This is a genomic window from Flavobacterium sp., from assembly GCF_031381455.1.
Lineage (GTDB): Bacteria > Bacteroidota > Bacteroidia > Flavobacteriales > Flavobacteriaceae > Flavobacterium.
Window position 1 is genome coordinate 1 of record NZ_JANMXZ010000021.1, and the last position, 115,343, is coordinate 115,343.

Consider the following 115,343-nt stretch of genomic DNA (forward strand, 5'->3'; position numbering starts at 1 on the left):
CAAACTTTTATGGAAATCCATCACAAAATCTAAAATTAGTTGGCATCACCGGAACGAATGGTAAAACAACCATCGCTTCTTTGTTATATCAATTATTCCAAAAAGCAGGCTACAAAGTTGGATTGTTATCAACCGTTAAAATCATGGTTGATGATAAAGAATACAAAGCAACGCACACCACGCCGGATTCATTAACTATCAATTATTATTTGGCAGAAATGTGTGAAATGGGTGTTGAATATTGCTTTATGGAAGTGAGTTCGCACGGAATTCATCAAAAACGAGCGGAAGCCTTGCATTTTGAAGGTGGCGTTTTTACGAATTTGTCTCACGACCATTTAGATTATCACCCAACATTTGCGGAATACCGCGATGTGAAAAAATCTTTTTTTGACCATTTGCCAAAATCAGCTTTTGCATTAACCAACATTGATGACAAAAACGGTTTGGTAATGATTCAAAATACAGCTGCTCGAAAACTGACGTATGCTTTGAAATCGTATGCCGATTATAAAGCGCAAATTCTGGAAAACCAATTGTCTGGATTGTTGTTAAAAATTAATGAAAGCGAAGTTTGGGTTCGATTAATCGGAACCTTCAATGCCTATAATTTATTGGCAATCTACGGAACTGCAATCGAATTAGGATTAGACAAATTAGAAGCATTGCGATTATTATCAGAATTAGAAAGTGTTTCCGGACGTTTTCAATTTATAGTTTCCAATTTCCAAATTACCGCAATTGTTGATTATGCGCATACGCCCGATGCTTTAGAAAATGTCTTAAAAACCATCAATGACATTCGATCTAACAACGAGCAATTGATAACCGTTGTAGGTTGCGGAGGAGACAGAGATAAAACCAAAAGACCAATAATGGCAAACATTGCTTCAACGATGAGCAATAAAGTTATCATCACGTCAGACAATCCAAGAACCGAAGATCCAATTGACATTATTGCCGATATGGAAGAAGGCGTACAGCCACAAAATCAAAGAAAAACTTTGGCCATTGTTGATAGAAAACAAGCTATTAAAACCGCTTGTCAATTGGCTGGCCCAAATGATATTATTCTGATTGCCGGAAAAGGTCACGAAACCTATCAGGAAATTAATGGAGTTCGCCATGATTTTGATGATATGGAAATTGTAAAAGAAATTTTAGAACAACTGGAAAAATAACAAAAAGCAAAAGCCAAATTCCAAAAAAAAACAACATTGGAATTTTTTGAATTTGAAAATTGAAATTTATTTGAGATTTGATAATTGAACATTGAAATTTAAAGAATATGCTATATTATTTATTTGAATACCTCGACAAAACAATGGACATTCCCGGAGCAGGAGTTTTCCAGTATATCACTTTTCGTTCGGCTTTGGCATTAATACTTTCGCTGATGATTTCAACCATTTATGGAAAAAAAATCATCACGTTTTTGAGAAATCAACAAGTAGGTGAAACGGTTAGAGAACTTGGTCTTGAAGGCCAAACGCAAAAAGCAGGAACGCCAACAATGGGTGGATTAATCATCATTATTGCTACACTGATTCCGGTTGTGCTGTTAACCAAACTGAATAACATCTACATAATCCTTCTAATTGTAACAACACTTTGGATGGGAACTATAGGGTTTATTGACGATTACATCAAAATTTTCAAAAAAGACAAACAAGGTTTAAAAGGAATTTTCAAGGTTGTTGGTCAAGTTGGTTTAGGGTTAATTGTAGGATGTGTACTTTATTTTAACCCAACGGTTACTGTTAGAGAAAGATCGGCTACACCAATAAATTTTAATCAAACTGAAACACTTATTTCGCAAACACCGTCTGAAATTAAATCTACGGTAACTACAATTCCTTTCACAAAAAACAACGAATTGGATTATGCCAAAATCATCGAGTGGACTGGAGAAGGCTATGAAAATTGGGCTTGGTTGGTTTTTATTCCAATCGTAATTTTTATTATCACAGCTGTTTCAAACGGAGCCAATTTAACCGATGGGATTGATGGATTAGCAGCTGGAACTTCAGCAATATCAGTACTTGCTCTCGGGATTTTTGCCTTTGTTTCGGGTAACGTCATTTTATCAAGTTACCTAAACATCATGTACATCCCAAACTCTGGTGAAATGACAGTTTTTATTGCCGCTTTTGTTGGAGCATTAATCGGATTTCTTTGGTACAATTCCTTTCCGGCAACTGTGTTTATGGGCGATACAGGAAGTTTAACCATTGGTGGAATTATTGCAGTTCTAGCTATTTCGGTTCGAAAAGAAATGTTATTGCCAGTATTGTGCGCCATCTTTTTCGCCGAAAATTTATCCGTAATCCTGCAGGTTTCTTATTTCAAATACACGAAGCGAAGATTTGGCGAAGGGAAACGAATTTTCCTTATGTCGCCATTGCACCATCATTACCAAAAGAAAGGCTATCACGAAAGTAAAATTGTAACCCGTTTTTGGATTGTGGCAATTCTACTGGCTATAGTTTCTATTGTGACATTAAAATTGAGATAATGCAACGATTAGTAATACTTGGAGGTGGAGAAAGTGGCGTTGGAACCGCCATTTTGGGGAAGAAACAAGGATACGATGTTTTTGTTTCTGATTTTGGAAGAATAAAAGATAATTACAGAGAAGTTCTGAAACTTAATGAGATTAAATGGGAAGACGAAACCCATACCGAAGACCTGATTTTGAATGCTGATGTAGTAATGAAAAGTCCGGGAATTCCGGAAAAAGCACCAATGGTAAAAAAGCTTTTGGAAAAAGGAATTCCGGTGATTTCTGAAATTGAGTTTGCAGTTCAGTTTACGAATGCAAAAACCATAGGAATAACTGGAAGCAACGGCAAAACGACAACAACCATGTTGACGTATCATTTGCTAAAAGAAGGAGGATTAAACGTTGGATTAGGAGGCAATATCGGAAAGAGTTTCGCTTGGCAAGTAGCAGAAGAAAATTACGATTGCTATGTATTGGAATTGAGCAGTTTTCAATTAGATGGAAGTGTAAAATACAGACCAGACATAGCCATAATTACAAACATTAGTCCGGATCATTTGGACCGATACGAATATAAATATGAAAACTATATCGCATCAAAATTTAGAATAACAATGAACCAAACCGAGAGTGATTATCTCATTTATGACGCAGATGACGAAGCAATTTCAGAATGGTTCAAAACAAACAAAACAAAAGCCCAATTAATTCCTTTTTCATTAACAAAAACATTTGAAAACGGAGCATTTATAAAAAACGACACTATGGACATCATCATCAACAACGAAGAATTTGAAATGAAAACCGGAGAAGTTTCTCTGGAAGGAAAACACAACATGAAAAACGCAATGGCAGCGACGTCTGTAGCGCAACTGATGAAAATCAGAAAGCAAACTATTCGTGAGAGTTTATCCAATTTTCAAGGTGTAGAACATCGTTTGGAAAAAGTACTTAAAATTCACAATGTGCAGTACATCAACGATAGCAAAGCGACCAACGTGAACGCTACTTTCTTCGCTTTAGATAGCATGACGGTTCCAACAGTTTGGATAGTCGGTGGTGTAGATAAAGGAAATGATTATAGCGAAATTATGTCTTTGGTGAGAGAAAAAGTAAAAGCAATTATTTGTCTTGGTGTCGATAACAAAAAAATCATTGATGCTTTTGGAAACGTTGTAGATATGATGGTCGAAGTAGATAATATGCGAGACGCAGTTATAACAGCAATGCATATTGCAGAAAAAGGCGAAGCAGTTTTGTTGTCACCAGCATGCGCAAGTTTCGATTTATTTCAAAATTACGAAGACAGAGGAAATCAATTTAAAGCAGCGGTTAAAAATTTATAATTTTAAATATTAGATTTTAAATATTAAATATGACGAATGATGAATTAAAATATAGAACGAAACAATTCTCTCTTTTGGTTCTAAATTTAGTAGAGAAATTACCGAATTCTATTTCATCAAGAGTTGTGATAAATCAATTAGCAAAAAGTGCAACTTCTGTAGGAGCAAATTATAGAGCTGCGTGTAGAGCAAGGAGTGATAGAGAATTTGTAGCAAAATTGAATATAGTTTTAAAAGAAGTAGATGAAACTCAATATTGGCTTGAGATTATTGAAGAAATGAAATGGATTAATCAATCCGAATTGGAATTTCCTCTAAAAGAATCAGGAGAATTGGTTGCAATTTTCGTGTCAACATTAAAAACAGTAAACAATAGGTTAAACAATAAGTAGATTATATCTAATATTTAAAATCTAAAATCTAAAATTAAAAAATGAAAGAACTAGTAAACAGTTTAAAAGGAGATAAAGTTATCTGGGCATTCGTTGCCTTGTTGGCGCTGTTTTCGTTTATGCCTGTTTTTAGCGCGAGTAGTAATTTGGCCTATATGCGTCATGGTTCAGGAAATGCCTTTACTTACTTGCTGAAACACGCAGCTCAGGTTTTGGTTGGATTTTTTATTCTTTACAAAGTTCACAAAGTTCCGTATCATTATTTCAAAACAATCTCCAAAATTCTATTGCCAGTCGTTTGGATTTTACTTATCTATACGTTGCTCAAAGGAACTATTATTGATGGTGCCAACGCCAGTAGATGGATACAGATTCCGTTTATTGGAATTACATTTCAAACATCAACATTGGCTTCAATCGTGTTGTATGTTTTTGTTGCCAGATATTTATCCAAAAAAAGAGAAACGCCTATCACGTTCCAAAACTCGCTTTGGGAATTGTGGACGCCCGTTTTTATTACGCTAATTTTTATTCTACCGGCGAATTTTTCAACAGCCGCTTTGATATTTTCGATGGTATTGATGTTGGTTTTTATTGGAAAATATCCTTTGAAATATATCGGGATCATAGTCGGCGCCGGAATCATCGGATTGACATTCTTCATATTGGTTGCCAAAGCTTTTCCAGATGCTTTTCCAAATCGCGTGGATACTTGGATTGCTCGTATTGACAACTTTACAAGTGACAAACCCGATGAAGATGATTACCAAATCGAAAAGGCAAAAATTGCGATCGCTTCAGGCGGAATTTATGGACTTGGACCAGGGAAAAGTGTGCAGAAAAACTTCTTGCCACAATCTTCATCCGATTTTATCTATGCCATTATTGTGGAAGAATACGGAATGATTGGTGGGCTATGTGTTTTAGGATTGTATTTGTTATTGCTATTCCGATTTGTAGTGGCAGCACATAAATCCAATTCGCTTTTCGGAAAACTCGTCGTCGTCGGCTTAGGGTTTCCCATAATTTTTCAGGCGTTAACCAACATGGCAGTTGCGGTAGAACTGTTGCCAGTAACCGGACAAACATTACCGTTGATTAGTAGTGGAGGAAGTTCTATCTGGATGACTTGTATTGCTCTTGGAATTATTTTGAGCGTGACCAAAAAAGAAGAAGAAATTGCAGAAGAACAAGCCGAAAAACAAAAACGTGATGAGGCGCTGCAAAAGCTAATTGATAAACAATTGCAAGAAGATGAAGCAGCAGAACTGGAAGATTTTTCAATTGTTGATAAGGCAAATCCAATGAGTGCTGTTTTAAATAAAAAATAATGACTTGCCTCGCCTTTCAAAGCAAGGGGAAAAAATGAGCAAACTAAAATTCATATTAAGCGGCGGCGGAACCGGTGGACATATCTACCCAGCGATTGCTATTGCAAATGAATTAAAGTTGCGTTTTCCCGATGCCGAGTTTCTTTTTGTTGGAGCCAAAGACAAAATGGAAATGCAAAAAGTTCCGCAAGCAGGTTATGAAATTGAAGGACTTTGGATTGCCGGTTTGCAACGAAAATTGACACTGCAAAACCTGATGTTTCCGCTGAAAGTGACAAGCAGTTTGTTTACATCACGAAAAATAATAAAACAATTCAAACCTGATGTCGTAATTGGAACGGGCGGTTTTGCCAGCGGTCCTTTATTACAGATGGCAAATATACTAAAGATTCCAACGGTGATTCAGGAACAAAATTCCTATCCCGGAATCACGAATAAGTTGTTGAGTAAAAATGCCAATGCGATTTGTGTTGCTTACGAAAATTTAGAACGTTTTTTTCCAAAAAGCAAAATTGTTTTCACAGGAAATCCGGTTCGTCAGGATTTATTGGAAATTGATTCCAAACGAAAAGAAGCACTTAAACATTTCAATTTAAATCCTAATAAAAAAACGCTTTTGGTACTTGGTGGAAGTCTTGGTGCAAGAAGATTAAATCAATTAATTGAAAAAGAAATCTACAATTTGGTTTCAAAAGATATTCAAATAATATGGCAATGTGGCAAATTGTATTATCACGATTACAATCATTTTTCTGACGGCCAGTTGGTGCAGGTGCTGTCATTTATTGACCGAATGGATTTGGTTTACGCTGCCGCAGATTTTGTGATTTCTCGTGCCGGAGCTTCATCGGTTTCGGAGTTGTGTTTGGTTGGGAAACCGGTAATTTTTATTCCGTCACCGAATGTAGCCGAAGACCATCAAACCAAAAACGCCAAAGCAATAGTAGATAAAAATGGCGCCATTTTAATTAAAGAAAGTGAATTAGACTTCACCTTCGAACCGATATTTTCGAATTTAATTTTCAATGAAAATTTACAGAAAGAATTGAGCGAAAACATTAAAAAATTAGCCAAGCCAAATGCTACAAAAGACATTGTCGAACAAATTGTTAAACTAATAAAATAAAAAACCCAGTAACTCAGTGACTCAGCCACTTTAAAAAATGAACCTAAACCAAATACATAACGTCTATTTCATCGGAATTGGTGGCATCGGAATGAGTGCTTTGGCTCGTTATTTCCAAAACATTGGGAAGAATGTCTCGGGTTACGACAAAACATCGACCATGCTTACGGATGAACTTATCGCTGGCGGAATGTCGATTCATTTTGAAGACAATATCAGTTTAATTCCGAACGATTATTATATAGAAAACACTTTGGTTATTATAACTCCGGCTGTTCCAATTTCACATTCGGAATGGAATTATTTTAATGAAAGAGATTATGTTGTAAAAAAACGGGCAGAAGTTTTGGGAATTATTACCAAGGACACCTTTTGTTTCGCCGTTGCCGGAACGCATGGAAAAACAACAACATCCAGTATACTTGGACATATTTTATATGAATGTGGTGCAGATGTTACCGCTTTTATCGGAGGCATTGTCGAAAATTATCATTCCAATTTAATTGGAAATGGGAAAACGGTAACCGTAGTTGAAGCCGATGAGTTCGATCGTTCGTTCCTGCATTTGCATCCCAATATTGCTTGTGTGACTTCAATGGATGCCGACCATTTAGATATTTATGGCGATGCAACGGCGATTGAAGATTCCTTTAGGGAATTTGCTGCTAAAGTAGAAGATAAAACCAAAATATTCGTTCCAAAAGGTTTGCCTTTAGAAGGACTAACAGTCGGAATCAACGAAAGCGCCACTTTCAAAGCATTTAACATCAGAATTGAAAATGGGTATTATGTTTTTGATGTGCAAACGCCATCAGAAAAGATTGAAAATATACAATTTGGTTTGCCCGGAAGACATAATTTAATGAATGCCATGATGGCTTTAGCAATGGCTAAAACTTTTGGTTCCCCAACCAAAACCATTGCTAAAGCTATGGCTTCATTTAAAGGAATCCAACGTAGGTTTTCGTATCAAATTAAGAACGAGAATCTAGTTTATATTGATGATTATGCACATCATCCAACAGAAATTAATGCGGTTCATCAAGCGGTTCGCGAATTGTATCCAAATGAAAAAGTGCTTGCGATTTTCCAACCGCACCTATTCAGCAGAACCAAAGATTTCGCCGATGATTTCGCCAAAAGTTTATCACAATTCGATGAAATTTTGTTGCTCGATATTTATCCGGCACGCGAATTACCGATGGAAGGAATTACGTCAGAATGGCTGCTTTCCAAAATAGAAAACAAGAATAAAAAATTAGTTTCAAAAAGCGATTTAATTCCATCAATTTTAAAAAGTGACGCTAAAATAATTGTAACAATTGGAGCAGGAGATATTGGTGAATTAGTTCCGAAAATTAAAAGGGATTTGGCTTTAGCCAATGAATAAAAAATTGAATTCAAATTATGTATTAACAGATGTTTGAACATCTGAGTATTAAAATGAAAAAAATGAAATTTTTCAATTGGACAAATATTCGATTAATGTTGATGATTGCGGTCGTAATCTTCCTGTATTCGTTCACTTCGTATCGAAATGAGCACCGAAAAATAAGGAAAACAGAAGTCGTTTTTGTGGGTGAAAACACACTTTTTTTGAAGTCTGAAATGGTTAATAAATTGTTAATAGAAAAAAATCAAGACCTAAAAACAATCAATAAAGTTGATTTAGATTTGATGAAATTGGAAGCTTCTATCAACAAACAGGAAATGATCCAGAAAGCGGATGTGTTTGTTAGTGTTGATGGTGTTTTAAAAGCGGTGGTGAAACAAAAAACACCAGTGGGAAGAGTATTCGATGAGGCAGGTTCTTTTTATATTGATTATGAAGGAAATAAGATGCCGTTATCAGATAATTATACAGCAAGAGTGCCGCTACTATCGGGGGAAATTACAGTAGTAAAAAAAGAAAAATTATCTGAAGTTTTAAGGATGATTAACGAAGATGAGTTTTTGAAAAAAAATATCATTGGTGTGCAGGTTTTGCCTAACGGTAGCTTGGTTATGGCGAACAGAAATTATGATTTTCAAATAGATTTTGGTCGAACGATTAACATTGAGAAGAAATTTAAAAATTATAAAGCGTTTTTTCAGAAGGCAGTTTCAGATAGCACTTTGAATAAATACAAAAGGATTAACCTGAAGTTTACTAAGCAAGTAGTGTGCATTAAATAGAAGATTATGGAAAAAGAGAATATTGCAGTAGGATTAGACATTGGGACAACCAAGATTGTTGCCATGATTGGCAAGAAAAATGAGTATGGAAAGTTAGAGATTTTGGGTGTTGGAAAATCCAAAAGCCTTGGTGTGGCTCGAGGTGTGGTAAACAATATTACGCAAACCATCCAATCTATTCAACAGGCAGTACTTGAAGCAGAAGCAAATTCAGGCTATAAAATTAACGATGTGGTTGTTGGTATTGCCGGACAACACATTCGGAGTATTCAGCATACCGATTACGTAATCAGAACAAACCCTGAAGAAGTAATCAGCGGAAGAGATATTCAGTTGTTAATTGATCAGGTAAATAAATTGGCGATGCTTCCGGGAGAAGAAATCATCCACGTATTGCCACAGGAATTTAAAATCGACGGACAATCTGAAATCAAAGAACCAATCGGAATGTATGGCGGAAGATTAGAAGCCAGCTTTCATGTTGTAGTTGGCCAGGCATCATCTATCAGAAACGTGGGAAGATGTATTCAGAGTTCAGGCATTGAATTATCCGGATTGACATTAGAACCATTGGCTTCGGCTGATGCGGTTTTGAGTCAGGAAGAAAAAGAAGCCGGAGTTGCCTTGATTGATATTGGTGGAGGAACAACAGATTTAGCCATTTTTAAAGATGGTATCATTCGTCACACAGCAGTAGTTCCTTTTGGTGGAAATGTGATTACAGATGACATCAAAGAAGGTTGTTCCATCATTGAAAAACAAGCCGAATTATTAAAAACAAAATTTGGTTCAGCGTGGCCAGGCGAAAATAAAGACAACGAAATTGTTTCGATTCCCGGTTTAAGAGGAAGAGATCCAAAAGAAATCTCTTTGAAAAACTTATCAAAAATAATTCACGCGAGAGTTGTTGAAATTGTTGAGCAGGTTTTCACCGAAATCAAAGCTTACGGGCACGAAGATCCACGCAAGAAACTGATTGCGGGAATTGTATTAACAGGTGGTGGTTCGCAATTGAAACACATCAAGCAATTGGTAGAATACATCACCGGAATGGACACTAGAATTGGCTATCCAAACGAACATTTAGCAGGAAATTCAAGCGAAGAAATTTCAAGTCCATTGTTTGCAACAGCAGTCGGATTAGTAATGAACAGCATTGAAAACAATTCGAATAGTGCTTACAAAATTGAACTAAAAGAAGTTGCGGTCGAAGCAGCAAGACAAGTTGCTTTTCAATCTGTAGCTCAGGCTCAAGTAGTAGAGGGAAAAGTTGAGGAGGTTTCTGATGCTATCGAGGAAGAAATCAACCTCGAAACGGAAACAACAGAAAACAAAATAAAAAGATCATTTTTTGACCGTTATGTTGAAAAGATTAAGGACTTTTTAGATAACGCTGAATAGTAAGTGTTCGGAAAGCAGCCCTTAGACAGGCTCAGGGTGACAAAAAGAGCAATAAAAAAGACAAAACAGAAGACAAAACATATACCTAATACCAAAATAGTATGATAAGCAACTCAGAATTTGGAAACATCTCATTTGATTTACCAAAAAATCAATCAAATGTGATTAAAGTAATCGGAGTTGGTGGCGGCGGAAGTAACGCTATCAATCACATGTTCAAGCAGGGAATCAAAGGCGTTGATTTCATTGTTTGTAACACAGACTCACAAGCGCTTCAAAATAGTCCTGTACCTAATAAAATCCAATTAGGAGTTTCCTTAACGGAAGGACTTGGAGCTGGAGCAAATCCTGATGTTGGGCAGCAATCAGCCATCGAAAGTATTGGTGACATTGAAAAAATGTTGGATACCAATACTAAAATGGTTTTCATCACTGCAGGAATGGGTGGCGGAACCGGAACTGGAGCTGCACCTGTAATCGCTCAACTTGCCAAAGAAAGAGGCATACTTACTGTTGGAATTGTAACAAAACCGTTTCAATTTGAAGGAAAAGTGCGTTATGAACAAGCATTGTTAGGTGTCGAAAAGTTAAGAAAACAAGTCGATTCTTTGATTGTTATTAATAACAATAAATTGAGAGAAGTATACGGAAATCTTGGTTTCAAAGCCGGATTTTCAAAAGCTGACGAAGTGTTGGCAACGGCTTCAAGAGGAATTGCTGAAGTAATTACACACCATTACACTCAAAATATTGACTTAAAAGACGCCAAAACAGTTTTGTCAAATAGTGGTTCAGCCATTATGGGTTCTTCTACAGCAACTGGTGATAATCGTGCAAAAGATGCTATCATTTCTGCTTTAGATTCGCCTTTGTTGGATGATAATAAAATTTCGGGTGCCAAAAACGTATTGTTGCTTATCGTTTCGGGTTCTAGCGAAATTACTATTGACGAAATTGGAGAAATCAACGACCATATTCAGTCAGAAGCCGGACACGGAGCTAATATTATTATGGGTGTTGGTGAAGATGAAACGTTAGGTGAAGCTATTGCGGTTACAATCATTGCTACAGGTTTTAATGTGGAGCAGCAAAACGGAATTGTAAATACTGAAGCTAAGAAAATAATTCACTCCTTAGATGGGGAACATAAATTAGAACGCGATTTAACGCAAAAATCAGTTGAAGTTTTCCATCCGATTGATACTCGGGTAACAGAAGTGAAAGAAGAAAAAATTGTTTTCGAATTAATCGAAGATGACTCGAGCGAAAGCGAACAGGCGCAGCAAATTGAGACGCCAGCCGCTGTTGCTTCTATTGATGAAAACGAATTGATTGCAATGAATCATTTCATCAGAAACTTGGATGTAACATTTGAAATTATTTCACCAATAAATGACATCGATTTCAAAGTAACGACTCCGGAAGTTAAAGAAATGAAAGTTATCGAGCCCATTATCGAAAAAGAAGAAGAGCAAATCACGTTCACTTTTGATATGCCGGCAATGCCAACATTTGAAAGAGTTGCCGAAGTTGAAAAGATTGAAGCTGTTGAAGAAACCCGAATTGTTTTCGATTTGTCTGAATCAGCAGTAAATGAAATTATGGTTAACGAGCCAGTAGAGTTCGTACCGGTAACCGAACTTAACGAAGGCGGAATCATAAAATATTCTTTGGAAGAATACATGGAGTTGGAAAACGATTTGTTGAATTCAAAACCTGCTGCAATTGCACCAATCGTGGAAGAACCAATTGCTGAAGAATTGAAAATTACAATGAAGGTTGAAACTACCGAAAAGCCTACATCAATTGTAAGTCATTTTGAAGATATTTCACCAGTTGAAATGACTATCGAGGAAACCTTGAAACACAGAGCTGACGATAGAAGAAAAAAATTAAAAGAGTTCAATTATAAATTCCATAACAACCCTTCAAAAATTGAAGAAATGGAAAAAGAACCTGCCTACAAACGTAATGGAGTAGATTTGTCGAATAATGCTCAAGCTGATACAAACTCAAGAATGTCAATAGGAACGGATAGCAACGATGATACACAGTTGCGTTCAAACAACTCATTCTTGCACGATAATGTAGACTAGTCTACAGATAACCCTTGATCTTTAACCCGAAAGTCTTTATGATTTTCGGGTTATTTTTTTTAACTTCGCGAAACTTTTTAGGAGCGAGTGGTTCGGGCTTTTTTTGCCATCCATTTTCCTGCTTTTCGCAGTATTTTTTTTGTCACACCGAGCGCAGTCGAGGTGCTTAGCTAGCAAAAAAGGATACTTGCTTCAATCAGGGCTAAAAGAGAAACTATTTGAATCTAATAAGTCTAATAATTTAAAATTCTAAACTATGAGTTTATCAACCCAAATAATGGACGAAATAAAAAATGCAATGCGTGCCAAAGACACTATTGCTTTAGAAGCGCTTCGTGCCATTAAATCAGAAATTTTATTAGCGCAAACCGCTACAGGTTCTAAAGAAGAAATCACTGAAGCTGACGAAATCAAAATATTACAGAAACTGGTAAAAATGCGTAAAGATAGCGCCACTATTTTCACCACACAAAACCGTCCCGATTTAGCCGAGCCCGAATTGGCACAGATTGCTGTAATCGAAAAATTCCTTCCTGCCCAACTTTCAGAAGCAGAAGTAGAAGCAATCATTGCTAAAATCATTGCAGAAACGGGTGCGTCAGGAATTGCTTCTATGGGAAAAGTTATGGGATTGGCTTCAGCGCAAATAGGTGGAAGCGCAGAAGGGAAAACCATTTCGACTATTGTTAAGAAACTTTTGGTTTAAAAGAATATAGAGAATAGAATATAGAAAATAGACTGAATCTTTTTTCTTTTCTCTTTCTTCTATTTTCTTTCAAAAAGGCTGCGTAGTTCAACTGGATAGAATATCAGATTTCGGCTCTGAGGGTTGGGGGTTCGAATCCCTTCGCGGTCACGAATAAATAAGAAAGTAAAGCTTTGAGGGAAAGGCAAAGCCAATTCCTTCGCGGTCACAAAAAAGTCATTCATTACGAATGGCTTTTTTAATTATGTAGTTAAAGACTTGTCAGTTTCTTTAAATCACTAATCGTTTGTGTTGGATTTGCAGCTTTAAAAACAAAATTCCCGGCAACAAGTACATCTGCACCGGCTTTTACTAATTGAGCCGCATTTTTATCAGTTACGCCGCCATCAATTTCAATTAATGTTGAAGCGTTTTTTCTGTTGATTAATGCTTTTAGCTTTTCAATTTTGGAATACGTATTTTCAATAAAAGATTGGCCACCAAAACCTGGATTCACACTCATAATGCAAACCAAATCGATATCATTTATTACGTCTTCTAATAAATCAATATTGGTGTGTGGATTTAGTGCAACTCCGGCTTTCATTCCTTCTGCTTTTATCGCTTGTAAAGTTCTGTGTAAATGTGTGCAAGCTTCATAGTGAACGGTTAAAATAGTTGAACCTAATGCCGCAAAAGTCTTGATGTATCTATCAGGATCGATAATCATTAAATGTACATCAATTGTTTTTTTTGCATGTTTAGTTATAGCTCCTAAAACCGGCATTCCGAAAGAAATATTTGGAACAAAAACACCATCCATAATATCAATATGAAACCAGTCGGCTTCACTGTTATTAATCATTTCGATATCGTGTTGTAAGTTGGCGAAATCAGCTGCGAGTATAGAAGGTGCAATAAGTGTATTTTTCATTTTTAAAGTATGTGTGTTGTTGTTGCAAAATTAGTTTTTTAACCGCAAAGTTCGCAAAGTTATTACGCAAAGTTCGCAAAGAAAGATAGAGTTGAATTTTAGGATGAGATTGCGTTAGGGATAGGAGTGGAAATCCTCGCAGAGATTGTAATGGATAGCCCGGCCAAAGGCAACGCCCTAATAATAACGAGATTGCTTCGTTCCTCGCAATGACATAAAAGTAAAACTCCGGTAATCAGCCGGAGTTTCAATCATCAATCAAAAAACGAACAGTTAATCAGACTGTTGTTATCGTAATTAGGATTAACCTAAATATGTTTTTAAAATTTTACTTCTTGAAGTATGTTTTAATCTACGGATTGCTTTTTCTTTAATCTGACGAACACGCTCGCGAGTTAAATCGAAAGTTTCTCCAATTTCTTCTAATGTCATTGGATGTTGATCACCTAAACCAAAGTACAAACGCACAACGTCTGCTTCTCTTGGTGTTAAGGTTTCTAAAGAACGCTCAATTTCGGTGCGTAATGATTCGTGAATTAATTCTCTATCTGGATTCGGAGATTCACCAGAACGTAAAACGTCATAAAGGTTAGAATCTTCTCCTTCTACAAGAGGCGCATCCATTGATAAATGACGGCCAGAGTTTTTCATAGACTCTTTTACATCATTCACAGTCATATCAAGTTCTTTTGCAATTTCTTCAGCAGAAGGCGGTCTTTCATTAGATTGCTCTAACAAAGCGTACATCTTGTTGATTTTATTGATAGAACCAATTTTATTCAAAGGCAAACGAACTATACGAGATTGTTCAGCTAAAGCTTGAAGAATCGATTGACGAATCCACCAAACGGCGTATGAAATGAATTTGAAACCACGAGTTTCATCAAAACGTTGTGCCGCTTTGATAAGGCCTAAGTTTCCTTCGTTAATCAAATCGGGAAGTGTTAAACCTTGATTTTGGTATTGTTTTGCTACAGAAACGACGAAACGTAAATTGGCTTTTGTCAATTTTTCTAACGCTTTTTGGTCTCCGGCTTTAATCTTTTGTGCCAACTCTACTTCTTCATCTGCAGTAATTAAGTCAACTTTTCCAATTTCTTGTAGGTACTTGTCTAGGGAAGCAGTTTCACGGTTCGTTACCTGCTTGGTGATTTTGAGCTGTCTCATTAATTTGTCTCCTTTACTTTAAAGTGTTCAAGTGGTTGTACGGTATAGTTTTTAAAAAGTTACAAAATAATAACAATTTAATAAAAAAGCCTTGAAATATTCCAAGGCTTTTAATTCTTAAACTGTTTTATTCCTATAATTTTCTACTACCTGACCAATTACCAGTTTCAGATGCGGAGTTTTGCCAAGTTCCACTTATGTTGTTATTATTTTGGCTTCCAGAAAAAGTTCCACCTTCAAAACTTCCGGCAATAGAGTTGCCACTTAACATACCGCTTAGTGGTATTGAAGAATCGTCTCCAGAAGATTTTCCCAATCCTTCAATTTCATTTCCTTCTATAATAAAATTAAATGTGCCTGAATCATCTCCACTGAACGTTCCAACATAGCATTTAACTAAAGAATCTGAAAATTCTTTTAAGACAATAATAGTGGCATTAGGATGACCGCTTATAGTAATATTACTTACAGTGGGATTGTCACCGCCAGAATCTACGCTGAAATCAAAAGAAGAACTTCCATTTGTAAATGTTAATCCTGAGATTGCAGAATCTAATGTAACTGTTTCTGTTGTTGTGTAGGTGGAAGTTGATCCATTAATTGTCAATGTTGCGGATAATCCTCCTTCATTATTTATATTAACCAAAACTGTTCCCGTCGAACCAACAAAAACACCTTTGTAAATTCCATAATTACTGCTGTCATACATTGTTCTTGCATCAGGTGTGGTTGTTAAACTAGTTCCCGATGAGCTGTCACTAGAACATGAAAATGTTATAGCTCCAAAAATTACTGTTAAAAAGATTTTTTTCATAATAAATTGATTTTATATGCGTTAGTTAACTTAAAGTTAACATTTTATATTTAAAATTAACATAAATTTCGTTTAAATGATAAAAAAAATCGTTCAACGGCAAAAATGAAATAAAAAAATAAAATAATAATTTTGTATTCTTTTCAAAAATTTTAAGGAATAAAACCCGCAACTCAAAATTATGAATTGGTGTTTGTTTTTTTAATCAAATCGGTCTTTATATTTTTTGAATAAACTATTCATAATAATTAAAACGATTCCAACACCAAGTAAAACTAAGGCTCTGATTAGAAAATCAGTATTTGATAAATCGAAGAACATTAAACGAACGACGCACAATCCAACTAATGAAAGTGAAACGTATCTAAAGTATTTCTCTTTTAACAAAATCCCTAAAATCAATAATCCTAAGGCTTCTAAAATCCAGAAGAAAGTTAGAATTCCTTTATCGAAAGTTAAGTATAAGAAACAGCCAATGCTCAGCGTTGCAGGATAAATCAGTAAACTGTTTTTGAGTTTATAGTCTTCCAGCCATTTGTAAGCCAAATAAATATAGACCGCCAAAAGCGAAAATATTAAAAGATAAACCGCCAGAAATTTCGTTTCATAAAAATTAAAACTCAAAAAGCCCAAATGCAAATTGGCTAATAAATAATAAACAATACTAATGTTCTTTTCCTGACTAATTTTTTTGTGATATAGATACAGATTTACAATGGCAATCGAAGCCCAATATATTGGCAGCCATTTGTGCTCCAATTGTGAAAACATGATTATAGACAGCCAAACATTTAATACAATTTGGTAGTTTGACTTCAAGGAATCTATAGTTTCTTTTTTGTTTAAAAGAATGGTTAAGACCAATCCTAAAGTAACGCTTCCGAGTTCTAAAACCCAATCCAACACATTGAAATTATTTAGTTTGTCCAGACTGTAATAAACTGAAATTACAACGGCTAATAACGCAACCATTGGTGCAAAATGAAATCTGATTTTGATTTTATCCGAAGAAATTAACCAAAAATTGACTAATGCCAAAAGCATAAATAATAATGGTAAATAACTTACTTGAACTTGAATGAAGAGTAAAATTAGTATCCAACCGTTTTGAATGTAAGGCAGTGTGATACTGAACTTTTTACCTTTTTCATACTGAGATTTGGATTGCAAATAAGCATAAACAATAGAAATCAAAATAACAATAGCTTGTGTTGTATAAAGCATGTTTTTATTGACTAAGTCAATCTTATCTAACGCAACATAAATTGGCAAAACAAAGCTTCCTATTAGCAGTAAAAACGAATAGTTATTATAGCGTTTGAATTCTTCGAGCTTTTGAAATCCGATGAACATTAGCACAGCGATTCCAGCTAAATAAATTGTGGTGAACTCAATTTGCATACAAGAGAATCCAAAAATCAGAGCATTAAATATCAAAAACTCTGAATTGAGTAGGTTGAAATTTCCCCAGCTAACAATGGTTTCATTGGATTTGTTTTTTAATCTTTTGGCAAACAACACATAAGATTCAACAGTTGAAATCCCTAGACATGTTAAACCAATTTCAAGATTGGTTAAGTAATGAGTATTAAATAAGAAGAAGATACTTGCTCCGATAGCAAAGAAAAAATACGCTACATAAAGCACAACTTGATTATCCTCTTGAAGTAATTTTCTTTTGAAATTGTACCATAAAAATTCGTGGTTCAAAATGGCAATAGCCAACAAAGTAAATATATAGACTATTTCCTGGTCGAGTAAATATTTATATGAAACAAACAACAATAAAGCATTCATTCCAACTATGGCTATAAATCCGATGAAAGTCTCGTCTTTGTAAAAGCGCTTTTCGGTCCAGTTGAAAGCAATAACAGCGAATAAACCCAAAGCAAAAGTCCAATCAGAATAATTTTCTTCTTGGGTTTTAATCAAAAGAATTCCAATTATAATACTTAAAGTCAAAAAGAACATTCGTCCGATGTCAAATGTATTAGCTTCGAATTTTTTTCTCAAAAAGCACCAAAGTAGAGCGGTAAAAATAACCACATAGTAGAAAGCATTGTTATCTAATTTGGTTTTACAACTTAAAAATAAAAAGACAAAAGAGCCTATTGATACCAAGCCATTCAAGCTTAAATTTTTGGCCACAAAAAAAGAATCAACGCTTAAAAAATCTTTTTTGTTATTCGAATAAACAGGAACTGCCAAACCTATAACGGCTAACATTGAAATAGAAACTAGTGTGTTAGTAATTAAAGTAGGTTCTAATGAATCACTATTTAAAAGTATCAGGAACAACAGTAATCCAACTGCAAAAACATGATTAATTCCAAGGAAAATTTTATGCAGCAAAACTTCTTTTTCTTTGTAAACCACAAATAAGCAAACAATCGTAAGAAGGTATATAATACAAGCAATTATATCAACGCCAATGTTCCAATCGTTGAGCATTATGATGCTTAAAGCAAAAAGCACGAACGAAACCATTCCATCTAAATGATACAGCCAAAAAACATTTTTCTTTCTTGCCTTCAGTGCCATAAAGAAGCAAATAACAGCGCCGCCGAAGAGTACAAAAGTTTTAAAATGACTTCCGGTTGAATGTAAAATCAAACCCGTAGCAAATAAAATCCAGTTGGTTAAATGTGTGATAAAGGCCGCTTTGTCAAAACGTGTATTTTCATAAACACTTCGGTATTGCATAAACATACAGCTGGCCGCAACGACTATGATTCCGATGATAGCAAAAATGTTTTGGGTAGCCGTTAAAGTCGTTCCTTGCGCGTTGAACCAAATGTCAAAAATGATAAATGCTATGATAACCACAAGCAGGTGGTATTCCCATTTTTCCTTGAAGGAAAGAACAATTCCAATGGCACTGGTTATCGCTGCTAAAAGAATAGTAGCTAAGACTTTTTCGGGAATAACACACAGAATCAGTATGCTTAAAATAACATGCAGCGATAGAAATGTTTGTTGTTTTATAATATAGCCAACGTATAAATTGAGGCCAATTCCAAGTCCAATTAAATAATAACCTGCAACACCATTTGATATAAATGAAAGCGCCGGAATTTGAGACGCACCAAAGCAACCAAACAAGAACAAACTCGCTCCGGCACTTCGAAGCCATAAGCCTGTTTTCTCCCATTTTTCTTTCTTCTTCAAAATATAATAAGAGCCAATCAACAATCCTGCATAAGCCCACAGAATCAAAATTCTGAAAAGCGGTGAAACTTTCAGTGCCGTATAAATGCTCAAATACCCAATGCCAAGAACCATAATCGCAGTTCCTAAAATTCCGGTCCAGTTGTCGGCAAATTGCTTTTCGGTTTTCTTTAAAAATAGTGAAAAAGCACTTTCAACATATACTTTTTCCGCTTTTGGTTTATCATAAACAGGAAGCGGATGACTTTCGTAGTTTAAGATTGGAATTTCTTCTTCAGTCTTAACCTCAATCAGTGTTGCATCAACTTCAATGCTCTCTTCTTTTGGTAAATCAGCCTCTGTAATAGGAGTGAAGTAGGGCTTCGTTTCTTCAACTAAAATCTCTTGAGGCTTACTTTGCTCAATAGGCGGAATTATGGTTTCGATTTCAATATTCTTCCCGGAAATCGCTTTTTTAATGGCTTCAATTTCTTTTTTAAGTGACTCATTTTCTTCACCGTGTCTTTTTAGAATGGTTTTTAAGAAACTGGTTTCACTTTTTAAATTCGATAAATTGATGAAGAGTATAACGATACAAACAGCGAATACAAGAGTAAAGAATTCCATAGTTTTTGGTTTGATTATTTCAAATATAACTATTCTGACTATTGGAAATCAAAAACCCCAATTCAAAATTTTGAATTGGGGTTCTTTACCACAATTATAACCAACCAATTAATTATTAAGACTGTATCGAATTCCGGTATGAATTCCGAAAAAATACGGTTTGAAATCGCTGTTTGAAAAAGCCTTTATTTGATAATTAAACATCGGTTCAACAAAGATTTTCGTGTTTTTGAAGAGCGGATAATCCATTTCTAAACCAAGATTTACCGATATAGATGTGCCCGATAAATTCCTTGTTTTTCCAATATCCTGACTAAAACCGGTATCTGTTTTAATACTTATTTTATTTTCATTGAGGTATAAAAAGTTGAAACCAAAGCTCGATTTCATCCCTATTTTTTTGTCCAAAAATTTGTATTTAAATTCTATTGGAATTTCCGTATAGCTTATTTTTTGAATTATGTCCACTATTGCGGCTCCATTTAATGGAAAATGGTCACTATTAAGAATACTTTGGTTTGAAATGTTTGGATTATAATCAATGCCACTATAATTTGACACATCTATAGGAGCATTTTTGGTTATGTAACTTATATTGATTTTGCTGTAGCCAATTCGGACGGATATTTTTTCAGACAAATCATAAGTCAATCCAGATCCATAACTGAATTTGATTTCTGATTTTGTAGAAAGTGAATCCAAACGACTGTCAAGTGTAGAACCTTTTGAAAAATAGCCATACATTGTTGGAGAGGCGAAGACATCAACATAGAATTTCTTGTAAATTTCTGCATTCTCTTTTTTGATGCTATCCGCAGGATACATGTTGATATTTATCGTTTTCTCTTTCTCTTTTTTGGTAATTGAATCCGTTTTTTTGGTTTTTACTTCCGAAGTTAAATCGCCTGAATTTTCGCTTTGCAATGAACTTAAATCAAAAAGTGTCTCCACTTTTTTAATTGAATTGATTTTGGCAGAACTTAAGTTTTCTTTTCCTTTTTTTGATTTTTTCTTGGATTTTTTTGCCCAACTACTATTTTCTTTTTTGTTTTTTGCTTTCGAAAATAAATTGGTTTTGTTCTTTCCTGATATTGAAGAAATGCTATTTGAATTGCTTTTTCGACTTGAGTTTGACAAAGCATTTACAGTTTTATTGTTTGCAGAATTTGCTTTATTAGCTGTAGCTTTTCCGCTGATATTATTTTTGTTATTGATGCTGTTGTTGCTTTTGACTGCATTTTCATCATCAATTGAAATGCTACTGTTTATATTGGTTTCGTCGCTGTTAATTTTTGAGTTTTCATCATTTGAACCATTTTTAAAATTTTTTCCATTACTGCTATTTTCTTCAATGATTTCTTTTGAATTGCTTGGCGAACTCGAAGTAAAACCACCATTTTGATGATAAATATATAAACCAGCAATGGCACCAACAAGTAGTAAACCAAGCGCTTTTCCCCAAAAGAAAAAGAAACCAACTCTTCTTTTTTTCTTCTTTTGAAGTTCATAACTAATGCCACTCCAAACTTGTTCTTTGGGAGTTTTGTCCAATGAGTTCAGCTTGTCGCTAATGTCTTTTCCTATATCTTTTTTATTTTCCATATTTCATATTTATGTTATGGACAGCTTTGTTTGCTCTAATTTGTTCTTTCAAAGTCATTTTGGCCCGATGCAAATTTGATTTTGATGTTCCAATGCTGATGCTCAGCATTTCGGCAATCTCGTTATGCGAATAATTGTCTAACTCATACAAACAAAAAACCAATCGGTATTGATTAGGCAAACCTTGAACTAACGCCAGAATATAATCTAGTGAAAATTCATCCAATTCATTTTCTTCAATTTCTGTATCAGGATAGTTTTTATCACTAATAGAAATCAGCTGATAGGATTTTTTGTAGCTGTCAATTGCTTTGTTGATGGTAATTCTTTTCATCCAGCCTTCAAAAGAACCGTTGCCTTTATATTGTTTGATATTTGTAAAAATCTCAATAAAGGCATTGTGCAAATTGTCTTCGGCTTCCGTTTCGTTTTGACAATACTTTAGACACAGCATAAAAAGAGTGCTCTTATACAAATGGTATAACTCTTCTTGTGCTTTGCTGTTTTGCTTTTGACAGGATTTTATTAATTCTTCTAAATTCAAATTAATTTTGAGATTATTTTTATAGTTTAAATATATCTAGTCTAACTTCACATAATCCATATGTTGGGTTTTCAGCAGTGCAACTAATTTTGCCTGAAGTAAAATTAGAATTAAATTTAAACTTTGCTGTATTCCCATTAGTAGAAACTAATGTTATAGAACCATCTAGAACTTCCCAAGATATTGTTGGGTTAAGGATTGATGTGTTTGAAGTGTAAGTGTAAGTTTTATTTGGAATAACTTTAAACCTGCCAGAAAGCCCACAACAGGTTCCGATATTTGGTGGACATAAATCAGTTACATAGTTTTCTGGAGTGTTTTCATCACTGTAACCATCATTTGAACAGTTACTAAACAAAATTAACAACATGCATATTGATATAATTTGATTTATTTTTTTCATGATTAGTTTTTTAAAGTTAATATTTAGTAGTCTAAATAACATAAAAGGTTGCGTAATATTTAATTCTAAAAATGAAAACTCTTATCAATTTTCGATTCAATTTTTGGTGTAACCTTCGAGTTAATAAAAAAGTTTTTGTAATGCGTCTGGTGGTTTTCAGTATTAAACCTCCTTTTCATAACTATATAATCCAAGCCAATTGTTGTTATAGGCATTAGAGGCATCCGTTTCGTTTTGACAATACTTTAGACATAGCACAAAAAGAGTGTTTTTTTACAAATGGTATATCTCTTCTTGTGCTTTGCTGTTTTGCTTTTGGCAGGATTTTATTAATTCTTCTAAATTCAAAATATGTTGTTAATCAAAAGCTACATAGGCGCCTAATAGTCCTCCTTTATAATCGGGGTTCAAAGTGTCTATAAAAAAATTATAACTTATCCAGCAATATCCATCATTGCTCCAAGCTGTTCCCCACGAATTTATAACTTTAAATGCATTTAGTTCATCATCATAACCTACGATTAACATAGCATGATCTCCGTAGTGATTTGAGGAACTATATGATTGATAAATATAGATATTTTCTTCATTTCTTGGTGTTGAATTAACAAAATCATTATCTAATTTCATAGCAATTATCACAGGATTACCTTGTGAAATCAAATTCTTAATTATATCTCTATGTAAATATAGATTACCGTTAATTATTGTTTGTGAACTAATAACATATCCTTGCGAAATTTTATTGGGAACTGCATTAGAAAACTGTGATGCATTTGGTAAAATAGAGCAATCCTGGGCGTTATAAGGAAAATCAGACCAAGTACAGGCACCTTTTCTCTTAAGTAGTAATAATGCACTTTCTATACAGGTTCCGACTGAGCAATCAACTTTAATTTGATTAAAAACAAAAGCTGGACTCATCAGAGTGTTGAAACTATACTCATATCCATATTGAATTTTTTCCTGATAGCTTTTAAGATAATAAGTTGTTGCCCATGCGACACAGCTTCCTTGAGAACCTTGGCTTCTAACAGGTGGCATAAGAGGTGACAGATCCTGTGAAATGGGTAAATGTTCATCAATTACTATAGAATCCAGTATAAATGGACTTTCATCTATACCGGCACAACCTATATTTAATCCAGTTGATGTTGGGTCATTTGGTGATTGTTCTTCTATAGGTTGTTCGATTATTGAGAAATCAACAGGCTCGTTTTCACAGCTTACTATTAATAGTACTATTATGCCGAGAATGTATTTGTTGTAGCTGTTCATTGAGTGTAGTTTTATAGTAAAGTCTTTAACTTAAAAAAAGGTTGCGTTGCCAGTTAAAATAAAAACAAAAAACCCCGATTCAAATTCATGAATCGGGGTTTGTTTATAGTAAACAAATATTATCTTTTGTCATCTCTTCTTTCAGGACGTGGGCCGCGATCTTCTCTTGCAGGAGCATTTTCATCTCTTGGAGGTCTCGGTAAAAGTGCTTTTCTTGACACTTTTTCTTTTCTAGTTTTTGGGTCAACACCTAAGTATTTTACTTGGAAAACATCACCCATATTTACTACGTCAGTAACGTTTTCTGTTCTTTCCCAAGCCAATTCTGAAACGTGTAATAAAACTTCATTTCCTGGAGCTTCTGTATATTCTACAACTGCACCAAAGTCAAGCATTTTTATTACTTTCACTTCATAAGCTTCACCCATTTGAGGTTTGAAAATGATAGAATCGATTTTTGCCAATACTGCTGCAATTCCGTCTGGATCTGTTCCAAGGATTTCAACAACACCTTGCTCATCAACTTCGTTAATAACAATCGTACAACCAGTTGCTTTTTGTAATTCCTGTATCACTTTTCCACCAGGTCCGATTAAGGCTCCAATGAAGTTTCCTGGAATAGTACGCATGATAATTTTTGGAGCGTGAACTTTAACGTCAGCATTTGGTTTAGCTAATGTTTCAGTCAATTTCCCTAAAATATGTAAACGTCCGTCACGAGCCTGAGCCAAAGCCTGCTCCATGATTTCGTATTTCAATCCGTCAATTTTGATATCCATTTGACACGCTGTAATTCCTTCTGAAGTTCCCGTTACTTTGAAATCCATATCACCTAAGTGATCTTCATCACCTAAGATATCAGACAAAACTGCGAAACGATCACCATCAGTAATCAATCCCATTGCAATTCCGGAAACCGGACGAATCATTTGAACTCCAGCATCCATCAAAGCCAATGTTCCGGCACAAACTGTCGCCATTGAAGACGAACCGTTTGATTCCAATACTTCAGAAACAATTCTGATTGTGTATGGATTTTCAGCAGGAATCATGTTTTTCAATGCACGTTGTGCCAAGTTTCCGTGACCAACTTCTCTTCTTGAAGTTCCTCTTAACGGACGCGCTTCTCCTGTAGAAAATGGTGGAAAATTATAGTGTAAATAGAATTTTTCTTCTCCTTGTTCAGATGGCGAATCAATTTGGTTAGCTTCTCTGGATGTCCCTAAAGTTGCTGTTGCCAATGCTTGAGTTTCTCCACGTGTAAACAATGCCGAACCGTGAACTGATGGTAAATAATCTACTTCACACCAAATTGGTCTGATTTCTGTAGTTTTTCTTCCGTCTAAACGAGTTCCTAAATCAAGAGTTACATTACGAACTGCTTCTTTGTTGACTTTGTAGAAATATTTTCCAACTAAATCACCGTTTTCAGCTAATTCTTCTTCTGTAAACAATGCTTTTACTTCTTCTTTTACGGCATCAAATGCAGCTGAACGTTCTTGTTTAGCCGAACCTTTGCTCGCAATAGCATAAATTTTATCATAAGCCGCAGCTTTCACTTTAGCGTGAATGGTTTCGTCTGTTCTATCTTGGTCATAAGAACGAACTTCTTTTTTGCCAAAAGCAGCCTGCAAACGTTCTTGCGCAGCAATTTGGTTTTTAATATGTTCGTGTGCAAATTTAATTGCTTCTACCATTTCAGCTTCTGAAATCTCTTTCATTTCACCTTCTACCATTGCGATAGAATCAGTTGAAGCTCCAATCATCATATCAATATCAGACAATTCTAATTGTGCGCGACTTGGATTGATGATAAATTTACCGTCAATTCTTCCAACTCTGGCTTCAGAAATTAAAGTTTCAAAAGGAATGTCAGACAATGCAAGTGCAGCCGAAGCGGCTAATCCTGCTAATGCATCTGGCATTACATCTTCGTCATGAGACATTAACTGAATCATAACCTGAACTTCTGCATGGTAATCTGATGGGAAAAGCGGACGCAATACACGGTCAACTAATCTCATGGTTAGCACCTCGTTGTCACTTGGACGTGCTTCTCTTTTAAAGAAACCTCCAGGAAAACGTCCTGCTGCTGCAAATTTTTCGCGATAATCTACCGTTAATGGTAGGAAATCGATTCCCGGACTTGCTTTTCTTGAGGATACTACTGTTCCTAAAATAACAGTTTTTCCAATTCTAACTACTACAGATCCGTCAGCTTGTTTTGCTAAACGACCTGTCTCGATTGTGATGCTTCTGCCATCACCTAAATCGATTTTTTCTACAAATAATTGTGGAATCATAAATTTTTTCCTTTTTAATTTTTACATTGGTTCCTGCCTGTCGACAGAGTAGTTGTGTTGTAGTAGTTGTTGTTTGTAACCCAATGAAAAACCGAAACTTTTCTTCTTTTTAACCTAAAAAAAAGAGGCGCGTGGGCACCTCTTTATATTGATTATTTTCTAATATTCAATTCTTTGATAATCTCACGATATCTGTTAATCTCTGTTTTCTTTAAGTAATCAAGAAGACTTCTTCTTTTACCTACCAAAAGTACTAACGAACGCTCAGTGTTATAATCGTGACGATTTTTTTTCAGGTGCTCAGTTAAGTGAGAGATTCTAAATGTGAACAATGCGATTTGTCCTTCTGCTGATCCAGTGTTTTCTGCTTTTCCTCCGTGTTTAGCGAAGATTTCTGCTTTTGTTTCTTTACTTAAATACATTCCAATATTTCTTTAAATGATTATTATGTATGAATAGAGGTTTTCTCAATTCGTGTGCAAAGATAATCTTCTTTTTCGATTAGGCAAATAAAAAGATAGTCTTAACTTAAAAAAGTTTGGCAACTTCCTGATTTACAAATTCTAAAAAGCGTTCGTCGGCTTCTGTGAACGGATCGATAACATGACTGTCGATATCGATTTGACCAATATTTTTTCCATTTACAAAAAGCGGCACCACAATTTCTGACTTAACTGTAAAGCTGCAAGCAATATAATTGTCTTGAGAAGCAACATCGGGAACGACAAAATTAGCATTCGATTCGGCAACTTGTCCGCAAATTCCTTTTCCAAATGGAATTATAGTATGGTCTGTTTCGGCACCAACGTATGGTCCAAGATGCAACGTTTTGTTTTCGTGATTGGCAAAATAAAATCCAACCCAATTGTAATAATGAATATTGTCCGATAAGAATTGGCAAAGGTTTTTCAATTTCACATCTCTTTCAGTATTTGCTTCAGAAAGAATAGTAATCACTTGTGGTTTTAAGCTTTCGAAATTCATTTTCAATTTTTTATGCAAATGTAACGACTGAACTTTTTTTATTTTATATAAATTTGTTAAAAATTATCTTTTGAAAAATCTGCTACTGCAATACAAACCCTTTTTACTTTTTCTTGGAAAATTTATTGTCAGTTATTTGATTTTGACATTCATGTATCAAACCTATCTGAATCGTTTTGATGAGCATAATGCAGAAGTAGATTCTTTTACACAAATTGTTGCTGAACAATCGGCAACTGTTTTGTCTTGGGTCGATTCGAATTCTTATACCATGCCACATCAGACAGAACCGACAGTAAAATTATTTTATAAAGGCAAATATATTTCTCGAATTATTGAAGGCTGCAACGCCTTAAGTGTGATTATTTTATTTATTTCATTCGTAATTGCATTTAGCGGAAAATTCAAAAAAACTATTTTGTTTATCGTTTTTGGAACTGTTTTAATTCACATTTTAAATATTGGAAGAATTGCACTTTTGTGTATAGCACTTTATAATCTTCCACAGTATGAGCATTTGTTGCACGGTGTGATTTTTCCGTTGGTGATTTATGGCGTTGTGTTTTTGTTATGGGTAATTTGGGTTAATAAATATTCGTTATATGCTACAGATGTTGATAAGAAATAAAAGTAAAATAGGCTGGTCTGTGTTTCTGATATTACTATTGGTTTTAATTAGAGCATTTGAAGACACATTATTTTACGATCCGTTTCTAAATTATTTCAAAGACGAATATGCGCATTTACCGTTTCCACAAATTAACATTTTCAAATTGTTTTTTAGTTTGGGAATGCGATTCTATCTCAATTCGGTGATTTCATTATTACTATTGTATGTGATTTTCAAAGACAAGCAAATTGTAAAATTCTCAGCGCTTCTTTATATGATTTTAGGTTCTGTATTAATGGTTAGCTTTATTTTTGTCCTAATTTCTTTTGGCGAAGAAAGTAAAATGACGCTTTTCTATATCAGACGGTTTTTGATTCAACCGATTTTTATTTTGCTTTTCATTCCCGGATTTTATTACCAGAAACACTCGAGCCAAAGGCGAACAGAGCGAAGCTAGATTAAAAAATAAGCTAACTTTAAGAAACTAAGTGTTTCTTTTTGCTAACTTTGCACCATGATTTTTAAAAAGCACATAAGTATACTTTTAACTTTTTTCCTATTGGTTTCCAATTTAGGATTAGCGTTCAATATACATTATTGTGATGATGAAATCGCTTCAATAACTATAAATGCAATCCCAACTGTTGAACAAGCTTTTGATGAATGCTGTGGAATTATTGAGGAAGATTCAGAATGTTGCAACGACAAAGTCATTAAAGCCGAAATTAAATCAGACCAGATTATTGTTAAATCGGTATCATTTGACGTTGATTTTATTCCAGTTACTTATGACTGGAAACTTGCCATTTTTGTTCCAAAAACCAACTTCAAACAAAGAGATAATCTTACTTATTATTGCGATGCTCATCCACCGCCTTTGTATCTCTTATACAGCCAATACACCTTTTACGCCTGATTTTAGTATTCGATAAGTACTCACTTAATCACGAATATTAAAATTTAAAAAATGAAAAATACAATATTGTTCCTTACATTGTTGGTTTATGTCGTCACTTTTTCACAAGAAGATATCAAAAAAGATACTCTGAAAACGGTAAAAGTTCAAGCCAATAATAGAGGACTAAAAAAATCAATTTCCGGAACGGCAAATACAACGCTTGTTACCAGTAAAGAATTGCTCAAAGCAGCTTGCTGTAATCTTGCAGAAAGTTTTGAGACTAATCCATCCATTGATGTCAATTTTTCGGATGCTTTGACCGGAACTAAACAAATAAAAATGTTAGGTTTGACTAGTCCATATATTATGATTACCGAAGAAAATATTCCTTCGGTTCGTGGTGCTTCTCAAGCTTACGGATTGTCATTTACACCCGGAACTTGGGTTGAAAGCATTCAGATTACAAAAGGCGCGGGCAGCGTTGTCAATGGTTACGAAAGCATTTCGGGACAAATCAACACCGAATTAATTAAGCCTATAAAAGACATTCCTTTTTTTCTGAATGCCTATGGCTCGACTGATTCCCGTTTTGAATTAAACACGCATTTCAATAAAAAAATATCTGATTATTGGGCAACGAGTTTGTTTGTACATGGCAATACACGAGTTTCCAAAAATGATATGAATGATGATGGATTTCTCGATAATCCATTAGGGAAACAATTCAACATAGCTAATCGTTGGCAATATTCCAATCCGAATACAGGTTGGGTTTCGTTTCTGAATCTTCGTTACATGAATGATAAAAAGCAAACGGGAGAACTCGATTTTGATCCAGACAGAGACCGTTTGACGACCAATTATTGGGGTTCAGAAATCAATACTGAAAGAATCGATTTCAGCTCTAAAGTGGGATATGTTTGGAAGGATATGCCATACCAAAGTATTGGATTTCAAAATGCTTTTAGCAATCACAATCAGCAATCGTATTTTGGTTTGAATCAATATGATATCAAACAACAAAGCTATTATTCAAACTTAATTTTCAATTCGATCATTAACAATACGAAGAACAAATTTGCTACAGGTTTGAACTTTACTTATGATAAATATTCCGAGTTTGTTAATCTTTCAGATGTAAGTAGAATCGATAATTCTGTTGGAGCTTTCTTTGAATATACTTATGATAACGGAGATAAATTCAGTTATATACTTGGCGGACGATTAGATTACCACAATAGATTGGGCGCATTTTTTACGCCGAGGCTGCACGTTAAATATAATCCTTGGGAAAAAGGAGTCTTGCGGTTTTCTGCCGGAAGAGGAAAGCGTGCTGCGAATATTTTTGCCGAAAACCAAAACCTTTTTGCGAGTTCAAGAACATTTTCTATTTTGGACACGAATGGAAAAGTTTATGGTTTAGACCCGGAAATTGCTTGGAATTACGGTCTGAGTTTTACTCAAAGTTTCAAGTTTTTTGGAATGAATGCTGATACGACTGTTGATTTTTACCGAACTGATTTCCAAAACCAAGCGGTTGTTGATGTTATGAATTCGCCACAACAGGTTTTGTTTTATAATTTAGATGGAAAATCATATGCCAATAGCTTGCAACTCGATTTCAATTTGGAAATTATCAAGCATTTGAATTTGAGAACGGCTTATAAATATTATGATATTTCGACGGATTATCTTTCCGGAAGTTATCAAAGACCGTTACAAGCAAAGCATCGGTTTTTTGCCAATATAGAGTTTGCAACACACATTGTAGAACACGGCAGACAATGGAAATTTGATTATACTTTAAACTGGCTTGGAAAACAGCAATTACCTTATACAGCGAGTAATTCAACAGAAGACAGATTGCCCGAGTTTTCGCCTTCATTTGCAGTGATGAATGCTCAAATTACCCGAACTTTCTCGAGTACCTTTGAAATGTATATTGGTGGAGAAAACATTGGGAATTACCGTCAGGATAAAGCAATCTTAGGAGCAGATAATCCTTTTGGGCCCAATTTTGATACGTCGATTGTTTATGCTCCGGTTTTTGGTCAAATGTATTACGCAGGATTACGATTTAAAATAAAATAAAAGACAATAGCAATTGCAATATCAAAATACAATAACAATAAAAAAATACAAAAAAATGAAATCGAAGATTCACGAACACCAAAAAAACAATTTTAAAATTGTGAGTAAAAATATAGTTTTAGGAATGATGTTACTGTTTGTAGCACTTTCAGCACAAGCACAAGCACAAGATAAAAAAAATAAAAATGCCAAATATGAATTTGAAGTCAATGGCAATTGTGAACAATGTAAAAAAAGAATCGAAAAAGCAGCATTTTCTGTTGCTGGTGTAAAATCAGCAGTTTGGAATATTGAAACTCATGAAATGGCTGTTATTGTAAACGAAGAAAAATGTTCATTACTTGATGTAAAAACGGCGATTGCGAAAATAGGTCATGACACAGAAGAAGTTAAAACCACTTATGAGGTATATGCGAAGCTTCATAGCTGTTGTAAATATGAAAGAAAATAATTTTAAAACTCCTTAATTTTTAAGGAGTTTTTTTTATGCTTATTTTTACAAGAAAAAAGGAATTGAAAAAGATAGGAATCGTTTTGTTATTGTTGATTTATAACAATTGTTTTTCTCAAAAAACAGTTCAAGACCAAAGAGTTTGGTTTGCTTACACAGGACAATATAAGGTTTCTGAAAATTGGGGCTGTCACATTGAAGCTCAATTCAGACTTGACAATCAACTGCAACAAAATCTTCAAAATTTATTTAGAATTGGCGGGATCTATTATTTGTCAAAAACTAAAACTATAAGTGGCGGCTATGCTTTAGTTAATACTTATAATGCTTCGTTAGCTAAGTTTTACAGAGAAAACAGGTTTTGGGAACAATACCAACTCAATGAAAAATGGAATGATAATAAGAACACTATCATTCACAGATTTCGACTAGAACAACGATGGGTTGAGCAATTAGCGACTGAAAGTAATGTTACGAATTATCAGAACAGATTTCGCTATTTGAACAGAAATTTATTTCACATCGCAAATTTAAGATCAAGTAACGAAGAAGTTTATGCTATTGTTCAGGACGAATTTTTTCTGACTTTGGGCAACAATGTAATCAATTCTAAAGTTATCGATCAAAACCGATTTTTAATTGGACTGGGATTGAATTACAACAATAATACACGTTTAGAGTTAGGTTATATGAATCAGTTTGTTACGTCTAGTGCTGGTAATTCTGCAATGAATCATACAGTTTCAATATTATTACTTCAAAATTTAGATTTGCAAAAGCATTAGTTATCGATTTGTGAAATATAACAGTTATCCCAAAAAAAAACAGTATTTTCACGCTCGATTTTATACACTTAAATTTTTACTCTATGAGTAGTTTTGACTGGACACAATTATTAAATCCCGAGTTTTATATAAACTTTTCAATTGGTGAAACAAAAATTGGTTTGTGGATTGTATTGTTTATTGTTTTTGCGGAAACAGGTTTGTTTGCTGGATTCTTTTTGCCTGGAGATAGTTTACTTTTCTTAGCTGGAATTTACAGTCGAGACTTAATTGAAAATTTCACATTCATTAAAAGTGACGTAATTAATGTTGTTCTTCTATCAACTTTAATTGCTATAGCGGGAATTTTTGGAAATATGATTGGGTATTGGTTTGGTTCCAAAAGCGGTTATTATCTATATAAAAAGGAAGACAGTTTTTGGTTCAAGAAAAAGTATCTGATTCAGTCTAAAGATTTCTTTGAAAGATATGGTGGGAAAGCTATCATTTTTGCGCGTTTTTTACCAATTGTCAGAACCTTTGCGCCCATTGTAGCCGGAATAGTGACTATGGATAAAAAGAAGTTTATGTTTTACAATATTGTAAGTTCGTTCCTTTGGTCGTTCATCCTTGTTTTCTCCGGGCATTATCTTTACGGAATGTTTTTAGAGAAATATGATATTGATTTAAAACATCACATTGAGAAAATCGTCATCGGAATTATAGTGATTTCTACCTTTCCGGTTTTCCTGAAGATGATAAAGAAAACACCAAAACAAGAAGAATAAAAAAAACGCCTCAAGAAATTGAGGCGTTTTTAAAATATATACTTTGCACTTTGTATCTAGTACATTGAATTACATCATTCCCGGCATTCCACCGCCCATTGGCATTCCACCTGCGTTTTCTTCTTTGATTTCCACCAAAGCACATTCGGTTGTCAATATCATTCCGGCAACTGAAGCAGCATTTTCTAGAGCCACACGCGTTACTTTTTTAGGGTCGATGATTCCTGCTTTTAGCATGTCAACATATTCGTCTGTTTTGGCGTTATAACCAAAGTTTGCTTTTCCTTCAGAAACTTTTGCAACTACGACTGAACCTTCTAATCCAGCATTTTCAACAATCGTTCTCAAAGGAGATTCCACTGCACGAGAAACAATTTGAATTCCAGTAGCTTCGTCTGCATTGTCGGCTTTTATTTTGTCTAAAACAGATTTTGCTCTTAATAAAGCTACGCCACCACCAGCTACGATTCCTTCTTCAACTGCAGCTCGAGTAGCATGCAGCGCATCATCAACACGGTCTTTTTTCTCTTTCATTTCTACTTCAGAAGCAGCACCAACATAAAGTACGGCAACACCGCCAGCCAATTTAGCCAAACGCTCCTGCAGTTTTTCTTTATCGTAATCAGAAGTCGTTGACTCCATTTGACCTTTGATTTGGTTTACACGATTTTTAATCATGTCAGCCGTACCGGCACCATTTACTAAAGTTGTATTGTCTTTATCGATAGTTACTTTTTCAGCAGTACCCAACATTTCTAAAGTAGTGTTTTCTAAAGTATACCCACTTTCTTCAGCAATGACAGTTCCGCCGGTCAAGATGGCAATATCTTCCAACATCGCTTTTCTTCTATCTCCAAATCCAGGAGCTTTTACCGCGGCAATTTTCAATGCACCACGTAATTTATTTACAACCAATGTCGATAAAGCTTCGCCATCAACATCTTCAGCAATAATCAATAATGGTTTCCCAGATTGTGCAACTGGTTCTAATATTGGTAATAATTCTTTTAGAGAAGACACTTTTTTGTCATATAAAAGAATGTATGGTCTTTCTAATTCCACTTCCATTTTCTCTGGATTCGTAACGAAATACGGAGACAAATATCCTCTGTCAAACTGCATTCCTTCAACAACATCCACGTAAGTGTCAGTTCCTTTGGCTTCTTCCACAGTGATAACACCTTCTTTACCTACTTTTCCAAAAGCAGTCGCAATCAAATCACCAATCACTTCATCATTATTTGCGGAAATAGAAGCAATTTGCTTTATTTTTTCAGAATCGCTTCCAACAACTTGAGCTTGTTTTGCAAGGTCAGTCACAATAGCTTCAACTGCTTTATCAATTCCACGTTTTAAATCCATCGGATTAGCACCGGCAGCAACGTTTTTCAAACCTTCTTTTACAATTGCTTGAGCCAAAACAGTTGCAGTTGTAGTTCCGTCACCAGCTAAATCGTTGGTTTTTGAAGCTACTTCTTTTACCATTTGTGCACCCATGTTTTCTAATGGATCTTTCAATTCAATTTCTTTTGCAACGGTAACACCGTCTTTGGTAACGGTTGGCCCACCAAATGATTTTCCAATAATTACGTTACGACCTTTTGGTCCAAGAGTTACTTTTACTGCATTTGCTAATGCATCAACGCCACGTTTTAAACCGTCGCGAGCTTCAATATCGAATTTTATATCTTTTGCCATAATTTGTCATTGCGAGGAACGAAGCAATCGCAGCCTCTTTTATTAGGTTATTTTTATTTTAATTATAAGTTACCACTTCCGAAATTTAGGGATGCCCTTGGGATGACACTTGATTTAAGATTTAGATAATTGCAAGAATATCATCTTCACGCATGATTAGGTAATCTTTTCCATTGAACTTCAAATCAGTTCCAGCATATTTTCCATAAAGAACAACATCGCCAACTTTAACCGTTATTGGTTCGTCTTTTTTACCGTTTCCAACAGCTACAACAGTTCCTTTTTGTGGTTTTTCCTTTGCCGTATCTGGAATAATGATTCCAGAAGCTGTTTGCGTTTCCGCAGCAGCAGGTTCGATAATAACTCTGTCTGAAAGAGGTTTAATATTTAATGCCATAATTATATTTTTATGTTATTTTAATGTTGGTTATCGCTAGTCAGAAATTGTGCCAAGCGACATTTTTTCTAAAAAAAATGCCAGCATGTCAGTGCTGGCATTATATTTTTTGAATACAAATTATTTTTTTGGAGTCTCAGCTGGTTTAGCCGGAGCTGGAGTTACAGTTTTTGGAGCAGCTGCTTCTTTATCATTAATGATTTTTGAATCAGCATCACTCAGACTTCCTGAGAAACTTAAGCTTGACAATAAAATTAAAATGATTAATATACCTGCTAAGGTCCAAGTACTTTTATCTAAAAAGTCAGTTGTTTTTTGAACACCACCCATTTGTGTTGAACCACCTAATGAAGATGATAAACCACCACCTTTAGGGTTTTGTACCATAATTACTATGATTAATAAAAAACAAACTATTGTTATTAATACTAAAAAGATTGAAAATGTGCTCATTACTTAATTATTATTTTGTTGTAAAATTTTAATATCCGAAATTCGGTTTGCAAAGAAACTACTTTTTTCTGGATATTTCAAAATTAATATTTCATAGGCTTGAATTGCTTTTGAATATTTTTTTTGTTCTAAATATACTCTGGCTAAAGTCTCGGTCATCAAGTGGGAAGTGTCTTCCGAAATGACTTCTATTACTGGAACTGTAGCGTCTTTTGCTATTGGTGTTATTTTCGGATTGTTCTCGATGAATTTGTCAATTAAATCTAATTTTTTCTTTTTTGCATCATTAACTGAAGGTTTTATTTCTTCTCTGACAATCGGTTTTAATCGTGACAATTGCAACCATTCCTGAAAAGAATGCTTCTCGTTTTTAGAAAACTCTAATGGTTTACCGATTGCTAATTTTTCTTCTGCTTTTTGTTCTTCTGTAGTTGAAGCTTCTTTGATAGAAGTTAAAATAGATTGTTCTAAAGCATCAACAAAAGGCTGATTAGCTTCCACAATGATATGTTCGCTTCCAATGACACTCATATTCATTAGTTCTTCCAGCTTCTTTTCGTACAAGCCTTTTTGTACAGATACAAAAGAATCGGAAGTGATAAAATCGAATAAAATGCTTCTATCTGTAGTATAAGCAGCGGAAACTTTCAGGGCATAATTATAATTAAAACTATCTTGATTATACAGATGCTTTAACTTCAATACACGCGCACTTTGAAAATAAGGGAATGCAGTCAAAACGTTGTCCAATGTTTCAGCGTACCTATCATTGATAGCGTCAGGTTTGTTGAGTAGATATGTGTAATCTGTTAAGTTCATCGTGTCAAATTACCATTTGGCTAAAGACTCATTAAAAACATCTTGTGTTATGCGCTCAAAAATTTCATCAATATAGTCGTTTAATACCGAGCCAGTGGGAAGTGAACTTCCTTCATAATCTCTGTAAAAAGAGAAACGTCTCTCAAAATTGTCGGCTTCTTTATTTTTATTACTAAAACGAACCATAACAGAAATAGTCAATCTACTTTGAGCGGCAGTTTGAGAAGCAGTGGCTTGCATTGGTGATATTCTATATTCTACAATTTCGCCTTCATAAAGTAGATCACCATTGGAATTGGTCAAATTCAAGTTAGTTTGATTCTGAATAATTTCCTGTAGTCTGATCGTGAATCTTCGTTCAATTCCGGGTTCAATTAAATCGGCAGTATTCTGAAAATAATTCACTTGAAATGTCTTTGCATCTATTGGCTTAGCACCAGTAAAGTTATAAACAGAACAACTGTTTACACTCAGAGTAATGATGAAAATTGAAAGTATTTTTAAAAACTTCATGGTAAAAATTAAAGACCGCTAAAGTAATTCTTTATTTTGAATTATGGAAGAATATCACCTTGGTAGTAATAATGGGAGTTGGTATAGGTAGATTCAAAAACACTATTAGAAAAATTTTCTTGTGTTAGTAATTCTATTTTATTGCTGGGGTAAAATAACATTCCAAAAGAATGAGTCTCAGGATCTCCTACTGCATAACTTTGATATTCTTTTATATTATTAGAAGAAATTCCGGTGTTAAAAAAATTAGGTTCTAGTATTGATTTTATCCTTAATACTTGGAGTGTAGCAATTTTTAATGGGTTTATAACCGTTCCGTAATTAAAGTTTACTTCAACTTCACTCATATTATTCCCAAAACCTGACATGCTGAGCATATTGTCATTTTCATAAGTAAAAGAAAATTCGGTTAGAATATCATCGCCTTCATCAGGAAAATCAAAAAAATCGGAATAATGTGTTGCAATCCCATCAGCATTTAAACTACAAGAAAAACTTTCATTTCCTATGGTATAGTAATAACGATTTTGTGAGACATTATAATTGTATTGTTTTCCGTTAATACTCACGATTCTATTGCTTGAATTGTAGCTAATAATATAATTTTCTGTGGGTGAACCGGAATTATATTTTATATCTTGTATAACATTGTTATTGCTATCGTAAACAAATAATTCTATTAACTCGTTGTCAGCATTGGTTATACTAGTTAATAATCCCTCCGAATTAAAATTCCAACGTTGCTCGAAAGTTGTACCCGGATAAAAATCGACCCTTTGTAATAAATTTGGATTGCTGACAGAACTGTTTTCTTCGCTGCTACAAGAGAATAACGTTATCGTTAAAACGCAAAGGGCGATAATTTTTTGCATGACTATAAATTTGGTTGGCGTAAACATAAAAAGGTATGTGTTGAATAAAAAATTTATAAGTCGTACTGCTTAATTTTTCGATAAAGCGTTCTTTCAGAGATTCCTAATTCATCAGCAGCGGCTTTTCTTTTGCCTTTATGACGTTCCAAAGATTTCTTGATGAGTTCAATTTCTTTTTGCTCTAATTTCAATACTTCTTCCTCATCAATGGTTTCTGCCATTAGGTAATTCGTTTCATCGTCATCGTCAAACTCTTCTTGTTCTGCTTCGTTTTGCGAAGAAATCGAGTTCAATCTTTGTTCATCTGCAAAATTAGAAACACTTTCCTCTTTTTGGCCAAAGACCTTCTGAATCAAATTCTTATTCATTTCCTGCACTTTGGAACTTCCGTTTTGCATTAATTCCATCGTTAGCTTTTTCAAATCATGCAAATCGCTTTTCATGTCAAAAAGGACTTTGTATAAAATATCTCTTTCAGTAGAAAAATCATTTTCCGATTTTTTTCCACCAATAACTGAAGGCAAATTGTTGCCTTCAATTGGAAGATAGGATTGTAAAGTTGCCAAAGAAATATCGCGATTGGTTTCCAAAACCGAAAGCTGTTCGGCAAAATTTCTGAGCTGACGGATGTTTCCGCTCCAGCGGTATTTTTGCAAAAATTGAATGGCTTCATCACTCAGTTTAACGGGTGGCATTTTATATTTATGCGCAAAATCGGAAGCAAATTTTCGAAATAATAAATGAATGTCATCCTTTCTGTCACGCAAAGGCGGCAAAGGAATATCAACTGTACTCAAACGATAGTATAAATCTTCACGGAATTTCCCTTTTTCGATAGCATCAAATAAATTTACATTGGTAGCCGCAACGATACGAACATTGGTTTTTTGTACTTGCGATGAACCCACTTTTAGGAATTCGCCGTTTTCCAAAACACGAAGTAAACGCACTTGTGTTGTCAAGGGTAATTCGCCTACTTCATCGAGGAAAATTGTTCCGCCATCAGCGACTTCAAAATATCCTTGACGTTCTGCGTTAGCTCCGGTAAACGAACCTTTTTCATGCCCAAAAAGTTCACTATCAATAGTTCCTTCCGGAATGGCGCCACAGTTTACGGCAATATATTTTCCGTGTTTTCTATGCGAAAGCGAATGAATAATTCTGGGAATGCTTTCTTTACCAACGCCACTTTCACCGACAACCAATACCGAAATATCAGTAGGGGCAACCTGTATCGCTTTTTCTATGGCACGATTCAGTTTTGGGTCATTCCCAATAATCTCAAATCGTTGTTTTATACTTTGTACTGTTTCCATATTTCATTAAGTGCTTGCGATGCAATTTTATTTGTTTTTTTGCCACAGATTCCACAAATTATCACAGATTAAATTTGTGAAAATTTGTGTAATTCGTGGCTTATTTTTTTAATTCATATTTGAATATCCAACAGCTTTCCCAATCAAAGTTCCGCTGGTGCAATTCGTTATTTTCACATTGACAAAATCACCAATTTTATAGTCTTCTCTTGGGAAAACTACCACTAAGCTTTGAGAATTTCTTCCTGATAAATCTTTATCTGATTTTTTAGAAACTTTTTCTACTAAGACTTCTACGGTTTTGCCAACAAACTCTTTGGTTCTGAAGCCGCTGTGAATACGTTGTAAATCGACAATTTCTTGTAATCTGCGGAATTTGGTTTCCTCTGGCACATCATCCTTCATCTTTCTTCCAGCCAAAGTTCCCGGACGCTCTGAATACGAATACATATAACCAAAGCTATATTTTACAGCTTCCATTAGGCTCAAAGTATCTTGATGATCTGCTTCTGTTTCCGTTGGGAAACCGGCAATCATATCTTGAGTAACACTGGCATCAGGGATGATTTGATGAATTTTATCAATTAAATGTAAATATTCTGTACGTGTGTGTAAACGATTCATTTCTTTAAGAATCCTGTCGCTTCCACTTTGAACCGGTAAATGAACATGTTTACAAACATTTGGATATTTGGCAATCACATGCAACACTTCTTCATGCATGTCTTGCGGATTTGATGTTGAAAAACGAATACGCATTTTCGGAAACTGTACCGCAACCATTTCTAATAATTGGTCAAAACCAACTGCTGTGGCTTGCTGCATTTCGGAAGCTTTATCAAAATCTTTTTTCAAACCGCCACCATACCAAAGATAGCTGTCTACATTTTGACCAAGAAGGGTTACTTCTTTAAATCCTTTGCTCCATAAATCTTGGATTTCTTTAAGAATACTTTGCGGTTCCCGACTGCGTTCTCGTCCGCGAGTGAAAGGGACCACGCAAAATGTGCACATATTATCACAACCACGTGTAATAGAAACAAGAGCGGTTACACCATTGCTCATCAAACGTACAGGTGAAATATCGCCGTAGGTTTCTTCTTTCGATAAAATCACATTGATAGCATCTCTGCCGTCTTCGACTTCTTTCAGCAAGTTGGGTAAATCCTTGTAAGCATCCGGACCTACAACCATGTCAACAATTTTCTCTTCGTCAAGAAACTTCTCTTTCAAACGTTCTGCCATACAACCTAAAACACCCACTTTCATTCCCGGATTTACCTCACGTTTCACGGCATTGTATTTTTCCAAACGCTTTCTAACCGTTTGTTCAGCTTTATCACGAATAGAACAAGTGTTTACCAAAACCAAGTCGGCTTCTTCTAATATAGTGGTAGTATTATAACCTTCATTAGTTAAAATGGAAGCCACCACTTCACTGTCCGAAAAATTCATCGCACAGCCATAGCTTTCTATAAATAGTTTTTTGGTATTTTCTTTTTTGTGTTCCAAAACAAGACTAGTACCTTGTTTTTTCTCGTCAATTTCTTTTTCCATAAAATAATCTTCGGTTATCCGGGACAACAAAGATAATACTAAATTACAAAATATGACAAGATGGCAGAGAATGATAATTCAACTTATTGCAATTGATGGAATGAAAAACGTGTAAATTAACATTTATTGTTAAATTGCACTGTCTAATAATAGTAAAAATGAGAACAGCATCGACTTCCAAACCTGCTTTCCTTTCCTACATGCACAGTTTTAGAGGGTTTGCTATTGTTAATATTGTTGCTATTCATGCTATTGGATTTTCAGCATGGGAAGCATCAAATAATCCAAAAGACCTAATTTCTATAGCTAATGAGTTGTTGTTTCACAACAGTACAATTTATTTTGCACTTATTTCAGGTTTGTTATATACGGCTATTTTAAAGAAAAAAGGATATCAACAATTCTTTAGCAGCAAATTTAAATATGTCCTGCTGCCTTATATTTTTTTTACATTACTCTATACTGTATTTGATAATAAGGTGTATGATTTTTTTGTGTATCAAACTAGTTTTAATAATTATTTAAATGATTTGCCTCGCAATTTTATTTATGGAAAAGCAATGTTTGTATTTTGGTATATTCCGGTATTGTTGTTTTTATATTTGGTAACTCCTTTTTTAGACTATTTAATGCAAATAAAAAGATGGGGGAATTGGCTAATGGTAATTATTATATTCACGCCTTTAGTAGTAAGGCGAGAGGAAGTGAGGGAATTGTATACAAGTGATTTTTTAAGTTTTCATAATATGGTTCATTTTACGGGTGCATATGCCGCTGGAATGTATTTAGCTGATAATTTAGAAACAAAAATAGCGTTGATACACAAAAACAAGTATCTTTTGTTAGTCATGGCAGTTATTGCTTCTTCGGCAATATTATATGCAACACTCAATGATTATGATAAAGTAGGAGTGTTTTCTATTTTATCGGCGCTTTATTATTTTCAAAAAATTGTGATTTCTATGTTGGTTTTATTGTTTTTTAAATCTTTAGGAGAAAAGCAACCAAAATGGCTACAACCAATAGCAAAAGATGCTTTTGCTATTTATTTTTTGCATGTTTTTTTTATAGGAGTCTTGCTGGGATATTTTGGGCCAATTACTTTTTTTATAAAAATTGTAAAATTTAATGCTTTATTAGGAGGCGTTTTAATACTTGTGATTTCTATACTCATGAGTATGTTGGTTGTTTGGTTGTTTAGACTACTATTTGGCAAGTATTCCAGAATGATTATCGGGTCTTAAAATATGCAGGGATAATATAGCAAACTACTGCCTTTCAAACTAATTCTTGTTTTCGGAACTCTCGATTTTACAAGTTTTTTAAAAAACCTACTATTTCTAAAATGATTTCATATTTAAAACACTAATTTCCATCAACCATTCCAAGAGATGTGGTTAAAAAAATAGAATAAAATCATTTTTTAAAAAAAACAATTACTTTTGCCGACATAAACAATCGGGATATGGCAAAGAATTTAGTTATAGTTGAGTCACCGGCAAAAGCCAAGACCATCGAAAAATTTCTAGGAAGTGATTTCCAAGTAGAGTCAAGTTACGGGCATATTGCCGACTTGCCTTCTAAAGAAATTGGAGTAGATGTTTTGAACGGATTCAAACCCAAATATGAAGTCTCCTCCGATAAAAAAGCTTTGGTCACCAAATTAAAAGGACTAGCCAAAAACGCCGAAATGGTTTGGTTAGCTTCCGATGAGGACCGCGAAGGAGAAGCCATTTCTTGGCACTTAGCGGAAGAATTGAAATTAGACAAAGCCAAAACTAAAAGAATAGTTTTCCACGAAATTACCAAAAATGCCATTCTAAAAGCCATCGATAATCCAAGAGAAATCGATTATAATTTAGTAAATGCCCAACAAGCACGTAGAGTTTTAGACAGATTGGTTGGATATGAACTTTCTCCGGTTTTATGGAAAAAAGTAAAAGGCGGATTATCGGCTGGTCGTGTGCAATCGGTTTCAGTGCGTTTAATTGTTGAAAGAGAAAGAGAAATTCAAGAGTTCAACCCTGTAGCATCTTATTCAGTAACTGCCGAATTTACAAACGAAGCCGGAAAAGTGGTGAAAGCCAAATTACCAAAAAACTTTGCAACCAAAAAAGAAGCCGAAGATTTTCTAAATAAAAATGTTGGTTCTATTTATAAGGTAGCCGATTTAGAAACTAAACCAACAAAAAAATCACCAGCAGCGCCGTTTACAACGTCAACGTTACAACAGGAAGCTGCACGTAAATTGTATTTACCGGTTGGAATTACGATGCAAATCGCACAACGTTTGTACGAAGCGGGATTGATTACCTATATGAGAACCGATAGTGTGAATCTTTCTAAAGAAGCGATGGATGCAGCACAAGCTGAAATCACTAAATCATACGGAAGAGAGTTTTCAAAACCTAGAACATTCAATACAAAAAGCAAAGGTGCACAAGAAGCACATGAAGCGATTCGTCCAACAGATATGTCGAGACACACTGTTAATGTTGAAAGAGATCAAGCGCGTTTATACGATTTGATTTGGAAAAGAACATTAGCATCACAAATGAGCGATGCCGAATTAGAAAGAACCAATGTAAGGATTGAAGCCAATAATCATGCTGAAGTTTTTCAGGCATCGGGAGAAGTAATCAAATTTGAAGGTTTCTTAAAAGTATATCTAGAAGGCAATGACGACGACGATGAAGAACAAGAAGGAATGTTGCCTGCATTAAAAGTGAATGAAAGATTACAAAACAATACTATCACTGCAACCGAAAGATATACAAGAGCGGCATCAAGATATACCGAAGCCTCTTTGGTAAAGAAATTAGAAGAGCTTGGTATTGGTCGTCCATCTACTTATGCGCCAACGATTTCTACTATCATTGCCAGAACATATGTTGAAAAAGGAAACTTAGAAGGTGTAGAAAGAAAGTACACGCAGCTTTCGCTTCAAGCGAATAAAGTTGACGAAAAGATTTTAAAAGAAAATACAGGTTCTGATAAAGGGAAATTAGTTCCAACAGATATCGGAACAATTGTGAATGACTTTTTAGTAAAGAATTTTGCGGCAATTTTAGATTATAATTTTACGGCTAAAGTGGAGCAGGACTTTGACGAAATCGCAGAAGGAAATATCGATTGGGCAAAGATGATGCAGGACTTCTACGATAAGTTTCATCCAAATGTTCTTGAAGTAGGCGAAAATGCAGAACGTGAAAGCGGGGAAAGAATATTGGGTAAAGACCCAAAAACAGGCAAACAAGTTTTGGTTCGTTTAGGAAAATTTGGTCCGGTAGCACAAATTGGTGAAGCTGACGATGAAGAAAAGCAATTCGCAAGTTTGCGTCAGGAACAGAATATTGGCAGCATAACTTTGGAAGAAGCACTGAATTTATTTTTGTTGCCAAAAAACCTAGGTGCATATAAAGGAGAAGAAGTTGAAGTTAGCAATGGTCGTTTTGGACCGTATGTTCGTTTCGGAAAACAATTCATTTCGTTGCCTAAAGGCGAAGATCCGTTGGATGTGACTATGGAAAGAGCGCAAGAGCTGATAAACGAAAAAGCACAAGCTGATGCGCCAATTGCTACTTATAAGAATGAGCCAGTTCAAAAAGGCGTAGGTCGTTTTGGTCCATTTTTGAAATGGAACGGCATTTTCATCAACGTAAGTAAAAAATACAACTTCGATAATTTATCACAAGCTGATGTAGAAGAATTGATAGAAGAGAAATTACAAAAGAATATCGATAAAGTAATTCACAATTGGAAAGAAGAAGGAATCTTGGTTGAAAAAGCACGTTGGGGAAAATCAGTAATCACCAAGGGTAAAATCAAGATTGAATTAAATAAAGATGTTGACGCTTCAAAATTGACTTTGGAACAAGTTAAAGAGTTAATAGAAAAGAAAACACCTGCAAAAAAAACTGCAGCCAAGAAACCTGCAGCCAAAAAAGCACCAGCAAAAAAGAAATAAACTATGGAATTTGATTTTCTGTCACCAGTTGATAACGAAATAATTCAATTCATAAACGGATTGTCGTCACAGCATTTGGGAAGTAAAGTTGCGTTTCATACAGATAAAGACTTTCCGGACATTGACAAAGTAAAAATTGCCATCATAGGTGTTTTAGAAAACCGCGGTGCATTGAATTTCGTAGATGACGAAGTCAACTTGGATGCCGTACGAAAAGAATTGTATAGTTTGTTTCCCGGAAACTGGCAAAGCTCAATTGCCGATTTAGGCGATATTATTCCCGGAAATTCTTTAGAAGACACTTTTTTTGCTTTACAAAAAGTAGCCGCTAAATTAATCCGAAAAGGTATTATTCCAATTGTTATTGGTGGTTCGCAGGATTTGACGTATCCGTTATACAGAGCATACGATACCCAAGAACAAATGGTCAACTTGGTTTCTATAGATAGTAAATTTGATTTTGGTAAACAGGAAGATGGAATAACGGCCAATTCTTATTTGTCTAAGATAATTTTGGATGAGCCAAATAATCTTTTTAATTATACCAATATTGGGTATCAGACCTATTATAATTCTCAAGAGGAGATAGATTTAATAGAAAAATTATTTTTTGATGCATACAGATTAGGTGAGATTTCAAACAATATTGAATTGTCGGAACCAACATTACGCGATGCAGATATAGTCAGTATTGATTTAAATGCGGTAAAGTCTTCATATTCAGGAAATTTTGCTACTTTTACTCCGAATGGGTTTGATGGGAAAGAAATTTGTAGTTTATCAAGATATGCAGGTATAAGTGACAAAGTGAGTTCTTTAGGAATTTTTAATTACAATAACAATAAAGAAGGCTCAGTTCTAATTGCCCAGATAATATGGTATTTTATCGAAGGTGTTAATTATCGTTCAAATGAGTACCCATTTGGAACAAAAGAAAATTATTTAAAATATATTGTACCATTAGAAAACGAAGAATTAATGTTCTATAAGAGTAATAAAACTGGGAGATGGTGGATAGAAATTAATTTTTTTGTAGGGCAACACAATAAACTTAAAAAAAATACGTTATTATCTTGTTCGCATGATGAATATTTAGCAGCTTGTAATAATGAAATACCAGAAAGATGGTGGAAAGCTCAAAGAAAAAATTCTATTTAATAAAATAAAAATATAAAAAAACCTACAAATAATACAAAAAAGCACACTTTATCGTTAAAAAGTGTATTTTATCGATAAAATATTTTTTTAATTACAAGATTAATTCTATTTTTGGAATGTGAATTACTGTTATCGAGCATTGTATGATGAAATTTAATATTAATTAATTGCTTTTTTGAAAAATAATAAATAGGTTTACGCCCTAAAAAAATATTCAAATAACCCCAAAATATACATATGAAGAAGTTCATAACATTTGCGTCATTTTTAGCTTTATTAACCAGTTGTGGTGGATCAAGTGATAAAGGTGAATTGGTAGGAGTTAAAGGCAGGAAATGGCATCCAGAAAAACCATTTGGAATGACTTTAATAACTGGTGGATCATACATTATGGGAAAATCTGATGATGACCCAGCTAATATACAAGATTCGCCTACTAAAACGGTTACCGTTAGATCATTTTATATGGATGAAACCGAGATCACAAATAGTGAGTACCGTCAGTTTGTAGAATGGGTAAAAGACTCTACAATAAGAGTACGTTTGGCTATTCTTGCTGATGAAGTTGGACAAACGTCAACTGGTAAAGGAGGAAAAGGTGGAGGAAAAGGCGGAAGTATTGGAGATTTTGCTTTTAATGATACCGATCCTGCAAAAATGACTCCATACGATAAGTACATGTATGAGAATTATTATAGTGTAGGAACTGATGATGATCCTTATGCAGGAAGACGATTGAATAAAAAAATCAAACTTATAAAAGATACCAAGAAATATCCAGACGAATATTACACAGAAGTTATGGATACTATGTATTTGCCTTTAGCTGAATCTTTCAATGGTTTAAGAACTATAGATGTCCGTAAATTAAAATTCAGATATTCATGGATGGATATCCAAGCAGCAGCAAGAGCTAAAACAGGTAAAAGAAGTGATTTCATTAGAACAGAACAGCAACTTGTTTATCCTGACACTACAGTTTGGATAAAAGATTTTGCTTACTCCTATAATGAGCCGATGCATAACGATTATTTTTGGCACCAAGCATATGGTCAATATCCTGTAGTTGGTGTTAATTGGAAACAAGCAAAAGCATTTTGTGCTTGGAGAACGTTAAACAAAAATTCTTATATCAAATCAAAGAAGAAAAAGCAAGATTTAATAAATACTTTCCGTTTACCTATTGAATCGGAATGGGAATACGCTGCTAGAGGTGGATTAGAATCAGCTACTTTTCCTTGGGGTGGACCTTATGCTAAAAATGACAGAGGTTGTTTCTTAGCTAACTTCAAACCTAACAGAGGAGATTATGCTGCTGATCAGGCTTTGTATACTGTAGAAGCAAAATCATATGAGCCAAATGGATATAATTTGTACAACATGTCAGGAAATGTTGCTGAATGGACAGATTCATCTTACGATGCCGCGGCTTACGAATATGTATCTTCCATAAATCCAAATGTTCAAGATTTAAAAAACATGAGAAAAGCTGTTCGTGGTGGTTCATGGAAAGATGTTGCTTACTTCTTGCAAGTAGGAACTAGAGATTTTGAATATGCAGATTCAGCTAGAAGCTATATTGGTTTTCGTACAGTTCAGGATTATATGGGAACTCAGGTTACCAAGAATGCTGCACCTAAAAAGTAATTTCAAACTAACTTAAATATAAATTAAAACTAACTAACTAAAATTTTATTATTATGGCATTATTAAGCAAAAAAGCAATGAATTTCGCATATGGGATGGGAGCAGCAGTTGTAATCCTTGGAGCATTATTCAAAATTACTCACCTAGAATTTGGATTTATTACGGGTAACTTAATGTTAACTATTGGTCTTGTAACGGAAGCGTTAATTTTTGGTTTGTCTGCTTTTGAACCTGTTGACAACGAATTAGACTGGTCATTAGTTTATCCAGAACTAGCTGGTGGTGAAGCAAAAGCTAGAAAAGTAAAAACAGAAGATGCCACTGATGCACAAGGTCTATTGTCTCAAAAATTAGACGCTATGTTAAAAGAAGCTAAAGTAGATAGTGCTCTTATGGAAAGCTTAGGAAATAGCATCAAAAACTTTGAAGGTGCAGCTAAAGCTATATCTCCAACGGTTGATGCAGTTGCTTCTACTAAAAAATATTCAGAAGAAATGACTAGAGCTGCGGGTCAATTAGAAGCGTTGAATGGTTTATACCAAGTTCAATTGCAAAGTGCAGAAAGAAACGCAAAAATCAACGATGAAGTTGCTGAAAACAATTTAAAATTAAAAGATCAAATGCAAAGCTTAACTTCTAACCTTTCTACATTGAACAATGTATATGGTGGAATGCTTTCTGCAATGAGTAACAAAGGATAATTAGTTATATAACTATATATTTTAAACAAAATAATAATTTAAACTAATTAGAAAAAATGGCAGGAGGAAAATTAACCCCTAGACAGAAGATGATTAACCTAATGTATTTGGTATTCATCGCGATGTTAGCATTAAACATGTCCAAAGAAGTATTATCTGCTTTTGGAATTTTAAATAAAAAAATTGTAGAGTCAAATCAATTAACTACAAAACGTAATGATGAAGCCTTTCGTCAATTGGCAGATCAAGCTAAAGACCAGCCAGGTCAGTTTGCTGCCAAAAAAGTAAAAGTTGACAAAATCAGAACTTTATCGAAAGAATTTTATAGTTACATTGAAGATATGAAAAATGCGTCTTCAACTGGTTTCGATTTGAACGAGGAAGGTGTTTATGAAAAAATGGATAAAGGAGACTATTTTGACAATTTATTTTTCAAAGGAGACAAAGTATCTAAAGCAGGACAGGATTTTTTAGCGAGAATTGCAAATTATTCAGCTAAAATCAAAGAAATTGGCGGTAGTGATATTGCTGAAAGCGAACTTAATAAAATTCAGGACAGATTTGCAACAAATCCCGTTAAGTCTAAAAATGCAGGGACTACTGTGTCTTGGATTGATTACAATTATAAAGGATTCCCTTTAATTGCGTCAATTACAAAACTATCGCAATTACAAGCCGATGTTAAAACTACAGAAAGTGATATCATTGCAGGAATGTTCCAGACAAGTTTGATTTCTGCCGCATCTTTGAAAAAATATGTAGCTATAGTTGTTCCGGAAAAAACGGCTTTCTTTCAAGGAGAAGCAGTTAAAGGAAAAGTTATCTTAGGTAAATATGATCCAGACTTGGTTGCAAGATCAGTTGTGGTAAATGGTCAGTCAGTAAAAGCCACTGCAGGTCAGGCCGAATTTTCTTTCGGAGCTGGAGCTGTAGGAGAACATGAAATTACGGGATCTTTTGACTTTGATGAGCGTGGCGAAGTTGTAAGACTACCAATTACAGGAAACTACGTAGTAGTTCCTAAGCCAAACTCAGCAAATATTTCTGCTGATAAAATGAACGTAGTTTATAGAGGGTTACCTAACCCAATGACCATTTCATTTGCAGGTATCACTGACAATCTAGTTACTGCTTCTGCTCCTGGTATGAGTAAAGGCTCTAAACCAGGACAGTATAGTCTTAGTCCAGGGTCTGGAACTGAAGTTACTGTTAGCGTAACCGGTCAATTGCCAGATAAAACTAAAGTTTCAGATAAGAAAGTATTTAGAATCAAAAACATCCCTGCACCGGCTGGTGCAATTGGTGGAGTAACTGGAGTTCAAAAAGGTGCTAAATCTCGTTTAGAGGTTTCCACAGTTACTGCTGAACTTCAAGATTTCGTTTATGATTTAAGATATGATGTAACCCGTTTTAGTTTCAAAGTACCTGGACAGGCAGCTGTTATTGTTAACGGTAATAAAGTTGATGCAAAATGTAAAGCAGCTTTAGCAAGAGCCTCTAAAGGTGATCAAATATCTATCTTTGATATTAAAACAAAAATTGTTGGAGTAGGAGGAATAATTCCTAAAGATGCTGCACCAGTTATTTTTGAAATACAATAAAAAATTTAAGTTGAAAAGAAACCTACTTAAATAACGTATATTATAAATTATGAAACTTAAAAATCTTTTATCGGTAATTTTTGCAGTAGCAATGAGTGCTTCAACTTTTGCTCAGTCAAATTTGTTGAATTCCAAAACTCCGGATGAGATTGGGAAGAAATCAGCAGCACAGTTAATTTCTGACAACGACAAGCCATTGCCTTATGGTTATGTTCATGACAGAGATGTGTTAATGGGTAAAACCATTTGGGAGTTTGTTGACCTTGATGAAAGAATTAATTTTCCTTTGTATTATCCTATTGATACCGCTTTTGTTGGTAAGGAAAGAAGATCACTATTTGATGTACTTGTTAAAAACATCAAGAGTGGTAAGATTACCGAAGTATATACCGATGATTATTTCAACACCAAGAAAACCTTTAAGGATATGGAGTCTTCATTTGTTTATATCGATACTACCGATGCGGGGAAGGACGAGATAAATAATTATTATGACGATTATAAAAGCGGAGCCAAAGTTTTAGACCCACAGTTTATCAATAATAAAATATTGGATGCTAGTTATATTTCTGGCTATAGAATCAAAGGTTATTGGTATTTTGACAAACGTCAAGGTGAGTTAAAATACAGACTGTTAGCTTTGTGTCCGGTTACTCCTGAGGCAAGAGATGCTGGAAATGATAACGCTGATGTAATTGATTTGTTCTGGGTTTACTTCCCTTCAGTAAGAGATATATTGCATGAGTCGAAGGCCTTTAATGATAAGAACTCTGCAATGCCAATCACATTTGACCATTTGTTAAACTCTCGAAGATTTACCGGAGAGATTTACAAAGAAGAAAATGTTTATGGTGATAGAGAAATTCAACAATACATGAAGGACAATTCTCAAAATCAGCTTTTAGAATCGGAAAGAGTAAAAGAGAAGATTCGTAGTTTCGAGTCTGACATGTGGAATTACTAAGAAATATTTCATAATACAATATAAAACTCTCATCTTTATGGTGAGAGTTTTTTTTAGCTATAAATAGGATGATAGATTATATTATTGTTGGTTCAGGATTAGCAGGCATCGCTTTTGCAGAAACACTTTTGCAACATAATAAATCATTTATAGTTTTTGATAACAAATCACAAAGTTCGAGTAGCATTGCCGGCGGATTATACAATCCAGTAATATTAAAAAGATTCAGTCAGGTGTGGAATGCTAATCAACAACTTGAACTGGCAAATGGATTTTATGCTTCGATTGAAAAAAAATTAGCTGTTCAATTCGATTTTAAAATTCCTATTTATCGAAAGTTCTTCTCTGTAGAAGAACAAAATAATTGGTTCACAGCTTCCGATAAGCCTAATCTAGCACCATTTCTTTCTACTACTATCGTTCACAAAAAGTACAACGGTATTGATGCTCCATTTGGATATGGAGAAGTATTGCAAACCGGTTATGTAGACACAATTGCTTTGCTTACCCATTATCACAACTATCTAAAAAGCTTAAATTTATTTACTTCAGACACTTTTGAATATACTGAATTGAAAATGTTTGACGACCATATTGAATACCAAAACACAAAAGCCAAACATATTATCTTCGCAGAAGGATTTGGAATGCATTCTAATCCGTTTTTTAATTATTTACCTCTGGATGGAACTAAAGGGGAATTATTCATCATTAAAGCTGCTGATTTAGATTTGGATGTGATTATAAATACCAGCGTTTTTATTTTGCCTTTGGGCGATAATCTTTTTAAAGTAGGCGCAACCTATAATTGGGAAGACAAAACAAACACGCCAACCGCTGAAGGCAAACAAGAATTGATTGATAGAATAAAAGAAATTCTAAACTGTGATTTTGAAATTGTAGAACATTTTGCTGGTGTAAGACCAACAGTCAAAGACAGAAGGCCATTACTTGGCACGCATCCAAAACATTCAAATCTTCATATTTTAAACGGTCTCGGAACTCGTGGTGTAATGCTGGCGCCAACTTTGGCAAAAGATTTATACGACTTTATCGAAAACGGAAAACCACTTGAAAAGACTATCGATATAAAAAGATATGCTATTTCTTAACAGCATCTTTATCAAAACGCACAAACATATTGATGTAAATATTCCGAGCTAATCTTGTGTTAATAGGCATTAAAACAACTAGAGCTAAAATGATAGTAATAAATGATGGCGTTAATGCTAATCCCAAAAAAACTTTTGAAATGATAAACGCTGCCACTCCAACAATAACGGTCAATCCATAATTTACGTACATCGCTCCATAAAAAAACGAAGGCTCTATCTGATAATGTAATCCACAATGACTGCAATTCTCTCGCATTTCTAAAATCTTTGGTAAGTTGTATGGATTTTTATCAACATACATACTTTCTTCTTGGCATCTTGGACAAGTTCCTGTTAAAATACTATTTAGTTTGGATCCTTTTTTTAACATTTGCAAAAATTTTAATTTCATTCCGTTTTTGGTTCCACAAAGGTAAATCCAAAGGAAGGTTTTAATACTAATATACTATTCTTTTTTCTTTATGTTGAATATACACAATTTATCGGTTTCGTTTGGAGGCACATACCTTTTTGAAGAGGTAACTTTTCGATTAGGTTCTGGAGACAGAGTAGGACTAGTTGGGAAAAACGGAGCCGGAAAATCAACGATGCTTAAAATTCTTGCCGGCGATTTTAAACCAGATTCTGGCCAGATTGCAACCGAGAAGGAAGTTAAAATGGGTTTTCTTCGTCAGGATATCGATTTTGACCATGGAAGAACCGTACTTGAAGAAGCTTATGAAGCTTTTATTGAAATAAAAGCTGTTGAAAAAAAGCTAGAAAAAATAAATCATCAATTGGTATCTAGAACCGATTATGAAAGCGATACCTATAGCCAAATCATTGAAGATTTATCCGATTACACACATCGATTTGAATTACTTGGCGGCTATAATTATGTTGGCGATACCGAGAAAATATTATTAGGTTTAGGTTTTAAACGAGAAGATTTTAATAATCAAACGGATACTTTTTCCGGTGGCTGGAGAATGCGTATAGAGTTAGCCAAATTGTTATTGCAATCGAATGATATTTTATTGCTGGATGAGCCAACCAATCACTTGGATATTGAGAGTATCATATGGCTGGAAGGATTTCTTCGAAATTTTCCGGGCGTTGTGGTAATTGTGTCTCACGATAAGATGTTTTTGGATAATGTAACCAATCGTACGATTGAAATTTCTCTGGGCAAAGCCTATGATTACAACAAACCGTATTCGCAATATTTAGTTTTACGTGAAGAAATTCGCGAAAAACAATTGGCTACGCAAAAAAACCAAGCCAAGAAAATAGAAGAAACAGAAAAGTTAATCGAAAAATTCCGTGCCAAAGCTTCTAAAGCATCGATGGCGCAATCACTTATCAAAAAGTTGGATAAAGTAGAACGCATCGAAGTAGATGAGGATGATAATTCTGTCATGAATATTTCGTTTCCGCTTTCGCAAAGTCCCGGAAAGGTCGTTATTGAAGCCGAACATGTGACCAAAGCTTATGGCGATAAAACGATTTTAAAAGACATTTCACTTTTGGTTGAACGCGGTAGTAAAATTGCCTTCGTTGGTCAGAACGGACAAGGGAAATCAACCTTTATGAAAGCCATTGTGAATGAGTTTAAATACCAAGGTTCGATAAAATTAGGACACAATGTGCAGTTAGGTTATTTTGCCCAAAATCAGGCAGAATATTTAGATGGCGAGATTACTTTATTAGAAACTATGACCAATGCCGCTACGGACGGAAATCGCTCGAGAGTCCGTGATATGTTGGGTTCCTTCCTTTTTCGTGGTGATGATGTTGAGAAAAAAGTAAAAGTACTTTCGGGTGGCGAACGCAATCGTTTGGCGTTGTGTAAATTGTTATTGCAGCCTATAAACGTTTTGGTAATGGATGAGCCAACAAATCACTTGGACATCAAATCGAAGAATGTTTTGAAAGCCGCCTTAAAAAAATATGAAGGAACTTTATTGTTGGTTTCTCACGACAGGGATTTTCTTCAGGGAATGTCTAATATTGTTTACGAATTCAAAGACCAAAAAATCAAAGAATATTTGGGCGATATCAATTATTTTCTGGAACAACGCAACATGGAAAACATGCGTGAAGTAGAGAAAAAAGATGTTGCCAAAAAAGAAGCACCAAAGGAAACAGCCAAAGTTTCCTATGAAGATCAAAAGAAAAGCAAATCACTGCAAAACCGTTTGAGTAAAGTAGAAAGCCAAATAAAACAGCTGGAAATCGATATTCAGCAGGATGATAAAGCGTTAGCTTCAAACTATGACAAGCATGTAGAAGATGCCAACTTCTTTATGGCATACAACAAAAAGAAAAAAGAATTGGACCGACTTCTCGAAGAATGGGAAACTGTTCAGGAAGAAATTGATTCGATGTAATTTTTGAAGCTTTTTCCAGCTTTCCATTCCATTCCAAACATTTATGTTCATCGAACACCTTTGAAAAATAAACACTTAGTGAGATAATCTGGGCTAGGTTCGTTTAAGAAATCAAACCAATCTTTTTGGAATGCGCTATGGCTTCAGAGCTTTTCCTAAAATAGCAAACCTGCACGTTTAGTGATTCCAGGTTTTTTAACGTTGCTTCCGCTTTTTCTTTTTTGGAGCTTCCGGTTTGGCGTATGTAAACTGCCTTTACGTTTACTGGGAAAATTTTACAGATATTTTCATAAAGATAAGGATCATGTTGGGAATCATCTCCCAAAAGCGTGTATTGCAAATCGGGATAAAATTCTAAAATGTGCTTTATCTTTTCAAACTTATGGTTGTGGTCGCCACGTCCGGTTATAAACAAATCAATCAAGCTGGTTTTAATATTTTTCAGAAGCAAAACAGCCTTTGGCAATTGATTGATTTCGGCAAATTGTGTTATAAAGCGGTACAAATTCCATTCGCTGCTCGATACATAAAAAAAGGCATTTTGTTCGGTTGAATTTTTCTTTCCCGCACTACTTAATGCCTGGTAATGCGGAACAACATCTTCAAATACCTTTCGGGAATACACATTCTTAAACAACAATATATATAATTTCTTTAACGGATTTTTGGTATGTGAAACCAAAAAAGTATCATCAATGTCAGATATAAATCCAAAATTCCCTTTATGAGGCCTTATATAAGAAGCCGTTTCACTGATTTTTTCTTCATTATATAGGATACTTACGTTATAATCAATCCAACCATAACCTGATTTTTCCTTTAGCGGAATGCAAAATTTAAAATAACCATCATCAAGTGTTTTGGTATGGATTTTTTCTCCGCTATGTTCCAGGAAAACATCAGCATTAGCGTGAGTTTTAATGCGGAACATTCGGATAACCGAAGTAGCGTTTTTAAAATTTTTCTTCTGAAAATCGTAATCTTTCTTAGAGGTAGGTTTAAAAACATGACCCATCACAATTAATTCCTGATCGTTGGCATATCCGCGGTATAATTTGAGAATGGGCTTCACTTAATTGTCTAAATTTGTGTTTCGATTACCAAATTACAAATTATTTGATGAATACTATTTATGGCGAAGGATAAGAAATACATTTTAGTACTGAATCCAATTTCAGGAGACATAGATAAATCCGAGATTCTGTTAAAGACATTAGCCTTTGCGGAAGAATATGCTATAGAAATAATAGTTTATGAAACTTCCGGAAAGAACGACGACCAGGCTATAAAAAACCTATACAATTTACATAAACCGGAACGGATATTAATTGCCGGTGGCGACGGAACTATTAAAATGGTAGGCGAAGCATTAGAAAAGCAAGATGTTATTTTCGGAATACTTCCTGCGGGTTCAGCAAACGGTTTGTCGGTAGACTTAAATCTGCCCATAACTATTGAAGAAAATCTATCGGTCGCTTTCCATAACCACTTTATGGAAATGGACATGATCAGTATCAACGGAAAGAAAAGCATTCATTTAAGTGATTTAGGACTTAATGCTGAATTGGTTAAAAACTATGAAGACAGTTCAGTACGCGGTAAAGTTGGCTATGCATTGCAGATAGTCACTACACTTAGTGAATTAGAAGAACCTTTCTCGGCCAAAATAGAAGCTAATGATCAAACGGTTGAATGCACTGCCCGAATGATTGTAATAGCCAATTCCCAAAAATATGGCACAGGCGTAACGATAAACCCTGATGGTAAAATGGACGATGGGAAGTTTGAGGTTATCATCTTAAAAAACTTGGATTTGCTCGTTTTTGGAAAGATTATTACAGGAAATATGCCTGTAAATTCAGTAGATGTTGAAATCATTTCTACTGATAAAGCTAAAATTACAACAACTTCGCCGATTAGCTTTCAGATGGATGGGGAGTATATTGGCACCGAAACCCAATTGGATATTGTTATTTTACCAGCACAGATGAAAGTTGCGATTCCAGAAACTTAATTTAAAGTAACAAACTAACAAAGAGTTCTTAAATGTAACTCTTTGTTATTCTTTGTCAAAAACCAAATTAACATAAGTGGTGTCTTTTTTAACATCAAAATAGATACGTCTGTTGGGTTTGTCTTTTAACTCAAAATCACCGTTTACGGTACATTTTCCTTCGGCAAAAAGATAACCAGTGGTTGTAGTGATTACCGCTTTATACAAACTGTCTTTCACCACTTCCTGCATAGGATAATCGCTTTCCCAACTCAATGGTTTTCCTTCACCGCGAATACCAACTGATTGTATGTTGTTGACTTTTGAAACATCCAGAGTGACTACAACCAGGCGCTTGTATGATTTTTGAACACATCCGGTCATCAGAATAACAAGCATTGCTGTTTTTATAATAGTTTTCATAGTGAAGTTTTTTTACGGGTTACTAAATAATCAATACCATATCGGCCGGAGCCCAATATCATATAAAATAATCCTACCCACAGAAATCCCATGGCTGGAAGGCAATTCCACATGCCGTTATTAATTTGTTGGGCAAAAATTGCCACTAGCATTGTACTCATTATCAAAAAGGAAGCGATTCGGGTTTGATAACCAAGCAATAAAAAGATACCGCCAACGGCTTCACTAAAGGCACCCATCCAGGCAAAGAACGCAGGGGCGATGGCGAATATACCACCATAAGCGGCTACATCATTTGGAAACCAAAAAGCCACTTCAAAGAAGCCTAAGTTGTTATCTGCAGGCGACCAAGGCAAACCAAATTTATCAGCACCAAAGCTAGAAGTTAATAGAAAACCGCAGACAATTCTTGGTATGGCTAGTAGTAAATCTTGTGAACAATGCGGCAACAGAATAGGTTTCGTAATTCTTTTTAGGAGTTTCATTAGGATATAATTTTAGGATTTAAATATTTTTATTGAATAACTTTCGCTTTGCCGATGTTGATTATATTACCGTTGCCAGATTTAGTCATTTCAATTTCATTAGATACATTTACTTTGGCATTTCCATTTCCTCTGCAAACCACAGTTGCTTTTTTGGCTTGCAATTGAGTAGCTAATAAATTGCCATTTCCTTTACACAAAACGTCAAGATGATCTACAATTCCAGATAATGTAGTACTTCCGTTTACAGGATTTTCTGATTTGAAATTTTCACTATTGATATTCGTTACTATTAGTCCAGAGTTTCCATTATTACTCACTTCAGTAAGATAAGGCAATGTAATAATAACTTTAATTTTTGTGTCTTCAATATACATTTTATTGTTTCTGTTTCCTTTTAAAGAAATCGTTAATCCTTTTTTGAATTCGTTTTCAACTACTGATAACAGTGGAAGCAGATTATCATCAATTGTGATGGAAACACTAAATGGTTTTCCTACTTCTATTTCGAGTTTTCCATCCAAGTCATCAAAAAAAACTTTGTCAAAACTTTGATAATCATATGTTTTATTTATCGTTTTCCCTGAACCTTTTAATTGTGCTGATGAAAAAAAGCTTGCTAGTGCCATAGCGATTGTGATTAAAATTGTTTTCATAATGTTAATGTTTAATGATTTTATTTTGATGATTGAAACTCTTAATTATTTATAATTCATGCCTAAATTTAAATCGCCTTTTACTTTTAATGTTACAGAAGCGTATTCATCGCCAGTGTTTTCTATAATCAAAGCGGTGTTCTTTTCAGTTTTTACAAATGCTGTTTCTTGTGGTTTAACTAAAACAGGAGAATGTGTTCCACCATCAATTGGTGCTTGGTATATTTTTAGTGTCGTTACACCTTCGTTTTTTAAATGGGTTTTAAAAGAACCGTGTTTGTTGTTGCCTAAAACAAAACTTTCTTTAGGTTTAATCGAAGTATTGGAATTTAAAGAGCTAAATACACTGCATGATGAAATACTAAGTGCTAGGAATAGTGTTGCGATTATTGTTCTCATTTTTATTTTTTTTATGAAACCGTATGTTAGGTTTCTGGTTATTTGATGAGGCAAAGATGGAGCAACACAATACGTCAAACGCTTCAAATTATAATTTGAAACCTTTTTATGGTAAAATAAATTATTTGATACTTACTGTAAAAGAAGAAGTTATGATTTGAGACGTCTTGATTTCTATCTTTTATTTAGAAAATCTTTTGGAGAAAGCCCAGTATTTTTTTTGAAGGCACGATTGAATGTGGCCTTCGAGTTAAATCCGCAATCAAAAGCTATTCCGAGTAAGGTGGATTTTTTATGCTCGCCTATTTCGAAGCTGGTTTTTACGGCTTCAATTCGGTAGTTGTTAATGAAGTCGTTAAAGTTTAAACCAAAACCTTGATTGATTGTTTTAGAAACAACGGCAGCATTCGTTTCTAATTTTTTTGCTAAATCTGTTAAGGTTAATTCCGGATTTTGATAGAGTTTTTGCGCTTGAATTAAGGTTTCAATTTTAGCTTTCCAATTTTCAATTTCGGGAGAATGATTTTCTTTAAATGTTTCGTGTTCAATATCTATTATTATATTTTCCGTACTATAATTACTTGATAAAAGTAACGCTGGTTTTTTATCGAACATCGAAATTTCAAACGGAATTTTGGTTACAATTGGATTAGCATAACCTGTTATTGCAACATAATACATAATGATTGAAAAGAACAGGAAAAACCACCAGCTTCCTGTGTAAGAATTTAATTCAGGATAAAAGATAGAAATTATATCAAATACAATCGGGAGGACGAGCATTACTAAAAAACTATATAAATAGGTTTTAATCCATTTAAACAAAATACTATTGGCATAACTAACTACTTGAAACATCAATTTTCGGTATAAATTATAGTATCGGATTGAGGCTGTAAAATATATAGCCATCGAAATTAAACCGGTATTGTGATACCAATTGTCAAAATCTTTGTCCATTCCATCTTTGTAGAAATAATAATCCTTAAAAATATATTTGTCATAAATCCAAATAAATAAGGAATATATCAAATATAGAATTCCTGGAAGAAAATGTAAAAAGTTTCTTTTAGTTAAATGAAAAGCTGGATTTAACAGACTTTGTGTGTAGAAATAAATTACAGGGCCAATAAAAAGTAAGTGTTGAAAGGGCATGTAAAACAAAAAATCCCGATAGGGCTGATTGTCATACCAACCTGCAAAACCTAACATCCAAGGCGCAACAAACAAGCTGCATAAAAAAATAAATAAACTCAGCCAATAATTAGAATTTGTTTCCGTTCTAAATCCCTTTATTAAAAGTAGAAAACTATAAATAATCCCTTGTGAAAAGGTGATGAGGAGTAACGAACTATAAAAGCCAAAATTAAAAAGCATATCTCAAATTTGGTTAAAGATATAAAAGTTTAGCTTTCTTTAAAAGGATGCCGTTGTTGCCAAACGAATGTTGGTTCTAATCTCGGGAATATTTTCGGCATTAATTTATCTACCCATTTATTAGTGTGGTATATAAATCCAGTCATCAGAATAGGAGCTGCACCAATAGAACTTTTGATTTCTAATGCGGTTCTTCCGAATATGATTTTCTTGAACTGATTTTCTATCCCAAATTTTGTCATGTTGTAAAGCATATTCAGATAGAGCATTTTTTCCTTTTGCACCTGTTCGTCATAACCCAAAAAGTACGTTTCCAAAGTAGTTCCGTTGAGCAATAGCGTATGAAAACCAACCAATTCATGATTTAAAAAATAACCAACCAAAATAAATCCGTTACCACATTGTTTTTTAAATGAGGCGAAATGATTTTTAGCCAAAAAGAAAGTATTGAAAGGCGCATTTTTAGCCACATGATGATACAATTCATAAATCCGGTTCTCATGCAAAACGATATCATCTAAAGACAACTCTCGGGTTTCAATACCTTCAAATTTTTTGTGGGCACGTTTGTATTGGTCACGGTATTTTTTAGAAAATGAAGCAACATAATCTTCATTTAATTTCCATTGTGGTTGCAGTTCAAAAATCATATTGGGTTGCGTATTGAACTCATACATTTTAGCAAAAGAGGACTTTTTAAGTTCAACCGCGCAATCTTGATAAAAGTCTTTAAAGGAAACAATGTGAATTTTTATATTTTGTTTTTTGAAGTAAAGTGTAATTTCATCAGCACATTTACTCAGTATTTCCCCAATGGTTTTCAAATCAATTTCTTTATTGAAAATATAGCCGTTTTGTCCTGTTATCATATTGTTGCCAAGAAACAAAGCATGCGAACCAAAATTTCGGAACACAAAATTCCTAACATAGGTTTTAAGACATTTATCTCTTTCTCCAAACGATTCTAATTTGTTCAAATTAAGATATTGGGCGAGTGCCACTCCAATTAATTCAAAATTTTCAAAAACTCCAATATAAAAACACTGCATATTGCTTGGAGCCGATTGTTCTAAAACCTTCAAATAAGAAGTTTGTAAAAAAGCATTTTCAAGGGAAACTTCGTCCCAATAATTGGGAAGTTGTGAGATAGTGGAATATATTTTATAGGTAGTTGTTTCCAATAAGCTAAAAAAAATCGCCCTACAAATGTAGAGCGATTGGTCTATAATTAAATGTTAAATTATTGCATCATACAGATAATACCTCCCATAATCATGAAACAAACTATCCAGAAACCTCCTGTTACTAATACATATTTGAAGCTTCTTCTTTCATACAGTGCATTGGTTCCAATTAAAGGTAAAGCTAAAAACAAGCCTGTAATAAAACCATGTAATGCTCCGTGTTTGAAGGTTCGGAAAGCTGTTCCATAATCTGCCATAAATGCATTATAAGAAGGTAAAGCTTTTGTTGGATCACCACCAACCATTCCTAGAGCACCAAATTGATGTATGGTTAACATTTGTAAAATAAATGCCATCAAAAAAGCATAAATAAATGAACCTCCTAACATTTTAATTATGTTAGTACCTTTCATGTCTTCTTCCGTTAATCCGGCTTCTTTCATCCAAATGTTTCCAAATACTTTTGGATTATACCAAATAAATCCAACAACGAGTGTTGACAAAGCAGCAAGTAATAATGCTAAAAAATTGATGTTCATAATTTTAAGTTTAATTGGTTAGTGTCCCAAATGTAAAAAATATTTTTTAAATCATTTTTTTTGACATTTTAATCCAATTTAATAGGAATTTTTTAATTTTTTGTAAGATAAATTAATAAAAAAACAAGGCGATAATGCATTTCGTCGATTTTATTTGTTTTTAAACGATTATACTTTTAGTTTTACTTCGTCTTAACCTCAAATCATAAATGTATGAAAACTATTTTTACCTATGTCACGTTACTGTTTGTTTCTGTATCAGCCTTTGCAGAGATATCTTCAACAGAAAAAAATGCTTTAGTCAAATTTAACAAAGCTACTAAAGGATCTCAATGGATTAACAAATGGGATTTAAAATCACCGGTATCAACTTGGTATGGTGTAGAAATTCAAAATGATAAAGTAGTCTCAATTAAATTGGTTAACAATAACCTAAACGGAGAACTTCCAAATGAAATTGGTGATTTAACGTCACTACAAGTTTTGAATCTTTTCAGAAACAATATTACAGGTGTATTACCTGCATCTATTGGTAACTTGAAAAATTTAACCAAACTTAATATTGCATTCAACCAAATATCAGGTGCTTTACCTGAATCTTTAGGAAATGCTACACAATTGAAATCAATTGAAATGCACATGAACAGATTAACAGGTCAATTGCCTGTAGCTGTTGGAAATTTAACAAATTTGGAAACACTTTCTTTATTCAACAACGAAATTGAAGGTCAAATTCCGACTTCTTATTATCAATTGAAATCGTTAAAAGTATTATTGTTAAACAGTAATAAGCTTACCGGTAAATTAGATAAAGAAGTTTCGAGTCTAACTTCATTGGAAACGTTAAGTTTATTTGAAAATAAAATGGATGGTCAGGTTCCTTTTGATTTAGAGAAATTAGGAAACCTAAAAGAAATGAATATTTCATATAATATGTTCAATGGATTAGTTTCTAAAAACTTATCCAAATTGGATACCTTAAATATGACAATGGTAAATGAGCAAGGTGTTGCTACAACTTTAAAAGTGAATATCGATAAGAACTCAGCGTTTGCTGCTGATGAATAGAAAATAAAAATAAAAAAAATACCTGACCGCCACTGGCAGTCCTCCTTTTAATTTACTTCGTCAGTTCGCTTCGCTCGTGTAAAATGTTTTGTGTTTATAAATAAAATTTTGTTAGGTTAAAAAAGGTCTTGATTTCTCAAGACCTTTTTTTATTTATATATAAAGTAAAACGCTTATTCAGCAGCCACCAATTTTGAAGCGCTTCTATAAATATAATCATTGTATATATGTCTTCTGGCGAAACGACTCGGAGATTCTGCATTCACCATTTTGATATACATTGGTCTTAACACACCAAAATACTCAAACGAACTTCCATCTAAAAAGGTAACATATAGCACTCCTTTTTCATAATAAAAATCAGCAAGGTTTGTAGTTGCAGTGATTCTTGTATATTCAGCTTTGTCTTTTTCCAAAGTTTCCGGCGCAATACTTACTAAAAAATGATACGCCGCAATAATCTCCGTACTTTTCTCTTCTGCTGCCAAACGTTCCGCATCATCCTGAATAGTATCCGGATGACTATCCTTCATAGAGTTTCTGTAAATGGTTTTTAGCTCTTTCAAAGTAGCTGTTTTAGTTACGCCAAGTAACGCTCTGTATTCAATAATTTTTTTTGTATTCATTTTGCTGGAATATAACCGATTAGGGTTTTTTAAATTTCGTGCAAAAGTAGTTCTTTACTTTAGATAAATAAGCAGTCATTTGAAAATTAACTTATTTTTTACTTTAAATATCTTGTGTGTGTCAATAATCGTTGTATATTTGCACTCGAACAGCGCGGGATAGAGCAGTAGGCAGCTCGTCGGGCTCATAACCCGAAGGTCACAGGTTCGAGTCCTGTTCCCGCTACTAAATAAACTAAAAACCGAAAACACTATTGAGTTTTCGGTTTTTTTATTCTCATTAAAATGGAACACAAAGCAGGTTTTGTAAATATAATAGGTAACCCAAACGTAGGGAAATCAACTTTGATGAATGCTTTTGTTGGCGAAAGGTTATCCATAATCACTTCCAAAGCACAAACGACTCGTCATAGAATTCTCGGAATTGTAAACGGTGAAGACTTTCAAGTCATTTTATCCGATACACCGGGAATTATCAAACCAGCTTACGAAATGCAGAAATCAATGATGGATTTCGTAAAATCGGCTTTCGAAGATGCGGATGTGTTGCTTTATATGGTAGAAATTGGAGAAAAAGAATTAAAAGATGAAGATTTTTTCAATAAAATCATTCACGCTAAGATTCCGGTTTTGTTGCTGTTGAATAAAATTGATAAATCAAATCAACAACAGTTAGAAGAGCAAATTGCCTTATGGAAGGAGAAAGTTCCAAACGCAGAAATTTATCCAATTTCGGCTTTGGAAAATTTTAATGTGAAAGAAGTTTTTGCACGAATATTAGAATTGCTTCCAGTTTCACCAGCCTATTATCCAAAAGATGCTTTAACCGATAAACCGGAACGTTTCTTTGTGAATGAAACCATTCGTGAAAAAATCTTATTGAATTACGACAAAGAAATTCCATACGCAGTTGAAATTGAAACGGAAGAGTTCCTGGAAGATGAAAAAATTATTCGAATTCGTTCCGTAATTATGGTGGAACGAGATACCCAAAAAGGAATCATCATCGGTCACAAAGGTGGCGCTCTAAAAAATGTCGGCATGCAATCAAGAGCTGATTTAGAGAAATTCTTCGGAAAACAAATTCACATTGAATTGTATGTAAAAGTTAACAAAGACTGGCGAAGTAATGCTTTTCAGTTGAGACGTTTCGGCTATAATCAATAATAAGTCGCTGAGTTACTGAGGTGCTAAGTAACTGAGTGATTGCAACTTTTTTACTGCATAGTAACTTAGCACCTCAGCCACTCAGTAACTCTTTTTAAACTATCTTTGCACCAAATTTAAAAACCGCATGAACAATATAGTAGCCATAGTAGGAAGACCAAACGTAGGGAAATCTACTTTTTTTAATCGATTAATCAAAAGAAGAGAGGCTATTGTTGACTCGGTTAGTGGTGTTACTCGTGACAGAAATTACGGAAAAAGTGAGTGGAATGGAAAAGAGTTTTCTGTAATTGACACTGGTGGTTATATCAAAGGTTCGGATGATATTTTTGAAAGTGACATCCGTCGTCAGGTTGAATTGGCTATAGATGAAGCGGATGCCATTATTTTTGTGGTAGATGTTGAAGAAGGTATCACACCAATGGATGCTGAAGTTGCCAAATTACTTCGAAAAGTGACCAAACCAATTTTATTAGCCGTAAACAAAGTGGACAACGCAATGCGTGAAAAAGACGCGATTGAGTTTTATAATTTAGGTTTAGGAGAATATTTTACGATCGCCAGCATCAGCGGAAGCGGAACTGGAGAGCTTTTAGATGAATTAGTAAAAGTGTTACCTGAATTGCCTGAAGTAACTGAAGAAGAAGCTGCTTTACCAAGATTTTGTGTAGTAGGAAGACCTAATGCTGGAAAATCATCATTCATCAATGCGTTAATTGGGGAAGACAGATTTGTGGTAACAGATATAGCCGGAACAACTCGAGATGCTATTGATACCAAATACAACCGTTTCGGATTTGAATTCAACTTGGTTGATACGGCCGGAATTCGTAGAAAAGCCAAAGTAAAAGAAGATTTAGAATTTTACTCGGTAATGCGCTCCGTTCGTGCCATCGAACATTCGGATGTAATAATATTATTGATTGATGCTACCCGAGGTTTTGAAGGACAAGATCAAAGTATTTTTTGGCTGGCCGAAAAAAATAGAAAAGGCGTAGTGATTTTGGTAAACAAATGGGATTTGGTCGAAAAAGATACCATGTCGACCCGTGACTATGAAGCCAAAATACGCGAAGAATTAAAACCATTTACCGATGTGCCTATTTTGTTTGTATCAGCGCTGACTAAACAACGTTTACTAAAAGCATTGGAAACTACAGTGCAAGTTTTTGAAAACAGAAAACAACGTATTCAAACTTCAAAATTCAACGACTTTATGTTGAAGTTGATTGAAAGCCATCCGCCACCAGCTTTGAAAGGAAAATATGTAAAGATTAAATATTGCATGCAATTGCCAACACCAACGCCTCAGTTTGTGTTTTTTGCCAACTTACCGCAATATGTTCAGGAAGCATACAAGCGTTTCTTAGAAAATAAAATCCGTGAAAACTGGGATTTCGCAGGTGTGCCGATTGATATTTATATTAGAGAGAAGTAATACAACTGTTAAAGTTCCGTAAGAATTTTTACTTTAAACAATAAAATAAGAAATTAGCCGTTATTATTTTTTGTAATACTAACCGCTATTTTTTTATGCCAAAATCTCTCACTCTAATTGGTCTTATTTTTATAAGTACTTTTACTTTTGCCCAAAAAACGGTTTCCTTAAAAGGGAAAGTAAACGATGAAACAACAAAATTACCCATTGAATCGGCTACAGTTTACCTAACTTCAGTCAAGGATTCGTCTATAGTTGATTATACTATTACTAACAAATTAGGGGGTTTTAAATTTACAATCAAAAAGATAGATAAACCGCTTTATCTCAAAGTATCTTATATTAGTTATAATGATTATGTAAAAACTATTTCTAGTTTGAATGCCGATTTAGATTTTGGGACAATAGAGTTAAAAGAAACCGTAAATGCACTTGATGAGGTTGTTATCAAGTCAGAAATTCCACCTATTCGAATTAAAAAAGATACATTAGAATTCAATGCTTCCTCTTTTAAAGTTGGAGCAGATGCTAATGTGGAAGCACTCTTGAAGCAATTGCCTGGTGTTGAAATTTCGCCCGAAGGCAAGATTACCGTCAACGGAAAAGAAGTCAATAATATTTTGGTAAACGGCAAACCCTTTTTTGGTAAAGACGGAAAAATTGCCACACAAAATCTTCCTGCCGAAATCATTGATAAGGTTCAAGTTGTAGACACAAAAACGAAGTCCGAAGAAATATCAGGAGAAAGCGCTGGTTCAAAAGAAAAAACAATAAATCTGACCATACAGGAGGATAAGAATAAAGGTTTTTTCGGAAAAATTATTGGAGGTTATGGGTCTCAAGAACGCTATGAATCTAGTTTACTACTTAATTATTTCAAGGGAGAACGAAAAATAAGTGTCCTGGCATCTACAAACAATATCAATTCCATTGGATTTTCGATGAATGAAATTTTTGATAGTATGGGTGGAGGAAGAAATAATTCGATATACGTAGATGATGATACTGGCTCATTTGGGATAAACAATATGTCTTTTGGAGGAGGAAATAATGGAATTACAAAATCAAACATGATAGGAGTCAATTACCAAGATAAATATTTTAAAAAGATTGATCAAAGCGGAAGTTACTATTTTACCAATACTGAAACTGAAAACATAAACAGAACGGAAAGAATCAATCTTTTACCGCTAGGAAAAACATTTACTAATTCTTTAGCTTCAACTTTTAACACCAATAACGGTCATAATTTAAATCTTGATTTTGAAGTAAAAATTGACTCAACATCAACAATTTATATTAACCCTACATTTAGCAAGACTAAAACACAAAATAAATCATCCCGTAATCAAATTACAACCAACGAAGCTTTTGATGAATTGAACAGTAGTGTAAACGATGATTACAATGAGAATGACAATAATACATTCACAACAAACGGAAGTTATAGCAAACAGTTTAATAAAAAGAGAAGAGGATTGGTTATAAATTTTGAAACAGAAATTCAAAAAACCGACAATTTCCTTAACACAAATTCTGAAACGCTATTTGCTGATGCTACACCAGACGATATAAGGAACCAAAATCAATTTGAAAAAGTAAATACTAAATTTGGAAAATTAGAAGTGCGATTTGGTGAACCAATTACAGATTCACTTCGATTAAGCATAACCTCTGAAGTTACTTTTAGAAAAATTGATAATTCATTAAATACTTTTGACTTTGATACTGGCTCAAATAACTTTGATAGTTTTAATGGCATTCAATCAAACGAGACGTCGTCAAAAACAACCACTTTTTTCCCCTCAACTGGTTTACTTATTAATAAAAATAAAACCAACGGTAGAATTAACTTTGGTCCAGAGTTTATAACTTTTGATACAAAATCGAATTATTTAGGTGTAGTAACTAATCGAAACAAAAATTATGTTTTTCCTAGAATTAAAGGCTACATAAGTCATAATATAGGAAAATCAAAATCGATTTATTCTTTCTATGATTATGATGTTGAAGTACCTCAAGCCAGTCAAGTTCTTCCTGTTGAAAATTTATCCAATCCATTAAGTACAACTATAGGGAATGATAATTTACGACCAACGCAAAAACACAATCTGTACTTTAATTTTAATAATTATGATTATCAGTCTCGATCAGGATATTTTATATATACAGGATTAAATTTGAAAAAAAATGCCGTAGTAGCATCAACCGTTTTTGATTCTAATTTTAAAGCAATCACTACCTATGAAAATGTAGATTTAAACTATAGCTCTTATCTGGGTTTTAATTGGGACAAATCGTTTAAAAAAGAAAAACGAACACTTCGTTTTGGTGCAGATTTAAGTTTAAACTATAACTATAGTGAAGGATTAACAAATGCCGTTTTATTTCAATCAAAAGGACTTCAGATTAACCCAAGAGTAAATATGTCATGGAGTATAGATGAATTAATTACTATTGCACCTTCCTATCGTTACACTTATTTCAAAACCGATTATAAAAATTATATAATTGATCAAGCCAATAACTTTTTACATAAGGCCAAGTTAGAAATCACATCATATGTACCAAAACATTTTGTAATTGGAAGTGATTTTAATTATACTTATAATTCTAACATCGCAGCAGGTTTTAAGAAAGATTTCTATTTGTGGAACGTAAGTTTAGGATACAACTTTTTCAAAGATCAGTTGTTAGCTAAAGTCAAAGTTTATGATTTGTTAGACCAAAATTTAAACAATACTCGAACTATTACGCCTACTGCAATTGTAGACTCTGAAAACACAGTTCTAAGACGTTATGTGATGTTTTCTTTAACGTATAAACTAGAGAAGTTTGCTGGAAAGAAAAAGGGGGATGATATTATGATACTGGATTAAATAGAAACTTTGAGCCATGATGAGCTGTTAAAAAATCTAGAAATTATGGCGACTTTTTTACCGTATCAATTTCTTTGCTTTTTCTTGAATTATTTGCGCTACTGGTTTATTCTGGATTTTACTTTCGAGCCAAGAAATAAGATCCAAATAGAGAAATGCCCTTTTTTCATAAGGATGATTTTCATAAATAAGCAATCTTTCATGCAACTTTATGAATTCAGCTTTGAGTTGATTTGGATAAATGGTTTCTAATTTTTTTAAAAACTTAATCATTTCTCGTTGAACCTCATGAAGTTCATTCATTTTGATTAGAAAGTCATAGGTATTTTTCAATTGCACTTCGAGACGATAATCCATTCCAGCGTCAAAATGAGCAAGAACGCTAAGAACACGAGCGAAACAGAGTAAATCTTCTCGCATAGTTAGGTTTTTATTTTCGATAATTTTCTTCAAATATTCGATGCATTTTTTATTGTCACCTACACCAAAATAAAGACAAGCAATTTTATAATAAAAAACCATAATATGATGTTCGTCAATTCTGTCTTCGTTTTTCTTAATGTTTTTTAAGAGGTCATCCACCAAATATATTCCGCCTTCAAAATCTCCTTCCAGGAAATGCAAATTCAATTTACTATTATAAAAACAAATAAAATACAATGAACTAAGATTGTCGTTTTTCGGAAAAGAATCTAATGCAATAGTTTGTTTTAGTTGCTCTAAAACATCTTTCATATAGGATTTGTGTTTTATCAAATACAAACATTCCAATAGGTAGCTGTTTCCTTTGATATACCAAACCGGATTTAAAGAAATCATTTGTGGATTTTCATCAAAAAGGGCAACCCATTTACTCGAATATTTATAACAAGAAAGGAAATCTTGAATTAAAAAACTATGCCACAGATGCGCTTTATACAACCATAATTTTTCTCTGAATCCCAAATTTTCATATTGATATTTTGGCATTTTATTGTTGAAATAGGTCGTTATTTCCTGCATCTCAGCATCACTTTTGGCATAACCACTTTTGAGCATAATGCTGTACAGTTGTAACGATAAATTGGAAAGTTTACTGGCAATTACATTTTGCTTGCTTAATTTCATCGCTTCAATAGTGAGCTCATCAGCACGACTGGCAATACTTCGTGTAATATATTGTGATTCAATAACTTTTTCTAACTCAACTATTTCAAAGGCAATGTTCTTTTCGTCATGTTCAAGAGCAATTCCCTTGGCTTTATCCAGGATTTTTAAACTTTGTTTGTATAATCCCTTTTGATATAAAATAGTAGCAAAATCCAATTGTTCCCGAATTTGAATCCTAATGTTTTGATTAATAGGATTCATCCGCAAACTAATAAGTATTTGTTTGTATAAATGCGCTTTTAAATTGGAAAGTTGCTGTTTGGTTACGATTTTACTCTTTAGAATTTCATCTTCATCATAACTTTTCATTTTATCCAACAAGGTAAAAAGCTGCAAAAATTTGGCATCTTCATTATCTCCTAATCGATTGACATACAATTTAAATTGTCTCTTTTCCGATTTTGAAAGTGACGAAATAAGTACAAATAAATTATCTTTTGTTGGGTTTGCCATCGTAAAAATAGGATTGTAATATTCAGTAAATCAGTGTTTTAAAAGAATAATGATTTTGTTTAATACTGTAATGTATTTAAAAATTAGATTTCATTTTAGTAATGCAAAATATATATTCGTATAAAGAAACTAATTTAAGTTTAATTATTAATATGGAAAATCAAAAAATTCAAATATTTGACACCACTTTGCGTGACGGTGAGCAAGTTCCGGGTTGCAAATTAAATACGGAACAGAAACTAATAATTGCTCAGCGTTTGGATGAATTAGGTGTTGATGTTATTGAAGCTGGTTTCCCTATCTCAAGTCCAGGCGATTTTAATTCGGTTGAAGCCATTTCAAAAGCAGTTAAAAATGCCACAGTTTGTGCTTTAACACGCGCCGTCAAAGAAGACATTGATGCTGCAGCACGCGCAATTCAATTTGCCAAAAAACCTAGAATTCATACAGGAATTGGGACTTCCGAAACGCATATCAAATATAAATTTAATACATCACAAGATGAAATAATTAATCGGGCAGCTGAAGCCGTTTATTATGCAAAATCATTTGTTGATGATGTGGAGTTTTATGCAGAAGATGCCGGAAGAACCGATAATGTTTTTTTAGCCAAAATATGTAGCGAAGCCATAAAAGCTGGTGCAACAGTATTAAATATTCCAGATACAACAGGATATTGTCTTCCGGATGAATATGGTGCCAAAATAAAATATCTTAAAGAAAATGTCATCGGAATTGAAAATGCCATTCTTTCCTGTCATTGTCATAATGATTTAGGTTTGGCTACAGCCAATTCAATTGCAGGAGTCATAAATGGTGCTCGACAAATAGAATGCACCATCAACGGAATAGGCGAAAGAGCCGGAAACACATCACTCGAGGAAGTTGTCATGATTTTAAGACAGCATCCTCGTTTAGGTTTAGATACGAACATCAATTCTAAATTATTGTATAGTACAAGCCAAATGGTTTCCGATCATATGGGAATGCTAGTGCAACCAAACAAAGCCATAGTAGGCTCGAATGCTTTTTCACATAGCTCTGGAATTCATCAAGATGGAATGATTAAAAACAAATCAACTTATGAAATCATCGACCCAAAAGATGTTGGGGTAAATGATTCTTCAATTATACTTACGGCACGCAGTGGTAGAGCTGCATTGGCCTATCGTGCCAAAAAAATTGGTTATGAATTGACCAAACTTCAATTAGACATCGTCTATCTTGAATTTGTAAAATTAGCCGATAGAAAAAAAGAAATCATAGATCATGATGTGCATCAAATTATTCAAAATAGTAACATCGGTATTTTAGTGTAATTATGAAAAGTAAAACATTATTTGATAAAGTTTGGGATAATCATGTGGTATTAGAAGTGCCAAATGGTCCGCAAATATTATATATAGATCAGCATTTAATTCACGAAGTAACAAGTCCACAAGCTTTCGCCGAATTAGAAGAACGTTCCATTCCTGTGTTTCGTCCACAACAAATAGTAGCTACCGCTGATCATAATGTGGCAACAAAAAATCAGCATCTGCCAATTGTAGATGATTTGGCTAGAAACCAAGTCGAAATGCTTACTAAAAACTGCACTAAAAACGGAATAACATTATACGGTTTAGGTCATCAATATCAAGGAATTGTGCATGTCATTGCGCCTGAACTAGGAATTACGCAACCCGGAATGACATTGGTTTGTGGTGATAGTCACACGTCAACTCATGGTGCGTTTGGCAGTATTGCATTTGGAATAGGAACGAGTCAGGTTGCTCAAGTTTTTGCAAGTCAGTGTTTGTTACTCAATAAACCTAAAAGTTTGCGTGTTAATGTCAATGGAAAATTAGCCAAAAATGTATCACCGAAAGATGTGATTTTGTACGTTATTTCTAAAATCGGAACAAATTCGGGAACAGGCTATTTTTGTGAATATACCGGAAATGTTTTTCGCGAAATGAGTATGGAAGGTCGAATGACGGTTTGCAATATGAGTATTGAAATGGGAGCAAGAGGCGGAATGATTGCGCCAGACGAAACCACTTTTGACTATATCAAAGGAAGAAAATTTGCTCCTGTTGGGGAAGAATTAATTCAAAAAATAGACTATTGGAAGACATTACCTTCTGATAAAGATGCCATTTTTGATAAAGAGTACCATTTTGATGCAGCTGACATTGCGCCAATGATTACTTATGGTACAAATCCAGGAATGGGAATTAAAATTACAGATACTATTCCTGTTGTTGAAGATGCCTCTTTTGATAAATCATTAGACTATATGGGTTTTAAAAAGGGAGAAAGCTTAATTAACACACCAATAAATTATGTTTTTATAGGCAGTTGTACTAATTCTAGAATTGAAGATTTTAGAGTCGTTGCCCAATATATTAAAGGAAAACAAAAAGCTTCAAATGTTAATGCCTTAATTGTTCCCGGCTCACAACAAGTAGCAAAACAAATTCAGGAAGAAGGCTTAACTGCGGTTTTTGAAGCAGCGGGTTTCGAGATTCGACAACCTGGTTGTTCAGCCTGCTTGGCTATGAATGATGATAAAGTTCCTGCTGGAGAATATTGTGTTTCTACCTCCAATAGAAATTTTGAAGGAAGACAAGGGCAAGGAGCAAGAACACTTTTAGCAAGTCCTTTAGTAGCTGCAGCAACAGCCATTGAAGGAAAAATTATTGACATTACACAACAATTAAATTAATATGGAAAAGTTTATACAACTAAAATCAACCGCTGTTCCATTGCCAATTGAAAATATTGACACGGATCAAATTATCCCAGCGCGGTTTTTAAAAGTTACCGATAAAATAGGGTTTGGAAATCATTTGTTTAAAGATTGGCGTTTTGATGAGAAGGGCCAACCGATATCCACTTTTGCATTGAATGATGCTACTTTTTCCGGAAGTATTTTGGTTGCCGGAGATAATTTTGGATGTGGAAGTAGTCGTGAACATGCAGCATGGGCGCTAACCGATTATGGATTTAAAGTAATTGTGTCTAGTTATTTTGCAGATATTTTTAAAGGAAACGCACTCAATAATGGATTATTACCCATTGTTGTTTCACCTGAATTTTTGGCAATTCTTTTAAAAAAAATACAGGCTGAACCAAAAACAAATTTGATTATCGATTTAGAAAATCAAACCATTTCGGTAGAAGGCACCAATCATATCGAATCTTTTGAAATAGATTCTTATAAAAAAATATGCATGATTAATGGCTATGATGATATTGATTTTTTAGTAAATAATAAAGACATCATTGAAGCATTTGAAAAAACCAGATTACAAATAATAACTACTATATAATAAAGAAATTATGAAATTGAAAATAGCTGTTTTATCAGGAGATGGAATAGGTCCGGAAGTCACCAAGCAAGCCGTGGCAGTCTTAAAAGTGATTGGAGAAGTGTATCATCACAATTTTGAGTTTGAGGAAGCTTTAGTTGGTGCAATTGCTATAGATAAAACTAATAATCCATTACCAGACGCTACATTAGAACTTTGTAAAAAATCAGATGCCGTACTTTTTGGTGCTATTGGCGATCCAAAATATGATAATAATCCAGATGCAAAAGTGCGTCCGGAACAAGGATTATTAAAATTGAGAAAGGAATTGGGTTTGTTTGCAAACATAAGACCAATCAAAGCTTTTGATTCACTTTTAGAAAAATCACCTTTGAAAACTTCAATCATAGAAGGAACAAATATGATTATTTATAGGGAACTTACAGGCGGAATTTATTTTGGGGAAAAGAAGTTAAGTGATGATGGTGCAACAGCTTCTGATTTATGTGAATATTCACAATTTGAAATTGAGCGCATTGCTCATTTAGCATTTAAAGCCGCGCAGACCAGAAATAAAAGAGTTACTCTAGTTGATAAAGCGAATGTTTTAGAAACATCAAGATTGTGGAGAAGAGTTGTCACTCAATTAGCCAAAGAATACCCAGATGTTACTCTGGATTTTCTTTTTGTTGATAATGCAGCGATGCAAATGATTCTTAATCCAAGACAGTTTGATGTTATTCTTACCGAAAATATGTTTGGCGATATCATTTCAGATGAAGGTAGTGTAATTGGTGGTTCAATTGGATTGTTGGCTTCGGCATCAGTTGGAAATGAGAATGCATTATTTGAACCAATTCACGGTTCTTATCCTCAAGCCAAAGGGAAAAATATAGCCAATCCTATTGCTGCTATTTTGTGTTCCGCCATGTTATTAGAACATTTTGGATTAAAAGAAGAAGCAGAAGCCATACATAAAGCAGTGGAACAATCTTTAGAAAACAATATAGTTACACCCGATTTAAATTCGGTGAGAAATTTTGGAACGGACTATGTGGGAAGTGCAATAGCAAATTTTATACTAAGTGTTGATGATAGCAGTTATGCGAATTATGAAAATATTCGAATTGGGAAATCGATAATTATTTAAAGAAAGTTTAGTTAGTTTATTTTTAAAGATAGATTGTGTGAGCAATCTATCTTTTTTATTACCAGCTTCCGCCACTTCCTCCACCGGAAAATCCGCCACCGCCGAATCCTCCACCGAATCCTCCACCGCCAGAACCTCCACCAAATCCACCACCGGAACCAAATCCACCGCCACCGCTTCTGCCAAGGCTACTCAGCAAAATAATATCAGTAAGACTCATTCCGCCGCCGATAGAGCCTGAGTTACCGCCGTTATTCTTGTTTTTAGAAATAATGATTATAATAACAATAACGATAATGATTATTGGAAGAATGGGAAAGTCTTTTCCTTTTTTAGATACTTTTCGCTCGCCTTTGTATTTCCCTTTGAAAACATCAAAAAGAGCGTCAGTTCCTTTGTCTAAACCATTGTAATAACTTCCGGCTTTGAACTCAGGAATGATTATATTTCGGGTTATTTCTCCACCAATTCCCGCAGTTAATCTATCTTCTAAACCATAACCAGCCGAAATCCATATCTTTCTCTCGGCTTTAGCCAAAAGTATGATAACACCGTTATCGTTTTTCTCAGTTCCTCCAATTCCCCATGTTTGTCCCCATTTTGGTGTAAGTATTCCAATGTCTTCGCCTTTTAAACTTTCAATGGTAATGACAACAATTTGAGTAGAAGTCGAGTCGGAATACCGTATCAGTTTTTCTTCTAGTTGCGTTTTTTCAGAAGCACTAAGTACATTCGCATAGTCATAAACAGAAGTCTGGAACGAAGGTTTTTCGGGAATAGTGTATTGCGAATAACTAACTTGAGTAACTAAAAAACAAACGAACAATTTCAGGAAAATCGAGATATTCTTTTTGTACTGTATCATTCTCCCATAGATATTTCGTTTGACAATTCATCAGTATCACCGTCAGCATAAGGGAAATACTTTTGCAGTTGTTCGCCGGCATTCAGAATACCATCTATTAAGCCTTGCTTGAAATTCCCGTGTTGGAAATGATTTTGCATAGCATCTTTAGTGCAATTCCAAAAATCGTCAGCCACTTTTTCGTTAATTCCTTTATCGCCATAAATAGCAAACTGTTTGCTTTTTACAGCTACATAAATGATAACACCGTTACGTTCTTGAGTATTCTCCATGTTAAGAGTACGGAATACTTCCATAGCTCTGTCGATAGCAGCCATGGAAGTTTGCTTTTCTATATGTACCCTGATTTCTCCGGAAGTATTTTTTTCGGCTTTGCCAATAGCTCCAACAATTTCCTGTTCTTCGGCTTTCGTTAAAAAATCTTCTACTTTAGACATTTTTGTTTTGTTTAAAATTCCACATTGTTCATTTTAGAAAAATTTATTTAAAACATTAAGAGATTAAGAAAATTAAGTTGTTTTTGACTTAATGAAGCTTAATGCCTTAATGGTGAAATTTTTAATTTATTCTATTTTTAGAATTTTACTTCAACAGGCTTTTCAGCACCAGCAACCGATTGGAAATAGGCTTTTTCTTTGAAGCCAAACAATCCTGCAAATAAAGAATTTGGGAAAGTTTTGATATGTGTATTGTATGGTTTAACCGCTTCATTAAAACGAGTTCTAGCTGTTAAAATTTGATTTTCTGTACTTGCTAATTCGTCTTGTAATTTTAAGAAGTTGGCATTGGCTTTCAACTCAGGATAGGCTTCAACAGTTACCAATAATCTTGACAATGAAGATGAAACACCACTTTGTGCTTGGTTAAACTCAGCTAATTTTTCAGGTGTAATATTTGTTGGATCTACACGAACGGACGTCGCTTTTGATCTCGCTTCAATAACGGCAGTTAACGTACTTTTTTCGAAATCAGCAGCACCTTTAACGGTATTTACTAGGTTTCCAATTAAATCATTTCTTCGCTGATATGCCGTTTGAACATCTCCCCACGATTGCTCCACGGTTTGATTTAATGTCACTGCCGTATTATTAATTCCTTTAACCCAGCTGTATATTCCAAAAATGATAACAGCTCCAATAATCCAAGGTAAAAATTTTTTAAAATCCATGTTTGTTTAATTTAAGGTTTAATTTATTTATAATTGATTTTTAATATTTACTAATTGTGCTTTCACTGTTTCCAATTTGCTAATGATTTCGAACTTGTCAAGCGTTTTCTTTTGCCCTTCTTTTAAATGCGTTTTAGCACCGTCAAGCGTAAAGCCACGTTCTTTAACCAAATGATAAATCAGTTGTAAGTTCTTCACGTCTTCGGGTGTGAACATTCGGTTGCCTTTCGCATTTTTCTTTGGTTTCAGAATGTCAAATTCTTTGTCCCAAAAACGAATCAGTGAAGTATTTACATTAAAAGCTTTGGAAACTTCTCCAATGCTATAATATCTTTTGTCTGGATTTAGTTCTATATGCATATTTTATTTTTTAACTGTCAACTGCGACTGTGACTGAACACTAGTCGAGAGATTGATTTTCTTGATTAGCTAATTTTGAAATGGCAGTATATTCTGCTGCCGAAATATTTCCGTAATAAAAATTTATTGGGTTAACCACTTTGCCGTCTTTATGAACTTCATAGTGCAAATGCGGTGCTTCACTTCTTCCGGTGCTTCCCACATAACCTATAATATCGCCACGTTTTATTCGTTGACCTGTGCGACATTTGTATTTGCTCAAATGACCATACAAAGTCAAATAACCAAAGCCATGACTGATTTCAATATGATTGCCATAACCTGATTTCGAGTTATCGGCACTTTTCACGATACCATCACCGGTAGCAAAAATGGGCGTTCCAGTACTTGCTGTAAAATCCATGCCTTCGTGCATTTTTCTCACTTTCGTAAACGGGTCACTTCTATAACCAAAACCGGAAGCAATACGTTTTAATTGTTCATTTTTCAGGGGTTGAATTGCGGGAATAGCAGAAAGTAATTTATTTTTTTCTTTAGCCAATTTCAATATCTCGTCCAATGATTTGGACTGAATTGCTAATTCTTTCGAAATTACATCAACACGTTTTGAGGTTTTGATAATCAACTCCGAATTGTTAAATCCTTCCAATTCTTTGTATCGGTTTACACCACCAAAACCAGCCTTACGCTGTTCGTTCGGAATAGGTGCCGTATTAAAATAAGCACGGTAAATATTATTATCTCTATCGGCAACATCGCTCAAAACTTCATCTACTTCATCCATTTTTTTATTTAAAATGGCATACCGCAACTTCATCGTTTCAATTTCACGCGCCTGCAATCTGTCTTTTGGAGTTTCTAAATAGGAGGAATTCAATAAGGCTACAAAACATAAAAACCCAAAAAGAGAAGAAGCAAGTAAAAACAAACCAATAAATCCAAGCTTTTTAGACAGTTTCGGATTTATTTTGCGGTAAGCCAAACTTTCGGTATCGAAATAATACTTTACTTTCTTCGCCATTTTTTATTTTATGCTATTTTTGTGGAAGTTTTTAAAAAACAATGGTTATACGAACAAATTTAACAAATGTTTCAGTCAATCCCTAAATTTTAATTTGAAGCATTCAAATTAATTTTCATCCTTAGCGCAGTCGAAGGATTAGGAGCGGACATTCTGTTATTTGATTCAGCCATCTTCCCGCTTTCCGCAGTATCTTTTTGTCACATCGAGCGCAGTCGAGATGCAAATTGCTATAACAAAAAGGATACTTGCTACAATCGGGGCTAAAACAAACCATTTGAATAAATTTAATGTTTATCGTTTTAACCAAACCCGAGGCGTAGCCGAATTGTATGCAGCGAAGCGGAATAAAACTATAAACCACAAACTATAAACTCAATAATGAAATCAAAAGACATTCGTAAACAGTTTTTACAATTCTTCGAATCCAAAGGACATTTAATCGTTCCTTCTGCCCCAATCGTTTTGAAAGACGATCCAACCCTGATGTTCAACAACTCGGGAATGGCACAATTCAAAGAATATTTCTTAGGCAACGGAACTCCAAAATGCTCAAGAATTGCCGATACGCAAAAGTGTCTTCGTGTTTCAGGAAAGCACAACGATTTGGAAGATGTAGGTTTTGATACCTATCATCATACCATGTTTGAGATGTTAGGTAACTGGTCTTTTGGCGATTATTTCAAAAAGGAAGCAATCAATTGGGCTTGGGAATTATTGACAGAAGTTTATAAAATCCCAAAAGAAAATCTATACGTTTCTGTTTTTGAAGGAAATCCTGAAGAGAATGTACCGTTTGACCAAGAAGCTTGGGACATATGGAAAACATTAATCGATGAAGACCGAATCATCCTTGGAAATAAGAAAGACAACTTCTGGGAAATGGGAGATCAAGGTCCGTGTGGTCCTTGTTCTGAAATCCATGTTGATATTCGTTCTGCCGAAGAAAAAGCAAAAGTTTCCGGTAAAAGTTTGGTGAATAATGATCATCCGCAAGTAGTGGAAATCTGGAATAATGTATTCATGGAATTCAACCGAAAAGCTGACGGAAGTCTGGAAAAACTACCGGCGCAACACGTTGATACCGGAATGGGATTTGAGCGTTTGTGCATGGCATTACAAGGAAAAACATCAAATTATGACACCGATGTTTTTACACCACTTATTGTAAAGGTGGAACAAATTACAGGATTAAAATACACTTCCAACGAAGTTAAAAATATTAGCGAAGAACAGAATAAAACCAATATTGCCATTCGTGTCATTGTCGACCACGTTCGTGCCGTAGCCTTTGCTATTGCTGACGGACAGTTGCCTTCAAACACTGGAGCAGGTTATGTTATACGTAGAATTTTGCGTCGTGCGATTCGTTACGGATTTACGTTTTTGAATACCAAAGAACCTTTTATCAATAAATTGGTTGAAGTTTTGGCAGACCAAATGGGTGAGTTTTTCCCAGAAATCAAATCGCAGCAGCAATTGGTTACAAATGTAATCCGTGAAGAAGAAGCTTCGTTTTTAAGAACTTTAGATCAAGGTTTGCAGCTGTTGGATACTGTAGTTGCCAAAACAAAAGGAAACGAAGTTTCAGGTGCAAAAGCATTCGAATTGTATGATACGTTTGGTTTTCCAAAAGATTTGACAGCTTTAATTTTAAAGGAAAAAGGAATGTCTTTCAAAGAGTCTGAATTCGATGCATCAATGAAAGCGCAGAAAGATCGTTCACGCGCCGCTTCTGAAGTTTCTACCGAAGATTGGAAAGTTTTGATCCCGAGACTTCGGGACGGAAATTTAGAAACATTCGTGGGTTATGATAAAACGGAGAACGAAGTAAAAATCACCCGTATCCGTAAAGTAGATTCTAAAAAAGATGGAATTCTATACCAAATCGTTTTAGACAAAACGCCATTTTATCCCGAAGGCGGTGGACAAGTTGGCGATAAAGGAATTTTGGTTTCCGCTAACGAAACCATTGATATCATTGATACGAAGAAAGAAAATAATTTAATTCTGCATTTTGCAAAGCAGCTTCCTGAAAATATTGAAGCCAGTTTTGTGGCTAAAGTAAATACAGATTTGCTGACATCAACGTCTAAAAATCACTCGGCTACGCATTTAATGCATTTGGGGTTGAGAACAATTTTAGGAACACACGTTGAGCAAAAAGGGTCTTTAGTAAATCCAAATCATTTACGTTTTGACTTTTCGCATTTTGCTAAAGTCACCGATGAAGAAATTCGCAAAGTGGAGGATTTTGTAAATACTCGAATTGAAGAGCAATTGCAATTAGTTGAACACCGAAGCATTCCAATTCAGCAAGCTATGGCTCAAGGTGCCATGGCATTGTTTGGAGAAAAATATGGAGATAATGTTCGTATGATTGAATTTGGCGACAGCAAGGAGTTGTGTGGTGGAATCCATGTGAAAAACACAGGCGAAATATGGCATTTCAAAATTCTATCTGAAGGTGCAGTTGCTGCTGGAATCCGTCGTGTTGAAGCGATTACCGGTGATGCTGTAAAAGAGTATTTCACGCAGCAGGAATCCGATTTGGAAGCTATCAAAGAAACGTTGAAAAATCCACAGGATACTTTAAAAGCGGTGGTTTCACTACAGGATGATAATGCCAAATTAAAGAAACAAATCGAACAACTTTTAAAAGAAAAAGCAAAGGGTTTAAAAGGGGAACTGGCTTCGAAACTGCAAGACATTAACGGAGTTAAATTCCTAGCAACACAAGTCGATTTGAATCCGGAAGGCGCAAAAGATTTAGCATATGAATTGGGAACTTTAGGAACCAATTTGTTCTTAGTTTTGGCTACAGTGAATCCCGAAGCTTCGCGAGACAAACCAATGTTAAGTTGCTATATTTCAAAAGAATTAGTATCCGAGAAAAACTTAAACGCAGGAACAGTAGTTCGTGAACTTGGAAAATACATTCAAGGCGGTGGCGGTGGACAACCTTTCTTTGCAACGGCTGGCGGAAAAAATGTAGCTGGAATTAAGGAAGCGTTAGAAAAAGCAATCGATTTTATTAATCCCGTAGGGATTTAATATGGTTAGAAAAATAAAACGCATAAACATAATCCCGTTAGGGATAATATAAGAAAAAAACCTTCCATCCCTACGCTTCGGGAGAAAGGTTTTTCTTTTATTCTTTTTTACGTTCGCCAATCTGTTGACGCCACATGGCGTAATACAAGCCTTTTTCTTCTATCAATGCTTCATGTTTCCCTTGTTCGATAATTTTCCCTTGTTCCAATACAAAAATCTTATCGGCATGCATTACCGTGGATAATCTATGCGCAATCAAAACCGTGATTCTGTTTTTATCCGAAATGTTTCTGATGGTCGCATTAATTTCTTCTTCGGTAATCGAATCTAAAGCCGAAGTTGCTTCGTCAAATATCAATAAATTTGGATTTCTCAATATGGCACGAGCGATAGATAATCGTTGCTTTTCGCCACCGGAAACTTTGATTCCGCCTTCTCCAATAGTTGAATTCAATCCGTCTTCAGCACGCTCCAATAATTTATCACAGCTGGCTTTGTGCAATACTTCCAATAATTCTTCATCGGTTGCCGATGGTTTTACAAACAATAAATTTTCTCTAATCGTACCCGAAAACAATTGTGCATCCTGTGTTACAAATCCGAGTTGCTTTCTCAAATCCAATAAATCTATTTCGCTCGAATCAATCGAGTTGTATTTCACATGACCTTTTGCCGGCGGATACAATCCAACTAAAAGTTTTACCAAAGTGGTTTTTCCGGCTCCTGATGGCCCAACAAAAGCAACCGTTTCCCCTTGTTTTATATCGAAATTTATGTCTTCAACAGCGGGATGTTTGGCCGTTTTGTGTTTGAAACTAACATTGGAGAAATGCAATGATTCAATGGAACCAACATGCTTTGCATTTTTAGGACGAAATTCTTTTGGGGCATTCAATAATTCTTTGAAATTTTCCATAGAAACTTTGGTTTCATTCAATGCAATGATAAATGAACCCAATTCTTGCAATGGTCCAAAAATAAAGAAGGTAAAAAACACCATGGTCAATAAATCGCCTACAATGATTTTGTCACCAAATAAAAAGTAATAAAGCATAAACACCACACATGTTCTTAAAAAATGAACCGTTGTTCCTTGAATAAAACTCAAACTTCTGATGAAACGAATCTTTTGCAATTCGAGTTGCAGGATTTTCAACGTGTTTAAATTCAGACGTTTTTCTTCTTGATAGGTTAGGCCTAAACTTTTTACCAACTCAATATTTCGCAAACTTTCTGTTGTTGAACCTGCGAGAGAATTGGTTTGTGTGACTATTTTTCGGGAAACCAACTTTATCTTTTTACCCAAATACGAACTAATAAGGGCAATAATAGGAGCCGTAATTAAAAAGATAATCGAGATTCTGTAATCGATTTGCGAAACGTATACAATCACAAAAATGAACCCGATTACCGTTTGAAATATCAATGAAATAGAAAGCGTAATTAGCTTTTCTGAATCGAAACGCACTTTGGTTAACTTACTTAACGTCTCACCACTGCGTTGGTCTTCAAATTCTTCATAAGGCAAATCCAATGATTTTTTAATCCCGTCAGTGTACATTTCGGCGCCAGTACGTTGAATTACGATATTGGTAAAATAATCCTGGAAATTCTTTGTAATTCTGGAAATCATGGCTGCACCTAATGACAATCCGAGCCAAAACGAAACCGATTTAATAAAACCAATTTCGTTGCCTTTGTATTTTGAAATGCCAACACCACAATCCTGCATTAATTTACCGGTAATTACAGAATCGGACAAACTGAAGCAAATGTTTATTGCCGCCATTAACAGCGCAAAAAACAACAGCATTTTATGTTTTTTGAGATAAGCGTATAGTAGTTTCATTTTTTGTCATTGCGAGGCACGAAGCAATCTCATTAATTTTTGTCAAAAATAGAAAATAAATAGCCACCAAGTTTGTGTTTGGATTGTATTACTTTATAATTCGATAGCCATTTTGAGTTTAAAATCATTTTGTACTTTTGAAGAATGAACTTCACCACTAAAGTACCAATAGCTAAATCGAACAATCCGATAAACTATGATTCTAAAATTGTATCATTGGGTTCGTGTTTCGCCGAAAACATAGGTGGAAAATTCCAATATTTTAAATTCCAAATAACAACAAATCCGTTTGGGATAATTTTTAATCCGATTTCTATTGAAAATCTGGTTTCAAGAGTTGTCAATAAACAAAAGTTTACGGAAAATGACATATTTTTTCACAATGATTTGTGGCATTGTTTCGAAGTGCATTCCGAATTAAGTCATCCAGATAAGGAACTATTTTTACAAAATCTGAATCAAATTCTCGAGCAAACAAATAACCAAATACCCGCATCCACCCATATCATAATTACCTACGGAACCTCTTGGGTTTATCGAAATAAATCATCTCAAAAAATTGTAGCCAATTGTCATAAAGTGCCACAAAATCAATTTGATAAAGAAATTTTATCGGTTACAACTATCGAGAAATCCATTCAAAACACCATTGACTTAATCCGAAAAGTCAATCCAAATTGCCATTTCATTTTCACGACTTCACCGGTTCGACATATCAAAGATGGATTTGTAGAAAATCAAAGGAGCAAGGCACATCTCATAACAGCTTTGCACAATGTTGTCACACTGAGCAAGCTTGTACTGAGCGAAGTCGAAGTATCAAAGTGCAACTATTTTCCTTCCTACGAAATCATGATGGACGAATTGCGCGACTATCGTTTTTATGCCGAAGACATGTTGCATCCAAGTCAAACCGCGATAGATTATATTTGGGTTTGTTTTTTTGAAAACTACATTTCTGAAGAAAACCACTCCACAATGGAAGAAGTTTGTAGTATTCAAAAAGGATTAGCACATCGCCCTTTTAATCCTAATTCTGATAGCCATCAAAAATTTCTAAGTAATCTTAACAACAAGATTATCAAGTTGCAAAAGCAGTTTCCACACTTTCAGTTTTAACAAAATACGTCATTTGTCGTATTTGTATAATTTTAACATAGTTGTATATTTGTTATGAACTAACAATCAAATACATGAAAATCTTAAAAACTACATTAGTATTCGCATTTTTTATGCTGTGTACTACCAATGTTGTTGCTCAAAGTAACCTCTTTACTCAAAGACCTGTGCTAACAGATGAGGAAGAAGTCTCGGCAATGGTAACCAAAGAAATCGATGAAGTATTTCAAGCTTCCGATTTTGTAAAAAGGAAAAATAAAAAATATGCTGATGTCAAAGGAACTATGGTTATTGATATTGGCGTAGTCCAAAACGGAAAGGTTTCTTCCTTCTTTAAAGTAGATAGCGACATCAAGAATATTGATTTTATCAATTTCATGTCGGACTATATTTTACAACACAAATTCCAATTTAAACTTCAAAAACAACAACGGTATAAGATTCGTTATACCGTGACTTTTTAACAACCTAACAATAAAAACAATAAAAACAATAAAAACAATGAAAAAAGCAACCTTAGTACTGTTAGTAATCAGCTTAACATGCACACTACCAGCAACAGCCCAATTTGGGAAGTTATTAGACAAAGTTAAAGGTAAATCATCTGCCGGAAAAAAATCAGGGAATTTTGCTACCGTTTGGGAATCAGAGTTTGATAACAAAGCCTCTTTTTTAGCTTTGACAAATGGTGATGGTCAATACATCATCGCAACTGATGATAATTCGGCGACAGTATTGGACGAGAACGGTAAAACCATTTGGAGCGGTGATTATAAAAAATTAACCACCAATAAAACCAATAATTCTGAATATCAATACACTATTTGGAAAGAAAAAGGAGGTTACTTATTTCTTTTTGATAAAAGAAGTTTAGGAACAGATAGAGTAGCCGTACTAGATTTAGCAACAGGAAAAGAATTATGGAATTCGGAACTATACCAAGACTTAATTCCAAAAGGTGGAACTAAAACAGAAGAAGGTTCTGACCAAGGTGAATTGGAAACGGTAAAATACATTTATGAGTTAGATTCGTTTTTAATTTCGCAAAGAAATTCAGTGATTTTGGTAAAAGCCAATACAGGGGAAAAAGTTTGGGAAACCAATCGTTTTAAAGGCGGTGTTGGAAAATATGTTTATGATGCCAAAAGAAATGAAATCATCATGGTGAATTTCAAACCTACGGCTTTAGGAGCATTATTTTCTGGATTCAAAAACCAATTGGTTAGAATAAATGCGGTTAATGGCGATGTAGTTTGGGACGCTACCTTTAGAGGAACCATAGAAAAAGAATTAGTAACGCGTAGAGCTATTATTGATTTATGGATTAAAGGAGATAAAATATTTATGTATTTGGATGGAATGAATGTGTATGATTATAATACTGGCCAAAAACTTTGGGAAGCCACTTATGAAAATGATATGGGAGGTTCCAATGGAGGTTTGTTCAGCGGCGGAAAACGTTCAAAAATTTACAGAACCTTAGCGGATCCTTTATTTACTGAAGATGCTGTTTATTTGGTAATGTTGGGAACAAGAGACAGAACTAAATATGTTGAGAAACATGATTTAGCTTCCGGTAAATTACTTTGGGCTTCAGAGAAAATAACTGGCGCTTTTTGTATGCCAAACATCTACAAAACCGGCGATAAAATTATGGTACAAGTTGGAGGGAAAGTACAGGTACAGGAATATAGATTAGAAGAAGTGTCTAGTGGTTTATCTGCAGGAATGGCTTTAGGCGGTTTTGGAGGAGGAAGTGCAAAACAATGGGTTCCCTATATTTATTGGGATTACAAAGCACAAAAAAATAGTGTGATAGCTTTGGATGACAAAACCGGAACAACAGCTTGGCGTTCTGAAAAATTCGACAAAAGAATTACCGATTTAATTATTGATAATAATAAAACAGTTTTTGTTGGTGATGGAGACGAATTTTATGGATACGATATTGCTTCCGGAAATCAATTGTTTGACGTAAAACACAATGATGCCAAAGTAGGTAAAGCAACCGATGTGATTGACTTTGGCGACAGAGTAGTAGTGCTTTCAGAAAAAGGATTGGCTTCTTATAACAAAAAAGATGGAACTCGTGCTTATGCTTCAGACAAAATAAAAGGAGTAGATTATTTCTATCATATAGGCGACAATTATTTCTTGAGAGATCAAAGAAACAGTAAAAATATCATCTACGGTATTGACATGACGAATGGCGATACTAAAGGTTCGGTTCAATCCAAAGGAAAAGGCGGAAGTCCAAAATATGGCGCCGGAATTGACATTACTTCTGATGGCGAATATATTTTCGCTTTCAAAGGCAAAAAAGTAGAAAAAATAAAAGTAAATAATTAGAATTTTTTAGTTAGAACAAAAGGACTGTAACTTGAAAATTGCAGTCCTTTTTTAATTGCTTCATCATGAAAACGATATTCACTCTTTTTTCTTTCTTCTTTTTTCTTTTCTCTGCAGATGCACAACAAGTACAATGGGCTAATAAATTGATAAAATATTCTTCCGATTTAGGCGGAAAACAATTTGGAATCAAAAGAATATTAGGAAAACCAGACGTTTTTCCGCAAGCAGGAAGCAGCCCAAATGCGTGGACTCCAAAGAAAGCACTTGATGGTTACGAATGGGTAGAAGTGAGCTTTGAAAAACCTCAAACTGTAAAACAAGTGGCTATTTTTGAAAACTTAAATGCAGGTTGTGTAGTTAGAATTGGAGTCGATACTGGTTCAGGAAAATATGAAACAGTTTGGTCTCGAAAAACAAATTATAAAACACCAACTTTCAAAGCAACCATTCCGGCAGATCATGCCTATTATTTCAAACGAAAAAGAAGAAAAGTACAAGAAGCTCCTGATGTTCTTAATCCAGGCATTGAACATGCTATTTTAGAAAGTGCAGTTTCTGGAGTTGTTGCTGTTAGGGTAGAATTCAATTTTGCATTGCTACCGGGACAAAAGCAAATTGATGCTATTGGGATTTCTGATTCAGAGGTTCCTTTAGAAGCAAAAGTAAATTCAAATCCTTCTTTTGAAAACCTTTCGGATTCAAAAAAAATAGATTTGCCCGATATCGTTCCTTCAGGTCCGTCAATTTCTTTTGATGGGAACACACTTTTTATATCATCTCTTAATGATACAAAAGATGAAATATATTCATTTACAAAGGACGGTAATGGTAATTGGAAAAATAAAACATTGGAAACCGAACTTAACACAGGTGATCGTTTCAATCATCTTAGATGCATAGGAACTGAGTATCTATTGAAAGGCGGAAATAATTATATCAGAGGAACTTCGGAAACAGGGTTTGAGCTATTTAATGTCAAAAACAGAAAGTATCAATCATTAGGAGAAATAAAAGTAGCGGCTTATAATAATTATGATGAAACTGCTGAAGCAACACATAGTATAGATAGAAAAGTTTTAATCATGGGAATAGAAACCGATTTTTCTCAAGGAGGAAGCGATTTGTATTTTTCTTTTCAAAAAGAAGATGGCACTTATGGTTTTTTACAAAACATGGGGAAAGTAATTAACTCCGCCTCTGATGAAAGCATGTGTCAACTTTTATCAGACCAAAAGACATTACTCTTTAGTAGTGACGGATTTAGCACCTATGGGAGTTACGATATTTTTGTTTCTTATAGATTAGATGATACTTGGAAAAACTGGTCAGAACCTATAAATCTTGGAAGTAAGGTTAACAACAGCGAATTTGATGGCTTGCCTTTTTATGACGAGAAAAATGAAATTCTATACTTCATTTCTTATAATGATGGTGCTAATGTTTTAAAATCAACACCAATTTCCAAAAGTAGTTTGATAAAAAATTAAGTAGTAGAATACGGCAGTTGACGTATCGAATCATAAGGTTAATATTAGCAAATTTGCCTTATTACTTTCAACATGCTAATTTGATTGTTTTAATTAATCATCAATGACAAATACTTTGATACTCATATCGGTTTTATTCTTAGGAATTATTATCTATTTGCTGAATAAGATTCAGGCGGATAGATTGAAATATCGCTCCAATATGAAAGTGCTTCAAGAGTTTGTTGCTCACTTAAATGACGAGCAAAAAATTCAAAACAATCAAATTTTATTGTCAGCAGAATTTAAGAAGAAATTGAGTATCATTAACGCAACACTTTCCAAAGACATTTATGAATTAAGCTACACAATGTTTGAAGATTCCTATCCAAGAAAATAAAGTATTAATCTGTTTGTTTTAACATTTTTAATATATTTATCCTATTAATTTCTTAAAATGGCCAAACATTATATTCTGTTCTTCGCTTTATTGTTTTTCTCTTTTGGTTCTGCTCAGAACGCCCAGGAGTTAATCGATAATTTAAAAAAAGAATTAAAAAATACTCCTGACGCTAAGAGAACAGCTGTTATTTATTCTGATTTAACTTGGTATTATTCAAAAGTTTCAACTGATTCCGCTTTGCATTATGGTGGGAAAGCTGTTCAAGAATCCATAAAATTAGCCGATTCAACTTTGCAAGCTCAGGTCTATAGCGACATTGGTGCGGTGTATTTTATGAAAGGGGATTTTCAAAACTCTAAAGCAAATTATCTCAAAGCTTATAAAATCAGAAAGCTAAGAAATGACACCAGAGGTTTGGCAAAAATTAATAATAATTTGGCCAACATCTATGAAAAAACACAGCAATACAAAGAGGCGATGACTTCGTTTTTAGAAGCATTACATTATTTTGAAAGCACAAAAGACGAAAAAAACAGTAGCATTACTAAAGGAAATATCGGTTTAATTCTACTAAAATTAAAGAATTATCCCAAAGCATTACAATACATAAGTGCAGTCGTAAAGTATCAGGAAAAAAATAATTTTACCGAAGAGCTGTGTGTTTCCTGCTTGAATTTGGGCAATGTATATCTCCAGATGAATGATACGCTAAACGCTTTAAATTACTATAATAAAAGCGTTAAAGCCTGCACAACTGTGGGCAATAAAAAGGGAATTTCGAGCGGATTCAATAATATTGCTGCCATCAAAACCCAACAGAAAAAATCTAAAGACGCATTAGCATTTTATCAGAAATCTAAAGAAGAAAGAGAATCGTTAAACTCAAATTTAGACAAAGCAAATTTTGATTTAAACTTGGCTAAAGAATTTATGATTGCCAAAAAATTTATTGATGCAAAGAAATTATTATTAGCTACAAAAAAAGTATACGAGAAAGGAAGCCTTAATGATAAATTGCAATTTAATTACAATTCATTAATTATTGTTTGTTCTAATCTAAATCAATCCGATAGCGTAAGTTTTTATGTCAATAAATTGGCAATACTAAATGAACAGTTACTTATAAATAATACGAACAAGCAAACTGCTGAGTTGGAAACAAAATACCAAACGGAGAAAAAAGAAAAGCTGCTGCAAAAATCAAAAGCCGAAATCGCCATTGGCGAGTTAGAGATAAAGAGAAAGGAAACACAGTTTCTTATTTTGGGATTGATTTCTTTAGCGCTGCTGATAATAATTTATTTGGTGTATCGTCAACAAAGGCTCAAAAACAAGCAACAGGAACAAGAGTTTGAGCTTAAATCTGCTATTAGCAAAATCGAAACACAAAACAAATTGCAGGAACAGCGACTTCAAATATCCAGAGATTTGCACGATAATATTGGGTCGCAACTTACGTTTATCATATCGTCAGTCGATAATATTAAATATGCTTTTGAGATACAAAACACCAAGTTAGATACTAAAATTTCCAGTATCAGTAATTTCGCTAAGTCAACTATAATTGAACTTCGAGATACTATTTGGGCTATGAATAGCAGTGAAATATCATTGGAGGATTTGCAAACAAGAATTCATAACTTTATCGATAAAGCAAAAGAAGCAAAAGAGGAAATCCAATTTTCATTTCAAATTGAAGACAATTTAAAAGAAAATAAATTTAGTTCAATTGAGGGAATGAATATTTACAGAACGATTCAGGAAGCCATAAACAACAGTATTAAATATGCCGAAGCCAGCAATATAAAAATTGATATCAAATCCGAGGGCGATGCCATGATTATAACCATTAAAGATGATGGGAAAGGCTTTGATGCTGATAAAATTGAATTGGGTAATGGTATCAATAATATGAAAAAGAGAATTCAAGACATCAAAGGTGAAATTGAATTTATAACCAATGCAAAAACCGGAACTGAAATAATAGTAAAAGTAAAGGATAAAACAGCGTAACAAGTAAGTTCAATAATGATTTAAATACGGCATCTGCCGTATTTTTTTTACCAAATTATCTCGTCATATTTGTTTCATCAAGTGGTATTGATATTTTAAAATAACTTAGGTTGTTTTTATTGTTGTCCTTTTCATTCTGTGGTTTATTCAAGCTAAATCATAAGTCTGAAAAGGACTTTTTTTTAAATCAATAGGTGAACTTAAAAAAATAACCTAATTTGCTGTATAATTCCTTTAATTATGTCCGTAAGAATTGCCATAGTAGATGATAATGTTTTTTTGCAAAAAGCAGTGGCCGAAAAGCTGTCGTTTTTTGATGATTTGGTTTTAAAGTTCACTGCTATTGATGGTAATGAAATTCAGCAGAAACTAGAGCAAAATAAAAACATTGATTTAATCCTGATGGATATTGAAATGCCAAACTGCAACGGCATTGAAGCCACACAAATCATAAAGTCAAAATACCCGCAAATCAAAATCATCATGCTCACCGTTTTTGATAATGATGAGAATATTTTTAATGCTATAAAAGCAGGAGCCGATGGTTATTTGCTTAAAGAAGTAAATCCAAAGGAACTACATCAAGGCATAATCGAAACACTAAATGGAGGAGCAGCCATGAATCCGTCAATAGCTTTAAAAACATTGAAACTATTGCGAAACCCAATTGATTTTGAACAGAAATGTGATGACGAAATCAAATTGACTACAAGAGAAATAGAAGTTTTGGAGCAACTCAGCAAAGGATTAAATTACAATAGTATTGCCGAAAATCTTTTTTTATCACCTTCCACAGTTCGGAAACATATTGAGAATATTTACACCAAATTACAGGTCCACAATAAGCTTGAAGCGGTTCAAAAAGCTAAGAATAATAATTTGATTTAGAGACAATTATAAATATTGATTTATGAAGAATACGGCATTTGTCGTATTTTTTTCTTTTTATAATAGCTTAATTTCGTTTTTTAAAATCTAATAGTCATGAAAAAAATTACTTTATTCCTTTTGCTGTGTACTTTTAATGCCTTTGCACAATTCATAGTCAATACATCGTATGTTGATTCTGGAAACCATTTTCTTTATAATGGTGATTTATATTTTAGCGATAATTCTTTTACCGCTTTTGCTTTTTCAAAATATGATGGTACTTTAAGTACACCAATTCCAAATCCAAGTGGTATATTGGGAACCTATGTTGGAAATCCAATAACTTACAATAGTAAATTTTATTTTAAATTTTCTAATAACTTCTTGGGTAAATACGACGGTAGTGCTGTGTCTATAATTGATAAAGTAAATCCAAGTGATTTTGGTATATCAAGTGCCCCTGTAATTTATAATTCGAAATTAAATTACATCTACAGAGGTGCTGCAAATTTAAGACAATTGGCTACGTATGACGGAACAACTCAGGTGGTTTACCCTAATCCTGATGCTTCAACTTCTGCATACTCTGATGTTTTTTCTCAATATAACGGAGAACAATATTTTAGTTATATTAATGCAAGCGGTAATACAGCTTTGGCAAAATTTAATGGTACAAATGTTAGTTTAATATCAAATCCTAATGCGACAGATGTGGGAGTTTATTCTGGAAATACCTGTGTAGTTAATAATGCACTTGTTTTTCTATATCAAACAGCCGATGGTAAGAATCATTTTGCTAAATATGACGGGACTAATATTACTGTTGTACCCAACGTGTCGGCTACGGACGATTGTATCTATTCCAACTTAATTGCTTATAATAATGCTGTTTATACAAGATATAAAAATGGTGCCACAGGAAAATTTCATTTAGCTAAATATGATGGAACAACATTAACCATGATTCCCAATAGTAACGCTACTGATAACGGATATATCGATTCTCCATTTGTTTATAATAATAAATTATACCTGCGCTATATAAATGCTGCTTCTGCTAACAATTTAGCGCGTACAGACGGCGCCACTTTAGAAGTGTTGCCAAATAAATATCTAGGAGGTTATACTTATTCCGAAGGATATGCCTTAGAAGTAGGAGGAAATGTTTATTTCAAGACAGAATCAGCTTTAGGCTATTCAACGTTAGGAAAATACGATGGAACTACTTTAACAACTTACGGAAATGCATCGAACACAAATCCTTTTTTGGGAATAAACAATTTAGTGTTTTTTAATAGTAAAATTCACTTTATCGCTAATGGTACGTTAAGCTTCTTAGACCAAGTCATACTCTCAACCTCAAGTTTTGGCGAAAATGAATTTAAACTATATCCCAACCCATCAAACGGCTTGGTTACAATTCAGGTTTCTGATATTTTTCTCGGCGGAAAGGCGACGATTTATAATCTGTTAGGGCAAGCTGTCAAAGAATTAAATATCTATGAAAACAGGCAGCAAACTAATTTAAATCCGGGAGTTTACTTAGTTCAGGTTAAAAATGGCAATAAAATTATTGCTAAAAAAATAGTTGTTCAGTAAACAAACAGGAAGCAATCCAAAATAAAGGGTAATTTGTTAAATGGCGTAATCAGTTTAGAAATATTTTTAATTCGAACCTATCTTTTCCATAAAAAGCTCTAAACCACCACTAATCAAATGCGCAATTTCTGGACGATTTTGTTTTACTTTTTCAAGATGAATTAACACTTCTTCCAACAATTTTGGTTCGTTTTTATCTTTCAAAATCTCAACAATTTCAACACTTAATGACCAATCGTTTGGATGATTTGATTTTAATTTAGTAAAGATATGTAGCAACGATTCGTTGTTTTCATTTCCTTCGCGGATGGCTCTAACCGATTTGTATAAACCCTCTAACTCTTCACGTTCAGCAGATTTTTTTGCTTTTATAGTGTGACTCGACGGCACATGATTAATCATATCAAAACTATTCACATCGGCCGGACCAGAAAATGCCGAAATCACTTTTTTACCAACAGCCATATCATAAATTCCCCATTCTGGCTGAAATAAAACAGTGTCGTTATGCGTAACCGTACAGTTTTTAAAACTAATGATTATGATTTCGCCTTGTAGATTTCTTGAACCCGTAATGATTTCTCCGGTTACCGTAATGTTTCCTTCAAACTCAAGCGTTACCGATTCGGCTTCATAAATATCATAAGCCCTCAAATCTCTTGGACTCATGTCTTCAATAGCCAAGTTAATTCCTTTTAGTTTACCAATCGGTGAACCAAAACCTTCTGCATGATATTGTGTTCCGTGACCAACCAATTCTTTTTCGCGATAGGACAAAGCCGTTTTTCCTGTTGTTTGGATATAAACAGGTTTTCCTTCTTCTTCAATTACGTTAGTGAAAACACCCGAAATTTGAATACCTGTACTCAATTCAATTGTCCCTAACGCATTTGATTTTATTAACTTTTTCAAACTCGATAATCCTCCGGTTCGTAACGCCATAGTATTAGCAAATTCTTCTAAAACCAAACTCAAATGAGCAAAATCAGGCGTTACATAAAGTTGCGGTTGTGGTTTGGTGATATCAAAACTTTGGTCAGCAGCTGAAATATCGTAAGGTATTTTCTTCACTTCATCGGTCATGCACCAAGCGCTTTCGCCAATGGAAGACAACAATCCCGCACCATATATTTTTGGGTTTTCCACGGTTCCAATCAAACCATATTCTACTGTCCACCAATGTAGATTTCGAATTCGCGCCATTTCAGATAATTCACCCATATTATTTTGAAGAAAATCAACTTGAGCAGCGGCCGCATCAATTTCAGATTGTGGCGTACCTTCGGCTTCTTTGATAATCGATAGCAAACGCACCGCTTCATACATTTCATAATCTCTATGACTCGAAATGGCTTTGCAACCAATCTCACCAAAACGCCGCAAATATTCAGCATATTCGGGATTGGCAATAATAGGAGCGTGACCTGCGCCTTCATGAATAATATCTGGTGCCGGCGTATATTCTATATGTTCTAACTGACGAATATCGGAAGCAATAACAAGCACGTTATAGGCTTGAAATTCCATAAAAGCATTAGGTGGAATAAAACCATCAACGGCAACGGCAGCCCAACCAATTTCTTTTAAAATTCGGTTCATGCCATACATATTTGGAATGTTATCGACTTCCAAACCAGTCTTTTTCAAACCATCCAAATAGGAATTGTGTGCTACTTTTGAAAGATAATCAACATTTTTACGCATCACATAACGCCAAACCGCCTGATTAATCGGAGTATAATCCGCATAGTCCTGTGGTTTGATAAATTGCTTTAAATGCTTGGGTAATCTGTCAATCAAAGGGTTGCTTTCAAATGCTTTTTCCATAAGTTTTGTTGCTGTAGTTGTGGTAAAATTACAAATCTTAAATCAAAATAAACAGATTATTGTCATAAAAAGCGTTAATGATTTTAGGAGCTATTCCGGCTATCCACTATATCTTTTTCTTTTGCAAAGAAAAAGGATGCCGTTTCTATCCGGGCTAAAAAAACCCGCAACATTACTATTACGGGTTCTATTGTGTTTTCAAATCTGCCAACTGCCATTGCCAACTGATCACTTCTTCTGCGGCGGATATTGTTCCAAAATTTTAGTAACAAACTCTTTGATGACTTCATCTTTTTTATGGGTGTCTTTTGTCAAAACACCTTGGCCTTCACCTTGCCAGATTAGTTCTTTTTTCTTGGCATCAATAATGTCGATATACAAAGTTCCTTCGGTATATCTTGAGACTGAAGTATTTCCTCCCCATAAATAAGGATTCCAACCAAAACCCCAACCATAGCCCCAACCCGCATTGAATTGGTTTACATTAACTTGCTCTCTTTCTTTAGTGAAAAAAGCAATCAATAAATCAGGGTTCTCACTTTTTGAAAATCCTTTAGAAGTCATAACTTCCTCGATAGAGCGAAGAACTCTTTTCTTGTCTAAATCGGATATCTCCGCTTTGTCAATTCCGGCTTTATGAAAAGCAAAAGTTTTGTAAGGTGAAAAATCTACTTTTTTGTCATAATCAGAGTTGACGCTAACTGAACTGCATGACGATACAACAAAGAGTAGGAGTAAAGGTAAAATTTTAAGTGTCTTCATAGCTATATTTATTAAAGTTTTCTAGTTCTATCTTTAGTTCAGAATTAGAAACTTTAATTCCAAACTAAAACAACGAATCATCAACTATGTTAGGGATGGTAACTTTTAATAATGGTTGCGTTTCCATGGCTCTTTTTATTGCAAAAATTGCACCTTCATTTCTAGCCCAATTTCTTCTCGAAATTCCATTATTCACATCCCAAAAAAGCATTGATTCTAAACGTCTTGACGCGTCCGCTGAACCATCAAGAACCATACCGAAACCACCGTTAATTACTTCGCCCCAGCCAACGCCACCGCCATTGTGAATGGATACCCAAGTCGCACCACGGAAGCTATCGCCAATGACATTTTGAATCGCCATATCGGCAGTAAAACGGGAACCGTCATAGATGTTAGACGTTTCTCTGTAAGGCGAATCGGTTCCAGAAACATCATGATGATCTCGTCCTAAAATTACATAACCAATTTCGCCACGGGCAATCGCTTGATTAAAAGCTTCGGCAATTTTTATTCTGCCTTCGGCATCTGCGTATAAGATTCGGGCTTGAGAACCCACAACTAGATTATTTTCCTGCGCGCCTTTTATCCATTGGATATTATCTGCCATTTGTTGTTTAATTTCTGAAGGCGAGTTTTTCATCATTTCTTCTAAAACATCGCAGGCAATTTTATCTGTTTTGGCTAAATCCTCCGGATTTCCTGAAGCACAAACCCAACGAAAAGGTCCAAATCCGTAATCAAAACACATTGGTCCCATAATATCCTGAACGTAACTTGGATATTTAAAATCGATTCCGTTTGGAGCCATAATATCAGCACCGGCGCGTGAAGCTTCCAGTAGAAAAGCATTTCCGTAATCGAAGAAATAAGTTCCTTTTTCGGTGTGTTTGTTGATTGCTTTGGCGTGACGACGTAAAGTGTTCTGAACTTCTTCTTTGAATTTAGTCGGATTGTTTGCCATCATTTCGTTAGCATCTTCAAAAGAAATTCCAACTGGATAATAACCTCCGGCCCAAGGATTGTGTAGAGAAGATTGATCGGAACCTAAATCGATATGTATATTTTCCTGATCGAAACTTTCCCAAACATCCACTATGTTTCCGAGATAAGCAATCGAAACTGTTTCCTGATCGTGAAGTGCTTTTTTGACTCTTGGAACTAAGTCGTTGATGTTTTCTATGACTTCATTAATCCAGCCTTGTGAATGGCGAATGTGTGTTATTTTTGGATTTACTTCGGCACAAACCGTAACACAACCGGCAATGTTACCAGCTTTTGGTTGTGCTCCTGACATTCCACCAAGTCCAGAAGTCACGAATAAGCCGCCTTTTGGTACTTTTTTAATTTTTCTGAAGCCGTTAAGAACAGTGATTGTTGTTCCGTGTACGATTCCTTGTGGACCAATGTACATATAACTTCCGGCAGTCATTTGTCCGTATTGAGAAACACCGAGTGCATTCATCTTTTCCCAGTCATCCGGTTTGGAATAATTTGGAATTACCATTCCGTTAGTAACGACAACTCTTGGTGCATCTTTATGCGAAGGATATAATCCCATTGGGTGACCGGAATACATTGTTAAGGTTTGTTCTTCGGTCATTTCTGCCAAATATTGCATCGTCAGCAGGTATTGTGCCCAGTTTTGAAAGACTGCTCCATTTCCACCATAGGTAATCAATTCATGTGGATGTTGTGCCACAGCATAATCCAGGTTGTTTTGAATCATTAGCATGATAGCTTTTGCCTGTTCGCATTTTCCGGGATATTCTGAAATTGGACGCGCATACATTTTGTAATCGGGACGAAAACGATACATATAGATACGTCCGTATTTTTCCAATTCTTCTCTGAATTCGGGAACTAAAATCGCGTGATGCTGAGGTTCAAAGTAGCGCAACGCATTTTTCAATGCCAATTTTTTTTCTTCCTCCGAAAGGATTTCCTTTCGTTTTGGCGCGTGATTTATTTCGGTATCGTATGGTTTTATGTTGGGTAAAACGAATGGAATTCCTTGTAAAATTTGTTCTTGAAATGTCATTTTTTTGAGATGCTGAGTTTCTGAGTGGCTAAGTTACTGAGTTTCTTTTGAGATGTTGAGTTTCTGAGTAGCTAAGTTACTGAGTTTTCCCATCTCAGCTACTAAGGCTCTCAGCTACTCAGCTACTTTTTTTTATCGTTCCTGTTTTTTTATCATATCCGTAAGGACAATGACGGCAGCCACTTTTGCAGCAATAGCCGCGTTTAAGATGGTACTTTTCGGTGAAACATTTATAACCTTCGGGTGTAAAATAGAAATCTTCGCCTTCGATTACTTTATTTTCATTATTTTGCTCGTCCATAGTGGCAAATTTAAAGCATTAAAACAAATGATTGTAATCGTTTCGAGATATTTAATTCCAAAAGGTTTTCGAGGGATAACTTTATTCCCTTTTATCATTGTTTCCGAAAATGATTTGAAGCAAAATCAAATAGTGATTAACCATGAAAAAATTCATATTCGCCAGCAAATGGAGTTGTTGATTTTGCCTTTTTTTATTTGGTATGGAATTGAGTTTTTGATTAAATGGATTAGGTATAAAGACAAGAATTTAGCTTATAGAAATATTTCCTTTGAAAAGGAAGCTTATGCAAAGGAAAAAGACCTTAGTTATTTAAAGCAAAGGTCTTTTTGGAAGTTTTTGAGGTATTTTTAAGTTTTATCTAATCGTAAATGTTTAAGCTTCTGTGTGAATAATCAGAATTTGTTGTGACCCTATTTCTTGCAGCTCTTGTTCCTAAACCAATACCATCACGCATCCATTGTATTTTTATTGTTGTCGCAGTTCCTGACGTAACCGTCACAGGATACATTGTGAAATGTGCATTCCATGCTGAAACAATCGTTGTGCCTGCTACATCGTCATAATCTAAATCGGTCCCTAACGATACTGTACCTCCAACTAAAACGCCATCTTTTAAAACTCTAAATTTAACAAATGCTTGAGGAAAACCACTAGAAACATCGATGTCACCACTTGCGCTGAAATTTATATATACTGTATTGTGTTTAGGGGTAAATGTTATAGTCATATCCGACATGTCAGCAAAACTAGTCGAAGTTGTAGTTATATCTGACGATCCTTTTGATGATTTTAAATTTCTTCCATAAGGATTGTCTGTGCTTCCTATTACCATCCACCTTGTCGAAGTTGAATTGTACATTAATGTGACGGTAGAGCTAATGCCGGATAGAGTTAAGTCTGTTGCTCCTGGGCAAAAAACACTATTTATAGTTGACCCTGAATTATTTACGATAGTAAAATCCTGTGATGTAGAGTTTATTAATGTTACAATTTGTCCATTTGCTAAACTTACAGGGGTTAAGGTTGTTAGACTAAACGCTGAAGTTGGTCCTGTAATTCTATAAACTGAGGAAGGATTGGTGGCGAGAGATTGCGTATTTGCTCCATTAACGAAAGATAAAGCTGTTCCCTCTCTTAATGATAAAGCGCCATTTACATCTACCAACGTAGTAGGAGCAGTTGTCCCAACACCAACTTTTCCGGTATTATCTATTCTCATTCTTTCGGTAAGTGTAGCACCAGCATCTGAGGTAGTGGAAAATGTCATAGCAGTTGGCATATCAGAAGTTGAACTTGCCGCAGCATCGCGCAGTACTCGTATTCGCGCTTGTGGCGTGGTTACATAATTATCGCCAAAATTCAGGTCAGCCAATACATTTCCAGTAGTTGCCAAAGCCGTGGTTTGTCGTAATGAGACTGTTGCTGGCGCAGCTGCTCCCGTTGTTGTATTTCGTACTTCTAAATCGGTTCCTAATGCAGAAGAAGGCGAACTCTCGGAAGAAATAACGGCTCTTCCCTGCAGAAAACCAGCGTATGTAGCGGTATTAGTTTCATTATACAGGGCATTTGTGCCACTGACACCATAAAGACCATAACTTAAACCGGTACCATTTCTGTATGCGTTATAACCTGATACAATATTGGTTGCCGATAAAACAGAGCCAATACCGAATACACTGGCGGATGTCGAGGTAGTGGAGTTGTTCACGGATATTCCATTCACAAATGCGTTTCCAGCTGAAATATTCAAACCGGTAGCAGTTGCAGTAGCATTGGTCATTGTCATATCGATACCGCTTCTAATTGCATTTGTATTGGGATTTATAGTTAGTAAAGCAGTAGCTGTAGGAGCTGGTGCATTGATACCCACATTACCAGCTGTAGTAACACGCATTTTCTCAACAGGTGTATTCACCACTGCGCTTGTCTTTACAACAAAATCTTGAACATCGTTAGTTCCAATATAATTGGTTCCTGCAGTTGTTCCTGTATTTCCTGTAGTTGTCCAGTTTTTTCCTCCATCACCTGCAATTGCAATCCATGAAGTTGAAGTCGAATCCCAAAAATAGAAACCAGGAACAACATTATTAGGAGAACTTCCAGCCGTTGCCGTGTTCCAGACTAATGTTCCGTTAAGTGGCAAACCACCACCGTTTGGATTGACTACAGGCGCTGCTAAAGCTCTCGAGGTTAACGCCACATTGGGTACAACCACACCATTAGTAGCCGAGTTTATATCAAGGGCGCCATTTGGGGTTGTTGTTCCTATACCTACTTGGGAATATCCAAAAGCTGATATAAGCATTAATAAAAAGTAAATCTTTTTCATAACGTAGTATTTTTTAAAACCTATAAATTTATGATATTTATAGTTTATTCGCCAAATAAGGAGGTGATTAATTTGTAAAAAACCTCAATAAAGGCCTTGCTTATTTAAAGCAAAGGTCTTTTTGTAAGTTTTTTGAAATTTATATAATAAATCTAATGATTGTAAAACAACGATAACTCATAAGTCAATTGAATACATATTTATATTCAATTGTTGACTTTTATCAGATGATTTTCATTAAAAAACCCCATCATTTTTTGATAATTTACTTTTGATAAAAATCGGCATTAGTGATTTAAATTAAATTTGAATAATAAAATAAAATAATTGTAATCAATAGGTTATGAATTTGAAATGATATTTTTGTATATTTGGAGATTAAAGTTTTAACAATGAAAACAACTTTATTTACAATTAGTGTTTTATTTTTAGTAAACTCAATTGTGGCTCAATTGAATATCACAGGAACGAGTTATGTTTTCAATAAAGGAAGTATGGTTTATGTAACCAGCGAAGTAAACATTAAAGATGCTACTAGTAATTTTTATTTAAGAAATGAAGGACAGTTATTACAAGGTGGTACAACTGTATATGGTTCAAATAAAGGAGTGGGAAATTTATCTGTTTTTCAAGAAGGAACTACAAATAATTTTGGTTACAATTATTGGTGTTCTCCAGTTGGAGTTGCTGTTGCAGCTGCAGGAAATAATGATTTTCAATTAGACCAAGTACTAAAGCGACCAATAGATAATGTAACGCCACAAAATCCGAGCTTTACAGGGTCAGTAAACGGAACTACAACTAATGCCCTTTTAACAATTTCAAATCGCTGGATATATAAATTTACGGCTCAAAATAATTTTTCCAATTGGGTTTATGTTGGAGTATCTAATCCAGTTATAAGTGGTTTAGGATTTACCATGAAAGGGACTAGTGGGTCTGACACCACGAATCCAGGAGAAACTCTAGAAAATAATCCAGGAAACAAACAGCGCTATGATTTTAGAGGAAAGCCAAATGAAGGAACAATTCCTGTGCAGGTTGCTGGTCTTTCAGGCCAGTATCCAAATAGCACATTAACAGGAAACCCATATCCATCAGCTATAAATTTGAATTTATTTTTGTTAGAAAATAGTGGTTATTCTATTAATTATTCAAATGGCGCAGTAACAAATCTTTCATCACCAGCACCAGCTAGCGGCATAATTAATGGTAACGCCTATTTTTGGGAACATGAAAAACCAGCAACTTCACATATATTGGTTCAATATATTGGCGGTTATGGTACCTATGTGCCAAATAACTCTAATGCTTTTAGTCCAGGAACTTATAATAATGCATCTTGGAATACTTATAATGTTGATGGATCTCTTAATGTTGCTGGTGGAGCAGGAGGAACAGAACGTTACAAGAGAATGTTTTGTCCAGTAGGTCAGGGTTTTATGGTGGAAGGAACAGCTAATGGGAATGCACAAATGAAAAATTTATACAGAGCTTTTGTCAAAGAAAGTGTAGCAAATAACTCAGAGTTTAATAAAAATTCAAATTCAGTTTCTACTGTAAATCTTGATAACTGGGATGATATTCCAAACGTTGCCGGTGTAGATTACACTCAGTTTTCTAAATTACAAGTGCCTCAAATTAAAGTTCATACCACATTCAACAATCAGTTCACCAAGGAAATAACTATTGCATTTAACCCAAATACTACAGATGGATTTGATACTGCTATGGATGCTATTTCTTATGAAACAAGTTATTCTAACGACGCTTATTTTTCGATGAATGATAATTCAAACGCTTGCATAATTACAACACTTCCATTTGACATTAATAAACGAATACCTTTTACTTTGAAAGCTGGAAATCAAGCCTCTTTTAAGGTCTTTGTTGGAGATATTATTAATTTTACCGGTTCTGACAATGTTTATTTATATGATGGTTTAACCGGGATTTATTATGATATAAAAAACAGTTATTTTGAATCTGCACTTCCAACAGGAGTTTACACAAATCGCTTTGAAATAACGTTTAAAAACGATGCTTTATCAGTTCCGGGTAATACAACTTCTAGTATAGTGGTGGTGCAGAATAATACCAGTGAGTTATTGACTGTTTTAAACCCAAATCTGATAGATATAAATACAGTAACTTTATTTGATATCACTGGTAAATTACTATTCAATAAAGAAAAGTTAGGCGCCAATAGCAGTTATCAATTTTCAACAGCATCCTTTAGTGATGGTGTTTACTTAGTCAAAATACAGTCGAGTGATGGACAAACCAAAACTCAAAAAATTATAGTTTCATCTAACTAATAGTGTTTTCAAAAGCGATTTATAATCGCTTTTTTTTATGTAAAATGATTTGCATAAACTACTTTTGAAAAAAGTATTTTTTTGGAAAGTAACAATCAAAAAATCAGTTTAGAAAAAACAACTATCTCGCTTTATATAAAACGGGAAGACTTGCTTCATCCTTATGTTTCAGGAAATAAACTCAGAAAATTAAAGTATAATTTGTTACAAGCCAAAAATGAAAATAAGCAAACACTTTTGACTTTCGGAGGCGCTTTTTCCAATCATATTTTGGCGGTAGCAGCAGCCGGAAAGGAGCAAGGATTTGAAACCATCGGAATCATTAGAGGTGAAGAGTTACAAGACAAAATTTCTGAAAACCCAACCTTGCAAAAAGCGCAAGACTTCGGAATGGTATTTGAGTTCGTGGGCAGAGAAATTTACAGAGAAAAAAACAATCCAGAATTCATTCAACAATTAGCAGAAAAATTTGGTCATTTTTATTTAATTCCGGAAGGCGGAACCAATGATTTAGCGGTAAAAGGCTGCGAAGAAATTTTAACAGTGAACGATGAAAAGTTCGATTATATTTGCTGCGCAGTTGGAACCGGAGGAACCATTTCGGGACTGATAAATTGTTCAAAAAATAGTCAACAAGTTTTGGGTTTTCCTGCGTTAAATGGTGACTTTTTAAGAGAAGATATTTGTAAATTTGTTTCCAAATTAAATTGGGATTTGATTACAGCCTATCATTTTGGAGGTTATGCTAAAGTTTCGGAAGAATTGATATTATTTATTAACGAATTTTATCAAAAGCATAAAATACCATTAGACCCAATTTATACTGGAAAGATGATGTTTGGAGTTATGGATTTAATTGATAAAAATTATTTCCCGGAAAACTCAAAAATACTAGTTATACATACCGGCGGTTTACAAGGTATAGCCGGAATGAATAATTTATTAAAACAAAAAAAACAATTACAAATTAATGTTTATGATTAAGAAAGCCCTTTTACTACTACTAATGGTTTTTGTTGCTTCATGTAGCGCTAATCATGCTGTTGTCAGAACTACAAAATCGGATCCTAGAAAGTCGGAAACTCCTGTTGTGCAAAGAGTCAGAAAGCCAATTTATAGACCCGCGACAATGAAAAATCCAGTGGCAATTACTCAAAAAGATTCGCCAACTTTGGGTAATTATTCAAATACAACAGAAGTTTTAGAAGCTACGACAAGAGTAAAAGTTACGACCACAATGGTTTTAGCTTACATCGAAAATTATAAAAGCGTTGCTAAAGACAATATGATTAGAACAGGAATTCCTGCCAGCATCACTTTGGGTCAAGCCATATTAGAATCAGGAGCCGGAACTGGTCCATTGAGTGTTCAAGCCAATAATCATTTTGGGATTAAATGTCATAAAGAATGGACAGGGCCAAGCATAAAATATACTGATGATGCAGAAGATGAATGTTTTCGAAAGTATAATCAACCAAGCGAATCTTTCAAAGACCATTCTTATTTCTTAACGAGTAGACCAAGATATGCTGAGCTTTTTGATTTTCAAAAAGATGATTACAAAAGCTGGGCTTATGGCCTGAAAGCCGCGGGTTATGCAACCGATTCAAAATATCCTGACAAACTAATTGGTTTAATTGAAAAGTATCAGTTGGGTAGATTTGATGCCGAAGTTTTAGGTAAAGAGTATGTGCCTGTTATTGTCAATAAACCAATTGCTTATACTGATGATGTTCAAAAGTATACAGTTATTAAGGGCGATTCGTTATATTCAATTTCCAAAAAATTCAACATTTCAATAGACGAATTGAAAAAGAAGAATAACTTAACAGAGAATACCATTTCCCTTGGACAAACTATAATTGTCAAATAATTTCAAAAATAAAATACACATTTCAACTATGATTTATCAAAGAAGCAGTCAGTTATTTGCTGAAGCCGAAAAAGTTATTCCTGGTGGTGTAAATTCACCGGTAAGAGCTTTTAAAGGCGTTGGTGGAACACCTATTTTTGCAAAAAGTGCTAAAGGAGCTTATCTTTACGATGAAGACGATAACCGATTAATTGACTATATCAATTCTTGGGGACCAATGATTTTAGGTCACGCTTTTCAACCAGTTGTAGATGCCATAATCGAAAAAGCAAAAAAGGGAACTTCATTTGGAATGCCAACCGAATTGGAAACAAAGATTGCTGAACTGGCAGTTTCTATGGTGCCAAATATTGATAAAATACGTTTTGTAAACTCTGGAACCGAAGCTTGTATGAGCGCTATTCGTTTGGCAAGAGGTTTTACCAAAAGGGATAAAATAATAAAATTCGCTGGCTGTTATCACGGACATTCGGATTCTTTTTTAATTCAGGCCGGAAGTGGCGCAAGTACTTTTGGAACACCAAATTCTCCCGGAGTTACTCAAGGAACTGCAAAAGATACACTGCTTGCCCGGTTTAATGATTTAGAAAATGTAAAAGCGTTATTCAGCGCCAATAGAAATGAAATCGCCGCTATAATTATTGAGCCTGTTGCCGGAAATATGGGATGTGTACCGCCGATAGCAGGCTTTTTACAGTCGTTAAGACAACTTTGTGATGAGAACAATACGTTATTTATTTTTGATGAAGTAATGACCGGATTCCGATTAGCAAAAGGCGGTGTTCAGGAATTGTATAATGTCAAAGCTGATATTGTTTGTTTTGGAAAAGTTATCGGTGGCGGTTTACCTGTTGGTGCTTTTGCCGCTAGAAATGAAATTATGAATTATTTGTCACCACTTGGACCGGTTTATCAGGCAGGAACTTTGTCTGGAAATCCTTTGGCGATGGCTGCCGGATTTGCCATGCTTCAGACTTTAAATAATGATTCGGATATTTTTAAACGATTGGAGGAAAAAACAGCGTATCTGCATAAAGGAATTGAGAAAGTATTAGCTGCAAACAATGTTGTGTTTACTATCAATAGAGTAGGTTCAATGATTTCGGTACATTTTGATGCGAATCCAGTTTATGATTTCAATACTGCAAAAAACGGAGATAACGAAACCTTTAAAAAGTTCTTCCACGGCTTATTACATGAAGGAGTTTATATTGCGCCGTCTGCTTATGAAACATGGTTTATTACCGATGCTTTGACCTATGAAGATTTGGATTTTACCATCGCAGCGATTGATAAAGTTTCTAAAAGTTTATAAGTAAAAAAAATCCTCTCATTAGTATACGAGAGGATTTTTATTTAGATATTGAAAATATTAGTGTGTTAATTTCTTAAACAATGCTGTATTTTTTTCTAATTTTCCCATTTGGTTTTCATCCAAACTAGCTCTTATTTTTGATTCAACAACTCTTGAAAATTCATCTTTTCTTTCTTGTGTTAAATTTATGTCATCAAGAACAGAAATCTTATGTTCAAAAAGCCTTGCAAAATTTTCGCTTTGAACAGTGTCTAATCCTAAAAATTCAGTTAATTCAGCAGCTTGTTTTTTCCCTAAATCATGGGCTGACGAGGTTCCTTTATCTTGTGCATTTGCACTTATTGAAAATGTCAACATCAATGTTAAAGCAGCAATTATTTTTTTCATTATGTAAATTTTGTGGAATTAATATGTCCAAAACTAATTTATTTTGACGTAAACTCAAAATTTATTTTTTATTTACTTTCTGGGAGATTTTTTGATTTTCTTTTTTCTTTTCTTTCGGCCATCTTTTCTTTTATGCCCTCTTTTCTCTCTTCACGATTTTTCTCCCATTTAGCATACTGTTCTGGAGTTAATATTTTTTTCATTTCTGAACTTACTGCAGCTTGCTCCGCTTCTCTTTGAGCTTTCATCTCTTCTCTTTTTTTGGTTTTAAGCTCTTGCATTTCAGCTCTTTTGGCTTCTCTTTTGGCTACTTGCTTCGTTACTAGAGCTCTAACTTCTTTGGCTTGTTTTTCGTTTAAATCCAAGTCTTTAGTTATTTTTGATACTTGTAAATCAACCTTTTGTTCGGAAGTTAATCTTTCACTTCCAGCTTTTCTTCCTTCTTTTTCTTGTGCAAATGTTGTCATTCCAACAACTAATAATGCAGCTACAATTACTTTTTTCATTTTATATGTTTTTTAAATTTATGTGCCGATAGGACGACCATGTTTTCAAAAGGTTTAATGTTAACAAAATTTTATAAAAAAAGAACTCAATTGAGTTCCTTTTTATTTTAATTCAAAACGACTGTTTTGTTTTCGCCGTCAACAACTACTCTAGTTAAACCATGCTTTGCTAAACCTTTCATCGCTGCATCCCATTTTTTTCCGCTCAAGGCAGATTTGTCTTTGAGTTGCGCTATCGGTTGATTGTTTTCTACTTTTAATAAGCCAATGATTAGCTTTTCGTCTTCAGTTAATTCCAGTTGTTTTTTCTCCGGACGCATTTGCGGAAAGAACAACACTTCCTGAATCGATGGATTATTGGTCAAAAACATTATTAATCGGTCCATTCCAATTCCTAATCCTGAAGTTGGAGGCATTCCGTATTCTAACGCTCTTAAAAAGTCTTCGTCAATAATTCCGTTTGCTTCATCATCGCCTTTTTCTGCCAAATCCATCTGTGCTTCAAAACGACCTCTTTGATCAATTGGGTCATTCAATTCAGAATAGGCATTAGCAATTTCTTTTCCGCAAACCATCAACTCAAAACGTTCCGTCAAATCGGGATTGTCTCTGTGCTCTTTGCATAAAGGTGACATTTCTTTTGGATAATCAGTAATGAATGTTGGCTGAATAAAGTTCCCTTCGCATTTAGCGCCGAAAATCTCATCAATCAATTTTCCTTTACCCATCGTTTCATCCACTTCAATGTGCATTGATTTTGCAGCTTCAAAAAGTTCAGCTTCGCTTTTACCCGAAATATCAAAACCTGTAAATTGTTTTATGGCGTCTGTCATTGTAATCCTTGCATAAGGTGCTTTGAAGTTTACTTTGTGTTCACCAAATGTTGATTCTGTTGTTCTATTTACTTCATTGGCACAATATTCCAAAAGGTTTTCGGTCATTTCCATCATCCAATTGTAGTCTTTGTAAGCTACATATATTTCCATTGCTGTAAATTCCGGATTGTGTGTTCTGTCCATTCCTTCGTTTCTAAAGTTTTTGGAAAACTCATACACACCATCAAATCCGCCAACGATTAATCTTTTCAGATACAATTCGTTTGCAATCCTCAAATACAAAGGAATGTCTAAAGCATTATGATGCGTTATAAAGGGACGCGCTGCAGCTCCACCGGGAATAGATTGTAAAACAGGAGTTTCCACTTCTATGTAACCGGCGTTGTTAAAAAAGGTTCTCATGGCTGTGAACAGTTTCGTTCTTTTCATGAAGACTTCCTTCACATGCGGATTCACCACTAAATCTACATAACGCATTCGGTAACGCAATTCGGCATCGTTAAATGCATCGTGTACATTTCCTTCTTCGTCCGTTTTTGGCAAAGGCAATGGCCTCAACGTTTTACTTAAAAAAGTAAATTTATCCACTCTTATACATTGTGCCCCAACTTGAGTAGTAAATAATTCACCTTCAATACCAATAAAATCTCCTAAATCAGTTAGTTTCTTAAAAACTTGATTGTATAGGGTTTTATCTTCTTCGGGACAAAGCATGTCTCGGTTCAAATACAACTGGATTCGACCTTCGCTATCCTGCAATTCGGCAAAACAAGCTTTTCCCTGATCGCGAACACTCATTAAACGACCGGCAACAATAACCTTCTTGCCTTCAACGAAATTTTCCTTAACCTGTTTTGAAGTATGGTTAACAGGAAATAAGTCCGCCGGATAAGGGTTGATTCCCAGTTCGCGAAGAGATTTTAATTTATCTCTTCTAATGATTTCTTGTTCTGAAAGTTGCATAGTATTGTATTTAAGCGTGCAAATATAGGGATAAGTGGCAAAGTTTCAAAGTGCCATTTTTTTTGCTGACACCTAGTGACACTTATTGACACCCAATGACACCCAATGACGCCTAGTGACACCTAATGACTCATTTTGACACCTTATGACACCCCAAACCAACTGTTTTGTTAACGTTCTTCGGGTGTTGTTCGAGGATCGCTCGGGTATTGTTCGCAAAACAGGATTATTTTGCGAACAGCACCCGAACAAAGGTGGAAGAAACCCTATTGGAATTCCGTGACTAAAGCTGACAGGTTTCTAAAACCTGTTAGGTTTGAAAACACAAAGTAATGGCTGGTTTTTTTATTGTAATTTTGCAATCTCATATTAAAGAAATGAATAAAAAAATTCAACTTCAGGATTTAGGAAACAAGGATTATAAGGATACTTGGGATTATCAAGAGGCGTTATTTAAGCAAATTGTAGACATAAAAATTCAAAATAGGAGAGAGGAATCCAATCTGGAAACGCCTAACTATTTTCTGTTTGTCGAACATCCACATGTATATACTTTAGGCAAAAGTGGCGATATGAGTAATTTGCTTTTATCCGAAAAACAATTGGAAGCCAAAGGTGCTACTTTTTATAAAATCAATCGCGGTGGCGATATTACCTACCATGGACCGGGACAAATTGTAGGTTATCCAATAATAGATTTAGAAAACTTTTTTACGGATATACATAAGTATTTACGCTTTCTGGAAGAGGTAATCATATTGACTTTGGCTGAATACAATATAATAGGTAAAAGAAGCGAAGGCGAAACTGGAGTTTGGCTGGATGTAGGAACGCCATTCGCTCGAAAGATTTGCGCTATGGGAGTTAGAGCTTCACGTTGGGTAACCATGCATGGCTTTGCATTGAATGTTAATGCAAATCTTGGTTATTTTGATAATATTATTCCCTGTGGCATTAAAGGGAAAGCTGTTACTTCTATGCACGTAGAGATGGGAAAGGATGTTAATGAAGAAGAAGTCAAGGAAAAAATCCTAAAACATTTTACCATTTTATTTGAATGCAGCCTTTACAAACTTACTACTGCAATCTGAAAAGCCACTTCGTTTTAAAACCCGAGTTTCAGCTGTTCAGGTAAGAGGCGGAAGCTCATCCTGTGGTATTTGGTTGCACCGTATTTTCTAATAGCTTCTCTATGTTCTAATGTTGGGTAGCCTTTATTTTTCTTCCAGTTGTACATTGGAAATTCTTCATGAATTCTATTCATATAGTCATCTCTATACGTTTTTGCTATAACCGAAGCTGCAGCAATACTCATATACTTCGAGTCTCCTTTTATTATTGTGGAATATGGGATGTTGTTAATGGGTTTAAAGCGATTTCCATCTACTATAATATAATTAGGTATAGGATTAAGTTTTTCAATGCAATGATGCATCGCTTTTATAGAAGCGTTTAAAATATTTATTTTGTCTATAACACCTGAATCCAGATGTGTTACCGAAAAACAAATGGCTTTACTTTCGATTAATGGCTTAAGTTCTTCACGTATTTTCTCAGAAAGCTGTTTTGAATCATTCAGCAACTCTGATGTAAAGTCATCGGGTAATATAACTGCAGCAGCTGTGACAGGACCTGCAAGGCATCCTCTGCCGGCTTCGTCAGTACCACATTCTAAAATAAAATCTGAAAATTTTAATAGTAACATGTTTTTTTTATAAATCTATAAAAAAAGACGCAACTAAAATATCATTATTGTATCGAAGGTAATGTAGTTAAAATGTTATTAAAACTTTAACACAATAAAAAATATTATTTACTGTTAATATTTGGTTAATTAAGATATTATTATGAAGTTTGCAGAATAACTAACTCAAATAAAATTAATATGAGATCGAAGTTCAAATGGATTTTTACGCTATTATTGGCGTTATCAATGCAGTTTTCGTTTGCACAAGAGAAAACTGTAACAGGTGTTGTTTCAGATAAAACTGGACCTTTACCAGGTGCTAATGTTGTTGTTAAAGGAACAGCAAATAGCACACAAACAGATTTTGATGGTAAATTTACCATAAAGACGAAAGTTGGTGATGTTTTAGAAACGTCTTTTACTGGTTACAGTAAAAAAACAGTAACAGTTGGCGCAGCCAATAGTTACAAAATTCTTTTAAGTGAAGGTGTAGAGTTGCAGGAGGTTGTAGTTTTAGGTTATGGTAAGACTACAAAGGAGGCTTTTACAGGTACGGCTGCTAAAGTTAATCTTGAAAATATCGAAGCAAAAACTGTTTCTAATGTTTCTCAAGCATTGCGTGGTGAGGTAGCAGGGGTTAATGTTATTACGGGTTCAGGAGCTCCAGGTAGCGATGCGACAATTCGTATTCGTGGATTTGGTTCCGTTAATGGAAATCGTTCTCCTTTGTATATTGTTGATGGTGCTCCTTACACTAGTGATCTTACTTCAATTAATCCTGCCGATATCGAGTCAATGACAGTTTTGAAAGATGCTGCAGCTACCTCAATATATGGTTCAAGAGGAGCTAATGGCGTTATTTTAATTAATACTAAACAAGGTAAGAACGGTAAATCAGTAGTGTCTGTTGACTTAAGAACAAGTATAAACACATTGTCGTTGCCAACATATGATGTAATTAGTTCGCCAGAGCAGTATATTGAAACAGCTTGGAGTTCGCTTCGTACAAAAGGTGTTTTACTAGGACAGCCAAACCCTTCTGCATGGGCAAGTGCTAATTTGTATGGTACAACTGAGGGTATTGATAGTAATTATAATATTTGGGATGTTGATGGTTCAGTACTTATTGACCCAGCTACTGGGAAGATAGCAAGTGGAGTAAATAGAAGATATAATCCTACTAGTTGGGCAGACGCAGCATTTGGTACTGGGTATAGAAGCGAAGCGGATGTACAATTTAGTGGAGGTAATGATAAAACTCGCTTTGCTTTATCTTTTGGATATTTAGATGACCAAGGATACACAATTAAATCGAATTATACGCGTTATACTACTCGTCTAAATTTAGAGCATAAAGCTAAAGACTGGTTAAAAATAGGTGGAAATATGGCTTATACAGGAGCAAAATACACTAATTCATCAAGTGATGAAGGTTCTGCCGGTTCTTCTGGAAATATTTTTGCTTTAACAAGTACTACTCCTGCTATTTATGATGTCTATTTGAGAGATACAAATGGTGTGTTAGTTGCTGATCCTATTTTTGGTGGTTCGCAATTTGATTATGGTAATAGTCCTTATAACAGAAGATCTTGGAATGGTACTAATGGTATAGCAGATGCTAAATATGATTTGTCTCAAAATTTAGGAACTACGCTATTAGGTAACTTTAATATTGCAGTTGATTTTACAAAAAATTTAACTTTCGAATCCCGTTACAGCGGACAATATCAAAATTATGATGGAGCAGATAGAAACAATCCTTATTATGGTGGTTGGGCTGCAGCATATGGCTTATTATCTGTAAATGTTAATAAAACAACTAATCAAAATTTCTTGCAGTTGTTACGTTATAATAAAACATTTGGTAAAAATAGTTTAGAAATTTTTGGAGCACACGAATCTACGGAATGGAAATATAAAGAATTTAGTGCCTCGGCATCACATAGTATTTTGCCTAATACATTGGATTTGAATCAATATACGGAGCCAAATGCACTTGGTCCTGCTAGATCATTTTCACAATCGTATACTTTAGATAGTTATTTTGCTCAATTAAATTATGATTTTGCAAAAAAATATTATCTAACTGCTTCTGTTAGACGTGATGGATCTTCACGTTTTATAAATAATAAATGGGGTACTTTTGGTTCTGTTGGTCTTGGCTGGATTGTTTCAAAAGAAAATTTCATGTCAAAATTATCGTTTGTTGATTTCTTGAAATTGAAAGCAAGTTATGGTATAATTGGTGATCAAGGTACAAGTTTACAATATGGCTGGCAAATATCTGGGATTGAACAAACCGTAGATGGGTCTTATTCTTTTCCACCAAGTTCCACTCTTGCTAATCCTGATTTAACATGGGAAACTTCAAGAATTACCCAGTTTGGTATAGAAAGTTCTTTTTTTAATAATACTTTAGATGTTGATTTGGATTATTATGTTAAGAATACGGTTAATTTATTTTTCAATCAGTCTTTACCGCCTTCTAGTGGATTCAATACGCTACCAATTAATTCCGGAGAATTACTTAATAGTGGTATAGAATTTGACATTGCAGCTCACATTTTTAAAGCTAAAGCTTCAGGTGATTTTGCTTTGACTTTAGGAGTTAATGGGGAGATTTTGAAAAATCAAATAACTTCAATGCCAACAAATCCATTCTCTGGACAAGTTAGAGTTTTAGATGGTCAGTATAGTCAAGGAAGTTCTCTTTACGATTGGTATATGCGTGAATGGGCTGGTGTAGATCCTGCTAATGGTGCTGGTTTGTGGAACTTATATTATAATGATATAAATAATGATGGTGTTTTTAATGCTGGAGATCAAGGTATAAACAGTATGACTCTTTATTTAGCTGATAATCCAGATGCAAATATTCAAAAGACTACAACAACTAATTATGCAAATGCTACTCAAAAGTATGTTGGTAAATCAGCTATTCCAAAAGTTAGAGGTGCTTTCCGTCTTAATGCAGAATACAAAAACTTTGATTTAACAGCTCAGTTTAGCTATAGTGTTGGTGGTTACGTTTTTGATTCGGGTTATCAAACATTAATGGATAATAGTGATTTAATTGGTGCTAACAACTGGCATAATGACATATTGAATGCATGGCAGCAGCCAGGTGATGTAACAAATGTTCCTAGATTAAGTTCTGGTTTTGCTTCAGATGTTAATTACAATTCGACTTCAACTCGTTTCTTGGCAAAAGCAGATTTTTTATCATTAAACAATCTTAGAATTGGATATAGTATGCCTGAACAATTTATTAGTAAATTAAAAATTTCTAAATTGAGTTTGTATGCTTCTGGTGATAATTTAATGATGTTTAGTAGTAGAAATGGTTTAAATCCTACAACTTTAATTGGTACATCTAATTCAGGTATATATATGCCAATGACTACGTTTAGTTTTGGTACAAAAATAGAATTTTAAAAAAAAATAAATATGAAAAAAAGTTTAATTTATTCGGTTATAGCTATTTCCCTGCTCTCTGCAGGGTGTAGCGAGGATTTTCTAAATCCGGTAAGAGATACAAGCGTTATTACCACTGAAGATGTTGCTCAATATTCTGGAGTTAATCCAGCTCTTGTTGATGGAACTCTAAATGGTATTGGTAGTTTTATAATTCAACCTACAGGTGTTACCGGTACACAGCATTATGATTTGGGACAAAAAGGGGTGGATATTTTTTTAGATATTTTATCTAGCGATATGGCTCTGTCATCAAACACTTATGGATGGTATCAAAATACATCCAATTTAGTAGCTACTGTTGATTTTACACGTGCAGAAAATAGAATTATTTGGGAATATTATTATAAAGTTGTAAGTATAGCAAATACTGTTATCCTTTCTTTAGGTGGTAATGATGCTAATCCTACTACTGCTTCAGCTCGTCACTCTCTTGGTCAAGCTAAAGCATACAGAGCTTACGCTTATTTTTACTTAGCACAAGTATTCCAAAGAAGTTATGATCCTGCGCAAGAAATTTTGCCATACTATGATGGTGTAATTACAAACCCTGCAAAAGTTCCTGCTTCTCAAATTTATGATTTGATTATTAGTGATTTAACTCAATCTATTACATTGTTAGATGACTATTCTAGACCTTCAAAAGATAAAATGGATAAATACATTGCAAAAGGTTTATTAGCGTATACTTATGCTGCTATGGGTAATAATGCACAAGCTAAAGTTTTAGCTGATGATATTGTTAATAATAGTGGTTATCCTTTGACTACAAGAGGTCAGCTTGCATTCCCAGGTGCAGGATCTGGGTTTAATGATGTAAATACTGCTTCATGGATGTGGGGTTATGATCTTACTACTGATTTGGGTCATCAATTACTTGACTGGTGGGGACAAATTGATTATTTTACCTATAGTTATGCTTGGGCTGGAGATAGAAAATCTATTGACACTAATTTATTGGCAGGTATACCAACAGGGGATATTAGAAGAACTCAATTTGGAACTACAGGTACTACTAATAGAATGCCAATTAATAAGTTTTTTGATCCAGCAAGAACAGCAGGTGGTCAACAAACAATTACTACAGACCTTATACTTATGCGTATAGAGGAGTTTTATTTACTAAGTGCTGAAGCTTCTGCAAAAACTGGGGATGAAGCTACTGCTAAAAACAGATTAAAAGCGCTTCTAACTATCCGTTTCGCTGGTGGTGCTGCAGCTGCAGATGCCTATGTAGATCCTCTAAGTGGTCAAGCTTTGAAAGATGCTATCTACTTAAATACCAGAATTGAAATGTGGGGTGAAGGTAAAACTTATTTAGCCTTAAAACGTAATCAGGCTACTGTTACAAGAGGTACTAATCATGTATTCCGTGCAGGTCAATCTTTCTTATACAGTATTGATGAGATGTCTTTCCAGATTCCTCAAACTGAGATAAATAATAATCCTAGCATCACGACACAAAATTAATTACTAATTCGTAAAATAAAATATTATGAAATTTTTAAAATTTAAGTTTATATATACGGCTTTTATAATGCTTACTTTAGCATTTGTTAGTTGTGAAGAGGATGTAGCTACAGGTAGTTCTCTTAAGGATTATGTAGGTATGGAGCCTTCAAAATATGTTGGTATACCTCAAAATGGAACTGTAACGGTTGATTCTAAGGTTTATGCTACTAATGTATCTGATGTTGACAGGACTTTTGCTCTTGTTGTAGACCCAACTAGTACACATAATGCAAGTTACTATACTGTGCCTGCTACAGTTACTATTCCTGCTGGAGAAAAAGTTGGAGTTTTTCAAGTTGAAATTATAGGTACAAATTTAGGTTCTGGTAAGACACTTAAAGTTGGTTTGGAGCAACTTCCCGGTGTTAATCAAGCTGTGACTGGATATACTGCAGTATTACCTCCTGGCTCCGCTTTAGGAGCATATCCTGATGTTACTGTTGTAAGAACTAACCAAATAGTTTATACTATCGAAGAAACGTGTGATTTTAATAAAGTAATTTTAAGTATTACTTTTGATAATTACCCAGAAGAAACTGCATGGGAACTTCGTGACTCTGCAATGGATTTAGTTGCTTCAGGTGGTTTTAATGCTGCAGGTGATGCTATAACTGGATATGCTGCATTAGGTTTTGCTGACCGTAGTACTTTTACAACCAATTTCTGTTTACCAGGTGGACAATATACTTTTGCAATTTATGATGATTACGGTGATGGTATGTATACAAGTGCTTCTGTTTCGGGTAACTATTCTGTTAAATTAGGAGACACAGTATTAGCTTCAGGTTCTGGAGATTTTGGTTTCTTTCAAGAGACCACTTTTACACTTCCATAAATAAAATTTTTTTCATAAAAAACCGAGACTTTACGTTTCGGTTTTTTTATTTAATCAACCCTGTTATTGACACTTTTTTTTCTACTTTTGAAAAAAATTAATTTCTATAAATATAAATTACACACTCTATGAAAAAGACAATTTTGTTTTTTTTAATATCCACTATCTCTTGTTTTTCTCAAACTAAAGCAGAAATAGATTTAATTAAAAAAGAATATGATATAAATAAACTTAATCAATTAAATGAAAATATTTTAAGTTTAAAAACCTTTCGTGATCAAAAGATAAAAAGTTATTTAGATTCTCATATTGCCGAGAAGAGAGAATATCTTGCAAATGGAACAAAATA

At 34.4% G+C, this 115,343-nt stretch carries 99 protein-coding genes and 2 tRNA genes (1 of these 101 running past the window's edge); 56 read left to right on the forward strand and 45 right to left on the reverse strand.

Annotation, left to right across the window (positions count from 1 at the left end; translation table 11 throughout):
* From RMN97_RS05670 to RMN97_RS05725, 12 genes are all read left to right on the forward strand, one after another.
* Positions 1-1,181 (forward strand): UDP-N-acetylmuramoyl-L-alanyl-D-glutamate--2,6-diaminopimelate ligase (locus RMN97_RS05670; RefSeq protein ID WP_309613554.1); only part of this gene is annotated, 1,181 nt, incomplete at its 5' end.
* A gap of 107 nt (positions 1,182-1,288) precedes the next feature.
* Positions 1,289-2,515, forward strand: coding sequence for a phospho-N-acetylmuramoyl-pentapeptide-transferase (gene mraY / locus RMN97_RS05675; protein ID WP_309613555.1), 1,227 nt, complete (start codon positions 1,289-1,291; stop codon positions 2,513-2,515).
* Positions 2,515-3,849 carry a UDP-N-acetylmuramoyl-L-alanine--D-glutamate ligase gene (gene murD / locus RMN97_RS05680; RefSeq protein ID WP_309613556.1) on the forward strand — a complete coding sequence of 445 codons (1,335 nt, stop codon included), beginning with the start codon at positions 2,515-2,517 and terminating at the stop codon, positions 3,847-3,849. The genes mraY and murD overlap by 1 nt, the downstream gene beginning before the upstream one ends.
* A 29-nt stretch (positions 3,850-3,878) precedes the next feature.
* On the forward strand, positions 3,879-4,241 hold the full coding sequence (locus RMN97_RS05685; RefSeq protein ID WP_309613557.1) for a four helix bundle protein: 363 nt from the start codon (positions 3,879-3,881) through the stop codon (positions 4,239-4,241).
* 41 nt (positions 4,242-4,282) lie between these two features.
* Positions 4,283-5,572, forward strand: a complete 1,290-nt coding sequence (locus tag RMN97_RS05690; RefSeq protein ID WP_309613558.1) for an FtsW/RodA/SpoVE family cell cycle protein — start codon at positions 4,283-4,285, stop codon at positions 5,570-5,572.
* Positions 5,573-5,606: 34 nt separating this feature from the next.
* The gene (murG, locus tag RMN97_RS05695) at positions 5,607-6,698 is read left to right on the forward strand and encodes an undecaprenyldiphospho-muramoylpentapeptide beta-N-acetylglucosaminyltransferase (RefSeq protein ID WP_309613559.1); all 1,092 of its coding nucleotides are present in this window, start codon (positions 5,607-5,609) and stop codon (positions 6,696-6,698) included.
* Positions 6,699-6,735: 37 nt separating this feature from the next.
* Positions 6,736-8,088, forward strand: a complete 1,353-nt coding sequence (gene murC / locus RMN97_RS05700) for a UDP-N-acetylmuramate--L-alanine ligase (protein WP_309613560.1) — start codon at positions 6,736-6,738, stop codon at positions 8,086-8,088.
* A gap of 62 nt (positions 8,089-8,150) precedes the next feature.
* Entirely contained in the window at positions 8,151-8,873 is a 723-nt protein-coding gene (locus tag RMN97_RS05705) for a cell division protein FtsQ (protein ID WP_309613561.1), read from the forward strand.
* 6 nt (positions 8,874-8,879) lie between these two features.
* Positions 8,880-10,274: a cell division protein FtsA gene (gene ftsA, locus RMN97_RS05710; protein WP_309613562.1), complete on the forward strand. Its 1,395-nt coding sequence runs from the start codon at positions 8,880-8,882 to the stop codon at positions 10,272-10,274.
* Positions 10,275-10,375: 101 nt separating this feature from the next.
* Positions 10,376-12,370: a cell division protein FtsZ gene (gene ftsZ / locus RMN97_RS05715; RefSeq protein WP_309613563.1), complete on the forward strand. Its 1,995-nt coding sequence runs from the start codon at positions 10,376-10,378 to the stop codon at positions 12,368-12,370.
* 256 nt (positions 12,371-12,626) lie between these two features.
* Positions 12,627-13,076, forward strand: coding sequence for a GatB/YqeY domain-containing protein (locus RMN97_RS05720; protein ID WP_309613564.1), 450 nt, complete (start codon positions 12,627-12,629; stop codon positions 13,074-13,076).
* A gap of 76 nt (positions 13,077-13,152) precedes the next feature.
* Positions 13,153-13,226, forward strand: a tRNA-Arg gene (locus RMN97_RS05725).
* A 100-nt stretch (positions 13,227-13,326) separates the two neighbouring features.
* Here the strand turns inward: RMN97_RS05725 and rpe are convergent.
* The 11 genes from rpe to RMN97_RS05780 form a co-directional block, all read right to left on the reverse strand.
* On the reverse strand, positions 13,327-13,989 hold the full coding sequence (gene rpe, locus RMN97_RS05730) for a ribulose-phosphate 3-epimerase (RefSeq protein WP_309613565.1): 663 nt from the start codon (positions 13,987-13,989) through the stop codon (positions 13,327-13,329).
* 303 nt (positions 13,990-14,292) lie between these two features.
* Positions 14,293-15,156 (reverse strand): RNA polymerase sigma factor RpoD/SigA, encoded by an 864-nt coding sequence (locus tag RMN97_RS05735; protein ID WP_007137700.1) that lies wholly within the window; start codon positions 15,154-15,156, stop codon positions 14,293-14,295.
* Positions 15,157-15,289: 133 nt separating this feature from the next.
* Positions 15,290-15,970: a hypothetical protein gene (locus RMN97_RS05740; protein WP_309613566.1), complete on the reverse strand. Its 681-nt coding sequence runs from the start codon at positions 15,968-15,970 to the stop codon at positions 15,290-15,292.
* A gap of 201 nt (positions 15,971-16,171) precedes the next feature.
* On the reverse strand, positions 16,172-19,744 hold the full coding sequence (locus RMN97_RS05745; RefSeq protein ID WP_309613567.1) for a DUF2339 domain-containing protein: 3,573 nt from the start codon (positions 19,742-19,744) through the stop codon (positions 16,172-16,174).
* Between the two features lie 108 nt (positions 19,745-19,852).
* Positions 19,853-21,346 (reverse strand): hypothetical protein, encoded by a 1,494-nt coding sequence (locus tag RMN97_RS05750; RefSeq protein WP_309613568.1) that lies wholly within the window; start codon positions 21,344-21,346, stop codon positions 19,853-19,855.
* On the reverse strand, positions 21,336-21,890 hold the full coding sequence (locus RMN97_RS05755; RefSeq protein ID WP_309613569.1) for an RNA polymerase sigma factor: 555 nt from the start codon (positions 21,888-21,890) through the stop codon (positions 21,336-21,338). Before RMN97_RS05755 ends, RMN97_RS05750 begins: the two co-directional genes overlap by 11 nt.
* 19 nt (positions 21,891-21,909) lie before the next feature.
* Positions 21,910-22,293 carry a hypothetical protein gene (locus RMN97_RS05760; RefSeq protein ID WP_309613570.1) on the reverse strand — a complete coding sequence of 128 codons (384 nt, stop codon included), beginning with the start codon at positions 22,291-22,293 and terminating at the stop codon, positions 21,910-21,912.
* A 357-nt stretch (positions 22,294-22,650) separates the two neighbouring features.
* A complete protein-coding gene (locus RMN97_RS05765) occupies positions 22,651-23,571 on the reverse strand; it encodes a C1 family peptidase (RefSeq protein ID WP_309613571.1) in 921 nt (306 codons plus the stop codon).
* Positions 23,572-23,690: 119 nt separating this feature from the next.
* Positions 23,691-25,874, reverse strand: coding sequence for a polyribonucleotide nucleotidyltransferase (locus RMN97_RS05770; protein ID WP_309613572.1), 2,184 nt, complete (start codon positions 25,872-25,874; stop codon positions 23,691-23,693).
* 152 nt (positions 25,875-26,026) lie between these two features.
* Positions 26,027-26,296 (reverse strand): 30S ribosomal protein S15, encoded by a 270-nt coding sequence (gene rpsO / locus RMN97_RS05775; protein ID WP_309613573.1) that lies wholly within the window; start codon positions 26,294-26,296, stop codon positions 26,027-26,029.
* A gap of 106 nt (positions 26,297-26,402) precedes the next feature.
* Positions 26,403-26,858: a GAF domain-containing protein gene (locus RMN97_RS05780; protein WP_309613574.1), complete on the reverse strand. Its 456-nt coding sequence runs from the start codon at positions 26,856-26,858 to the stop codon at positions 26,403-26,405.
* A gap of 70 nt (positions 26,859-26,928) precedes the next feature.
* Between RMN97_RS05780 and xrtF the strand changes: the two genes are divergently transcribed.
* The 7 genes from xrtF (at position 26,929) to RMN97_RS05815 (ending at position 32,460) form a co-directional block, all read left to right on the forward strand.
* Positions 26,929-27,486, forward strand: a complete 558-nt coding sequence (xrtF, locus tag RMN97_RS05785; RefSeq protein ID WP_309613575.1) for an exosortase family protein XrtF — start codon at positions 26,929-26,931, stop codon at positions 27,484-27,486.
* The gene (locus RMN97_RS05790; RefSeq protein ID WP_409024878.1) at positions 27,461-27,925 is read left to right on the forward strand and encodes an exosortase F system-associated membrane protein; all 465 of its coding nucleotides are present in this window, start codon (positions 27,461-27,463) and stop codon (positions 27,923-27,925) included. Before xrtF ends, RMN97_RS05790 begins: the two co-directional genes overlap by 26 nt.
* Before the next feature lie 57 nt (positions 27,926-27,982).
* Complete coding sequence (locus RMN97_RS05795) at positions 27,983-28,384, forward strand: HYC_CC_PP family protein (protein ID WP_309613577.1); 402 nt, start codon at positions 27,983-27,985, stop codon at positions 28,382-28,384.
* Positions 28,385-28,435: 51 nt separating this feature from the next.
* Positions 28,436-30,457: a TonB-dependent receptor domain-containing protein gene (locus RMN97_RS05800; RefSeq protein ID WP_309613578.1), complete on the forward strand. Its 2,022-nt coding sequence runs from the start codon at positions 28,436-28,438 to the stop codon at positions 30,455-30,457.
* A gap of 124 nt (positions 30,458-30,581) precedes the next feature.
* Positions 30,582-30,908 (forward strand): heavy-metal-associated domain-containing protein, encoded by a 327-nt coding sequence (locus RMN97_RS05805; RefSeq protein WP_409024879.1) that lies wholly within the window; start codon positions 30,582-30,584, stop codon positions 30,906-30,908.
* Positions 30,909-30,970: 62 nt separating this feature from the next.
* The gene (locus RMN97_RS05810; protein ID WP_309613580.1) at positions 30,971-31,693 is read left to right on the forward strand and encodes a DUF2490 domain-containing protein; all 723 of its coding nucleotides are present in this window, start codon (positions 30,971-30,973) and stop codon (positions 31,691-31,693) included.
* Between the two features lie 83 nt (positions 31,694-31,776).
* Complete coding sequence (locus RMN97_RS05815) at positions 31,777-32,460, forward strand: VTT domain-containing protein (RefSeq protein WP_309613581.1); 684 nt, start codon at positions 31,777-31,779, stop codon at positions 32,458-32,460.
* 69 nt (positions 32,461-32,529) lie between these two features.
* Here the strand turns inward: RMN97_RS05815 and groL are convergent, their stop codons facing one another.
* From groL to miaB, 8 genes are all read right to left on the reverse strand, one after another.
* The gene (gene groL / locus RMN97_RS05820; protein ID WP_309613582.1) at positions 32,530-34,158 is read right to left on the reverse strand and encodes a chaperonin GroEL; all 1,629 of its coding nucleotides are present in this window, start codon (positions 34,156-34,158) and stop codon (positions 32,530-32,532) included.
* Positions 34,159-34,279: 121 nt separating this feature from the next.
* The gene (gene groES, locus RMN97_RS05825) at positions 34,280-34,555 is read right to left on the reverse strand and encodes a co-chaperone GroES (protein WP_309613583.1); all 276 of its coding nucleotides are present in this window, start codon (positions 34,553-34,555) and stop codon (positions 34,280-34,282) included.
* 120 nt (positions 34,556-34,675) lie between these two features.
* On the reverse strand, positions 34,676-35,008 hold the full coding sequence (gene secG, locus RMN97_RS05830; protein WP_309613584.1) for a preprotein translocase subunit SecG: 333 nt from the start codon (positions 35,006-35,008) through the stop codon (positions 34,676-34,678).
* Positions 35,009-35,011: 3 nt separating this feature from the next.
* Positions 35,012-35,827 (reverse strand): tetratricopeptide repeat protein, encoded by an 816-nt coding sequence (locus RMN97_RS05835; protein ID WP_309613585.1) that lies wholly within the window; start codon positions 35,825-35,827, stop codon positions 35,012-35,014.
* Between the two features lie 9 nt (positions 35,828-35,836).
* On the reverse strand, positions 35,837-36,340 hold the full coding sequence (locus tag RMN97_RS05840; protein ID WP_309613586.1) for an LptE family protein: 504 nt from the start codon (positions 36,338-36,340) through the stop codon (positions 35,837-35,839).
* A gap of 41 nt (positions 36,341-36,381) precedes the next feature.
* Entirely contained in the window at positions 36,382-37,212 is an 831-nt protein-coding gene (locus tag RMN97_RS05845; protein WP_309613587.1) for a hypothetical protein, read from the reverse strand.
* A 53-nt stretch (positions 37,213-37,265) separates the two neighbouring features.
* The gene (locus tag RMN97_RS05850; protein WP_309613588.1) at positions 37,266-38,528 is read right to left on the reverse strand and encodes a sigma-54 dependent transcriptional regulator; all 1,263 of its coding nucleotides are present in this window, start codon (positions 38,526-38,528) and stop codon (positions 37,266-37,268) included.
* Positions 38,529-38,636: 108 nt separating this feature from the next.
* Positions 38,637-40,085, reverse strand: coding sequence for a tRNA (N6-isopentenyl adenosine(37)-C2)-methylthiotransferase MiaB (gene miaB / locus RMN97_RS05855; protein ID WP_309613589.1), 1,449 nt, complete (start codon positions 40,083-40,085; stop codon positions 38,637-38,639).
* 158 nt (positions 40,086-40,243) lie between these two features.
* Here miaB and RMN97_RS05860 point away from each other — a divergent pair, with 158 nt between their 5' ends.
* The 8 genes from RMN97_RS05860 to RMN97_RS05895 all read left to right on the forward strand — a co-directional run bounded on the left by RMN97_RS05860 (position 40,244) and on the right by RMN97_RS05895 (position 51,235).
* Entirely contained in the window at positions 40,244-41,329 is a 1,086-nt protein-coding gene (locus tag RMN97_RS05860; RefSeq protein WP_309613590.1) for an acyltransferase, read from the forward strand.
* Between the two features lie 221 nt (positions 41,330-41,550).
* A complete protein-coding gene (gene topA, locus RMN97_RS05865; RefSeq protein ID WP_309613591.1) occupies positions 41,551-44,052 on the forward strand; it encodes a type I DNA topoisomerase in 2,502 nt (833 codons plus the stop codon).
* 3 nt (positions 44,053-44,055) lie between these two features.
* Positions 44,056-45,210, forward strand: a complete 1,155-nt coding sequence (locus RMN97_RS05870) for a formimidoylglutamase (protein WP_309613592.1) — start codon at positions 44,056-44,058, stop codon at positions 45,208-45,210.
* 237 nt (positions 45,211-45,447) lie between these two features.
* Positions 45,448-46,857, forward strand: a complete 1,410-nt coding sequence (gene gldK / locus RMN97_RS05875; RefSeq protein ID WP_309613593.1) for a gliding motility lipoprotein GldK — start codon at positions 45,448-45,450, stop codon at positions 46,855-46,857.
* Between the two features lie 53 nt (positions 46,858-46,910).
* Positions 46,911-47,558, forward strand: coding sequence for a gliding motility protein GldL (gene gldL / locus RMN97_RS05880; protein WP_309613594.1), 648 nt, complete (start codon positions 46,911-46,913; stop codon positions 47,556-47,558).
* Between the two features lie 56 nt (positions 47,559-47,614).
* Complete coding sequence (gene gldM, locus RMN97_RS05885; protein WP_309613595.1) at positions 47,615-49,159, forward strand: gliding motility protein GldM; 1,545 nt, start codon at positions 47,615-47,617, stop codon at positions 49,157-49,159.
* A gap of 49 nt (positions 49,160-49,208) precedes the next feature.
* Positions 49,209-50,123, forward strand: coding sequence for a gliding motility protein GldN (gldN, locus tag RMN97_RS05890; RefSeq protein ID WP_309613596.1), 915 nt, complete (start codon positions 49,209-49,211; stop codon positions 50,121-50,123).
* A gap of 68 nt (positions 50,124-50,191) precedes the next feature.
* Positions 50,192-51,235, forward strand: a complete 1,044-nt coding sequence (locus RMN97_RS05895; RefSeq protein WP_309613597.1) for an FAD-dependent oxidoreductase — start codon at positions 50,192-50,194, stop codon at positions 51,233-51,235.
* Here RMN97_RS05895 and RMN97_RS05900 read toward each other — a convergent pair.
* Positions 51,225-51,608 (reverse strand): DUF983 domain-containing protein, encoded by a 384-nt coding sequence (locus RMN97_RS05900; RefSeq protein ID WP_309613598.1) that lies wholly within the window; start codon positions 51,606-51,608, stop codon positions 51,225-51,227. The two genes, RMN97_RS05895 and RMN97_RS05900, sit on opposite strands and share 11 nt — an antisense overlap.
* A gap of 91 nt (positions 51,609-51,699) precedes the next feature.
* Here RMN97_RS05900 and RMN97_RS05905 point away from each other — a divergent pair, with 91 nt between their 5' ends.
* The gene (locus tag RMN97_RS05905; RefSeq protein ID WP_309613599.1) at positions 51,700-53,607 is read left to right on the forward strand and encodes an ATP-binding cassette domain-containing protein; all 1,908 of its coding nucleotides are present in this window, start codon (positions 51,700-51,702) and stop codon (positions 53,605-53,607) included.
* Between the two features lie 103 nt (positions 53,608-53,710).
* Here RMN97_RS05905 and RMN97_RS05910 read toward each other — a convergent pair whose 3' ends face one another.
* Positions 53,711-54,679, reverse strand: coding sequence for an App1 family protein (locus RMN97_RS05910; protein WP_309613600.1), 969 nt, complete (start codon positions 54,677-54,679; stop codon positions 53,711-53,713).
* Positions 54,680-54,739: 60 nt separating this feature from the next.
* Here RMN97_RS05910 and RMN97_RS05915 point away from each other — a divergent pair, with 60 nt between their 5' ends.
* Positions 54,740-55,621: a diacylglycerol kinase family protein gene (locus RMN97_RS05915; RefSeq protein WP_309613601.1), complete on the forward strand. Its 882-nt coding sequence runs from the start codon at positions 54,740-54,742 to the stop codon at positions 55,619-55,621.
* A 45-nt stretch (positions 55,622-55,666) separates the two neighbouring features.
* Here the strand turns inward: RMN97_RS05915 and RMN97_RS05920 are convergent, their stop codons facing one another.
* From RMN97_RS05920 to RMN97_RS05950, 7 genes are all read right to left on the reverse strand, one after another.
* On the reverse strand, positions 55,667-56,023 hold the full coding sequence (locus tag RMN97_RS05920; protein WP_309613602.1) for a hypothetical protein: 357 nt from the start codon (positions 56,021-56,023) through the stop codon (positions 55,667-55,669).
* Complete coding sequence (locus tag RMN97_RS05925) at positions 56,020-56,508, reverse strand: DoxX family protein (RefSeq protein ID WP_309613603.1); 489 nt, start codon at positions 56,506-56,508, stop codon at positions 56,020-56,022. Before RMN97_RS05925 ends, RMN97_RS05920 begins: the two co-directional genes overlap by 4 nt.
* A 29-nt stretch (positions 56,509-56,537) precedes the next feature.
* Entirely contained in the window at positions 56,538-57,164 is a 627-nt protein-coding gene (locus RMN97_RS05930; RefSeq protein ID WP_309613604.1) for a GIN domain-containing protein, read from the reverse strand.
* A gap of 45 nt (positions 57,165-57,209) precedes the next feature.
* Positions 57,210-57,563 (reverse strand): hypothetical protein, encoded by a 354-nt coding sequence (locus RMN97_RS05935; RefSeq protein ID WP_309613605.1) that lies wholly within the window; start codon positions 57,561-57,563, stop codon positions 57,210-57,212.
* Positions 57,564-57,737: 174 nt separating this feature from the next.
* Positions 57,738-58,523, reverse strand: a complete 786-nt coding sequence (locus RMN97_RS05940; RefSeq protein ID WP_309613606.1) for a helix-turn-helix domain-containing protein — start codon at positions 58,521-58,523, stop codon at positions 57,738-57,740.
* A gap of 446 nt (positions 58,524-58,969) precedes the next feature.
* Positions 58,970-60,121: an 8-amino-7-oxononanoate synthase gene (locus RMN97_RS05945; RefSeq protein WP_309613607.1), complete on the reverse strand. Its 1,152-nt coding sequence runs from the start codon at positions 60,119-60,121 to the stop codon at positions 58,970-58,972.
* 59 nt (positions 60,122-60,180) lie between these two features.
* A complete protein-coding gene (locus RMN97_RS05950) occupies positions 60,181-60,663 on the reverse strand; it encodes a DUF1761 domain-containing protein (RefSeq protein ID WP_309613608.1) in 483 nt (160 codons plus the stop codon).
* Positions 60,664-60,876: 213 nt separating this feature from the next.
* Between RMN97_RS05950 and RMN97_RS05955 the strand changes: the two genes are divergently transcribed.
* Positions 60,877-61,731, forward strand: coding sequence for a leucine-rich repeat domain-containing protein (locus tag RMN97_RS05955; protein WP_309613609.1), 855 nt, complete (start codon positions 60,877-60,879; stop codon positions 61,729-61,731).
* A 173-nt stretch (positions 61,732-61,904) separates the two neighbouring features.
* On the opposite strand, the gene RMN97_RS05960 is transcribed toward RMN97_RS05955, so the two are convergent.
* Positions 61,905-62,357 (reverse strand): KTSC domain-containing protein, encoded by a 453-nt coding sequence (locus RMN97_RS05960; protein WP_309613610.1) that lies wholly within the window; start codon positions 62,355-62,357, stop codon positions 61,905-61,907.
* Between the two features lie 153 nt (positions 62,358-62,510).
* Between RMN97_RS05960 and RMN97_RS05965 the strand changes: the two genes are divergently transcribed.
* The 4 genes from RMN97_RS05965 (at position 62,511) to RMN97_RS05980 (ending at position 67,841) form a co-directional block, all read left to right on the forward strand.
* A tRNA-Met gene (locus RMN97_RS05965) sits at positions 62,511-62,583 on the forward strand.
* Positions 62,584-62,642: 59 nt separating this feature from the next.
* Positions 62,643-63,524 (forward strand): GTPase Era, encoded by an 882-nt coding sequence (era, locus tag RMN97_RS05970; RefSeq protein WP_309613611.1) that lies wholly within the window; start codon positions 62,643-62,645, stop codon positions 63,522-63,524.
* A 127-nt stretch (positions 63,525-63,651) separates the two neighbouring features.
* Complete coding sequence (der, locus tag RMN97_RS05975; RefSeq protein ID WP_309613612.1) at positions 63,652-64,962, forward strand: ribosome biogenesis GTPase Der; 1,311 nt, start codon at positions 63,652-63,654, stop codon at positions 64,960-64,962.
* A gap of 95 nt (positions 64,963-65,057) precedes the next feature.
* Entirely contained in the window at positions 65,058-67,841 is a 2,784-nt protein-coding gene (locus tag RMN97_RS05980) for an outer membrane beta-barrel protein (RefSeq protein WP_309613613.1), read from the forward strand.
* 57 nt (positions 67,842-67,898) lie between these two features.
* Here RMN97_RS05980 and RMN97_RS05985 read toward each other — a convergent pair whose 3' ends face one another.
* On the reverse strand, positions 67,899-69,443 hold the full coding sequence (locus RMN97_RS05985; protein ID WP_309613614.1) for a hypothetical protein: 1,545 nt from the start codon (positions 69,441-69,443) through the stop codon (positions 67,899-67,901).
* Between the two features lie 152 nt (positions 69,444-69,595).
* Here RMN97_RS05985 and RMN97_RS05990 point away from each other — a divergent pair, with 152 nt between their 5' ends.
* The 4 genes from RMN97_RS05990 to leuB are packed head-to-tail and all read left to right on the forward strand — an operon-like array spanning position 69,596 to position 73,886.
* Complete coding sequence (locus RMN97_RS05990; RefSeq protein WP_309613615.1) at positions 69,596-70,762, forward strand: 2-isopropylmalate synthase; 1,167 nt, start codon at positions 69,596-69,598, stop codon at positions 70,760-70,762.
* Between the two features lie 2 nt (positions 70,763-70,764).
* Complete coding sequence (gene leuC, locus RMN97_RS05995) at positions 70,765-72,150, forward strand: 3-isopropylmalate dehydratase large subunit (RefSeq protein ID WP_309613616.1); 1,386 nt, start codon at positions 70,765-70,767, stop codon at positions 72,148-72,150.
* A gap of 1 nt (position 72,151) precedes the next feature.
* On the forward strand, positions 72,152-72,757 hold the full coding sequence (leuD, locus tag RMN97_RS06000) for a 3-isopropylmalate dehydratase small subunit (RefSeq protein WP_309613617.1): 606 nt from the start codon (positions 72,152-72,154) through the stop codon (positions 72,755-72,757).
* A gap of 10 nt (positions 72,758-72,767) precedes the next feature.
* Positions 72,768-73,886, forward strand: a complete 1,119-nt coding sequence (leuB, locus tag RMN97_RS06005) for a 3-isopropylmalate dehydrogenase (RefSeq protein ID WP_309613618.1) — start codon at positions 72,768-72,770, stop codon at positions 73,884-73,886.
* Positions 73,887-73,944: 58 nt separating this feature from the next.
* Here the strand turns inward: leuB and RMN97_RS06010 are convergent, their stop codons facing one another.
* The 5 genes from RMN97_RS06010 to RMN97_RS06030 all read right to left on the reverse strand — a co-directional run bounded on the left by RMN97_RS06010 (position 73,945) and on the right by RMN97_RS06030 (position 77,300).
* Positions 73,945-74,751 (reverse strand): TPM domain-containing protein, encoded by an 807-nt coding sequence (locus RMN97_RS06010; RefSeq protein WP_309613619.1) that lies wholly within the window; start codon positions 74,749-74,751, stop codon positions 73,945-73,947.
* Positions 74,748-75,188 (reverse strand): TPM domain-containing protein, encoded by a 441-nt coding sequence (locus tag RMN97_RS06015; RefSeq protein WP_309613620.1) that lies wholly within the window; start codon positions 75,186-75,188, stop codon positions 74,748-74,750. The genes RMN97_RS06010 and RMN97_RS06015 overlap by 4 nt, the downstream gene beginning before the upstream one ends.
* Positions 75,189-75,325: 137 nt before the next feature.
* The gene (locus RMN97_RS06020; protein WP_309613621.1) at positions 75,326-75,919 is read right to left on the reverse strand and encodes a LemA family protein; all 594 of its coding nucleotides are present in this window, start codon (positions 75,917-75,919) and stop codon (positions 75,326-75,328) included.
* A gap of 27 nt (positions 75,920-75,946) precedes the next feature.
* Positions 75,947-76,279 carry a MerR family transcriptional regulator gene (locus tag RMN97_RS06025; RefSeq protein WP_309613622.1) on the reverse strand — a complete coding sequence of 111 codons (333 nt, stop codon included), beginning with the start codon at positions 76,277-76,279 and terminating at the stop codon, positions 75,947-75,949.
* Positions 76,280-76,319: 40 nt separating this feature from the next.
* Complete coding sequence (locus tag RMN97_RS06030; RefSeq protein ID WP_309613623.1) at positions 76,320-77,300, reverse strand: peptidoglycan DD-metalloendopeptidase family protein; 981 nt, start codon at positions 77,298-77,300, stop codon at positions 76,320-76,322.
* A gap of 381 nt (positions 77,301-77,681) precedes the next feature.
* Between RMN97_RS06030 and alaS the strand changes: the two genes are divergently transcribed.
* On the forward strand, positions 77,682-80,354 hold the full coding sequence (gene alaS, locus RMN97_RS06035; protein ID WP_309613624.1) for an alanine--tRNA ligase: 2,673 nt from the start codon (positions 77,682-77,684) through the stop codon (positions 80,352-80,354).
* 97 nt (positions 80,355-80,451) lie between these two features.
* Here alaS and RMN97_RS06040 read toward each other — a convergent pair whose 3' ends face one another.
* A complete protein-coding gene (locus tag RMN97_RS06040) occupies positions 80,452-82,203 on the reverse strand; it encodes an ABC transporter ATP-binding protein (protein ID WP_309613625.1) in 1,752 nt (583 codons plus the stop codon).
* Between the two features lie 144 nt (positions 82,204-82,347).
* On the opposite strand from RMN97_RS06040, the gene RMN97_RS06045 reads away from it, so the two are divergent.
* From RMN97_RS06045 to RMN97_RS06080, 8 genes are all read left to right on the forward strand, one after another.
* Positions 82,348-83,322: a GSCFA domain-containing protein gene (locus tag RMN97_RS06045; protein WP_309613626.1), complete on the forward strand. Its 975-nt coding sequence runs from the start codon at positions 82,348-82,350 to the stop codon at positions 83,320-83,322.
* Positions 83,323-83,396: 74 nt separating this feature from the next.
* Positions 83,397-83,786, forward strand: a complete 390-nt coding sequence (locus tag RMN97_RS06050; protein ID WP_309613627.1) for a hypothetical protein — start codon at positions 83,397-83,399, stop codon at positions 83,784-83,786.
* A gap of 37 nt (positions 83,787-83,823) precedes the next feature.
* Entirely contained in the window at positions 83,824-85,671 is a 1,848-nt protein-coding gene (locus tag RMN97_RS06055; RefSeq protein ID WP_309613628.1) for a PQQ-binding-like beta-propeller repeat protein, read from the forward strand.
* 65 nt (positions 85,672-85,736) lie between these two features.
* Positions 85,737-87,161, forward strand: coding sequence for a hypothetical protein (locus RMN97_RS06060; protein ID WP_309613629.1), 1,425 nt, complete (start codon positions 85,737-85,739; stop codon positions 87,159-87,161).
* A 103-nt stretch (positions 87,162-87,264) separates the two neighbouring features.
* The gene (locus RMN97_RS06065) at positions 87,265-87,540 is read left to right on the forward strand and encodes a hypothetical protein (protein ID WP_309613630.1); all 276 of its coding nucleotides are present in this window, start codon (positions 87,265-87,267) and stop codon (positions 87,538-87,540) included.
* A 57-nt stretch (positions 87,541-87,597) separates the two neighbouring features.
* Positions 87,598-89,556 carry a sensor histidine kinase gene (locus RMN97_RS06070; RefSeq protein WP_309613631.1) on the forward strand — a complete coding sequence of 653 codons (1,959 nt, stop codon included), beginning with the start codon at positions 87,598-87,600 and terminating at the stop codon, positions 89,554-89,556.
* 240 nt (positions 89,557-89,796) lie between these two features.
* Positions 89,797-90,444, forward strand: coding sequence for a response regulator transcription factor (locus RMN97_RS06075; protein WP_309613632.1), 648 nt, complete (start codon positions 89,797-89,799; stop codon positions 90,442-90,444).
* A gap of 96 nt (positions 90,445-90,540) precedes the next feature.
* Entirely contained in the window at positions 90,541-92,025 is a 1,485-nt protein-coding gene (locus RMN97_RS06080) for a T9SS type A sorting domain-containing protein (RefSeq protein ID WP_309613633.1), read from the forward strand.
* 66 nt (positions 92,026-92,091) lie between these two features.
* Here RMN97_RS06080 and RMN97_RS06085 read toward each other — a convergent pair whose 3' ends face one another.
* From RMN97_RS06085 to RMN97_RS06105, 5 genes are all read right to left on the reverse strand, one after another.
* Entirely contained in the window at positions 92,092-93,852 is a 1,761-nt protein-coding gene (locus RMN97_RS06085) for an aromatic amino acid hydroxylase (protein ID WP_309613634.1), read from the reverse strand.
* 228 nt (positions 93,853-94,080) lie between these two features.
* Complete coding sequence (locus RMN97_RS06090; RefSeq protein WP_309613635.1) at positions 94,081-94,614, reverse strand: DUF4136 domain-containing protein; 534 nt, start codon at positions 94,612-94,614, stop codon at positions 94,081-94,083.
* Between the two features lie 64 nt (positions 94,615-94,678).
* On the reverse strand, positions 94,679-96,655 hold the full coding sequence (locus RMN97_RS06095; RefSeq protein ID WP_309613636.1) for a urocanate hydratase: 1,977 nt from the start codon (positions 96,653-96,655) through the stop codon (positions 94,679-94,681).
* 118 nt (positions 96,656-96,773) lie between these two features.
* Positions 96,774-96,956, reverse strand: coding sequence for a DUF5522 domain-containing protein (locus tag RMN97_RS06100; RefSeq protein WP_309613637.1), 183 nt, complete (start codon positions 96,954-96,956; stop codon positions 96,774-96,776).
* A gap of 361 nt (positions 96,957-97,317) precedes the next feature.
* Positions 97,318-99,288 carry a hypothetical protein gene (locus tag RMN97_RS06105; protein ID WP_309613638.1) on the reverse strand — a complete coding sequence of 657 codons (1,971 nt, stop codon included), beginning with the start codon at positions 99,286-99,288 and terminating at the stop codon, positions 97,318-97,320.
* Between the two features lie 392 nt (positions 99,289-99,680).
* Between RMN97_RS06105 and RMN97_RS06110 the strand changes: the two genes are divergently transcribed.
* The 4 genes from RMN97_RS06110 to hemL all read left to right on the forward strand — a co-directional run bounded on the left by RMN97_RS06110 (position 99,681) and on the right by hemL (position 104,794).
* Entirely contained in the window at positions 99,681-101,606 is a 1,926-nt protein-coding gene (locus RMN97_RS06110) for a T9SS type A sorting domain-containing protein (protein WP_309613639.1), read from the forward strand.
* Positions 101,607-101,687: 81 nt separating this feature from the next.
* Complete coding sequence (locus RMN97_RS06115; protein ID WP_309613640.1) at positions 101,688-102,590, forward strand: pyridoxal-phosphate dependent enzyme; 903 nt, start codon at positions 101,688-101,690, stop codon at positions 102,588-102,590.
* Positions 102,583-103,479 carry a glucosaminidase domain-containing protein gene (locus RMN97_RS06120; RefSeq protein WP_309613641.1) on the forward strand — a complete coding sequence of 299 codons (897 nt, stop codon included), beginning with the start codon at positions 102,583-102,585 and terminating at the stop codon, positions 103,477-103,479. Before RMN97_RS06115 ends, RMN97_RS06120 begins: the two co-directional genes overlap by 8 nt.
* A 28-nt stretch (positions 103,480-103,507) precedes the next feature.
* Positions 103,508-104,794 (forward strand): glutamate-1-semialdehyde 2,1-aminomutase, encoded by a 1,287-nt coding sequence (hemL, locus tag RMN97_RS06125; protein ID WP_309613642.1) that lies wholly within the window; start codon positions 103,508-103,510, stop codon positions 104,792-104,794.
* 57 nt (positions 104,795-104,851) lie between these two features.
* Here the strand turns inward: hemL and RMN97_RS06130 are convergent, their stop codons facing one another.
* From RMN97_RS06130 to lysS, 3 genes are all read right to left on the reverse strand, one after another.
* Positions 104,852-105,181 carry a hypothetical protein gene (locus tag RMN97_RS06130; protein ID WP_309613643.1) on the reverse strand — a complete coding sequence of 110 codons (330 nt, stop codon included), beginning with the start codon at positions 105,179-105,181 and terminating at the stop codon, positions 104,852-104,854.
* 68 nt (positions 105,182-105,249) lie between these two features.
* Positions 105,250-105,687 carry a hypothetical protein gene (locus tag RMN97_RS06135; protein WP_309613644.1) on the reverse strand — a complete coding sequence of 146 codons (438 nt, stop codon included), beginning with the start codon at positions 105,685-105,687 and terminating at the stop codon, positions 105,250-105,252.
* A gap of 107 nt (positions 105,688-105,794) precedes the next feature.
* A complete protein-coding gene (gene lysS / locus RMN97_RS06140; RefSeq protein WP_309613645.1) occupies positions 105,795-107,486 on the reverse strand; it encodes a lysine--tRNA ligase in 1,692 nt (563 codons plus the stop codon).
* A gap of 332 nt (positions 107,487-107,818) precedes the next feature.
* Between lysS and lipB the strand changes: the two genes are divergently transcribed.
* Positions 107,819-108,577, forward strand: a complete 759-nt coding sequence (gene lipB / locus RMN97_RS06145) for a lipoyl(octanoyl) transferase LipB (protein ID WP_309613646.1) — start codon at positions 107,819-107,821, stop codon at positions 108,575-108,577.
* Positions 108,578-108,591: 14 nt separating this feature from the next.
* Here the strand turns inward: lipB and RMN97_RS06150 are convergent, their stop codons facing one another.
* Positions 108,592-109,191 (reverse strand): ribonuclease HII, encoded by a 600-nt coding sequence (locus RMN97_RS06150; protein ID WP_309613647.1) that lies wholly within the window; start codon positions 109,189-109,191, stop codon positions 108,592-108,594.
* 180 nt (positions 109,192-109,371) lie between these two features.
* On the opposite strand from RMN97_RS06150, the gene RMN97_RS06155 reads away from it, so the two are divergent.
* The 4 genes from RMN97_RS06155 to RMN97_RS06170 form a co-directional block, all read left to right on the forward strand.
* Positions 109,372-112,608, forward strand: coding sequence for a SusC/RagA family TonB-linked outer membrane protein (locus tag RMN97_RS06155; protein ID WP_309613648.1), 3,237 nt, complete (start codon positions 109,372-109,374; stop codon positions 112,606-112,608).
* A 12-nt stretch (positions 112,609-112,620) separates the two neighbouring features.
* A complete protein-coding gene (locus tag RMN97_RS06160; RefSeq protein ID WP_309613649.1) occupies positions 112,621-114,117 on the forward strand; it encodes a RagB/SusD family nutrient uptake outer membrane protein in 1,497 nt (498 codons plus the stop codon).
* 25 nt (positions 114,118-114,142) lie between these two features.
* Positions 114,143-114,994 carry a hypothetical protein gene (locus RMN97_RS06165; RefSeq protein ID WP_309613650.1) on the forward strand — a complete coding sequence of 284 codons (852 nt, stop codon included), beginning with the start codon at positions 114,143-114,145 and terminating at the stop codon, positions 114,992-114,994.
* 128 nt (positions 114,995-115,122) lie between these two features.
* Positions 115,123-115,343, forward strand: the beginning of a protein-coding gene (locus RMN97_RS06170) for a S8 family serine peptidase (RefSeq protein ID WP_309613651.1). 1,693 nt of this gene lie beyond the right edge of the window; 221 of the gene's 1,914 nt are visible here — the first part of the coding sequence; its start codon is at positions 115,123-115,125; its stop codon lies beyond the right edge, outside the window.

Coding starts and splice junctions, on each gene's coding strand:
- RMN97_RS05740 (WP_309613566.1), bottom strand. CDS start 15,970: ATGAAAAAAATCTTTTTAACAGTAATTTTTGGAGCTATAACATTTTCA.
- RMN97_RS06095 (WP_309613636.1), bottom strand. CDS start 96,655: ATGACATTTCAAGAACAAATTTTACAAGGAATTCCATTCGTTTTACCC.
- RMN97_RS05750 (WP_309613568.1), bottom strand. CDS start 21,346: ATGGAAAATAAAAAAGATATAGGAAAAGACATTAGCGACAAGCTGAAC.
- leuD (WP_309613617.1), top strand. CDS start 72,152: ATGGAAAAGTTTATACAACTAAAATCAACCGCTGTTCCATTGCCAATT.
- RMN97_RS06120 (WP_309613641.1), top strand. CDS start 102,583: ATGATTAAGAAAGCCCTTTTACTACTACTAATGGTTTTTGTTGCTTCA.
- lipB (WP_309613646.1), top strand. CDS start 107,819: ATGGCTGGTTTTTTTATTGTAATTTTGCAATCTCATATTAAAGAAATG.
- murG (WP_309613559.1), top strand. CDS start 5,607: ATGAGCAAACTAAAATTCATATTAAGCGGCGGCGGAACCGGTGGACAT.
- RMN97_RS05780 (WP_309613574.1), bottom strand. CDS start 26,858: ATGAATTTCGAAAGCTTAAAACCACAAGTGATTACTATTCTTTCTGAA.
- RMN97_RS05745 (WP_309613567.1), bottom strand. CDS start 19,744: ATGGAATTCTTTACTCTTGTATTCGCTGTTTGTATCGTTATACTCTTC.
- RMN97_RS05895 (WP_309613597.1), top strand. CDS start 50,192: ATGATAGATTATATTATTGTTGGTTCAGGATTAGCAGGCATCGCTTTT.
- gldN (WP_309613596.1), top strand. CDS start 49,209: ATGAAACTTAAAAATCTTTTATCGGTAATTTTTGCAGTAGCAATGAGT.
- RMN97_RS06110 (WP_309613639.1), top strand. CDS start 99,681: ATGAAAACAACTTTATTTACAATTAGTGTTTTATTTTTAGTAAACTCA.
- RMN97_RS05870 (WP_309613592.1), top strand. CDS start 44,056: ATGGAATTTGATTTTCTGTCACCAGTTGATAACGAAATAATTCAATTC.
- RMN97_RS05950 (WP_309613608.1), bottom strand. CDS start 60,663: ATGAACATCAATTTTTTAGCATTATTACTTGCTGCTTTGTCAACACTC.
- groL (WP_309613582.1), bottom strand. CDS start 34,158: ATGGCAAAAGATATAAAATTCGATATTGAAGCTCGCGACGGTTTAAAA.
- RMN97_RS06025 (WP_309613622.1), bottom strand. CDS start 76,279: ATGCATATAGAACTAAATCCAGACAAAAGATATTATAGCATTGGAGAA.
- RMN97_RS05815 (WP_309613581.1), top strand. CDS start 31,777: ATGAGTAGTTTTGACTGGACACAATTATTAAATCCCGAGTTTTATATA.
- gldL (WP_309613594.1), top strand. CDS start 46,911: ATGGCATTATTAAGCAAAAAAGCAATGAATTTCGCATATGGGATGGGA.
- RMN97_RS05985 (WP_309613614.1), bottom strand. CDS start 69,443: ATGGCAAACCCAACAAAAGATAATTTATTTGTACTTATTTCGTCACTT.
- leuB (WP_309613618.1), top strand. CDS start 72,768: ATGAAATTGAAAATAGCTGTTTTATCAGGAGATGGAATAGGTCCGGAA.
- RMN97_RS05900 (WP_309613598.1), bottom strand. CDS start 51,608: ATGTTAAAAAAAGGATCCAAACTAAATAGTATTTTAACAGGAACTTGT.
- leuC (WP_309613616.1), top strand. CDS start 70,765: ATGAAAAGTAAAACATTATTTGATAAAGTTTGGGATAATCATGTGGTA.
- RMN97_RS05955 (WP_309613609.1), top strand. CDS start 60,877: ATGAAAACTATTTTTACCTATGTCACGTTACTGTTTGTTTCTGTATCA.
- RMN97_RS06130 (WP_309613643.1), bottom strand. CDS start 105,181: ATGAAAAAAATAATTGCTGCTTTAACATTGATGTTGACATTTTCAATA.
- RMN97_RS05930 (WP_309613604.1), bottom strand. CDS start 57,164: ATGAAAACAATTTTAATCACAATCGCTATGGCACTAGCAAGCTTTTTT.
- RMN97_RS06075 (WP_309613632.1), top strand. CDS start 89,797: ATGTCCGTAAGAATTGCCATAGTAGATGATAATGTTTTTTTGCAAAAA.
- RMN97_RS06055 (WP_309613628.1), top strand. CDS start 83,824: ATGAAAAAAGCAACCTTAGTACTGTTAGTAATCAGCTTAACATGCACA.
- RMN97_RS05905 (WP_309613599.1), top strand. CDS start 51,700: ATGTTGAATATACACAATTTATCGGTTTCGTTTGGAGGCACATACCTT.
- mraY (WP_309613555.1), top strand. CDS start 1,289: ATGCTATATTATTTATTTGAATACCTCGACAAAACAATGGACATTCCC.
- RMN97_RS06100 (WP_309613637.1), bottom strand. CDS start 96,956: ATGGACGAGCAAAATAATGAAAATAAAGTAATCGAAGGCGAAGATTTC.
- RMN97_RS06135 (WP_309613644.1), bottom strand. CDS start 105,687: ATGAAAAAAGTAATTGTAGCTGCATTATTAGTTGTTGGAATGACAACA.
- murD (WP_309613556.1), top strand. CDS start 2,515: ATGCAACGATTAGTAATACTTGGAGGTGGAGAAAGTGGCGTTGGAACC.
- miaB (WP_309613589.1), bottom strand. CDS start 40,085: ATGGAAAAAGAAATTGACGAGAAAAAACAAGGTACTAGTCTTGTTTTG.
- gldM (WP_309613595.1), top strand. CDS start 47,615: ATGGCAGGAGGAAAATTAACCCCTAGACAGAAGATGATTAACCTAATG.
- RMN97_RS06015 (WP_309613620.1), bottom strand. CDS start 75,188: ATGTCTAAAGTAGAAGATTTTTTAACGAAAGCCGAAGAACAGGAAATT.
- RMN97_RS05925 (WP_309613603.1), bottom strand. CDS start 56,508: ATGAAACTCCTAAAAAGAATTACGAAACCTATTCTGTTGCCGCATTGT.
- RMN97_RS05790 (WP_409024878.1), top strand. CDS start 27,461: ATGCTACAGATGTTGATAAGAAATAAAAGTAAAATAGGCTGGTCTGTG.
- RMN97_RS05940 (WP_309613606.1), bottom strand. CDS start 58,523: ATGGACAAAGATTTTGACAATTGGTATCACAATACCGGTTTAATTTCG.
- gldK (WP_309613593.1), top strand. CDS start 45,448: ATGAAGAAGTTCATAACATTTGCGTCATTTTTAGCTTTATTAACCAGT.
- RMN97_RS06045 (WP_309613626.1), top strand. CDS start 82,348: ATGAACTTCACCACTAAAGTACCAATAGCTAAATCGAACAATCCGATA.
- RMN97_RS06060 (WP_309613629.1), top strand. CDS start 85,737: ATGAAAACGATATTCACTCTTTTTTCTTTCTTCTTTTTTCTTTTCTCT.
- RMN97_RS05860 (WP_309613590.1), top strand. CDS start 40,244: ATGAGAACAGCATCGACTTCCAAACCTGCTTTCCTTTCCTACATGCAC.
- lysS (WP_309613645.1), bottom strand. CDS start 107,486: ATGCAACTTTCAGAACAAGAAATCATTAGAAGAGATAAATTAAAATCT.
- RMN97_RS06105 (WP_309613638.1), bottom strand. CDS start 99,288: ATGAAAAAGATTTACTTTTTATTAATGCTTATATCAGCTTTTGGATAT.
- RMN97_RS05770 (WP_309613572.1), bottom strand. CDS start 25,874: ATGATTCCACAATTATTTGTAGAAAAAATCGATTTAGGTGATGGCAGA.
- RMN97_RS06010 (WP_309613619.1), bottom strand. CDS start 74,751: ATGATACAGTACAAAAAGAATATCTCGATTTTCCTGAAATTGTTCGTT.
- RMN97_RS05920 (WP_309613602.1), bottom strand. CDS start 56,023: ATGAAAACTATTATAAAAACAGCAATGCTTGTTATTCTGATGACCGGA.
- RMN97_RS05935 (WP_309613605.1), bottom strand. CDS start 57,563: ATGAGAACAATAATCGCAACACTATTCCTAGCACTTAGTATTTCATCA.
- RMN97_RS05795 (WP_309613577.1), top strand. CDS start 27,983: ATGATTTTTAAAAAGCACATAAGTATACTTTTAACTTTTTTCCTATTG.
- RMN97_RS05845 (WP_309613587.1), bottom strand. CDS start 37,212: ATGCAAAAAATTATCGCCCTTTGCGTTTTAACGATAACGTTATTCTCT.
- groES (WP_309613583.1), bottom strand. CDS start 34,555: ATGGCATTAAATATTAAACCTCTTTCAGACAGAGTTATTATCGAACCT.
- RMN97_RS06030 (WP_309613623.1), bottom strand. CDS start 77,300: ATGGCGAAGAAAGTAAAGTATTATTTCGATACCGAAAGTTTGGCTTAC.
- alaS (WP_309613624.1), top strand. CDS start 77,682: ATGAAATCAAAAGACATTCGTAAACAGTTTTTACAATTCTTCGAATCC.
- RMN97_RS05765 (WP_309613571.1), bottom strand. CDS start 23,571: ATGAACAGCTACAACAAATACATTCTCGGCATAATAGTACTATTAATA.
- RMN97_RS05735 (WP_007137700.1), bottom strand. CDS start 15,156: ATGAGACAGCTCAAAATCACCAAGCAGGTAACGAACCGTGAAACTGCT.
- topA (WP_309613591.1), top strand. CDS start 41,551: ATGGCAAAGAATTTAGTTATAGTTGAGTCACCGGCAAAAGCCAAGACC.
- RMN97_RS05805 (WP_409024879.1), top strand. CDS start 30,582: ATGATGTTACTGTTTGTAGCACTTTCAGCACAAGCACAAGCACAAGAT.
- RMN97_RS05835 (WP_309613585.1), bottom strand. CDS start 35,827: ATGAACTTAACAGATTACACATATCTACTCAACAAACCTGACGCTATC.
- secG (WP_309613584.1), bottom strand. CDS start 35,008: ATGAGCACATTTTCAATCTTTTTAGTATTAATAACAATAGTTTGTTTT.
- era (WP_309613611.1), top strand. CDS start 62,643: ATGGAACACAAAGCAGGTTTTGTAAATATAATAGGTAACCCAAACGTA.
- RMN97_RS05850 (WP_309613588.1), bottom strand. CDS start 38,528: ATGGAAACAGTACAAAGTATAAAACAACGATTTGAGATTATTGGGAAT.
- der (WP_309613612.1), top strand. CDS start 63,652: ATGAACAATATAGTAGCCATAGTAGGAAGACCAAACGTAGGGAAATCT.
- murC (WP_309613560.1), top strand. CDS start 6,736: ATGAACCTAAACCAAATACATAACGTCTATTTCATCGGAATTGGTGGC.
- rpsO (WP_309613573.1), bottom strand. CDS start 26,296: ATGTATTTAAGTAAAGAAACAAAAGCAGAAATCTTCGCTAAACACGGA.
- RMN97_RS06020 (WP_309613621.1), bottom strand. CDS start 75,919: ATGGATTTTAAAAAATTTTTACCTTGGATTATTGGAGCTGTTATCATT.
- RMN97_RS05705 (WP_309613561.1), top strand. CDS start 8,151: ATGAAATTTTTCAATTGGACAAATATTCGATTAATGTTGATGATTGCG.
- RMN97_RS05760 (WP_309613570.1), bottom strand. CDS start 22,293: ATGAAAAAAATAAATCAAATTATATCAATATGCATGTTGTTAATTTTG.
- RMN97_RS06085 (WP_309613634.1), bottom strand. CDS start 93,852: ATGGAAAAAGCATTTGAAAGCAACCCTTTGATTGACAGATTACCCAAG.
- RMN97_RS05960 (WP_309613610.1), bottom strand. CDS start 62,357: ATGAATACAAAAAAAATTATTGAATACAGAGCGTTACTTGGCGTAACT.
- RMN97_RS06165 (WP_309613650.1), top strand. CDS start 114,143: ATGAAATTTTTAAAATTTAAGTTTATATATACGGCTTTTATAATGCTT.
- RMN97_RS05690 (WP_309613558.1), top strand. CDS start 4,283: ATGAAAGAACTAGTAAACAGTTTAAAAGGAGATAAAGTTATCTGGGCA.
- RMN97_RS06090 (WP_309613635.1), bottom strand. CDS start 94,614: ATGAAGACACTTAAAATTTTACCTTTACTCCTACTCTTTGTTGTATCG.
- RMN97_RS06065 (WP_309613630.1), top strand. CDS start 87,265: ATGACAAATACTTTGATACTCATATCGGTTTTATTCTTAGGAATTATT.
- RMN97_RS06080 (WP_309613633.1), top strand. CDS start 90,541: ATGAAAAAAATTACTTTATTCCTTTTGCTGTGTACTTTTAATGCCTTT.
- RMN97_RS05840 (WP_309613586.1), bottom strand. CDS start 36,340: ATGAAGTTTTTAAAAATACTTTCAATTTTCATCATTACTCTGAGTGTA.
- rpe (WP_309613565.1), bottom strand. CDS start 13,989: ATGAAAAATACACTTATTGCACCTTCTATACTCGCAGCTGATTTCGCC.
- RMN97_RS06040 (WP_309613625.1), bottom strand. CDS start 82,203: ATGAAACTACTATACGCTTATCTCAAAAAACATAAAATGCTGTTGTTT.
- RMN97_RS05800 (WP_309613578.1), top strand. CDS start 28,436: ATGAAAAATACAATATTGTTCCTTACATTGTTGGTTTATGTCGTCACT.
- RMN97_RS05990 (WP_309613615.1), top strand. CDS start 69,596: ATGGAAAATCAAAAAATTCAAATATTTGACACCACTTTGCGTGACGGT.
- RMN97_RS05915 (WP_309613601.1), top strand. CDS start 54,740: ATGGCGAAGGATAAGAAATACATTTTAGTACTGAATCCAATTTCAGGA.
- RMN97_RS06050 (WP_309613627.1), top strand. CDS start 83,397: ATGAAAATCTTAAAAACTACATTAGTATTCGCATTTTTTATGCTGTGT.
- RMN97_RS05980 (WP_309613613.1), top strand. CDS start 65,058: ATGCCAAAATCTCTCACTCTAATTGGTCTTATTTTTATAAGTACTTTT.
- RMN97_RS05685 (WP_309613557.1), top strand. CDS start 3,879: ATGACGAATGATGAATTAAAATATAGAACGAAACAATTCTCTCTTTTG.
- ftsZ (WP_309613563.1), top strand. CDS start 10,376: ATGATAAGCAACTCAGAATTTGGAAACATCTCATTTGATTTACCAAAA.
- ftsA (WP_309613562.1), top strand. CDS start 8,880: ATGGAAAAAGAGAATATTGCAGTAGGATTAGACATTGGGACAACCAAG.
- RMN97_RS06160 (WP_309613649.1), top strand. CDS start 112,621: ATGAAAAAAAGTTTAATTTATTCGGTTATAGCTATTTCCCTGCTCTCT.
- RMN97_RS05720 (WP_309613564.1), top strand. CDS start 12,627: ATGAGTTTATCAACCCAAATAATGGACGAAATAAAAAATGCAATGCGT.
- RMN97_RS06070 (WP_309613631.1), top strand. CDS start 87,598: ATGGCCAAACATTATATTCTGTTCTTCGCTTTATTGTTTTTCTCTTTT.
- RMN97_RS06155 (WP_309613648.1), top strand. CDS start 109,372: ATGAGATCGAAGTTCAAATGGATTTTTACGCTATTATTGGCGTTATCA.
- RMN97_RS06150 (WP_309613647.1), bottom strand. CDS start 109,191: ATGTTACTATTAAAATTTTCAGATTTTATTTTAGAATGTGGTACTGAC.
- hemL (WP_309613642.1), top strand. CDS start 103,508: ATGATTTATCAAAGAAGCAGTCAGTTATTTGCTGAAGCCGAAAAAGTT.